This is a genomic window from Cedecea neteri NBRC 105707 = ATCC 33855 (assembly GCF_001571265.1).
In the GTDB taxonomy this organism is placed as follows: Bacteria; Pseudomonadota; Gammaproteobacteria; order Enterobacterales; family Enterobacteriaceae; genus Cedecea; species Cedecea neteri.
Genome location: NZ_BCTL01000014.1, coordinates 1 through 92,990, shown reverse-complemented (window position 1 = coordinate 92,990; position 92,990 = coordinate 1). Strand labels below are relative to the sequence as shown.

86 protein-coding genes, 3 tRNA genes and 1 pseudogene are annotated in these 92,990 nt (G+C 54.8%); 58 read left to right on the top strand and 32 right to left on the bottom strand.

Annotated elements, in window-relative coordinates:
• Positions 1–2: 2 nt before the first annotated feature.
• Together CNE01S_RS07660 and CNE01S_RS07655 are read right to left on the bottom strand one after the other, a co-directional pair.
• A tRNA-Met gene (locus CNE01S_RS07660) sits at positions 3–79 on the bottom strand.
• Between the two features lie 59 nt (positions 80–138).
• Positions 139–215: transfer RNA gene (locus CNE01S_RS07655), tRNA-Met, on the bottom strand.
• A 210-nt stretch (positions 216–425) separates the two neighbouring features.
• On the opposite strand from CNE01S_RS07655, the gene mltA reads away from it, so the two are divergent.
• On the top strand, positions 426–1,523 hold the full coding sequence (mltA, locus tag CNE01S_RS07650; protein WP_061274830.1) for a murein transglycosylase A: 1,098 nt from the start codon (positions 426–428) through the stop codon (positions 1,521–1,523).
• 72 nt (positions 1,524–1,595) lie between these two features.
• Positions 1,596–2,405, top strand: a complete 810-nt coding sequence (gene tcdA, locus CNE01S_RS07645) for a tRNA cyclic N6-threonylcarbamoyladenosine(37) synthase TcdA (RefSeq protein WP_061274828.1) — start codon at positions 1,596–1,598, stop codon at positions 2,403–2,405.
• Here the strand turns inward: tcdA and csdE are convergent, their stop codons facing one another.
• Together csdE and csdA are read right to left on the bottom strand one after the other, a co-directional pair.
• Complete coding sequence (gene csdE / locus CNE01S_RS07640; RefSeq protein WP_061274826.1) at positions 2,406–2,837, bottom strand: cysteine desulfurase sulfur acceptor subunit CsdE; 432 nt, start codon at positions 2,835–2,837, stop codon at positions 2,406–2,408.
• A complete protein-coding gene (gene csdA, locus CNE01S_RS07635) occupies positions 2,838–4,043 on the bottom strand; it encodes a cysteine desulfurase CsdA (protein WP_061274824.1) in 1,206 nt (401 codons plus the stop codon).
• Positions 4,044–4,239: 196 nt separating this feature from the next.
• Between csdA and CNE01S_RS07630 the strand changes: the two genes are divergently transcribed.
• From CNE01S_RS07630 to rlmM, 4 genes are all read left to right on the top strand, one after another.
• Entirely contained in the window at positions 4,240–4,467 is a 228-nt protein-coding gene (locus CNE01S_RS07630) for a YgdI/YgdR family lipoprotein (RefSeq protein WP_038479329.1), read from the top strand.
• 345 nt (positions 4,468–4,812) lie between these two features.
• Positions 4,813–5,730, top strand: a complete 918-nt coding sequence (gene gcvA, locus CNE01S_RS07625; protein ID WP_061274822.1) for a glycine cleavage system transcriptional regulator GcvA — start codon at positions 4,813–4,815, stop codon at positions 5,728–5,730.
• Positions 5,731–5,775: 45 nt separating this feature from the next.
• Positions 5,776–6,171, top strand: a complete 396-nt coding sequence (locus CNE01S_RS07620) for a DUF423 domain-containing protein (RefSeq protein ID WP_008458426.1) — start codon at positions 5,776–5,778, stop codon at positions 6,169–6,171.
• Positions 6,164–7,264: a 23S rRNA (cytidine(2498)-2'-O)-methyltransferase RlmM gene (gene rlmM, locus CNE01S_RS07615; RefSeq protein ID WP_061274817.1), complete on the top strand. Its 1,101-nt coding sequence runs from the start codon at positions 6,164–6,166 to the stop codon at positions 7,262–7,264. Before CNE01S_RS07620 ends, rlmM begins: the two co-directional genes overlap by 8 nt.
• A 43-nt stretch (positions 7,265–7,307) precedes the next feature.
• Here the strand turns inward: rlmM and xni are convergent, their stop codons facing one another.
• Positions 7,308–8,078: a flap endonuclease Xni gene (xni, locus tag CNE01S_RS07610; RefSeq protein ID WP_061274815.1), complete on the bottom strand. Its 771-nt coding sequence runs from the start codon at positions 8,076–8,078 to the stop codon at positions 7,308–7,310.
• A 183-nt stretch (positions 8,079–8,261) separates the two neighbouring features.
• On the opposite strand from xni, the gene CNE01S_RS07605 reads away from it, so the two are divergent.
• Complete coding sequence (locus tag CNE01S_RS07605) at positions 8,262–9,446, top strand: aminotransferase-like domain-containing protein (protein WP_061274813.1); 1,185 nt, start codon at positions 8,262–8,264, stop codon at positions 9,444–9,446.
• 32 nt (positions 9,447–9,478) lie between these two features.
• On the opposite strand, the gene CNE01S_RS07600 is transcribed toward CNE01S_RS07605, so the two are convergent.
• From CNE01S_RS07600 to queF, 4 genes are all read right to left on the bottom strand, one after another.
• Positions 9,479–10,846 (bottom strand): L-serine ammonia-lyase, encoded by a 1,368-nt coding sequence (locus tag CNE01S_RS07600; protein WP_061274811.1) that lies wholly within the window; start codon positions 10,844–10,846, stop codon positions 9,479–9,481.
• A 65-nt stretch (positions 10,847–10,911) separates the two neighbouring features.
• Entirely contained in the window at positions 10,912–12,201 is a 1,290-nt protein-coding gene (locus CNE01S_RS07595; RefSeq protein ID WP_061274809.1) for an HAAAP family serine/threonine permease, read from the bottom strand.
• 464 nt (positions 12,202–12,665) lie between these two features.
• Complete coding sequence (gene ppnN, locus CNE01S_RS07590) at positions 12,666–14,030, bottom strand: nucleotide 5'-monophosphate nucleosidase PpnN (RefSeq protein ID WP_061274807.1); 1,365 nt, start codon at positions 14,028–14,030, stop codon at positions 12,666–12,668.
• 115 nt (positions 14,031–14,145) lie between these two features.
• Complete coding sequence (gene queF, locus CNE01S_RS07585) at positions 14,146–14,988, bottom strand: NADPH-dependent 7-cyano-7-deazaguanine reductase QueF (RefSeq protein ID WP_061274805.1); 843 nt, start codon at positions 14,986–14,988, stop codon at positions 14,146–14,148.
• A gap of 64 nt (positions 14,989–15,052) precedes the next feature.
• Here queF and syd point away from each other — a divergent pair, with 64 nt between their 5' ends.
• The 4 genes from syd (at position 15,053) to CNE01S_RS07565 (ending at position 17,825) form a co-directional block, all read left to right on the top strand.
• Entirely contained in the window at positions 15,053–15,598 is a 546-nt protein-coding gene (gene syd / locus CNE01S_RS07580) for a SecY-interacting protein (protein WP_061274803.1), read from the top strand.
• 651 nt (positions 15,599–16,249) lie between these two features.
• The gene (locus CNE01S_RS07575; RefSeq protein ID WP_061274801.1) at positions 16,250–16,579 is read left to right on the top strand and encodes a YqcC family protein; all 330 of its coding nucleotides are present in this window, start codon (positions 16,250–16,252) and stop codon (positions 16,577–16,579) included.
• Positions 16,579–17,358 (top strand): tRNA pseudouridine(65) synthase TruC, encoded by a 780-nt coding sequence (truC, locus tag CNE01S_RS07570; RefSeq protein WP_061274799.1) that lies wholly within the window; start codon positions 16,579–16,581, stop codon positions 17,356–17,358. Before CNE01S_RS07575 ends, truC begins: the two co-directional genes overlap by 1 nt.
• A gap of 17 nt (positions 17,359–17,375) precedes the next feature.
• Positions 17,376–17,825, top strand: coding sequence for a flavodoxin (locus CNE01S_RS07565; protein WP_061274797.1), 450 nt, complete (start codon positions 17,376–17,378; stop codon positions 17,823–17,825).
• A 46-nt stretch (positions 17,826–17,871) separates the two neighbouring features.
• Here CNE01S_RS07565 and CNE01S_RS07560 read toward each other — a convergent pair whose 3' ends face one another.
• Together CNE01S_RS07560 and CNE01S_RS07555 are read right to left on the bottom strand one after the other, a co-directional pair.
• Positions 17,872–18,213, bottom strand: a complete 342-nt coding sequence (locus CNE01S_RS07560; RefSeq protein WP_039287227.1) for a helix-turn-helix domain-containing protein — start codon at positions 18,211–18,213, stop codon at positions 17,872–17,874.
• Positions 18,214–18,255: 42 nt separating this feature from the next.
• A complete protein-coding gene (locus tag CNE01S_RS07555) occupies positions 18,256–19,383 on the bottom strand; it encodes an MBL fold metallo-hydrolase (protein ID WP_061274795.1) in 1,128 nt (375 codons plus the stop codon).
• 182 nt (positions 19,384–19,565) lie between these two features.
• Here CNE01S_RS07555 and CNE01S_RS07550 point away from each other — a divergent pair, with 182 nt between their 5' ends.
• Positions 19,566–20,138 (top strand): TetR/AcrR family transcriptional regulator, encoded by a 573-nt coding sequence (locus CNE01S_RS07550; protein ID WP_039297679.1) that lies wholly within the window; start codon positions 19,566–19,568, stop codon positions 20,136–20,138.
• A 58-nt stretch (positions 20,139–20,196) separates the two neighbouring features.
• Here CNE01S_RS07550 and barA read toward each other — a convergent pair whose 3' ends face one another.
• Complete coding sequence (gene barA, locus CNE01S_RS07545; protein ID WP_061274793.1) at positions 20,197–22,953, bottom strand: two-component sensor histidine kinase BarA; 2,757 nt, start codon at positions 22,951–22,953, stop codon at positions 20,197–20,199.
• Positions 22,954–23,014: 61 nt separating this feature from the next.
• Here barA and rlmD point away from each other — a divergent pair, with 61 nt between their 5' ends.
• The 6 genes from rlmD (at position 23,015) to adhP (ending at position 31,940) form a co-directional block, all read left to right on the top strand.
• Positions 23,015–24,328 (top strand): 23S rRNA (uracil(1939)-C(5))-methyltransferase RlmD, encoded by a 1,314-nt coding sequence (gene rlmD / locus CNE01S_RS07540; RefSeq protein WP_061274791.1) that lies wholly within the window; start codon positions 23,015–23,017, stop codon positions 24,326–24,328.
• Positions 24,329–24,379: 51 nt separating this feature from the next.
• Positions 24,380–26,611 (top strand): GTP diphosphokinase, encoded by a 2,232-nt coding sequence (gene relA, locus CNE01S_RS07535; RefSeq protein WP_061274789.1) that lies wholly within the window; start codon positions 24,380–24,382, stop codon positions 26,609–26,611.
• Between the two features lie 98 nt (positions 26,612–26,709).
• Entirely contained in the window at positions 26,710–27,501 is a 792-nt protein-coding gene (gene mazG, locus CNE01S_RS07530; RefSeq protein WP_061274787.1) for a nucleoside triphosphate pyrophosphohydrolase, read from the top strand.
• Positions 27,502–27,726: 225 nt separating this feature from the next.
• Positions 27,727–29,364 (top strand): glutamine hydrolyzing CTP synthase, encoded by a 1,638-nt coding sequence (gene pyrG / locus CNE01S_RS07525; RefSeq protein ID WP_038479387.1) that lies wholly within the window; start codon positions 27,727–27,729, stop codon positions 29,362–29,364.
• Positions 29,365–29,451: 87 nt separating this feature from the next.
• Positions 29,452–30,756 carry a phosphopyruvate hydratase gene (gene eno, locus CNE01S_RS07520; RefSeq protein ID WP_016538007.1) on the top strand — a complete coding sequence of 435 codons (1,305 nt, stop codon included), beginning with the start codon at positions 29,452–29,454 and terminating at the stop codon, positions 30,754–30,756.
• Between the two features lie 167 nt (positions 30,757–30,923).
• A complete protein-coding gene (adhP, locus tag CNE01S_RS07515) occupies positions 30,924–31,940 on the top strand; it encodes an alcohol dehydrogenase AdhP (RefSeq protein ID WP_061274785.1) in 1,017 nt (338 codons plus the stop codon).
• Between the two features lie 31 nt (positions 31,941–31,971).
• Here the strand turns inward: adhP and CNE01S_RS07510 are convergent.
• The 3 genes and pseudogenes from CNE01S_RS07510 to CNE01S_RS07500 all read right to left on the bottom strand — a co-directional run bounded on the left by CNE01S_RS07510 (position 31,972) and on the right by CNE01S_RS07500 (position 34,268).
• Positions 31,972–33,091, bottom strand: a pseudogene (locus CNE01S_RS07510) (M20 family metallopeptidase).
• A 3-nt stretch (positions 33,092–33,094) separates the two neighbouring features.
• On the bottom strand, positions 33,095–33,562 hold the full coding sequence (locus CNE01S_RS07505; RefSeq protein ID WP_008458378.1) for a YjiG family protein: 468 nt from the start codon (positions 33,560–33,562) through the stop codon (positions 33,095–33,097).
• Positions 33,555–34,268, bottom strand: a complete 714-nt coding sequence (locus CNE01S_RS07500; protein ID WP_061274783.1) for a nucleoside recognition domain-containing protein — start codon at positions 34,266–34,268, stop codon at positions 33,555–33,557. Before CNE01S_RS07500 ends, CNE01S_RS07505 begins: the two co-directional genes overlap by 8 nt.
• 262 nt (positions 34,269–34,530) lie before the next feature.
• Here CNE01S_RS07500 and queE point away from each other — a divergent pair, with 262 nt between their 5' ends.
• Positions 34,531–35,202: a 7-carboxy-7-deazaguanine synthase QueE gene (gene queE / locus CNE01S_RS07495; protein ID WP_061274781.1), complete on the top strand. Its 672-nt coding sequence runs from the start codon at positions 34,531–34,533 to the stop codon at positions 35,200–35,202.
• A gap of 45 nt (positions 35,203–35,247) precedes the next feature.
• Here the strand turns inward: queE and CNE01S_RS07490 are convergent, their stop codons facing one another.
• The gene (locus CNE01S_RS07490) at positions 35,248–36,726 is read right to left on the bottom strand and encodes an FGGY-family carbohydrate kinase (protein ID WP_061274780.1); all 1,479 of its coding nucleotides are present in this window, start codon (positions 36,724–36,726) and stop codon (positions 35,248–35,250) included.
• 26 nt (positions 36,727–36,752) lie between these two features.
• Positions 36,753–38,051, bottom strand: a complete 1,299-nt coding sequence (locus CNE01S_RS07485) for an MFS transporter (RefSeq protein ID WP_061274778.1) — start codon at positions 38,049–38,051, stop codon at positions 36,753–36,755.
• A 347-nt stretch (positions 38,052–38,398) separates the two neighbouring features.
• On the opposite strand from CNE01S_RS07485, the gene CNE01S_RS07480 reads away from it, so the two are divergent.
• From CNE01S_RS07480 to CNE01S_RS07460, 5 genes are all read left to right on the top strand, one after another.
• Positions 38,399–39,184, top strand: coding sequence for an SDR family oxidoreductase (locus CNE01S_RS07480; RefSeq protein WP_061274776.1), 786 nt, complete (start codon positions 38,399–38,401; stop codon positions 39,182–39,184).
• A 70-nt stretch (positions 39,185–39,254) separates the two neighbouring features.
• Complete coding sequence (locus CNE01S_RS07475) at positions 39,255–40,709, top strand: FAD-binding oxidoreductase (RefSeq protein ID WP_061274773.1); 1,455 nt, start codon at positions 39,255–39,257, stop codon at positions 40,707–40,709.
• 64 nt (positions 40,710–40,773) lie between these two features.
• Positions 40,774–42,129, top strand: a complete 1,356-nt coding sequence (locus CNE01S_RS07470) for an MFS transporter (RefSeq protein WP_061274771.1) — start codon at positions 40,774–40,776, stop codon at positions 42,127–42,129.
• A complete protein-coding gene (locus tag CNE01S_RS07465; RefSeq protein ID WP_061274768.1) occupies positions 42,107–42,886 on the top strand; it encodes an electron transfer flavoprotein subunit beta/FixA family protein in 780 nt (259 codons plus the stop codon). The genes CNE01S_RS07470 and CNE01S_RS07465 overlap by 23 nt, the downstream gene beginning before the upstream one ends.
• Complete coding sequence (locus tag CNE01S_RS07460; RefSeq protein ID WP_061274766.1) at positions 42,883–43,749, top strand: electron transfer flavoprotein subunit alpha/FixB family protein; 867 nt, start codon at positions 42,883–42,885, stop codon at positions 43,747–43,749. The genes CNE01S_RS07465 and CNE01S_RS07460 overlap by 4 nt, the downstream gene beginning before the upstream one ends.
• On the opposite strand, the gene CNE01S_RS07455 is transcribed toward CNE01S_RS07460, so the two are convergent.
• The 4 genes from CNE01S_RS07455 to queD all read right to left on the bottom strand — a co-directional run bounded on the left by CNE01S_RS07455 (position 43,733) and on the right by queD (position 46,344).
• Positions 43,733–44,308, bottom strand: a complete 576-nt coding sequence (locus tag CNE01S_RS07455) for a glycerol-3-phosphate responsive antiterminator (RefSeq protein WP_008458359.1) — start codon at positions 44,306–44,308, stop codon at positions 43,733–43,735. The genes CNE01S_RS07460 and CNE01S_RS07455 overlap by 17 nt on opposite strands.
• Positions 44,309–44,321: 13 nt before the next feature.
• Complete coding sequence (locus CNE01S_RS07450; RefSeq protein ID WP_061274764.1) at positions 44,322–44,594, bottom strand: ferredoxin family protein; 273 nt, start codon at positions 44,592–44,594, stop codon at positions 44,322–44,324.
• Positions 44,591–45,865: an FAD-dependent oxidoreductase gene (locus CNE01S_RS07445; protein WP_061274762.1), complete on the bottom strand. Its 1,275-nt coding sequence runs from the start codon at positions 45,863–45,865 to the stop codon at positions 44,591–44,593. Before CNE01S_RS07445 ends, CNE01S_RS07450 begins: the two co-directional genes overlap by 4 nt.
• 113 nt (positions 45,866–45,978) lie before the next feature.
• Positions 45,979–46,344, bottom strand: coding sequence for a 6-carboxytetrahydropterin synthase QueD (queD, locus tag CNE01S_RS07440; RefSeq protein WP_162473299.1), 366 nt, complete (start codon positions 46,342–46,344; stop codon positions 45,979–45,981).
• Between the two features lie 303 nt (positions 46,345–46,647).
• On the opposite strand from queD, the gene cysJ reads away from it, so the two are divergent.
• From cysJ to CNE01S_RS07415, 5 genes are all read left to right on the top strand, one after another.
• A complete protein-coding gene (gene cysJ, locus CNE01S_RS07435) occupies positions 46,648–48,453 on the top strand; it encodes an NADPH-dependent assimilatory sulfite reductase flavoprotein subunit (RefSeq protein WP_061274760.1) in 1,806 nt (601 codons plus the stop codon).
• Positions 48,453–50,165: an assimilatory sulfite reductase (NADPH) hemoprotein subunit gene (gene cysI / locus CNE01S_RS07430; RefSeq protein WP_061274758.1), complete on the top strand. Its 1,713-nt coding sequence runs from the start codon at positions 48,453–48,455 to the stop codon at positions 50,163–50,165. Before cysJ ends, cysI begins: the two co-directional genes overlap by 1 nt.
• Before the next feature lie 186 nt (positions 50,166–50,351).
• Complete coding sequence (gene cysH, locus CNE01S_RS07425; protein WP_061274756.1) at positions 50,352–51,083, top strand: phosphoadenosine phosphosulfate reductase; 732 nt, start codon at positions 50,352–50,354, stop codon at positions 51,081–51,083.
• A 335-nt stretch (positions 51,084–51,418) separates the two neighbouring features.
• Positions 51,419–52,810 carry an OprD family porin gene (locus CNE01S_RS07420; RefSeq protein ID WP_082763197.1) on the top strand — a complete coding sequence of 464 codons (1,392 nt, stop codon included), beginning with the start codon at positions 51,419–51,421 and terminating at the stop codon, positions 52,808–52,810.
• A gap of 24 nt (positions 52,811–52,834) precedes the next feature.
• A complete protein-coding gene (locus CNE01S_RS07415) occupies positions 52,835–54,679 on the top strand; it encodes a glycoside hydrolase family 9 protein (protein ID WP_061274754.1) in 1,845 nt (614 codons plus the stop codon).
• Positions 54,680–54,718: 39 nt separating this feature from the next.
• Here the strand turns inward: CNE01S_RS07415 and CNE01S_RS07410 are convergent, their stop codons facing one another.
• Positions 54,719–55,759, bottom strand: a complete 1,041-nt coding sequence (locus CNE01S_RS07410; RefSeq protein ID WP_061274752.1) for an aminopeptidase — start codon at positions 55,757–55,759, stop codon at positions 54,719–54,721.
• Positions 55,760–56,037: 278 nt separating this feature from the next.
• On the opposite strand from CNE01S_RS07410, the gene cysD reads away from it, so the two are divergent.
• The 12 genes from cysD (at position 56,038) to rpoS (ending at position 65,806) form a co-directional block, all read left to right on the top strand.
• A complete protein-coding gene (cysD, locus tag CNE01S_RS07405) occupies positions 56,038–56,946 on the top strand; it encodes a sulfate adenylyltransferase subunit CysD (RefSeq protein ID WP_008458345.1) in 909 nt (302 codons plus the stop codon).
• A gap of 11 nt (positions 56,947–56,957) precedes the next feature.
• Complete coding sequence (gene cysN, locus CNE01S_RS07400) at positions 56,958–58,385, top strand: sulfate adenylyltransferase subunit CysN (protein ID WP_061274750.1); 1,428 nt, start codon at positions 56,958–56,960, stop codon at positions 58,383–58,385.
• Complete coding sequence (cysC, locus tag CNE01S_RS07395) at positions 58,385–58,990, top strand: adenylyl-sulfate kinase (protein WP_061274748.1); 606 nt, start codon at positions 58,385–58,387, stop codon at positions 58,988–58,990. Before cysN ends, cysC begins: the two co-directional genes overlap by 1 nt.
• A gap of 50 nt (positions 58,991–59,040) precedes the next feature.
• Entirely contained in the window at positions 59,041–59,364 is a 324-nt protein-coding gene (locus CNE01S_RS07390; RefSeq protein WP_061274836.1) for a DUF3561 family protein, read from the top strand.
• A gap of 185 nt (positions 59,365–59,549) precedes the next feature.
• Complete coding sequence (gene ftsB / locus CNE01S_RS07385) at positions 59,550–59,876, top strand: cell division protein FtsB (protein ID WP_061274746.1); 327 nt, start codon at positions 59,550–59,552, stop codon at positions 59,874–59,876.
• Between the two features lie 19 nt (positions 59,877–59,895).
• Positions 59,896–60,606, top strand: coding sequence for a 2-C-methyl-D-erythritol 4-phosphate cytidylyltransferase (gene ispD, locus CNE01S_RS07380; protein WP_061274744.1), 711 nt, complete (start codon positions 59,896–59,898; stop codon positions 60,604–60,606).
• Entirely contained in the window at positions 60,606–61,085 is a 480-nt protein-coding gene (ispF, locus tag CNE01S_RS07375; protein WP_061274742.1) for a 2-C-methyl-D-erythritol 2,4-cyclodiphosphate synthase, read from the top strand. Before ispD ends, ispF begins: the two co-directional genes overlap by 1 nt.
• A complete protein-coding gene (gene truD / locus CNE01S_RS07370; RefSeq protein ID WP_061274740.1) occupies positions 61,085–62,131 on the top strand; it encodes a tRNA pseudouridine(13) synthase TruD in 1,047 nt (348 codons plus the stop codon). The genes ispF and truD overlap by 1 nt, the downstream gene beginning before the upstream one ends.
• A complete protein-coding gene (surE, locus tag CNE01S_RS07365; RefSeq protein WP_039287134.1) occupies positions 62,112–62,873 on the top strand; it encodes a 5'/3'-nucleotidase SurE in 762 nt (253 codons plus the stop codon). Before truD ends, surE begins: the two co-directional genes overlap by 20 nt.
• Positions 62,867–63,493 carry a protein-L-isoaspartate(D-aspartate) O-methyltransferase gene (locus tag CNE01S_RS07360; RefSeq protein ID WP_061274738.1) on the top strand — a complete coding sequence of 209 codons (627 nt, stop codon included), beginning with the start codon at positions 62,867–62,869 and terminating at the stop codon, positions 63,491–63,493. The genes surE and CNE01S_RS07360 overlap by 7 nt, the downstream gene beginning before the upstream one ends.
• A gap of 130 nt (positions 63,494–63,623) precedes the next feature.
• Complete coding sequence (gene nlpD, locus CNE01S_RS07355) at positions 63,624–64,757, top strand: murein hydrolase activator NlpD (protein ID WP_061274736.1); 1,134 nt, start codon at positions 63,624–63,626, stop codon at positions 64,755–64,757.
• 56 nt (positions 64,758–64,813) lie between these two features.
• A complete protein-coding gene (gene rpoS / locus CNE01S_RS07350; RefSeq protein ID WP_008458325.1) occupies positions 64,814–65,806 on the top strand; it encodes an RNA polymerase sigma factor RpoS in 993 nt (330 codons plus the stop codon).
• A gap of 67 nt (positions 65,807–65,873) precedes the next feature.
• On the opposite strand, the gene mutS is transcribed toward rpoS, so the two are convergent.
• A complete protein-coding gene (gene mutS / locus CNE01S_RS07345; protein ID WP_061274734.1) occupies positions 65,874–68,435 on the bottom strand; it encodes a DNA mismatch repair protein MutS in 2,562 nt (853 codons plus the stop codon).
• A 262-nt stretch (positions 68,436–68,697) separates the two neighbouring features.
• Between mutS and CNE01S_RS07340 the strand changes: the two genes are divergently transcribed.
• The gene (locus CNE01S_RS07340) at positions 68,698–69,414 is read left to right on the top strand and encodes a Type III secretion system effector HopBA1 (protein ID WP_082763196.1); all 717 of its coding nucleotides are present in this window, start codon (positions 68,698–68,700) and stop codon (positions 69,412–69,414) included.
• A gap of 37 nt (positions 69,415–69,451) precedes the next feature.
• On the opposite strand, the gene CNE01S_RS07335 is transcribed toward CNE01S_RS07340, so the two are convergent.
• On the bottom strand, positions 69,452–71,017 hold the full coding sequence (locus CNE01S_RS07335) for a methyl-accepting chemotaxis protein (protein ID WP_061274732.1): 1,566 nt from the start codon (positions 71,015–71,017) through the stop codon (positions 69,452–69,454).
• Between the two features lie 574 nt (positions 71,018–71,591).
• Here CNE01S_RS07335 and CNE01S_RS07330 point away from each other — a divergent pair.
• From CNE01S_RS07330 to CNE01S_RS07310, 5 genes are all read left to right on the top strand, one after another.
• Positions 71,592–72,680 carry a catalase family peroxidase gene (locus CNE01S_RS07330; RefSeq protein WP_425430200.1) on the top strand — a complete coding sequence of 363 codons (1,089 nt, stop codon included), beginning with the start codon at positions 71,592–71,594 and terminating at the stop codon, positions 72,678–72,680.
• Positions 72,677–73,219 (top strand): cytochrome b, encoded by a 543-nt coding sequence (locus CNE01S_RS07325; RefSeq protein ID WP_061274729.1) that lies wholly within the window; start codon positions 72,677–72,679, stop codon positions 73,217–73,219. Before CNE01S_RS07330 ends, CNE01S_RS07325 begins: the two co-directional genes overlap by 4 nt.
• A gap of 20 nt (positions 73,220–73,239) precedes the next feature.
• Positions 73,240–73,752, top strand: a complete 513-nt coding sequence (locus CNE01S_RS07320) for an RNA polymerase sigma factor (protein WP_061274727.1) — start codon at positions 73,240–73,242, stop codon at positions 73,750–73,752.
• The gene (locus tag CNE01S_RS07315) at positions 73,749–74,519 is read left to right on the top strand and encodes an anti-sigma factor family protein (RefSeq protein WP_061274725.1); all 771 of its coding nucleotides are present in this window, start codon (positions 73,749–73,751) and stop codon (positions 74,517–74,519) included. Before CNE01S_RS07320 ends, CNE01S_RS07315 begins: the two co-directional genes overlap by 4 nt.
• 129 nt (positions 74,520–74,648) lie before the next feature.
• The gene (locus CNE01S_RS07310; protein WP_061274723.1) at positions 74,649–75,689 is read left to right on the top strand and encodes a TerC/Alx family metal homeostasis membrane protein; all 1,041 of its coding nucleotides are present in this window, start codon (positions 74,649–74,651) and stop codon (positions 75,687–75,689) included.
• Positions 75,690–75,892: 203 nt separating this feature from the next.
• On the opposite strand, the gene CNE01S_RS07305 is transcribed toward CNE01S_RS07310, so the two are convergent.
• Positions 75,893–76,564, bottom strand: coding sequence for an HAD family hydrolase (locus CNE01S_RS07305; protein ID WP_096753954.1), 672 nt, complete (start codon positions 76,562–76,564; stop codon positions 75,893–75,895).
• 277 nt (positions 76,565–76,841) lie between these two features.
• Between CNE01S_RS07305 and trpS the strand changes: the two genes are divergently transcribed.
• Together trpS and mltB are read left to right on the top strand one after the other, a co-directional pair.
• Positions 76,842–77,861 (top strand): tryptophan--tRNA ligase, encoded by a 1,020-nt coding sequence (gene trpS / locus CNE01S_RS07300; protein ID WP_061274721.1) that lies wholly within the window; start codon positions 76,842–76,844, stop codon positions 77,859–77,861.
• A gap of 94 nt (positions 77,862–77,955) precedes the next feature.
• Entirely contained in the window at positions 77,956–79,038 is a 1,083-nt protein-coding gene (mltB, locus tag CNE01S_RS07295; protein ID WP_061274719.1) for a lytic murein transglycosylase B, read from the top strand.
• Positions 79,039–79,077: 39 nt separating this feature from the next.
• Here mltB and gutQ read toward each other — a convergent pair whose 3' ends face one another.
• The 7 genes from gutQ to srlA form a co-directional block, all read right to left on the bottom strand.
• Positions 79,078–80,043, bottom strand: a complete 966-nt coding sequence (gutQ, locus tag CNE01S_RS07290; RefSeq protein ID WP_061274716.1) for an arabinose-5-phosphate isomerase GutQ — start codon at positions 80,041–80,043, stop codon at positions 79,078–79,080.
• Positions 80,024–80,809 (bottom strand): glucitol operon DNA-binding transcriptional repressor SrlR, encoded by a 786-nt coding sequence (srlR, locus tag CNE01S_RS07285; RefSeq protein WP_061274714.1) that lies wholly within the window; start codon positions 80,807–80,809, stop codon positions 80,024–80,026. Before srlR ends, gutQ begins: the two co-directional genes overlap by 20 nt.
• A 68-nt stretch (positions 80,810–80,877) precedes the next feature.
• Complete coding sequence (gene gutM / locus CNE01S_RS07280; RefSeq protein WP_061274712.1) at positions 80,878–81,237, bottom strand: transcriptional regulator GutM; 360 nt, start codon at positions 81,235–81,237, stop codon at positions 80,878–80,880.
• Positions 81,238–81,297: 60 nt separating this feature from the next.
• The gene (gene srlD / locus CNE01S_RS07275; RefSeq protein WP_038479503.1) at positions 81,298–82,077 is read right to left on the bottom strand and encodes a sorbitol-6-phosphate dehydrogenase; all 780 of its coding nucleotides are present in this window, start codon (positions 82,075–82,077) and stop codon (positions 81,298–81,300) included.
• A gap of 29 nt (positions 82,078–82,106) precedes the next feature.
• Positions 82,107–82,469, bottom strand: a complete 363-nt coding sequence (srlB, locus tag CNE01S_RS07270) for a PTS glucitol/sorbitol transporter subunit IIA (protein WP_061274710.1) — start codon at positions 82,467–82,469, stop codon at positions 82,107–82,109.
• Between the two features lie 11 nt (positions 82,470–82,480).
• Positions 82,481–83,449 (bottom strand): PTS glucitol/sorbitol transporter subunit IIB, encoded by a 969-nt coding sequence (srlE, locus tag CNE01S_RS07265; RefSeq protein WP_061274708.1) that lies wholly within the window; start codon positions 83,447–83,449, stop codon positions 82,481–82,483.
• 9 nt (positions 83,450–83,458) lie between these two features.
• Entirely contained in the window at positions 83,459–84,007 is a 549-nt protein-coding gene (srlA, locus tag CNE01S_RS07260) for a PTS glucitol/sorbitol transporter subunit IIC (protein WP_008458272.1), read from the bottom strand.
• Between the two features lie 401 nt (positions 84,008–84,408).
• Between srlA and CNE01S_RS07255 the strand changes: the two genes are divergently transcribed.
• From CNE01S_RS07255 to CNE01S_RS07215, 9 genes are all read left to right on the top strand, one after another.
• Positions 84,409–85,104 (top strand): metal ABC transporter ATP-binding protein, encoded by a 696-nt coding sequence (locus tag CNE01S_RS07255; protein WP_061274706.1) that lies wholly within the window; start codon positions 84,409–84,411, stop codon positions 85,102–85,104.
• Complete coding sequence (locus CNE01S_RS07250) at positions 85,101–85,985, top strand: metal ABC transporter permease (protein WP_061274704.1); 885 nt, start codon at positions 85,101–85,103, stop codon at positions 85,983–85,985. Before CNE01S_RS07255 ends, CNE01S_RS07250 begins: the two co-directional genes overlap by 4 nt.
• Entirely contained in the window at positions 85,982–86,860 is an 879-nt protein-coding gene (locus CNE01S_RS07245) for a metal ABC transporter substrate-binding protein (protein ID WP_061274702.1), read from the top strand. Before CNE01S_RS07250 ends, CNE01S_RS07245 begins: the two co-directional genes overlap by 4 nt.
• Before the next feature lie 133 nt (positions 86,861–86,993).
• Positions 86,994–87,503 (top strand): nicotinamide-nucleotide amidase, encoded by a 510-nt coding sequence (gene pncC / locus CNE01S_RS07240; protein ID WP_061274700.1) that lies wholly within the window; start codon positions 86,994–86,996, stop codon positions 87,501–87,503.
• Positions 87,504–87,588: 85 nt separating this feature from the next.
• A complete protein-coding gene (gene recA / locus CNE01S_RS07235; RefSeq protein WP_061274698.1) occupies positions 87,589–88,653 on the top strand; it encodes a recombinase RecA in 1,065 nt (354 codons plus the stop codon).
• Positions 88,654–88,879: 226 nt separating this feature from the next.
• Positions 88,880–89,395 (top strand): regulatory protein RecX, encoded by a 516-nt coding sequence (locus CNE01S_RS07230; RefSeq protein ID WP_061274696.1) that lies wholly within the window; start codon positions 88,880–88,882, stop codon positions 89,393–89,395.
• Positions 89,396–89,534: 139 nt separating this feature from the next.
• Entirely contained in the window at positions 89,535–92,162 is a 2,628-nt protein-coding gene (gene alaS, locus CNE01S_RS07225) for an alanine--tRNA ligase (RefSeq protein ID WP_061274694.1), read from the top strand.
• A gap of 245 nt (positions 92,163–92,407) precedes the next feature.
• Positions 92,408–92,593, top strand: a complete 186-nt coding sequence (gene csrA / locus CNE01S_RS07220; RefSeq protein ID WP_008458257.1) for a carbon storage regulator CsrA — start codon at positions 92,408–92,410, stop codon at positions 92,591–92,593.
• Positions 92,594–92,893: 300 nt separating this feature from the next.
• A tRNA-Ser gene (locus CNE01S_RS07215) sits at positions 92,894–92,986 on the top strand.
• Positions 92,987–92,990: the final 4 nt, after the last annotated feature.

Below are 92,990 nucleotides of genomic sequence, written 5' to 3'. Positions count from 1 at the left end.
ATTGGTTGCGGGGGCCGGATTTGAACCGACGACCTTCGGGTTATGAGCCCGACGAGCTACCAGGCTGCTCCACCCCGCGTCCGTCATACTTCTTAATGATTATTCATCATTGCGCCGTTAAATCAGCGACTTTTTAGTTGGTTGCGGGGGCCGGATTTGAACCGACGACCTTCGGGTTATGAGCCCGACGAGCTACCAAGCTGCTCCACCCCGCGTCCGTGGATGCGCACTATACTCTGCTCGCTTTTTGTTGCAACCCTTTTTTGCCAGAAATACCTGAATTTCCCATTGATTGTTGAATTTACCCGCACAATGACGCGAAACAGACGTTTTTGCTACGCAGGCCGTTCAACTCGTTTAATTCTCGCGGCGCGTTTGCTATCTTCGGCGAGGCATATAGAGGCAACCAGCAGGGCTAGAAAGTAATGAAAGGACGTTGGATTAAGTATATAGCAGCGGGAGCCATGTTAACCATGCTGGCTGCCTGTTCATCAAAACCGACCGATCGCGGTCAACAATATAAAGACGGGAAATTCTCCCAGCCTTTCTCACTGGTGAATCAGCCCGATGCAGTGGGTGCGCCGATAAATGGCGGCGACTATGCAGAGCAGGTTAACCAGATTCGTTCCGCTTCTCCGCGCCTCTATAATAACGGCAGCGATATCTATAATGCGGTGCAGCAGTGGCTCCGTGCGGGCGGCGATACTCGTCAACTGAAGCAGTTTGGCCTTGATGCCTGGCAGATGGAAGGGGCTGATAACTACGGCAACGTCCAGTTTACCGGCTACTACACGCCGGTGATTCAGGCTCGCCATACTCGCCAGGGCGAATTCCAGTACCCTATTTACCGCATGCCGCCAAAACGTGGGCGTCTGCCGTCCCGCGCGGAAATATACAGCGGCGGGCTGAGCGACAGTTACGTGCTGGCCTACAGCAACTCCCTGATGGATAACTTCATTATGGACGTGCAGGGCAGCGGCTATATTGATTTTGGCGATGGCCAGCCTTTGACCTTCTTCGGCTATGCCGGGAAAAACGGCCACGCTTACCGCAGCATCGGCAAGGTGCTGATCGATCGCGGCGAAGTGAAGAAAGAAGATATGTCGATGCAGGCGATTCGCCACTGGGGAGAAACCCATAGCGAAGCGGCAGTACGGGAGCTGCTTGAGCAGAACCCTTCTTTTGTCTTCTTTAAGCCAGCAAGCTATGCGCCAGTGAAAGGCGCGAGCGCAGTACCTTTGATTGGGCGTGCCTCCGTGGCGTCTGACCGTTCCATCATTCCCGCAGGCACCACGCTGCTGACCGAAGTCCCGCTGCTGGACAATAACGGTAAATTTACCGGCCAGTACGAGCTGCGGGTGATGGTGGCACTCGACGTGGGTGGCGCGATTAAAGGCCAGCACTTCGACATCTATCAGGGCATTGGCCCGGATGCCGGGCACCGCGCGGGTTGGTACAATCATTACGGGCGCGTGTGGGTACTGAAAGCGGCACCTGGCACGGGCAGCGTTTTTAACGGTTAATGCTGCAACGTTTCCACCCTGAACAACGGGCTGTATAATCAGCCCGTTTTTTTATTTCTGAGGATTTCCCCGATGTCTGTCGTTCTCTCTGATGCCTGGCTGCAACGCTTTGGCGGCACCGCTCGTCTGTATGGCCAGGCGGCGCTACAGCTTTTTGCTGAAGCTCACGTTTGCGTGATTGGCATCGGTGGGGTGGGCTCGTGGGCGGCAGAGGCGCTGGCGCGAACCGGCATTGGGGCAATAACGCTTATCGACATGGATGATGTTTGTGTCACCAACACTAACCGTCAAATCCACGCGCTAAAGGGCAGCGTTGGCCTGGCGAAAACGGAAGTGATGGCGGCGCGTATTAAAGAGATTAACCCGGAGTGCCGCGTCACGGTGGTGGATGACTTTATTACCGCCGATAACGCCGCTGAGCTTCTGAATCAAGGGTTTAGCTATGTTATTGACGCGATTGATAGCGTTCGCCCAAAAGCGGCGTTAATCGCGTATTGCCGTCGCTACAAGATCCCGCTGGTGACCACGGGTGGTGCTGGCGGGCAGATCGATCCGACGCAGATTCAGGTTAGCGATCTGGCGAAAACCATTCAGGATCCGCTGGCGGCCAAACTGCGCGAGCGCCTGAAAAGTGACTTTGGTGTGGTGAAAAACAGCAAAGGGAAGCTGGGCGTAGAATGCGTATTTTCCACCGAAGCGCTGGTGTACCCGCAGGCTGATGGTTCAGTTTGCGCCATGAAAAGTACCGCTGAAGGTCCAAAACGGATGGATTGTGCTTCGGGCTTTGGCGCTGCAACAATGGTGACTGCCAGCTTTGGTTTTGTGGCGGTGTCTCATGTGCTGAAGAAGATGATGGCGAAGGCGGCGCAAACCGCCTCCTGATTAATCCTTTTGCGCGACCTGTTGAACGGCCGCAGCCAGAGCCGTAAGCCCGCTGCTGCGGGAAGCGCTTAGCTGATGGCGCAGCCCCAGATCGTCAAACAAGCTAAGCGGATCGTTTTCCAACAGCTGCTGTGCTGTTTTCCCTTCAACTGCGGTCAACAGCACCGCCAATAACCCGCGAACGATGCGTCCTTCGCTGTCGCCATAGAAGTGCAGCGTGCCGTCCGGCAGGCGTTCGTGGCCTAGCCAGACGCGGTTTTCGCAGCCGCTGATTTCAATACTCTCGGTTTTTAATGCCTCCGGCAGCGCCGGCAGCTTCTTGCCCAATAAAATTAGCTGCCGGTATTTGTCTTCCCACTGCCGCTGTGCCTCGAACGTGGTACGCAGCATCTCTGCGTTAATCTCTGTACCAAAAGGATGATTAGTCTGCATTCAGTCCACCAGAATATCGAGGGCGCGATCGACTGCGGCGAGCAGGTCGTGCACATCCTGCTGTGTGTTGTAAGGGGCAAAAGAGGCACGAAGCGTACCGCTAACCCCTAATGCGGCCATCAAGGGTTGTGCGCAGTGCTGGCCTGCCCGCAGCGCAATGCCTGATTCGGCCAGCAGTGTGACCATATCGTTATGGTGAACATCAGCAAAATCAAATGCCAGCAGGCTGGAGTCCTGACAGCGGAAGCTACGAAAACCAGGGCGTTTTGCCAGTTCCGACTCCGCGAGCGTGGCCAGGCTACGGCTCCAGTTTTCCGCCTGCTGTAGATCAACAGCGTCAAGCCACTCCAGCACGGCGCTAAGGCCGATGACCCCCGCAACGTTTGGCGTCCCGGCTTCAAAGCGATAGGGCACTGGCTGAGTTTTAAAACCGTCGAACGAGACGTGGGTGATCATTTTACCGCCGCCGAGCCACGGCGACATTTGCTCCAGCAGTTCAGGTTTACCGTAGAGCGCGCCGATGCCGGTTGGGCCATAAAGCTTATGGGCCGAGAAGGCGTAAAAATCGATATCCAACGCCTGCACGTCCGGCGGGCTGTGAACGATGCCCTGTGCGCCGTCGACCATCACGATAGCCCCCGCTTCGTGAGCAAGCTTGATGGCTTTTGCAAGGTCAGGGCAGCCTCCGGTGACGTTAGACATCTGCCCAATCGCCAGGATACGTGTGTGGTCATTCAGCAGTGCCGGGAGCTGGTTAAGGTCGGGCAGAGCCTGGTCATTCAGCGGCAGTCTCACCACCTTCGCACCGGTTTGCTCTGCCACCATTAGCCACGGCACAAAATTGGCGTGATGCTCTGCTTCACTCACGATAATTTCGTCCCCGGCCCTGAGGCGAGGGCGGGCATAGCACTGTGCAACCATATTAATGGCTTCTGTTGTGCCACGGGTCCAGACCACAGATTTACCGCTTTCGGCATGGAGCATGCGTGCGACAAGGTCACGCGCCGCTTCATAGCGCGCCGTAAGACGCTGCGCTTGCGGAAACTGGCTGCGGTGAACGTTCCCGGCGCTCAGGCTGTAAAACTGCTGGGTGGCATCAATCACGGCTTGGGGTTTAAGCGCCGTGGCCGCGCTGTCGAGATAGACGCCTGCATCTGCCAGCGCGGGAAATTGCGCACGAAAATGGGCGGGGTTAAATGCTGTCATGGGGATCCTCAGTTCAATGCACAGATCGTCGCGCAAAACTGACGTTGGCACAAGGTTTCCCTCTTTCTCGGAATTGTCTGTTTCTCCTGGCAGAATGGGAAAAGCAGGTTATGCTAATTATTGTTGGACTAATATTTAAGCATGTTAGTAGAAGAGATTTAAGTAGCATTAAACTCTATCCACAAGGAGAAGAATAATGAACAAAGCAACCGCTATCGTTTCTGCCTGTATGATGACCTTTGCACTTGCAGCCTGTTCCAGCCCGAACTACATCATGCATACCAATGACGGGCGCGCCATTGTCTCCGAAGGTAAACCGAAGACCGATGACGAAACCGGGATGATCAAGTACAAGGATGCTAACGGTAATATGCAGCAGATTAACCGTTCTGACGTGAAAGAGATGGTTGAGCTGAAGAAGTAAACCTGCAGGCAAAAAAAAGCACCGCATTCGGCGGTGCTACATTAATCACTATGGACAGACAGGGTAAATGTACAGGAAGTGAAAAGGGGTAGCTAAGCTACCGTGGTCCGAAATGTCAGACCAATTGCAAACACAACAACACAACATCACAACCGTAAGCCAAAAGCCCTCCAGAACACGCATTCCAGACAACTTTTCGTTCCGACTCAGGAAGTGCCGCCACTATAGGTATTTGCTGGTGCATCCTCAACGGACAATTTATAATGGCTCAGATAAAAAAAACTAATAGGTAAACAAACGCTATCTGTTTGTTAACTGTTATTAACACTTAAGCCAAATAACCCCATGTCTAAGCGATTACCCCCTCTGAATGCGCTGCGCGTTTTTGACGCTGCGGCTCGTCACTTGAGTTTTACTAAAGCGGCTGAGGAACTCTTTGTTACCCAGGCTGCGGTAAGCCACCAGATCAAGTCACTGGAGGATTTTCTTGGCCTGAAGCTGTTCCGCCGTCGCAACCGTTCGCTGCTGCTGACGGAAGAGGGGCAGAGCTATTATCAGGATATTAAAGAGATTTTTTCCCAACTGACCGAGGCTACCCGCAAGCTGCAGGCGCGCAGTGCAAAAGGCGCGCTGACGGTGAGTTTATTGCCGAGTTTTGCCATTCACTGGCTGGTGCCTCGTTTAACAAGCTTTAACTCAGCTTATCCGGGCATCGACGTGCGTATCCAGGCGGTGGACCGTCAGGAGGACAAGCTGTCCGACGACGTTGACGTGGCGATATTCTATGGCCGAGGAAACTGGCCGGGGCTAAGGGTTGAGAAACTTTATGCTGAATATTTGCTGCCGGTGTGCTCGCCTATGCTATTAACCGGCGACAGGCCGATTAAAACGCCGGAAGATTTGGCAAAGCACACTTTATTGCATGACGCTTCACGCCGCGACTGGCAGACTTATACCCGCCAGCTTGGCGTGAGCCATATTAATGTCCAGCAAGGGCCTATTTTCAGCCACAGCGCAATGGTGCTGCAGGCCGCTATCCACGGCCAGGGCATTGCGCTGGCCAATAACGTCATGGCCCAAACGGAAATCGAAGCGGGTCGTTTGGTATGCCCGTTTAATGATGTGCTGGTGAGTAAAAACGCCTTTTATCTGGTTTGTCATGACAGTCAGGCAGAACTGGGTAAAATAGCCGCGTTTCGACAGTGGATCCTGGCAAAGGCGGCCAGTGAGCAAGAAAAATTCCGTTTTCGCTACGAACAATAAGCAACCTTCGCGTGGCGCGGCCACGCTCTACTTTAGGGTTACACCATGACCAGCCGATTCATGCTGATTTTTGCCGCCATCAGCGGTTTTGTTTTTGTTGCCCTGGGCGCCTTTGGGGCGCACGTATTAAGCAAATCTCTGGGTGTTGCGGAGATGGGGTGGATCCAGACCGGGCTTGAGTATCAGGCGTTTCACACGCTGGCTATTTTTGGCCTTGCGGTGGCGATGCAGCGCCGGATCAGCATCTGGTTCTACTGGAGCAGCGTCTTTATGGCGTTAGGCACCGTATTATTTAGCGGCAGTTTGTACTGCCTGGCCCTGTCGCACCTGCGGCTGTGGGCGTTTGTTACCCCGGTGGGCGGCGTCAGCTTCCTCGCCGGCTGGATATTGATGTTAATTGGTGCTGTGCGCCTGAAACGTAAGGGCGTAAGCCATGAATAAAGTGATTTTGTACTGCCGCCAGGGATTTGAGAAAGAGTGCGCGGCGGAGATAACCGACAAAGCCGGCCAGCGCGGTGTCTATGGCTTTGCCCGCGTGAAAGAGCAGAGCGGCTATGTCGTTTTTGAATGCTACCAGCCGGAAGAGGCGGATAAGCTGGCACGGGAACTGCCGTTCAGCGATCTGATTTTTGCCCGCCAGATGTTTGTTGCCGGGGAGCTGTTAAAAGATTTGCCGCCGGAAGACCGCATCACGCCCGTTGTCGGCATGCTGCAGGGCGTGGTCGAGAAGGGCGGCGATCTGCGGGTTGAAGTGGCTGACACCAACGAAAGCAAAGAGCTGATGAAGTTCTGCCGCAAGTTTACCGTGCCGCTGCGAGCCAGCCTGCGTGAGGCCGGGGTGCTGACCAACTACGAAACGCCGAAGCGCCCTGTTGTGCATGTGTTCTTTATCGCGCCGGGCTGCTGCTACACGGGTTACTCTTACACCACCAACAATTCGCCGTTCTATATGGGTATCCCGCGCCTCAAGTTCCCGTCAGATGCGCCAAGTCGTTCCACGCTGAAGCTGGAAGAGGCGTTTCATATCTTTATTCCCGCCGATGAGTGGGACGAACGCCTGGCCAACGGCATGTACGCCGTGGACCTGGGGGCCTGCCCGGGCGGCTGGACCTATCAGCTGGTGAAACGCAATATGTGGGTTTCATCCGTCGATAACGGCCCGATGGCGCAGAGCCTGATGGACACCGGGCAGGTCACCTGGCTGCGTGAAGACGGCTTCAAATATCGCCCAACGCGCACTAACATCTCGTGGATGGTGTGCGATATGGTGGAAAAACCGGCAAAAGTGGCCCATCTGATGGCGACCTGGCTGGTGAACGGCTGGTGCCGTGAGACTATTTTTAACCTCAAGCTGCCGATGAAAAAGCGCTACGAAGAGGTGTCGCAAAACCTGGCGCAGATTCGGGAAATACTCGAAAGCAGCGGGATTAACGCTGAGATCAAAGCCCGTCAGCTATACCACGATCGCGAGGAAGTGACCGTTCACATCCGCCGCTGGTGGGCGGCAGTCGGTGGCCGTCGCGACGAGCGCTGATGGCTTTGCCCCTCGCCTGTTTTCGGTGAGGGGCTTCCCTTCTTCAGGTAGAAGGCGATGCACCAGGCAGCCTTAGCTGCTGTAAATTCCCGTCGAGCTGTAAATCCGTCTCTAGCCTTGCGACCTGGCGGCTGATAAACGCACTTTCTCTGTGCTGTGCCAGCTTCTTGCGCCATTTCTCCGGGACTTCATCCAGCCGTTGATACAGCGTTTCCAGGTCAGAAAACTGGTTTATTAGCTGCGTGGCGCTTTTGGGCCCGATGCCCGGAACACCAGGAATTTTGCTACTGCTAATGCCCGCCAGCCCCCAGAAGTCTCCCAGCTGTTCCGGCTGAACGCCATATTCCTGGGCAATGAAGGGCGCATCCAGCCAGCGTTTTTGGAAGTAATCCCGAATTTGCAGCGTAGGTGCCAGAAGCTGGCAATAGCCTTTATCGGTGGAGACGATCGTTGCCCGGTGGCCGCTGGAAGCGACTTTTACCGCCAGCGTGGCCGCAAGATCGTCCGCTTCGTTGCCTTTTGAATGCCAGCATTGCACGCCACGGCGGGTAAACGCGTCCCGCAGGGCGGGCATTTCGGCATGCAAATCGTCAGGCATCGGCGAACGGCCCGCTTTGTAGTCGGGCAGAACCTGGTGCCGCCAGCCTTCACGACGCTCTTCGTCATCAAACACCGCCACCGCATGAGTAGGTTGGCTGTGGCCGATAAGCTGGTCGAGCGCATGCAGGCAGGTGTCGACGCAAGGTGAGCTTTGCACCGCGTGTATGCGGCGAATAAGGTTCAATGCATCGACGATAAGTAAATGAATAGCCATAAGAAATTAACTCGTCACTCTGATGGGCCTACCCTAACACTTCCCGCCATGATGAGCTATTCTCATCACAGAATTCAGGAACCTCTCTCGCAAAAACCTTGTTAGTACGGGGTGGAAAGCCATTGCGTAGTTGTTAGCGGGCTATGTATATTTCTAACGCATATAAAAATAGAGAATATCAATATGAGTAATACTAAACACCTTGCGCAACGCATTCAGAACCTGCAACCCTCGGCCATCCGCGAACTTCTTAAGCACAGCAAAATGCCCGGCGTGATTTCACTGGCTGGCGGCATTCCTTCCAGCGAGCTGTTTGACAAGCAAGGCCTGGAGCTGGCGACCCGTAAAGTCCTGGAAGAGAGCTTTAACGATGCTTTTCAGTATGGCCTGACAGAAGGTAATACCGAGCTGCGCGACCAGCTGGTTGAGCTGTGCAAGGCACGCGGGATTACTACGCGCAGCGACCAGTTACTGATCACCTCTGGTTCGCAGCAGGCGCTGGATCTTCTGATTCGCGCCCTTGCGGATGAAGGCGATGTTTTTGTTGTTGAGCGCCCAACCTACCTGGCCACGCTGCAAATTCTCAGTTTGACCGCCGCGAAAGTGGAGTCCGTGGGCGGGGATGAGCACGGCATGATTGTCGATGAACTGGAAGCTTTGCTGAAAACCACGCGTGTTAAAGGCGTTTATCTGGTGCCAACCTTTGGCAACCCAAGCGGCACAACGCTGAGCGCGGAGCGTCGTGAAAAGCTGGTGAAACTGGCCGCTGAATATGATTTTGTGATTATCGAAGACGATCCGTACGGCGCAATTAGCTTTACCGATCGCCGCGAGAAGACTCTGATTCAGGTCGCGAAAGAATTGGGGCATGAAGACCACGTGGTCTATACCTCAACGTTCTCTAAAATTCTGGCGCCGGGCCTGCGCGTGGGCTGGATTATTCTGCCGGAATGGATGAAGCAAAAGGTCGCCATCATTAAACAGGCGACGGATTTGCACGCCAACTCGTTTACCCAGGCGCTGGCGGCGGCTTACTTGAAGCTGGGGCGTCTTGAGCCGCAGATTGAGCTGATCCGTGAGGCTTATAAGCAGAAGTGCCTGACGCTGTCGCGTCTTCTGGAAGAGGAACTGGGCGAGCATATTACCTTTAACCAGCCGCAGGGCGGGATGTTCCTTTGGGCCTCTTTCCGCTACGACTTTGATACCACGGCGTGGCTACAAAAAACGCTGGAGAAAGGTGTGGTATATGTGCCGGGAGAGTTCTTCTTTAGCGATCATGCGGACAAACGCACGCTGCGATTCTCTTATGCTACCGCCACCGATGAACAGCTGGTGGAAGCCGTGAAGCGTTTGAAAGCGGCGCTCTAAGAAAAAGGCTCCCGATCGGGAGCCTTAATTTTTTAGTCGCAGGCGACAATTTTTAGCGCCAGGCCACCGCGAGAGGTTTCGCGATATTTGGCGTTCATGTCCTTGCCCGTTTCATACATCGTCTCGATAACCTTATCCAGGCAGACGCGCGGCTCGCTGGTACGGCGCATGGCCATACGTGCAGCGTTCACTGCTTTAACTGCCGCAATGGCGTTACGTTCGATGCAAGGAACCTGTACCTGACCGGCTACCGGGTCACACGTCAGTCCCAGGTTATGCTCCATGCCGATTTCCGCGGCGATGCACACCTGAGTTGGGCTACCGCCCAGCAGTTCAGTCAGGCCGGCCGCTGCCATCGAGCAGGCTACGCCCACTTCACCCTGACAGCCCACTTCGGCGCCGGAGATAGAAGCGTTCATTTTGTACAGCGAACCGATAGCACCAGCGGCGAGGAAATAGCGGGCGCAGGAGTTAGCGTTCACCTGACGAATGAACTTGTCGTAGTACGCCAACACCGCTGGAACAATGCCGCAGGCACCGTTCGTTGGTGCTGTTACCACGCGGCCACCGGCAGCATTTTCTTCGTTTACCGCCAGCGCAAACATGTTGATCCAGTCCACAACGGCCATTGGATCTGAGTTGTTTTTATCGGTGGTAACCAGCATGCGGCGCAGCGCGGCTGCACGACGTGGAACCCGCATTTTACCCGGCAGCACGCCTTCCGTGGTGATGCCACGTTCAATGCCGCTGCTCATGACTTCCCAGACCGCTGCAAAGTGGGCATCGATCTCTTGCTGGCTGTGCAGGGCTCGTTCGTTCTGCATCATCAGGCCGGAGAGCGATAAACCCGTTTCGAGGCAGTGTTTTTGCAGGTCTGCAGCATTCTTATACGGATACGGCACGCTGACCGGGTTTTCACTCTGTACACCAAAATGCGCTTCATCAACGATGAAGCCGCCGCCGATGGAGTAGTAAGTCTGGGAGTACAGAACGTTGTCGCCCGCCAGCGCGGTAATGCGCATGCCATTCTCGTGAAGCGCCAGGTTATCGGCATGGAAGTTCATGCAGCAGTCCACCGGGAATTCAACTTCATGCTGGCCGTTGGCCAGCATCAGGCGTCCGTGGGTGTTTACATCCTGGATGAAGTGCGGAATGGCGTCGATATCGACGGTGTCCGGCAGGTTGCCCGCCAGGCCCATGATAATCGCAATATCGGTATGGTGGCCTTTACCGGTCAGGGATAGCGAGCCGTAGACGTCCACGACAACACGGGTGACGTCGCGCAAGATCCCTTGCTCAATCAGGTCATCGGAAAATTGTTTACCGGCCTTCATTGGGCCAACGGTATGGGAGCTGGAGGGGCCAATACCAATTTTGAAAATGTCGAATACGCTAATCATAAGATTTCCCTGCGTAAGTGACTTGAGAGAAGAGAGCCGCCCAGGCGGGCGACTCTTTAGCTTGCTTAGCTGAACAGCGAGTAGAAGATAGCGGAGATAGCAATCAGGCCCATAATCACAACGAAGACGTTGCTGATATGGCCGCTGTATTTACGCATTGCCGGTACTTTCTGAATGGCATACATCGGCATCAGGAACAGGATCATCGCGATAACCGGGCCGCCCAGAGTTTCAATCATCCCCAGGATGCTTGGGTTCAGCGTAGCTACTGCCCAGGTTGTCACCAGCATGAACAGCGCGGTAATTTTGTTCAGTTTACCGATTTCAATGCTTTTGCCTTTGCCGCGCAGAGACTTAATGACCATACCGTTAAAGCCTTCACGCGCGCCGAGGTAGTGGCCGAGGAAGGATTTGGTGATGGCAATCATCGCAATGATTGGCGCCATCCAGGCGATAACCGGTGCGTTAAAGTGGTTAGCAAGGTAAGACAGGATAGAGATGTTCTGCGCTTTTGCCGCCGCCAGGTCGGCCGGGCTCAGGCTCAGCACGCAGCTGAACACGAAGAACATCACGGTCAGTACCATCATGATGTGAGCGCGAGCCAGGATGCTGGAGCATTTTTTCTCTGCGCCATCGCCGTACTCTTCACGCTTCGCTACCGCGAAGGAGGAGATGATAGGGGAATGGTTGAAGGAGAACACCATGACCGGAATCGCCAGCCACAGGGTCATCCACAGGCCGCTGCCGGTTGCCGGGGTTGCGCTGAAGGACAGGGTTTCAAATGCCGCACCGCTCCAGTTAGGAATCAGATACAACGCCAGAACCATCAGAGCCGCAACAAACGGGAATACCAGGATGCTCATCGCTTTGACGATCATCTGCTCGCCAAAGCGCACGATGGTCATCATGCCGACAATCAGAATCAGGGAAAGGATAGCGCGTGGTGGCGCAGTCATGCCCAATTGGTGGGTGATGAAGCTGTCCACGGTATTGGTGATAGCCACGCTGTAAACCAGCAGGATCGGGTAAATAGCAAAGAAGTACAGCAGGGTGATCAGCTTACCAGCCCCGACACCAAAATGCTCTTCTACAACTTCGGTGATGTCTTCGCCCGGATTTTTACCGGACAGCACGAAGCGGGTCATACCGCGGTGTGCGAAGAAGGTCATTGGGAAAGCCAGAATCGCCATGATGAACAGCGGGATCAGGCCACCAACGCCGGCGTTGATTGGCAGGAACAGAACGCCTGCACCGATAGCCGTGCCGTACAGGCCCAGCATCCACATGGTGTCGGTCTTGCGCCATGCGCCTTTTTTCTCAGCAGAGACAATACTGCCGGTTTGAGTGGTTTCCATTTACATCTCCAAAGGAATGTTTCGTGCAATGTTTAAAAATTCGCAGTTAAAGCGATGTGTGTGGCTTAACTGCTGAAACTAAATTCTGGCCTGGGGCATTTTTGTAGTAGTTGTGGCCCGTAACTATCGGCGGGCGGAAAGATACATTTATGTCATCTATGTATCAGTGATCGCGATCCCAAATGCGATAATCTACGTTTGTTGCGCTACAAATCCGCATAACAGTCTGTTCATTAGCATCAACATGATATTTATGGGCGCGAAGCCTAACACTTGTGGATGATGCAATAAATTAAACCCGACCAAATAACTCGGTTTTTGCCAAAGAAAATGCCTAAAACAGCATTTTTCAACGAGTATTTGCCTCAGGTCGCAATGTTTGTGCTTTTAAGTGTGAGCGCAATCGATTAAATGGCTTTGGGAAGGGTAAAAAAGAAGGGCGACCGCTGGGGCGCCCTGGAAGGTTAACGTACGATTTCGTAGCAGGGGATATAGGCGCTGCCGGGTAGCTTCATACGGTGCTGGGCGACAAAGCCCTGTAGCAGAACGTCCATGCGTTTCATCATGTCCGGGTCCCCGTGCAGTTTGTACGGGCCGTATTTCTCGATGGCATGAATGCCCGGCTCCTTCACGTTGCCGGCAACGATGCCTGAGAAGGCGCGGCGCAGCGAGGCCGCCAGCTTTTCCGCAGGTTGATCCGGATAGAGCTGGAGGTTAGCCATATTTTCGTGAGTAGGTTCAAACGGCATTTGCAGATCGGGTGAAATACGAATGGACCAGTTGAAGCCGTAGGCATCGCCGGTTTCACGGCGGTTCTCTTTCACCTGTGGCATCGCCTTTTTCATCAGGCGGGCGACTTCTACCGCGTCATCGATGATGATTTTGTAATGGCGACGCGCCTGCTCGCCCAGGGTGTTAACGATAAATTCATCCAGCACGCGGAAGTAATCAGCGCTCTCTTTCGGCCCGGTGAGGATCAGCGGCAGCACCTGATCGCGGTTGTGCGGGTTCATCAGGATACCTAGCAGGTAAAGCAGCTCTTCTGCGGTACCAACCCCGCCAGGGAAGATAATAATGCCGTGGGCAATGCGCACGAATGCCTCAAGCCGTTTTTCAATATCCGGCATGATGATCAGTTCGTTAACCAGCGGGTTAGGCGGCTCGGCGGCGATGATAGAAGGCTCCGTCAGGCCGATAAAACGCCCTTCTTTGTAGCGCTGCTGGGCGTGGCCGACGGCGGCACCTTTCATTGGTGCTTCCATCGCACCCGGCCCACAGCCGGTACAGATGTTCAGCTCGCGCAGGCCAAGCTGAGTGCCCACGCGGCGAGCATAAAGGTATTCGTTTTCGTTAATGGAGTGGCCACCCCAGCAAACGACCAGGTTCGGTGCTTCACCCACGTGCAGTGCACGGGCATTTCGTAAAATAGAAAACACCATGTTGGTGATATGAATAGAGTTTTCTTTATTCAAATGCTGAAAACGACCTGCGTTGGCAATTTGGCCATTAACAAACAGAATATCGCGCAATACTGCAAAAAGGTTAGCCTGTAGTGCGCGAATGATTCGGCCGTCAACAAAGGCGTCTTCCGGGGGATTAATCAGTTCGAGTTTCACGCCACGTTCACGGCGTAACACATTGATGTCAAAGTCCTGATAGCGAGAGAGCAGCTCTTTGCTGCTGTCGGTTTGACTGCCGGAATTAAGGACCGCCAGTGAGCAGTTACGAAACAGTTGATAAAGGTCGCTGCTGGCGGTGCGTTTAAGCATATCGACTTCCAGCTGCGACAACATATCCATTGAGCCAAGCGGGCTAATATGTGTAATCAAGTGAACTCCTTACGGAACGAAAAGTGCCGTTCTCACAGATTACAATAGCCCTGGCTTGTTCACTTTAACAACCCGTAAACCACTTTCACTTTTGGCGCTGGGAGCTATTTCGCACTTATTGACGGGGCAGGCGGCCAAAAGCGGGATGGAAATCGGTATTCGTCCGCCACGGGTTAATGTCCAGGCCGCCCCGGCGCGTATAACGTGCGTAAACGCTCAGCGTTTGCGGCTGGCAGAAGCGCTGCAGATCGTTAAAGATGCGCTCCACGCACTGCTCGTGAAACTCGTTGTGATGGCGGAAGGAGACCAGATAGCGAAGCAGCTTTTCACGGTCGATTTTCGGGCCGCGATAGCGAATCTGTACGGAACCCCAGTCTGGCTGGTGGGTTATCAGGCAGTTGGACTTCAGCAGGTGGCTAACCAGCGTCTCTTCCACGATGTCATCGCCCGCGGCCTGCTGCAGGTAATCGGCGCTAAAGTCGTAGCTATCGATAGTGATGTCCTGCTCGTCAATGCATTCTCCTGCAAAGGCCGCGATTTCCTGGCCTTCCAGCTCATGCAGGCGGAACAGCACCACGCTGACGTCACCTTCGGCGCAGGCGCTTAAGTCACGCTTGAGCGTTTCCTGGACGGTTTCCCAGTCGGCGAAGCGGGTCTGGTTAAAGCTGTTCAGGTAGAGCTTAAAGCTTTTTGACTCCACAAGATTGACGCTGTTGGCGTCTAACTGCACATGGCCCACGGCAACCTGGGGCAGGCCGTTACCGTTAAGCCATGATAGTTCGTACAGCGTCCAGATGTCGCCGCCGCTGAACGGCAGGCTGTCGGCGTGGAGGCCAAGCGGGTCGCGATTCAGGCTGCGCGGTACGGCCTGCAGCAGCGATGGCTGGTATTGATCCTGATAAGCGGTTGGCTTACCTAGCGTCAGGCCACTCAGAGCCTGGTGATTTTCGTAGGACATGTTTCACCGAGATAAAGGTACAATTGGCTTTTATTGTACCCCAGCCTACGCGAGTGAGAAATTAATGAACGAAGTCGCCTTTGCCCTTAAAGAGTTTACCCGCCGTTTTTGCGACCAGTGGCAGGAGGAAACGGGAGGCTGGCCAGCCAGTGAAGCGCTATACGGTATTCCGTCTCCGTGTATTGTGACGACCACGGGGGGAGACGTGCGCTGGCAGCCCCAGCCGTTTACGCCAGAAGCGGATTTAAGCGGCGTGGAGCGGGCATTGGATATTTCTCTTCAGCCTGCCGTTGAGGCGTTTTACACCACGCAGTTTGCCGGCGATATGCCCGCCGTACATGGAAATACTGCGCTGACGCTGCTGCAGGCGTGGAGTGAGGACGACTTTGTTCGCGTGCAGGAGAACCTGATTGGGCACCTGGTGACGCAGAAGCGTTTGAAGTTATCTCCGACGCTGTTTTTAGCCACTACTGAAGATGAAATGGAAGTCGTTTCACTATGCAACTTGACAGGTGAAGTGGTGATTGAAAGAATCGGCACCCCGCAGCGCACCGTGCTTTCCGCCTCCCTGTCCGACTTTCTTAATGCCTTAACGCCACAGGTGATTTAGCTTTTTTGCCCAAAGCTTTGTGAGAGATCTCTTACAAGCCGTGTGAGAGATCGCTACATTTGACGGCAGATGAAAGCGACTCTCATTTATCGATGCCTTTATAAAACAATAGGTTATTTTTATTTTAGGAAAGTTCCGAATGAAAGTTTTTGCCCGCAGCACCGCTGCATCCCTTGTCACAAGCGGGCAAATAGGGGATTCTATATTCATCGACAGGATGTCGACGTAATGAAGGAGACATTAGGATGATGTCGCTTCTTACCAAAGGAACCCGCCAGGATGGCGTACAAGGAAGGCTTCACAGATGAAGCACGGATAACTCAGGCAGAGTTAATGGACACCTCCAGGACGGAGAATGAGAGCCGTAACAGGAGTACGGTGGGTCAGGAAGACTCAAGGATTTAGCGTCAGGATGATGTTGGACACCCATCAGGATGATGGTAGCAGGAAGCCCTGGCGATGGATTGCTGGTCAGGAGACCAGAGGACAAAGTTGTCATGGATGAGCAGGGAGCATGAAAAGTAGCCGGATTAGCTGCGAAACGAACCGGGAGCACTGTGTAAACAGTGCTCCCTTTTTTTATGCCTTTTTCACGCGCAGTGAAGAAGTGTTATTCTGTACCGCTCTTTTCCACTGACGTATGAGGTTTTCATGGAGCGCCAGACGCTGGTTCGCCGCCATTTACTCAACATTGAGCAGATCCTGCGCGATCATTCCCTCTGGCAGGGCCTGCCTCCCGATCCCACTGCATTTGAGAGCACGCAGCCTTTCTGCATGGATACGCTGCAGCCTCACGAATGGCTGCAATGGGTTCTAATCCCCCGCATGAATGCGCTGCTGGAAAGCCAACATCCTTTGCCGAATGCGTTTGCCGTTGCGCCTTATTACGAAATGGCGCTGGATGCTACGCATGCCGTACGCGAACCCCTTCTCGCCGTGCTGTTTGAGCTGGACGCCTTGTTTGAGGCGGAACAGGACTGATGCTGGAGATTATTTACCAGGATGAGTGGCTGGTTGCGGTAAACAAACCGTCCGGCTGGCTGGTGCACCGTAGCTGGCTGGACAGGCACGAAAAAGTCGTGGTGATGCAAACCGTTCGCGACCAGATTGGCCAGCACGTTTTTACCGTGCATCGCCTTGACCGGCCAACCTCTGGCGTGCTGCTGATGGGGTTATCCAGCGAGGTTGGGCGCCTGCTGTCGCAGCAGTTTGAGCAGCACCAGATGCAGAAGCGCTACCATGCCGTGGTGCGTGGCTGGCTGCAGGACGAAGCCGTGCTGGATTATCCGCTGGTAGAAGAGCTGGATAAAATCGCCGATAAGTTTAGCGACCAGGACAAAGGGCCGCAGCCTGCGGTGACGCACTATCGTGGCTTAGCGACGATCGAGATGCCGGTGGCCGTAGGGCGTTATCCTACCGCTCGCTACAGCCTGGTAGAACTTGAGCCAAAGACTGGCCGCAAACACCAGCTTCGTCGGCATCTGTCGCATCTTCGCCATCCTATTATTGGTGATTCCAAACACGGCGATTTGCGCCAGAACCGGGGCGCAGCGGAACATTTTGGCTGTGAGCGTCTGATGCTGCATGCCAGCCAGCTCTCGCTAAACCATCCGGTTACCGGAGAGCCGCTGACGATCCGGGCGGGGCTGGATGAAACCTGGATGCAAATGCTGACACAATTTGGCTGGCGTGGTCAGCTGCCGGATGTTGAAAATAGTGAGTTTGATCCGGCGAGCTGCCAGGATAAGCCTTGTCTCTAATTCTTAAGGAGTTACCGATGGCCGAAGTGGGTATTTTTGTAGGTACGATGTACGGCAATGCGCTGCTAGTGGCTGAAGAAGCCGAAACCATTCTGAAAAAACATGGCCATCAGGCAAAAGTGTTTGAAGATCCCGATCTGACTGAGTGGCAATATTACCGCAACCATTATGCGCTGGTGGTCACCTCCACGACCGGGCAGGGCGATCTGCCGGACAGCATTGTCCCGCTGTTCCAGGCTATCAAAGATCAGCTGGGTTATCAGCCTGAGCTCCATTACGGACTGATTGCGCTGGGTGACAGCAATTACGACCACTTCTGCGGCGGCGGTAAGCAGTTTGACGCTTTATTGCAGGAGCAGGGCGCAACCCGCATCGCCGACGTTTTAACCATTGACGCTAACGACCATCCGGAGCCTGAAGTGGTTTCGGGCCCGTGGGTTGAACAGTGGGCGACTTTACTGAAGTAAGTGAGAACTGAGTGGGTAAGCGGCGCATACCCACTCAGAAAAGATCTTAATTAAGCGGTTGTTCATGTTCGCGGCGGTAGGCGCCGGGAGAGGTATTGAACCGTTTTCCAAACGTGCGGGTAAAAGATTGCTGCGAATCAAAGCCGTAGCGTACTGAGATATCGAGGATTTTGTCCTCGGTATTTTTCAGATCTTCCGCCGCCAGCTGCAGCTTGCGTTCACGAATGTAGGCGCCGAGGCTTTTCCCCGCCCAGTCTGAGAACATCCGCTGCAGGTACCACTTCGAGTAGCCGGACTGCCTGGCGACTTCTTCAATACGCAGCGGGCGCTGCATATTGCCATCGACCCACTCAAGCAGAGATTCCATAAAATCTTTAGGCATGGACATATCACCTCCTTCTACATCTTGCTCGTTCGATAATTGATAAATCTATTCCCACCAGGCATCGAAGGCCTGACGTGGTTGACTGACGTCCAGTATTTGCCCCATTTCAGGTGTTAGCAGCTGATAGCTGCGGCCTGCGCTGGCGGCAGAGATGCGACGGAAGGGCTCGTCCCAGCTGTGATTCGCCAAAGCAAACCGGCCTGCGTGCCCTGGCACCATGGTTTTCGCCCCCAGTTCTTCCGTCGCCTGAGCGGCTTCTTCCGGCATCATGTGGATGTATTTCCAGCCTTCGTCGTACTGGCCGTTTTCCATAATCGCGAGATCGATATCGCTAAACTGTTCGCCGATTTGCTTGAAATGAGGGCCGTAGCCGGTATCGCCGCTGTAATAAACTTTTCGCTGTGGCGTGACGAACATATAGCTTGCCCACAGCGTTTTGTTGCCGGTCAATCCTCGGCCAGAGAAATGGCGGGCCGGCAAGGCGTGGACCGTTAACCCGCTATCAATAGCGACTTTTTCCTGCCAGTCCAGCTCATGGATAAGCGCAGGATCGAAGCCCCAGGCTTCAAAATGTGCGCCGACGCCAAGCGGGGTGACGATCTGCTTAATCTTTGGCTTAAGCGCTCGCAGCGTGGGGTAGTCCAGGTGATCCCAGTGATCGTGAGAGATTACCAGGGTGTCGATGTCCGGCATATCTTCCGCTCGCCACGGATAATCGCCCGCAAACGCTTTGTTCAGAAAGGCGAACGGCGCGGCGTAGTGGCTGAACACGGGATCGATAAGAATGCGCTTGCCGCCGAGCTGGATAAACCAGGAGGAATGACCCAGCCACACCACCAGATCCTGCTGTTTATCAAGCTGAGCAAGATCGGTGTTGATCAGCGGCAGAGGGCGATCGGGTTTTACCGTATCTGGCCGGGCGAAAAAGAAATCCCACAGCGCCGCAATACGACCGCGCTTGTCGGTCATCATTGGCGTGTCCTGTTGATTATGGAACTTGCCGTCGCGGTACTGGGGCGATTGCTGGATGCGCTCAAGACGGCTGCCCTGCGGCAATTTGCCAAATTCAGTCATCGGGAACAGCGCAGCGCTAGTGGCAGTAAGGCCTAATAACATAATCACGACCATGAATTTTAGGGTTAACGAACGCTTGCCAGAATGCGCGGCAGCCATAAAGGATTCTCTTTGAAACTGTGCGGGTAATGTTGCTATTGAGTGAGTAAACACTCATTATAGGCAGGCAAGGTCAACCGTCAACAAAATTTACGGTATGATAAAGAACATGACATTCAGCGATCGCGGCGATCCCGATGGCTGAAATCCTATCCACTCAGATAACTGGCTTGTGAGGAACCGTGGCTCGTCCAAAAAGTGAAGATAAACGATTAGCATTACTCGATGCAGCAACCGACGCGATTGCGGAGCTGGGATTAGGGGCGGCGACCTCTTTAATTGCCAGAAAGGCGGGCGTGGCCGAAGGGACGTTGTTCCGTTATTTCCCCACTAAAGACGAGTTGCTGAACGCCGTTTATCTTCATCATAAGCAAGATCTTGGCAGCGAGCTGATGAAAACCTACGACCGACATGCGCCCAGCAAAGAACGCTCAAGAACGGTATGGGGAAATTACATTGACTGGGGGCTGGTGAACGTCAATGCCCGCAAAGCGATGCGCCAGCTGGCGGTTTCCGGCAAGATCACCCCTGAAACGATGGAACAGGTTTACCAGGCTTACCCTGACCTGCGCGATCTGTCGAAAGAGTGCGTGACTAACGAGGTACTGACCGGTATTGAATCGGCGTTTGCTGATGCTATTTTCTTTGGCCTGGCTGAAACCACGATGGAATTTGCCGGACGCGACCCTTCACGCAGGGATGAATACAAATCTGCCGGGTTTGACGTGATGTGGCGCGGCATGACGAAAGGCTAACATTTTTGCTAAAAAGCGAAGAGGGAGTGCGGATCTCCTCTTCGCGCCTGACTTAAGTTCAAATCTGATACTTCTTCGCTTCCCGCACAACGTTATCCATCTCGTCCAGTAGCTCCAGAATTTCAGGCTCCATTTCCTCAGGCGCTACGCCGTGGCGCAGCTCGTGCTCCAGCGTCTGGCAGAGCTTTTTCATCCGCGGGACGCCGCTGTAACTGCAGCTCCCGTGCAGTTTATGAACGATATCAATCAACCCTTCGGGCTTATCGCCGACCAGCTGTTCTTCGAGGACATTTCTCACTTCTGGCAGAAACTCCAGCAGCATTTCAAGCATCTCTCGGGCGAGATCGGCTTTGTTGGCGGCCTGGCGCAGCGCCAGGTTCCAGTCCAGCGTTTTATTGATGTTAATCGCCGGTGGCGCGGGCTCTTCCTGCTGCACGGGAAGCTGGCCGATATTGCCCGGATGGTAACGCATCAGCAGGCGATGCAGCTTTTCTTCTTCAATTGGCTTGGCGAGATAGTCGTTCATACCGGCGCTCATGAGCTTCTCTTTTTGCCCTGCCAGCGCGTGTGCGGTAACGGCAATTACCGGGGTTTGCTGGTGATGCGGCAGCTGGCGAATCAGTTCGCAGGCGCGGATGCCGTCCATTTCCGGCATCTGAATGTCCATCAGGATAATGTCGATGTTCATTTGACGGGCGCGTTCCAGCGCCTGCGTGCCGCTTTCACACAGCACAACTTGCTGAACCCTGTCTTCCAGTAACGCGCCAATTAGTTTCAGGTTGGCCGGGTTATCATCCACCGCCATGACGGCCATCGGCAGCTTATCGTTATGCTCAATGAACGGCAGAGCCAGGTTAGCTTTAGGGCAGCTTTTAAGCAGCATCGGGAACAGGCGCGTTGAGGTAATCGGTTTTAACAGGCAGCCCGCCACGCCCTGACGCTTCAGCTCTTCTGCGCCGACCTGGGTATGGCAGGGCAGTGCCAAAATCAGGCAATCTGCCATGGTGACCGCTTTGGCGAGCTTAGGGTTTGCCAGCGTAAGCGTTTCTGTAAAGGTGACGGGAATGCCGCACAGCAGAATATCATAGTGCTCATCGGGCAGCCCAGAGAGCGACGGACTGTGCACGACTTCCAGCGGTGTGTTTTGCAGCAAATTCAGGGTGCTCTGCGCGGCGGTTGCGTTTGGCTCGACGTAGCCCAGGCGTTTGCCTGCCAGCTTGTCCAGCAACTGTCGGTCGTTCACGGCATTAGGGTTCAGGTCCAGGCTAATGTGGAACCAGAACGTTGAACCCCGATTCGGCTTGCTGTGGAAAGAGATATCGCCGCCCATTTCATTCACCAGTTTCTGGGTGATCACCAGCCCCAGCCCGGTACCGCCGTGGCGGCGTGAAATACTGGCATCCGCCTGGCGGAAGGCCTGGAAGAGGCGAGATTGTTCCTGCTCAGGAATGCCGATGCCGGTATCGTGGATCTGCATTTCAATCTGAACTTTGTTGTTCCCTTCCGCCCGTTTTTCCACCAGCAGGTCGATGTTGCCGGTTTCGGTGAATTTAATGGCGTTGCCCACCAGATTCGTGATGACCTGCTGCAGGCGTAAAGGGTCACCAATCACATTATCCGGCACGTCATTCTTGATATTTAGCGTTAGCTCAAGGCCTTTGTCGTGGGCGGAATGTGCCAGCAGAGTCACTACCTCATCCAGCGTATTGCGCAGCGGGAATGGAATAGATTCCAGCAGCAGCTTGCCCGCTTCTAATTTGGAGAAGTCCAGCACGTCATTAATGATGGTGAGTAAGTTATTGGCCGAGCGTTCAATCGTGTAAAGGTGGTCTCGCTGGGTTGGCGTCAGATCGGTTTTTAAGGCGAGGCGAGTGAAGCCAATGACGCCGTTTAGCGGCGTGCGCAGCTCGTGAGACATGTTTGCCAGAAACTCAGATTTTATACGGGCGGCTTCCTGCGCCCGCTTCTTGGCAAGATCGAGCTCCACGTTCTGAATTTCCATCTGCTCAAGGGTTTCACGCAGATCGGATGTGGCCTGATCGACGTTGTGCTGCATCTCCTCGTGATACGCCGTCAGAGACATTGCCATCGAATTGATGCCGTTTTTCAGCATATCCAACTCGCCTAACATAAACCCTTCCACGCGGCTGTCGAGCTGACCGCGGCGGATGCGGTCCACGGTATTCACCATATTGCGGATCGGCCCGGTCACGTCGCGCATCAGTCGATAGGCAAACAGCATCGCGATCCCGATGCAGAACAGCATCATCAACGTTGAGATGAAGATCTCACGGTATTGCTGCAGGCGAACTGATTTGAGATCCAGCTCCATGGCGACGTAGCCGAGGGTGCTGTTGCTCTGCTTGACGTTGGTTTCAGCGGATTCATCCGGCGAATATCTTTCGGAAACGATCGGCATACGCAGGATCATGATGTCGCCCGCGCGGGTGACGGTGAGATCTTTTGGTGGCTTTTCCCCATCGGGCAGCCTCAGGCGAGTGGCGTTATGCTGAAAATTCGAGGTGACGAACAGCTTATTACTGTCATCGTAAATCGAAATACCGCGCACGATATCCGAATGGCGGCGGTGCAGCACGCTGACCAACTGGCGAATCGACTCCCGGCTGTGGAAGTTCATACCGTACTCGCTGGAGACCGCCAGCGGCTCAATAATACTGGCACCGGCATCTTCCAGCTGGCGCTGTAAGTCATTGTAACGATGGACAACGAAAAAGATGCTGAGCAGCAAACCGACCAACAGCGTCGGGGCCAGAATCAGGATCATCATACGTGCGCGCAGGCTGTAGTTGGTCATGGGGTTCCGATATGGGACAATAAAAGCAACAGTGACATTTGAGAACACATCTACTTACATCATGGCGCAATTCTACTCTGCAAAGCGACGCGATACGAATCGTGAATTACTTACCGTGACCGTAACCGACCTTGATCCGTTCGGTCAGGGCGTCGCACGTCACAAAGGCAAAGCGCTCTTTATTCGCGGCGCACTCCCCGGCGAACAGGTTGAAGTTCGCATTACCGAAGATAAGCGTAGCTATGCTCAGGCAGAGGTAAAGCGCCGCCTAAACGACAGCCCGGAGCGCGTCAAGCCACGCTGCCCGCACTTTGGCGTTTGCGGCGGCTGCCAGCAGCAGCACGCGAGCGTGGCGCTGCAGCAGGAGGCGAAGTCTAAAGCCCTTGGGCGCATGATGGGCGAGCGCGAACATCCTCGCCAGGTGGATGAAATTATTTCCGCCGGGTCATGGGGATACCGCCGTCGCGCACGGCTGGGGTTGAATTATCAGCCCCGCACGCAAACCTTACAGATGGGGTTTCGCAAGGCGAGCGACAAGGTGCTGGTGGATATTCATCATTGCCCCGTGCTGGCGCCCCGGCTTGAAGCATTACTGGAACCTTTACGCCAGTGCTTGTCTGAATTAAGTGTTGTTAACCGATTAGGGCATGTGGAGCTGGTGCTGGCCGACGGTGGGCCGCTGATGGTGCTGCGTCATTTGTCACCGCTCAGCAACGATGATCGGGAAAAACTGGAACAGTTTTCGCATTCTCACGAGGTGGCATTGTTCCTCGCCCCGGACAGCGACAGCCTGGAATCCCTGGCGGAGGAAGAGCCCTGGTATCATTCAGACGGGCTACGCTTAACCTTTAGTCCACGAGATTTCATCCAGGTCAACGATGCGGTGAATCAGCAAATGGTGGCCAGGGCTATCGAGTGGTTGGAGGTGCAGCCTGAGGATCGGGTGCTAGATTTGTTCTGCGGAATGGGGAATTTTACCCTGCCGTTGGCAAAACGAGCCGCCGCGGCCGTGGGGGTCGAAGGCGTTGCTGCGCTGGTGGCGAAAGGTGAATATAATGCTCAGCGTAATGCGCTGAAAAACGTGACATTCTTCCATGAAAACCTGGAAGACGATGTGACGCGTCAGCCCTGGGCGCAACAAGGATTTACTAAAATATTGCTCGACCCGGCGCGTGCCGGTGCGGCGGGGGTTATGCAGCACGTCATCAAACTGGCGCCAAGCCGCGTGGTGTACGTTTCCTGTAACCCCACCACGCTTGCGCGTGACAGTGAAACGCTACTGGCCGCCGGGTATCACATTAAACGACTGGCCATGCTCGATATGTTCCCCCACACCGGGCATCTGGAGTCTATGGCGCTCTTTGAGCGTAATTGAAAGGGTTAATCAGGCGCATTGGCCTTAGTATTAGCCCGACAGGAGAGGATAATGGTTGCGGTAAGAAGTGCACATCTCAACAAAGCTGGCGAATTTGCGCCCGAAAAATGGATTGCAAGCCTCGGGATTTCCAACCAGCAGTCGTGTGAACGCTTAGCCGAAACCTGGGCGTATTGTGAACGCCAGACCAAAGGACATCCTGACGCTGAATTACTGCTCTGGCGTGGCGTGGAGATGGTCGAAATCCTCTCGATGCTGAGCATGGACAACGATACGCTGCGCGCCTCGCTGCTGTTCCCGCTGGCGGATGCAGGCGTGGTCAGCGAAGAAGTGATGCTGGAAAGCGTCGGCAAACAGGTGGTGACCCTGATTCACGGCGTGCGCGACATGGACGCGATTCGCCACCTGAAAGCGACCCATAACGACTCTGTTTCTTCTGACCAGGTGGATAACGTTCGCCGTATGCTGCTGGCGATGGTGGACGACTTCCGTTGCGTAGTCATTAAGCTTGCGGAACGTATCGCCCATCTGCGCGAAGTGAAAGACGCGCCGGAAGATGAGCGCGTACTGGCGGCGAAAGAATGTACCAATATCTATGCCCCGCTGGCGAATCGCCTGGGCATTGGTCAGCTCAAGTGGGAGCTGGAAGATTACTGCTTCCGCTACCTGCATCCGGAAGAATACAAGCGTATTGCGAAGCTGCTGCACGAGCGCCGTATCGATCGCGAGCAGTACATCGACGATTTTGTCGGCACATTACGTTCTTCGATGAAAGAAGAGGGCGTAAAGGCTGAAGTCTATGGCCGACCAAAACACATCTACAGCATCTGGCGCAAAATGCAGAAAAAACATCTCGCGTTTGATGAGCTGTTTGACGTGCGTGCGGTGCGTATCGTCGCCGAGCGCCTGCAGGATTGCTACGCGGCGCTGGGGATAGTGCATACTCACTTCCGCCATTTGCCAGATGAGTTTGACGACTATGTCGCAAACCCTAAACCGAATGGCTACCAGTCTATTCACACCGTGGTGCTTGGCCCGAACGGCAAAACCATAGAGATTCAGATCCGCACCAAGCAGATGCATGAAGAGTCTGAGCTGGGCGTGGCCGCGCACTGGAAGTACAAAGAAGGCAATGCGCGCAGCGGCAGTTCCGGCCATGAAGACCGCATTGCGTGGCTGCGCAAGCTTATCGCCTGGCAGGAAGAAATGTCCGATTCGGGCGAAATGCTCGACGAAGTCCGCAGCCAGGTCTTTGACGACCGCGTGTATGTGTTTACGCCGAAAGGGGACGTGGTTGACCTGCCTGCCGGCTCGACGCCGCTGGACTTTGCCTACCATATTCACAGCGATGTCGGGCACCGCTGCATCGGGGCGAAAATCGGCGGGCGCATCGTGCCGTTCACCTATCAGCTGCAAATGGGGGACCAGATCGAAGTCATCACCCAGAAGCAGCCGAACCCGAGTCGTGACTGGCTGAATCCTAACCTGGGGTACATCACAACCAGCCGCGGGCGCGCGAAAATCCATAACTGGTTCCGCAAGCAGGACCGGGACAAGAACATTCTTGCCGGACGCCAGATCCTCGACGACGAGATTGAGCATCTGGGTATCAGCCTGAAAGAAGCAGAGAAAACGCTGCTGCCGCGCTACAACTTCAACGAAATTGAAGAGCTGCTGGCGGCTATCGGCGGCGGGGATATTCGCCTCAACCAGATGAGCAACTATCTGCAGGCGCAGTTTAATAAGCCCAGCGCTGAAGAGCAGGATGCCGCCGCGCTGCGCCAGCTGACGCAAAAAACGTATTCGCCGCCGCAGTCGCGTAGTAAAGACAATGGCCGCGTAGTCGTTGAGGGCGTGGGGAATCTGATGCACCACATCGCCCGCTGCTGCCAGCCGATTCCGGGGGATGAAATCGTGGGCTTCATTACCCAGGGGCGCGGGATCTCTATTCACCGGGCGGACTGCGATCAGCTTGCCGAGCTGCAGTCTCATGCGCCAGAACGTATCGTTGATGCGGTTTGGGGGGAGAGCTACTCCAGCGGTTATTCGCTGGTAGTGCGCGTCACGGCGAACGATCGCAGCGGCCTGCTTCGCGACATCACCACGATTCTGGCGAACGAAAAGGTCAACGTGCTTGGCGTGGCCAGCCGCAGCGATACAAAGCAGCAGCTTGCCACTATCGATATGACTATCGAGATTTACAACCTGCAGGTGCTTGGCCGCGTGCTGGGCAAGCTGAATCAGGTGCCGGACATTATCGATGCTCGCAGGCTGCACGGCTAATTTATGGCCCCTCACTCCTGAGAACAATTCTACTCGATCCAGTTCCCTCTCCCTTTTAGGGAGAGGGTTAGGGTGAGGGTAAAAAACAAGGAATCACAATGAATCAAATCGACCGCCTGCTCGGGATCATGCAACGCCTGCGCGATCCTGAAAACGGCTGCCCGTGGGATCGTGAACAAACCTTTTCCACCATCGCCCCGCACACTCTCGAAGAAACCTATGAAGTGCTCGATGCCATTAACCGCGAAGATTTTGACGATCTGCGCGATGAGCTGGGCGACTTGCTGTTCCAGGTGGTGTTTTACGCCCAGATGGGGCAGGAAGAAGGGCGCTTTAATTTTGAAGATATCTGTCGGGGCATCAGCGACAAGCTTGAGCGCCGCCACCCGCATATCTTTGCTGACGGCGACGCTGCGACCAGCGGTGAAGTGCTGGCGAAGTGGGAGCAGATCAAAATTGAAGAGCGCGCGCAGAAGGCACAACACTCGGCGCTGGACGATATCCCAGAGGCGCTGCCCGCCCTGATGCGAGCGCAAAAAATCCAGAAACGCTGCTCAAACGTCGGCTTCGACTGGAAGACGCTTGGCCCGGTGCTGGATAAAGTGCACGAAGAAATTGACGAAGTCATGTTTGAAGCCCAGCAGGCCGTGGTGGATGAGGCCAAACTGGAAGAGGAAGTGGGCGATTTATTGTTCGCTACCGTCAATTTGGCTCGTCATTTGGGCACCAAAGCCGAGGTCGCTTTACAAAAAGCGAACCGAAAATTTGAAGCTCGTTTCCGAAAAGTGGAAGCGATTGTTGCCGCCCAGGGGCTGACCATGGAGCAGGCGGGGCTGGAAATTATGGAAAAAGCCTGGCAAGAAGTGAAACGCCAGGAAACTGATATCTAAAGCGTTTTTGCTATCAGGTGCACTTTTTAGCGCTTTTTATTTAACAAGCGATTGATTTGCGTCAAAAACATTTATCACGGAAGGGCTATTTTCTTAGCCTGACTGTGGGGCCGGATTGATTTCCGGGGAACAGAATGAATGTTTGTGGCGCCCATGCTGTTCGGGTATACTACTTTCCCGTCCTGGTTATTCCATCGTCTTTAAACCTAACTTCTCAGGTTCAGCATGACAACGAACTATATTTTTGTGACCGGCGGGGTCGTTTCCTCTCTGGGTAAAGGCATTGCCGCAGCCTCCCTCGCAGCTATTCTTGAAGCCCGTGGCCTCAACGTATCCATCATGAAACTCGATCCGTATATCAACGTCGATCCGGGTACCATGAGCCCTATTCAACATGGGGAAGTGTTCGTTACCGAAGACGGCGCTGAAACCGACCTGGATTTGGGTCACTACGAGCGTTTTATCCGTAACAAGATGAGCCGCCGTAACAACTTCACCACCGGCCGTATCTACTCTGACGTTCTGCGTAAAGAGCGCCGTGGTGACTATCTTGGCGCGACCGTGCAGGTTATCCCGCACATCACCAACGCCATTAAAGAACGTATTCTGGAAGGCGGCGAAGGCCACGACGTGGTGCTGGTTGAAATCGGCGGTACCGTCGGTGACATCGAATCCCTGCCGTTCCTTGAAGCGATTCGCCAGATGGCGGTAGAAGTGGGCCGCGAGCACACCCTCTACATGCATCTGACGCTGGTGCCTTACATGGCCGCAGCCGGTGAAGTGAAAACCAAGCCGACCCAGCACTCCGTAAAAGAACTGCTCTCCATTGGTATCCAGCCAGACGTGCTGATTTGCCGTTCTGACCGCGTTGTTCCGGCCAACGAACGTGCGAAGATTGCATTGTTCTGTAACGTTCCAGAGAAAGCGGTAATCTCTCTGAAAGACGTCGATTCTATCTATAAAATTCCAGGCCTGTTGAAATCACAGGGGCTGGACGATTATATTTGTAAACGATTCAGCTTGAACGCGCCGGAAGCCAATCTTGCAGAATGGGAACAGGTTATCTATGAAGAAGCCAACCCAACGGGCGAAATCACTATCGGTATGGTCGGCAAGTACATTGAACTGCCGGATGCCTATAAGTCGGTGATTGAAGCGCTGAAACACGGCGGGCTGAAAAACCGTCTGACCGTGAACATCAAGCTGATTGATTCACAGGATGTTGAAACTCGTGGCGTTGAGCTGCTGAAAGGTCTGGATGCTATCCTGATCCCTGGCGGCTTTGGCTACCGCGGCGTTGAAGGCAAGATTGCCACCGCGCGCTATGCCCGTGAAAACAACATCCCGTACCTCGGCATTTGCCTGGGTATGCAGGTTGCGCTTATCGAGTTCGCCCGTAACGTGGCGGGCATGGATAACGCCAACTCCACTGAATTTGTGCCAGACTGTAAGTACCCTGTGGTGGCATTGATCACCGAGTGGCGCGATGAAGAAGGCAACGTTGAAGTGCGCACCGAGAAGAGCGATCTGGGCGGCACCATGCGCCTCGGCGGGCAGCAGTGCCAGCTGACCGACGGCAGCCTGGTTCGTCAGATGTACGGTGAGCCAACAATCGTTGAACGCCATCGCCATCGCTACGAAGTCAACAACATGCTGCTGAAACCGATTGAAGCAGCTGGTTTACGTGTTGCAGGTCGTTCCGGTGATGACCAACTGGTGGAAATCATCGAGGTGCCAAATCATCCATGGTTTGTTGCCTGCCAGTTCCACCCGGAATTCACTTCGACTCCGCGTGACGGGCACCCACTGTTTGCAGGCTTCGTGAAAGCCGCCGGTGAGTACCAGAAACGCCAGGCGAAGTAAGCAGAGTTAGAACGGCAACGCGCGACATTATCGCGCGTTGTTTGTCTGGAGTTTTAGTTTAACGTTGTGACTTGAGGAAAACCTACTATGTCCAAAATTGTGAAAGTGATCGGTCGTGAAATCATCGACTCCCGCGGTAACCCGACTGTTGAAGCCGAAGTTCACCTGGAAGGCGGTTTCGTTGGTCTGGCAGCTGCACCATCAGGTGCTTCTACCGGTTCCCGTGAAGCTCTGGAACTGCGCGATGGCGACAAATCTCGTTTCATGGGTAAAGGCGTACTGAAAGCTGTTGCTGCGGTTAACGGCCCGATCGCTGAAGCTGTGCTTGGCAAAGATGCTAAAGACCAGGCTAACATCGATAAGATCATGATCGATCTGGATGGCACCGAGAACAAATCCAAGTTTGGCGCTAACGCCATCCTGGCTGTTTCTCTGGCTGCTGCTAAAGCTGCTGCTGCCTCTAAAGGCCTGCCGCTTTACGCTCACATCGCTGAACTGAACGGCACCCCAGGCAAATACTCTATGCCTCTGCCTATGATGAACATCATCAACGGCGGCGAGCACGCTGATAACAACGTTGATATTCAAGAGTTCATGATTCAGCCTGTTGGCGCAAAAACTCTGAAAGAAGCAGTACGTATCGGTTCTGAAGTGTTCCACAACCTGGCTAAAGTGCTGAAGTCCAAAGGCATGAACACTGCTGTTGGTGACGAAGGCGGCTACGCGCCTAACCTGGGTTCCAACGCAGAAGCGCTGGCTGTTATCGCTGAAGCGGTTAAAGCAGCAGGCTACGAGCTGGGCAAAGATGTTACCCTGGCAATGGACTGTGCAGCGTCTGAATTCTACAAAGACGGTAAATACGTTCTGGCTGGCGAAGGCAACAAAGCGTTCACCTCCGAAGAGTTCACTCACTTCCTGGAAAACTTGACCAAAGATTACCCAATCGTTTCTATCGAAGACGGTCTGGACGAATCTGACTGGGCTGGTTTCGCATACCAGACCAAAGTTCTGGGCGACAAAATCCAGCTGGTTGGTGACGATCTGTTCGTAACCAACACCAAGATCCTGAAAGAAGGTATCGAAAAAGGCATCGTTAACTCCATCCTGATCAAATTCAACCAGATCGGTTCCCTGACCGAAACTCTGGCTGCGATCAAAATGGCGAAAGACGCTGGCTACACTGCGGTTATCTCTCACCGTTCAGGCGAAACCGAAGACGCTACCATCGCTGACCTGGCTGTTGGTACCGCTGCTGGCCAGATCAAAACCGGTTCTATGAGCCGTTCTGACCGTGTTGCTAAGTACAACCAGCTGATTCGTATCGAAGAAGCACTGGCTGCACAGGGCACCCCAGCGCCGTTCAACGGTCTGAAAGAAGTTAAAGGCCAGTAAGTTCTTACTGCTGCTGTAGACTTTGAAAAACCCGCTTCGGCGGGTTTTTTTTCGTCTTAAATTTAAAACCTTTCACATCAAATGCTTAATTAACGCTTATCTATTGCGTCCTTTGGCTCGCTGGGCCAGGCTTGTCGGGTTATTCACATCAGGTCAGGAGACCGCATATGAAAGCAGCAGTTGTAAGTCAGAACCATTCAGTCGATATCATTGATAAACCCGTGCGTTCGCTGGAGCATGGTGAAGCACTGTTGGCTATGGAATGCTGTGGCGTTTGCCATACGGATTTGCACGTAAAAAATGGCGACTTTGGTGATGTCACCGGCACCACGCTGGGGCATGAAGGCATCGGCATCGTGAGGGCGATTGGGCCGGGTGTCAGCTCGTTGAAAGTGGGCGATCGGGCAAGCGTGGCCTGGTTCTTCCGCGGATGCGGCCACTGTGAATACTGTAATTCTGGTAATGAAACCCTGTGCCGCAGCGTAACCAACGCGGGCTTTACCGTCGATGGCGGTATGGCTGAAGAGTGCATCGTGGTGGCCGACTATGCGGTAAAAGTGCCGGATGGCCTGGCTTCTGCAGAAGCCAGCAGCATTACCTGTGCCGGGGTAACGACCTACAAAGCGGTAAAAGTATCCCATATCAAGCCGGGCCAATGGATTGCTATCTATGGTTTGGGTGGCCTCGGTAACCTCGCGCTGCAGTACGCCAAAAACGTCTTTAATGCTAAGGTCATTGCCGTTGACGTCAACGATGCCCAGCTCGAATTTGCCAAAGAGAGCGGGGCCGATCTGGTGATCAACTCCCGCAACGAAGACGCGGCAAAAATCATTCAGGAAAAAACCGGGGGCGCTCACGCAGCGGTAGTAACCGCCGTTGCGAAAGCTGCTTTTAACTCCGCCGTTGACGCTGTTCGTGCTGGAGCTCGTATTGTGGCCGTTGGCCTGCCACCGGAGTCCATGAGCCTGAACATTCCTCGCCTGGTACTGGACGGCATTGAGGTTGTTGGCTCGCTGGTCGGTACGCGTCAGGACCTGGCTGAGGCATTCCAGTTTGCAGCGGAAGGAAAGGTCACGCCTAAGGTGACGCTGCGTCCCCTGGAGGACATCAATACCATTTTCCATGAAATGGAGAGCGGCCAAATCAAAGGCCGCATGGTGATTGATTTTAAACTGAAAAAATAGTGAAGCTGGCCGGGAAGACCCCGGCCTTGTTTTACAGCGAGCGGATAACCTCGCGCAGCAGCCGAACCCGAGGTTCGATACTGTTCAGCTCCAGATATTCGGAAGGGGAATGGAAGCCGGCACCTACAGGGCCAAATCCGTCCAGGGAAGGCACTCCCAGCGCCGCCGTGTGGTTAGCATCCGAGCCACCGCCCACCGCCCACCGCCTGCCAGCGGACGTCCACGTCGACAGCCTCACCGGCCTTTTCCACCAGCTTCATCAGCTTTTCCGTTTCGGCGGAAGGCGACATCGCTGGCGTTTGTGCCTGCTGTTCGACGGTTGTTAACACATCGGGCTCGAACTGGCACTGGCTGAACGACTGAACGGCCTCGTTAACCCGCAGATATTCATCGTTATCATTGAAGCGGAGATCGACAATCATCTCCGCGCTATCCGCCACGATATTCGCCCCGACACCGCCGGAAATAACACCGGTGTTCAGCGTGGTGCCCTTCGTGATATCGGCCAGATCGCTGATTGCCAGCACCGCGTGAGCGAGCGCTTTCACCGCAGAGCGGCCTTTTTCCGGATCGTTGCCCGCATGAGCGGCTACGCCTTTAAAAGCCAGCCGGTAGCGGGCCATGCCTTTTCTGGCTTTCACCAGGGAACCGTCGGCTCTTGCAGCTTCGCATACCAGCACGTACCGACTGCGCTTCGCTATGCCACCGATCCATTCGTGCGAATGCACCGAGCCCGTTTCTTCGTCCGGGTTCATGGTTACGGCGATAGCCAACCGCTCAAGATCGGCTTTGTCCAGGCCGCGTAAAGCCCAAAGGATAGAGAGCAACCCGCTTTTCATGTCTGACACGCCAGGCCCATAGGCGCGATCGCCTTCAATGCTGAAAGGGCGCTCTGAAACGGTTCCCGGTGGGAATACGGTATCCATATGCCCCACCAGTAAAACGTCGTACCGTGTGGCATTGGGTTTATTGGTGGCAAACAAACCCGGCCCCACTTTGTTTCCCAGATCAACGCTGTCACAGTGCCAGTTTTCTGACAGATACCATTGCTGAAAGATATGGCTGACCTCTTCCACGCCAGCAAGGGTAGCGGTGCCGCAGTCGATATTCACGACTCGTTTTAACTCTTGAAGATACTGTTTCAGGTCCATGAATTACTCCAGAATAAGCACGCGCATGATCAACATGGCGCAAAATGCGTTGAGTACGGAAAGGGCTATCATCAGTGGAATGCGTTTCGCAGGAATGCCAACGACGCCGAGAATACGCCCGGCATACTGCACCTGAGAGCCCATCAAATAGATGGCCGGCGCGAGGATAGCCAGGTGTTCACCGCTGAGAATTCCTCTTTCAAACAGACTAATAGCGACGCCTACGCCCCCGCCCATCGACATCCAGCCGCCGATGAGTACCGCCGCGGCTTCACCGGGCAGCCCAAAGAGTTTCATTACCGGGCCAAACAGCCACGCCATACCCTGCAGCGCGCCCGTCAATTCAAGCGCATAGATAATAATGAATGCCATCAACACATTAGGCAGCGTGCTGGTTGTGGCTATGGTCCAGCCTTTACGCGCTCCGGCTACAAAGACATCGGTGATCATCGGTTTTGCTGCATCAGCCATGTTGCACCTCTGTTTTTGCTTTGCGCTCTGTGACGTTCAGGATCAGGCGCATCATGTTTGCCCCCACAATTTTCATAATGAACATCACGGCGACGCACATGCCGATAGAGCTTGGCACGGCCTGACTGCCATCAACGGCGATCAGCGTGAAAAGCACCGCGCCGGAAGAGAAGAAGTTGGTGATCATCGCTCCGGCGGAAAACTGGAACATGGTGAACACGGTTTTTTCTTTTTCGGTAATCTGGCCTTCATCCGCCAGAACCCGGGTCAGCGACGCGCCAACGTCGGTACTTTGCAGGCTGCCAATTAGCGCAAGGCCAGTGGCGCCGGGAATGCCCATCAGGGGCCGAAGAAGAGGCGTCAGCAGTTTTCTTGCGGCACGCAGCGCGCCGTAGTGTTCCAGCACGTTAATCATGCCCAGCGCAAACATCACGGCAGGAATCAGGCCGAAAGCGAAAAGAAAACCGTCCATTGCGCCATACCCGCCGTTGCCGCGAAAGGCACTTTTGGCGACATCCAGCGACTCACCCGCCGGGCTTACGCCGCTAACGACCTTGCCGAAGGCACCGTTTAACGTGGTGAAGTCGAAGACGCCGTACCAGTTTTTTCCGCCCAACAGGCCGGAGAAAAAGACCATCGCAAACAGCAGGCTAAACCAGGCGCCGGGCCCAACTCTTTGTTGTCCGGGAACAGAAGAATCATCCATTTATCATTTCCTTATGTGATTACAGGGGGAAAGCCACAGGGATGCTAGAAGTTAGCAATACGTGCTGTTATGACGGTGATCAACATGAGGGGCGAACGTTTAATCACCATAAGAAAGTTGGGAGCTGGCACACAGTAGCCGTGAAAACGGAGGCTCTGTGCGCGGCCCGAGCATCATGCATCGCTGCGGCGTAGCCGCTTTCGCATGATCTCCCTCGCCAGTTCTGCGATAATTACTTTTTGTGACTATGACTGAGATGATTATGCAGTACCCGATTAACGAGATGTTCCAGACCCTGCAAGGGGAAGGCTATTTTACCGGCGTGCCCGCCATTTTTATTCGCCTGCAGGGTTGCCCGGTAGGTTGCGCCTGGTGCGATACCAAACATACCTGGGATAAGCTCGCAGATCGTGAAGTGTCGCTGTTCAGCATCCTGGCTAAAACCAAAGAAAGCGATAAATGGGGCGCGGCAAGCGCTGAAGATCTGCTGGCGGTTATTGGCCGTCAGGGCTATACCGCGCGGCATGTAGTGATCACCGGCGGTGAGCCGTGCATTCACGATCTCAAGCCGCTGACAGATTTGCTCGAGAAAAACGGGTTTAGCTGCCAGATAGAAACCAGCGGTACTCACGAAGTGCGTTGCACGGCAAACACCTGGGTGACGGTTTCCCCGAAGGTGAATATGCGCGGCGGGTATGACATTCTTTCCCAGGCGCTGGAGCGTGCGGATGAAATTAAGCATCCGGTTGGACGTATGCGTGACGTTGAAGCGCTGGACGAACTGCTGGCTACGCTGACGGATGAGAAAAGCCGTATCATCGCGTTGCAGCCTATTAGCCAAAAAGACGACGCGACGCGCCTGTGCATTGAAACCTGCATCGCGCGAAATTGGCGCTTGTCGATGCAAACGCACAAATATTTGAATATTGCCTGATGAGCAAAGCCGGGTGCGGTTATCACACCCGGCGTAAACCGTTAGTTAAGCGTTGGACCAGCTTTGAATCGAGTCCGTGTTATCTAACTCCCCGTGCAGTACCTGATACGATTTTTTCAGAATGACGTCAGTATGCTGCGTTAACTCCCTGAAAATCCCCTTGTTTAGTGCCTCATAGCGTTTCGCGTTGTTTTCTATCGGCATAAACACATCTTTGACCCGCACCATTTTTTCGACGGCGGTTTCATAGCTGGTATACAGCCCCAGCCCAACGGCGGTGTTGATTGCCGCCCCCAGACTTGCGCAGCCGTTGATCGCGTTACGTCTGACCGGCAGGTTGAACACGTCGGCAAAGATCTGCATAAACAGATCGCTATTAGAGCCGCCGCCTGTGATTATCACGTGTTTGGCAAAGTGGTCCATTTCATGGCACATATTGTCGTAGTTGTTTTTCAGCGTCAGGGCGATGCTTTCGAGAATCGAACGGTAAATCCACGCGTAGTCCATGCTGGAATCAAAGCCGATCATGATCCCGCGCTTGAACGGCTCCCACGGATTGGTCAGCCAGTCCAGCACGGTCATCAGGCCGTTGCAGCCCGGCGGCACCAGCGCCGCTTTCTTGTTCAACAACCCTTCCGGAGAAAGATTCTGTGCTTTCGCGTCCTGAATCAGCGACTCGCCCAGCATGTCCCGCAGCCAACTCACCGTCCACATCCCTTTGCGGATGCCGTAGCCTTCATACAGCAGCGTTTCAGGAATAGACGACATAATGGGCCAGTAGGCCACCGGGGCTTTCGGCAGCGCTTTACCGTTCATCATCAGCGCGATATAGGTGCCGAGAGAAATCACCGCCGTTTCGTCATCCAGCAGCCCGCCCCCAAGCGCTTCTACCGGCTTATCGCTAGTGGTACAAACTACCGGTAATCCGGCCGGGAAGCCCGTAGCCTTCGCCGCATTTTCGGTAAGATGGCCAATGACCGTGCCAGGCATCTGAACATCAAACAGCATGGTGCGTGGAATATTAAACTTTTTAAGCACTTCGCCGTCGTCGCTCCATGACCACGTTTTGTAGTCCACCGGCCACTGGCCAAAATAGTTGGCGATATTGTCTTTGAACTCGCCGGTTAAGCGGTGGGACAGGTACCCGGAGAATGAAGTCACCCATGCGACATCAGGATTTGTGTGCTCATAGGGGCGCGTGACGCGAGCATCCTGCCAGCTGATCAGTGGCTCAGCCGGCGTCCCGTCGGCCTTTAATAACGCACGGCAGCAGCGTATAGAGCCGAGGCCAATCCCGACGATGGCATTCTTGTCACCCGTGAAGTGGCTCATTAAATCCTGTCCGGCGCGGCACAGTGAGTCCCACAGGTCGTCGTCAGGGTGTTCGGCGGTATCTGCATCCGGCGTGTGCATCGGCTGGAGCTGCCCTTTGCCTTCGCAGACGATATTGCCTGCCAGATCGTACATCACGACTTTTGTACTCTGGCTGCCACCATCAATCCCAATGATGTATTTCTTTGACATTGCCTTTCTCCTTCAATTTTCCCTCATCACTCGCCTGTTGCGGCCAGTGATGCCAATTTTTCCTGTGCCACATCGGCTGCGCGAATTTTGCGAATCAGCAAAAAGGCAAACACGATGACCATGCACAGCGCGGCTAATCCCATCAGCCACATGTTACGGTAGGCTTCCTCAGCCGGCAGGGTGTCCTGCCAGTGGCCGACAAGCGGGTAAACAAACACGTCCGGCAGGAAGCCTATGACCGAACAGATACCCACGGTTGTGCCCATAATATAGGGCGGCGTTCTGGCTTCGCCGGGGCAGGCCCAGTACAGCCCACGTGAGGCGTAACAGGTGAAGCCCAGCAGCAAAATAAGCCCAATGCCCATCGCAACGGACTGAGGGTTGGCATTGGTCGCCAACAGCGCCATCAGTGCAACTGCGCCAACAATAGAGAGCAACTGTACAACGCGAGTGGGCGATTTGATTCTGCTGTAGGTCGTAATAATGCCGCCCAGCGGGCCACAAACGGCGCGGAAAATTTTATTTATCACGATGCCCATGTAGCTGGCGGCCACCAGCGACATGCCGTACATCTCGGTCAGATAGTTGGTGGAATAACTCAGGATTGCATAGATGGTGTAGACCCCAAAGATAACCATGCTGCAGTACCATGTGGTGCTGATTCGTAAAACGGACAGGATATCTTTGAGCTGGAACGCCGGTTTTTTGGCTTCCTGAGCATCCTCCGTACGGCCGGTATAACCGTCGCTAACAAAGAACCAGCACAGCACGCCGAGTGCAATATAAACGCCGCTGTAGATAAGAATAACGGCTTTAAGGCTGTTGGCATCTTCCGGCGCGAAGCGTGAGAATACCCACATGGTGAAGACCGCCAGCGCCATGACTCCCACGCCTCTCAGGCCTTCCATCCAGCCCATGATTTTCCCCTGTTCGCTGTGATCGCCCAGCAGGGAAGCGGCTTTAATGGAGACTGACCACAGCATCAGAATCGTCGTCACGGCGAAGGCGACCTGAATGACGATCATCACCCACAGCGGCGGGTAGAAAGCCATCACAATCCCCAGCAGACCGGTGGCAATCATCGCCAGCGTCATCATTAAGCGGTGGGAGAATTTGTCAGCAATAATTCCACTCGGCGCATAAAGGATAATTGCGGTTATTCCGAAAGTACTCATAATTAAGCCTATTTCGGTATTGCTAAATCCCATGAATTTTGCCATTGGGATTTGGTAAATATACCTTAAATAAGCCAGGTCAAAACTTACACCACCACTGATGCTTATTATTGCCAGCGTTAGCCAGCGACGAAAATTTGAATCACGCATGGTGTGCTCTCAGTAATTAGGATTGTTAAAAGCAAAAAAAAGAGAAAAGTAACCAATCCCTGCTGGGGGCTGATTACTTTTCTCATGGGCTCTAGTAATTGCGGAGATTATTAACATGTGGAGCGGTTTTTTAGTGTGAGAAATATCACGCTATTGGTTTTCATGGTGAATAATTTAGTGATAAAACCTTCCCGTTAATGAGTTGTGACATTGATCACACAACGCGATTCCTCGCTATGATACTTATTTTAGCCAGTTACTAGAGACGATGAGAAAAGTAACTTCCCTTTCGGGGGGAGCTTGCTTTTCTCATTTTTTTTGCGTTTAAAAAATTTAAGGAGTTCATCATGTCGCTCAGCGCACTCAACGAATTCTCACTGGACTTCTTCTCGCTCAAAGGGAAGACGGCGATTGTCACCGGCGGTAACAGCGGGCTGGGGCAGGCGTTCGCTATGTCGCTGGCTAAGGCCGGGGCAAATGTGTTTATTCCAACGGTGGTGGAAGAGAAAGGCGAAACGCGCCAACTTATTGAACAGCAAGGTGTAAAAGTGGCGTTTATGACCGTGGATATCACGGAGAAAGGCGCTCCGGCTCAGGTCATCGCCCAGTGCCTGGAAACCTTTGGTTCGGTGGATATTCTGGTCAACAACGCCGGGATTTGTAAGCTCAACAAGGTGCTGGACTTCGGGCGCGCCGACTGGGACCCGATGATCAACATTAACCTGACCGCGGCATTCGAATTAAGCCACGAAGCGGCCAAAGTGATGATTCCGCAACAGCACGGAAAAATCATTAATATCTGTTCGCTATTTTCTTATCTTGGCGGGCAGTGGTCTCCTGCTTATTCCGCCACAAAACACGCGCTGGCTGGCTTAACGAAAGCGTATTGTGATGAATTAGGTCAATATAATATTCAGGTGAACGGTATAGCGCCTGGTTATTATGCCACCGACATTACTACTGAAACCCGTAAAAACCCGGAAACCAATAAGCGCGTGCTTGATCATATTCCAGCCAATCGCTGGGGTGAAACGCAGGATCTTATGGGGGCAATGGTTTATTTATCCAGCCGTGCTTCAGATTATGTGAATGGTCATTTATTAGTGGTTGATGGTGGTTATTTAGTCAGGTAATTCTCGCAGGGTGGTTCCTGCTTTCTCTTATTGTTATCCGTATTCCCTTATTTGTCAGGAAGGAGTTGTCATGTCTTTATCTCGCGAAGCAATTGTGGACCAATTAAAAGAAATCGTTGGCCCGCAGCAGGTTATTACCGATGAAAAAGTATTGCAGAAAAACAGTATCGACCGGTTCAGAAAATATGCGGATATTCATGGCGTGTACACTCAGCCGCTGCCGGCCGCGGTAGTGAAACTGCAGAGCACTGAGCAAGTTTCCAGCGTACTGGCGTTTCTGAACAGCAACCGCATCACCTGTATCCCACGCACCGGCGCTTCCGCAACGGAAGGCGGCCTGGAAGCCGTGGTGAAAAACTCCGTGGTGCTGGACGGCTCCGGGCTGAACAAGATTGTCGATATCGATATTGAAAACATGCAGGCCACCGCTCAGTGCGGCGTACCGCTGGAAGTGCTGGAAGATGCCCTGCGCGTGAAAGGCTACACCACCGGCCACTCTCCGCAATCCAAGCCGCTGGCGCAAATGGGGGGCCTCGTCGCAACCCGCAGCATCGGCCAGTTCTCAACCCTGTATGGGGCGATTGAAGACATGGTCGTTGGCCTCGAAGCCGTGTTCCCGGACGGCAGCATCACGCGCATTAAAAACGTGCCACGCCGTGCCGCTGGCCCGGACATTCGCCACGTGATTATCGGTAACGAAGGGGCGCTCTGCTACATCACCGAAGTGACGGTAAAAATCTTCAAATACATGCCGGAAAACAATCTGTTCTACGGCTACATCCTCGACAACATGAAAACCGGCTTCAACATCCTGCGCGAAGTGATGGCCGAAGGGTATCGTCCGTCGATTGCCCGCCTGTATGACGCCGAAGATGGCACTCAGCACTTCACCCATTTTGCGGACGGTAAATGCGTGCTGATCTTTATGGCGGAAGGCGTTAAACGCCTGGCGGAAGCGACTGGTGCGGGCATCGAAGAGATTGTTGCCCGTCATCCTGAATGTAAGAAGGTGGACAGCAAGCTCATCGAAACCTGGTTCAACAACCTGAACTGGGGCCCGGATAAAGTAGCCGCTGAGCGCGTGCAGATCCTGAAAACCGGCAACATGGGCTTCACCACCGAAGTTTCCGGCAGTTGGAGCTGCATCCATGAGATTTACCACAATGTGATCGAGCGCATTCGTAATGAGTTCCCTCATGCGGGCGACATCACTATGCTGGGCGGCCACTCCTCCCACAGCTACATCAACGGCACCAACATGTACTTTGTATACGACTACAACGTGGTGGACTGTAAGCCGGAAGAGGAGATCGACAAGTACCACAACCCGCTGAACAAAATCATCGTTGAAGAGACGATTCGCCTCGGCGGCTCGATGGTGCACCACCACGGGATCGGTAAGCACCGCGTGCACTGGTCTAAGCTGGAGCACGGCACCGCCTGGCCAATCATGCAGGGCCTGAAAGATCAGTACGATCCGAACGGCATCATGAATACCGGCACGATTTGGCCGATTGAAAAATAACCGTACAGGTAGGCCGGCTCTCTGGAGCCGGCTTCTTTACTTACGGGTCGACAAAGGAAAAAGTATGCACGCCGAACCGGTTCGTATGGATGACCTGCCGCTTAATCGCTTTCATTTACGCATTGCCGGGCTGACCTTCGGCGCTCACCTGACGGACGGCTACGTGTTGGGCGTGATTGGCTTTGCGCTGGTGATGATTACGCCGCAAATGGGCCTGACGCCGCTACAGGAAGGATTGGTAGGCGGTTCGGCGCTGTTTGGGCTGTTTCTTGGCAGCCTGGTGCTGGGCTGGATCTCCGATCATATTGGCCGCCAGAAAATCTTTAACTTCAGCTTTGTGCTCATCACGCTGGCCTCTTTTTTACAGTTTTTCGTGAGCAACGTGGAACAATTGATCGTGCTGCGGGTGCTGATTGGCATCGGGCTGGGCGGCGACTATTCCGTGGGCCATACCATGCTGGCCGAATTTGCCCCTCGCAAACATCGCGGCCTGCTGCTAGGCGCGTTCAGCGTGGTCTGGACGCTGGGCTACGTGCTGGCAAGCCTGATTGGTCATTTAATGGTGGACAGTGGGCCGGATGCCTGGCGCTGGCTGCTGGCTTCCGCGGCGTTTCCCGCGCTGTTAATCACTTTCTTACGCTGGGGTACTCCGGAATCACCCCGCTGGCTGATGCGCCAGGGGCGAGTGTCCGAGGCTCACCAGATTGTGCGCCGCTGCTTCGGCGAACATGTTGTTATCAGCGATGAAATTGCGGTGCCGACTTCCCGCCATCTCCGCACGTTGTTTTCCGAACAGTACTGGCGGCGCACCGCGTTTAATAGTCTGTTCTTTGTTTGCCTGGTTATCCCCTGGTTTGCGATTTACACCTGGCTGCCGTCCATTACCGGGCTGCTGGGCATGCAGGATGGCCTGACCGCCAGCCTGCTGCTGAATATGGTGTTGGTGATAGGGGCGATTGCGGGCCTTGTGCTGACCCACCGCTGTTCAAGGCGCGGCTTCCTGATCGGCGGCTTTCTGGTGCTGTTCTTCAGCCTTACCGCGCTGGCGCTGGTGCCGGCACAGCACGGTACTATCATCCTGCTGCTGTTCTTCATTTTTACGCTGACCATTTCGGCGGTCAGCAACCTGGTCGGCGTGCTGCCGGCGGAGAGCTTCCCGACGGATATTCGATCGCTGGGCGTAGGATTTGCAACGTCGATGAGCCGACTGGGTTCGGCTATCAGTACCGGCCTGCTGCCGTTGGCGCTGGTCTCCTTCGGCGTGCAGAACACCATGCTACTGCTGAGCGCGGTCCTGATGTTGGGCCTGCTGGTTTCAGTTTTCTGGGCACCGGAAACACGAAACATGAGCCTTGTTGTCGCATCTGGGAATAAAGAACAGTCGCCGGGAGTGAATCATGAACATTCTGTTAGCCTTTAAGGCCGAGCCAGACCTCTCCATGCTGGCGGAGAAGGACTGGCTGGCTGCCGGGCATGACAGCCTGGACACTTCGATAACGCGCCCTTGCCTGGGGGAAGATGAGCAGGCCGCGGCAGAGATGCTGCTGCGCCAGCCAGAGGGACTGCATCTTACCGCAGTAAGTATTGGTAACGAACGTGCTGACAGCTTTCTACGCCAGTTTAAGGCGCTGGGGTTCCAGCGAGTCATACGATTACAGCCGGACGACGAGCTGACTTTTGCGCCTGCCACGGTGGCTGCTGTGCTGGCGGCATGGCAGCAGCAACATCCTCACTCGTTAATGGTCATCGGTTCGCGAAGTGCCGAAGGTAATAGCGGGCAGACGGGGTTCTATCTTGCTGAACAGCTGGGCTGGCCGTGTTTCAGCCAGGTTTATGATTTTTCGGTGAATCAGGCGCTGCAGCAGGTTGAGCTAAAACAGCGATGTGCTACCGGAAAACGCCGCCTTACCGTGCGGTTGCCTGCGGTATTGATGATTGAAAGCCGGGGAGATTATTGCCTGAGAACGCCGGGCCTGCGGCAAAAGCTGGCGGTAAAGGCCTCGGATGTTGAAGTTTTGCCAGTGAAAGCTCTGGGCGTTGAGGCCGCTGTATCTCCGCTAGTGGGGCTGGAGCACCCTCAGCGGCAGCGCGGTGGCTTAATTATTCAGGGAAGCGACGTGCGCGAAAAGGCTCGTAACCTTTACCGTGACTGGCTACGCAAAAGGATGAAATCATGAAAATTGCCGTGATTCTGCCTGAAGCCCGGAAAATGTCGGTGCTCAATGAGGTAGGGCATTTCATTTCTCGCAGTGGAATGGCCCAGGAACATTTCGAAGCCTGGCTGCTGCCGGAGCACGAATACTGCGAGCCGCTGCTGGATGGTTTGCATACCCACTTTGCCAGCGCTCCGGTAGATATGCTGTTATTCCCTTCTGGTTGGCAGGGCGCGGAGCTTGCAACCCGGCTGGCGCACCGCCTGGAAGGGGAGGCCTGGGGGGCGGTTAGCGAAGCGGATTTTACCCAGCCGATGGTGCGCAAAAATGCCTACGGCGGCGCGCTGGTAGCCACTCTCCGGCTGCACAATAAACCTTGGTGCCTGAGCGTAGCCGCCTCGCCAGGAGCCAAAACCTGGCAGCCAGAAATGGAGTATGTACAGATTCCCGTGGCAGCACAGAAACCTGGCTGGCTGGTTGAGTCTGCGGCAATTGCCGATGAAGCCGAATCTGGCCTGGCTGAGGCCAGGCTTGTGCTGGCGGTGGGGCGGGGAGTTGGCAGCCCGCAGGTCATGACGCAGGTGGAAGATATTGCCTGTGGGTTGGGAATGGAAACCGGCGCCAGTCGCGAAGCGGTGATGCACGCCTGGTGCAGTATGGACAAGCTGTTGGGGATGTCCGGCACCCAGGTTGCCGCCGACGTTTGTATTGCGGCGGGTATTTCCGGGGCACCAGCTTTTATCAGCGGCATTGCCCACAGCCGGTTCATTGTTGCCATCAATAACGATCCGCAGGCGGCGATTTTCCGCCATGCTGATGTAGGGATCGTAGATGATTTGCTGCCGGTGCTCACCGAGCTGCAAAACTGCGTCAGGGAAGATATTTAGCCAACTGCCAGACGCCGGTATTGGTGGTGGAGATAGCCAATGCTCCGGCGCTGAGCGCGTTGTTGGCATCCTCCGCGTCGCACACCAGGCCACCGGCAATCACCGGCAGATCGATTTTTTCAGTGACCCATTTCATCACTTTCGGCATACAGCCCGGCAGGATTTCGATGCAGTCCGGGTTTGACTGGGCCACCTGTTTATCGATGTTGTGATAAGAGATGGAGTCGACGATAAACAGCCGGTGAATGGCAAAGAAACCCTGCGCCCTGGCCGCCTTCACCATCGGCGCCTTGGTGCTGATCACACCGTCGGCCTGGGTCACCAGCTTCAGGAAGTTAATCACAATCTCTTTATTAGACGTCCCTTCCAGTAAATCGACGTGCACCAGCGCATACTTATTGGCCTTCTTAATTTGCTGCACGATGCCGGTAATCGTGCAGATATTGCCGTACAGCACGGAAATGACCTGGCAGTCGGACTCCAGCGCCAGCTGCAGGCTCTGGTTATCTTTTACCGCTGCAATCAGCGGGTGTTGCTTGAGTAGGGACATCAGGGACACAGCTTGAACTCCATTAACCAAAGCGTAATTGGATGCCGCAGCCGGCGGGCGGATAACGCCAGCGGCTGAGGGTTTGTTCATCGCACAGCAGGCGGCAGGTGCCGCATTCCAGGCAGCCGGTGATATCAATGTGCAGGCTGCCGTCTTCTTTCTGGCGGTATAACCCGGCGGGGCAGGCGCGTACCAGCAGGGCAAGGCTTTCTCTGTCGGGACTATCCGCAGGAACAATGTGCGGTTTCTCTGCGGGTTGCCAGGCATTTTTGGCCAGTTTCTCATGCAGATTCACAGGCTGCGCCCTCCGCGAACAATGTCTTTCACCAGCCTTGAGATACCAGCCCTGCGGGCGTGCTTCCACAGCAGGCTGCCGAGCCGTGGCGGCGGTGAACTTTGGGGATCAAAGATATCACGCTGCAGCTCGGCCAGCAGGTGCGGATAGTCCTGAAACAGCCCCGGCGTTTGTAAAAAATCGGGCATTTTGCGGTAGCGGTCCATTACCGCCCACAGAGAAGTGCGCTCCAGCTGTCGGCGGTATGCCTGATGAAGATCGACACTTTCATTTTCCTGCAGCGCTTGAATCAGCGTTTGTGCCGCAGCTTTTGCCGAAAGCGCAGCCAAATCCATGCCGCGCACGGTGAAGCCGGTATTGATACAGAAACGGGCGCTATCGCCCACCAGCAAATAGCCGGGGCCGGCCAGGCGTTCGGGGAGCCCGTTCAGGCCACATTCAGGAATGAGATGGGCGCCGTATTCCACCAGCTCGGCGCGGCGTAAAAGCGGGCGCAGCGTTGGGTGCTGTTTGAAGTTTTCCAGCAAGTCAGGAAGCGCTGCGGAGGAAGCCCGGAGCGAAGAGAGCGGACAAACAATGCCGACAGAAAGCGTATCGTTATTGGTATAGAGAAAACCACCTGCGGGCTGCTCGCCGCAGACGCCACCGATGAACAGCCAGGCCGCGCCTTCGTTCCCTTCGAGGGCAAAACGGTTTTCGAGATCTTCTTTCGGCAGCGCAAGCACTTCCTTAACGCCAACGGCAACGTCGTGCTCGGGTAATTTGTTCAATAGCTTGTTTTGCTCAGCCAGTAAGGTATTGGCACCTTCGGCGATAACGACGGCTTTGGCGCTCAGCACTTCTCCATCAATCACTACGCCGCTAACCACGCCGTTTTCAACATGCAGGCTATCAACCTGAGTCGCCGTCAGGCACTGGGCGCCAGCTTGTTCAGCCTGCAGGAATAGCCACGGATCCAACCGGGCCCGCAGCACGCTGTATGACGCCGCCGAAGGGTGCTGGAAACTCAACGTCGTTGACGTTTCTGCCGTCAGCGCGGAGAGCTTTTCATGGGTGATACAGCGCTCGAGCGGGGCAGAGCGAGAAAAGTCAGGAAAGAGAGCATCAAACGCGGCGGTGTAAAGCCTGCCGCCCGACAGATTTTTGCCTCCGGGCTGATTTGCCCGCTCAACAAGCAGAACATTTAGCCCGACGCGCGCGCACTCTACCGCGCAGCAGGAGCCTGCGATCCCTGCGCCAACGACGATAATATCGAAATCTGTAGTGGCCATCCCGTGCACCTTTTAGTTGCGACAGAGTAGCTTACCAAAGCGGGAAGAAAATTAGCTTGATGAGGAGCGCAGACGGGAAAAGTCCGGGGTGATTTCCGGACTTTTTTTCATTCTTATTCGCCGCGATAAACGCAGCCTGCGGTGCAGGTTTCTTTGATCATCACCGCGCTCAGTAGCGGCACGACAGGCTTCATCTGATCCCAAATCCATTTCGCCAGCACTTCGCTGGTGGGGTTTTCCAGCCCTGGGATATCGTTCAGATAATAGTGATCGAGGCGATCGTAAGTCGGCTTAAACGCTGCTTTCAGCTCGGAAAAGTCCATGATCCAGCCGGTATACGGATCTACCTCGCCGGTAATTTCCAGCCGCACCATAAAGGAATGGCCGTGCAGGCGGCCGCATTTGTGGCCTTCCGGGACGTGCGGCAGGCGGTGGGCGGCTTCGAAGGTAAAATCTTTAAACAGGGTGGTGGACATCATTCGACTCTCTGGAATTCAAAAAACCGCCGCATGATAGCGGAATGGACTATTTTTCGCATTAACTAAACGGCGCATTGCCCGGCAGAACGCTGTAAGTAATGGTGAATGAGAGAAAATCATTTACTCATCAGTGGGTTAGGTAATCACTTTTAACACTATGATTTACCTGAAAAAACGATTAGTCGTTTTAGTTATTTATTATTTCCATCCCTTCTTTAATTGTTGATAACCTGCTGGTTAACCTTGACTCATTACAGTCTGTAAGCCCTTTTTTTGCCCTTTGCTACTGGAAGCTAAATACATATGACTTCTCAGGTTCCACCGAGCGCTTTGCTGCCGCTAACGCCGGACCAGCTGGCACGCCTTCAGGCGGCGACCACTGATTTTTCAACCACTCAGTTGGCCTGGCTGTCCGGCTATTTCTGGGGAATGATTAACCAGCAGCCTGGCGCTGTCGCGGCGGCTCCGGCCCCTGCGGCAGAAGTGCCGGTTATCACGCTGATTTCCGCTTCGCAGACCGGCAACGCGCGCCGCGTGAGCGAGCAGCTGCGTGACGACCTGCTGGCGGCAAAGCTGAACGTTAACCTGGTGAATGCGGGCGACTATAAATTCAAACAAATTGCCCAGGAAAAGCTGCTGATTGTCGTCAGCTCCACGCAAGGGGAAGGGGAGCCGCCTGAAGAGGCCGTGGCCCTGCACAAATTCCTGTTTTCGAAGAAGGCTCCAAAGCTTGACGGTACCGCGTTTGCGGTCTTTGGCCTTGGCGACAGCTCGTATGAATTCTTCTGCCAGTCCGGCAAAGACTTCGACAGCAAGCTGGCAGAATTAGGCGGTGAGCGTCTGCTGGATCGCGTCGATACCGACGTAGAGTATCAGCCTGCGGCGCAGGAATGGCGCGGCAAGATTGTCGAGCTGCTGAAATCTCGCGTGCCGACGGAAACCCCAGCTCAGGCTACCGCGACGGCTACGGGCGTGAGCAACGAAATCTTCACCAGCCCTTACAGCAAAGAATCACCGTTAACCGCCACGCTCGCGGTTAACCAGAAGATTACCGGCCGCGATTCCGATAAAGACGTGCGCCACATCGAAATCGATCTTGGCGATTCTGGCCTGCGCTATCGGCCGGGCGATGCGCTTGGCGTCTGGTATCAGAACGATCCGGCGCTGGTGAAAGAGCTGACGGATTTGCTGTGGCTGAAAGGTGATGAAAGCGTCACCGTTGACGGCAAAACGCTGCCGCTGAGCGAAGCCCTGCAGTGGCACTTTGAACTGACTGTGAACACCGGCAATATCGTCGAAAACTACGCCCAGCTGACCCGCAACACGGCGCTGCTCGAGCTGGTGGGCGATAAAGCAAAATTACAGCATTACGCGCAGACTACGCCGATTGTGGATATGGCTCGCTACGCCCCGGCGGAGCTGACGGCTGAACAGCTGGTTGGCCTATTGCGCCCGTTAACGCCGCGTCTTTACTCTATTGCCTCTTCGCAGGCGGAAGCTGAAACCGAAGTCCACATTACAGTGGGCGCGGTGCGCTATGACATCGAAGGTCGTGCCCGCACGGGCGGGGCTTCCGGCTTCCTGGCCGATCGCCTTGAAGAAGATGGCGAAGTGCGCGTGTTCATTGAACACAACGATAACTTCCGCTTACCGGCAAACCCGGAAACTCCGGTCATTATGATTGGCCCCGGCACCGGTATTGCCCCGTTCCGCGCCTTTATTCAGCAGCGCGACAACGACGGCGCAGGTGGCAAAAACTGGTTGTTCTTCGGCAACCCACACTTCACCGAAGATTTCCTGTACCAGGTGGAATGGCAGCGCTACGTCAAAGACGGCCTGCTGACGAACATCGATTTAGCCTGGTCCCGCGACCAGCAGCATAAAATATACGTACAAGACAAACTGCGCGAGAAAGGCGCGGAACTGTGGCGCTGGATTCAAGAAGGTGCCCACATTTACGTCTGCGGTGACGCCAACCGTATGGCGAAAGACGTTGAACAGGCGTTACTGGAAGTGGTTGCCGTCCACGGTGGCATGGACACCGAAGCGGCAGATGAATTTTTAAGTGAGCTGCGCGTTGAGCGCCGTTATCAGCGAGATGTCTACTAATGAGCGAAAAACACCCTGGCCCTCTGGTGGTCGAAGGCAAACTGGTCGACGCCGAACGACTGAAACGCGACAGCGATTTCCTGCGCGGCACCATTAAAGAAGATCTGCAGGATGGCCTGACCGGCGGCTTCAACGGCGACAACTTCCTGCTGATCCGCTTTCACGGCATGTATCAGCAGGATGACCGCGATATTCGCGCCGAGCGTGCTGAGCAGAAGCTGGAACCGCGCCACGCGATGATGCTCCGCTGCCGTCTGCCGGGCGGGATCATCACCACCCAGCAGTGGCAGGCCATTGATAAGTTTGCTGAAGATAAGACTATCTACGGCAGCATTCGCCTGACCAACCGCCAGACGTTCCAGTTCCACGGCATTCTGAAGAAGAACGTCAAACCCGCGCATGAAATGCTGCACGAGGTCGGCCTGGACGCGCTGGCGACCGCTAACGACGTGAACCGCAACGTGCTGTGTACCTCTAACCCGGTGGAGTCTGAGCTGCATCAGGAAGCCTACGAATGGGCGAAAAAGCTTTCCGAGCACCTGCTGCCGCGCACTCGTGCCTACGCCGAGATTTGGTGGGATAAAGAAAAAGTCGCCACCACGGACGAAGAGCCAATTCTGGGGCCGACCTACCTGCCGCGTAAGTTTAAAACCACGGTGGTGATCCCGCCGCAGAACGATGTGGATCTGCACGCCAATGACATGAACTTCATCGCGATTGCGGAAAACGGCAAGCTGGTTGGCTTTAACCTGCTGGTCGGCGGTGGCCTGTCCATCGAGCACGGGAATAAAAATACCTATGCCCGCACGGCAAGCGAATTCGGCTACATTCCGTTGGAGCATACTCTGGCGGTAGCGGAAGCGGTGGTGACGACCCAGCGCGACTGGGGGAACCGTACCGACCGTAAAAACGCTAAAACCAAATATACCCTTGAGCGCGTCGGCGTGGACGTGTTTAAGGCGGAAGTTGAGCGCCGTGCCGGCATCAAGTTTGAGCCGACCCGCGCGTACGAATTCACCGGCCGTGGCGACCGTATCGGCTGGGTGAAGGGCATCGACGACAAATGGCACCTGACGCTGTTTATCGAAAACGGCCGTATTCTGGATTACCCGGATCGCCCGCTAAAAACAGGCCTGCTGGAGATAGCCCGGATCCATAAAGGCGATTTCCGCCTGACGGCAAACCAGAACCTGATCGTCGCCGGCGTGCCGGAAAGCGAAAAGGCTAAAATTGAGAAACTGGCTACCGAGCACGGGCTGATGAACGCGGTCACCCCGCAGCGCGAGAACTCGATGGCCTGCGTGTCTTTCCCTACCTGCCCGCTGGCGATGGCGGAGGCCGAACGCTTCCTGCCTGAGTTTGTTACCAAAGTTGAGCAGGTGATGGATAAACACAAGGTGCCGGATGAGCACATTGTGATGCGTGTCACCGGCTGCCCGAACGGCTGTGGCCGCGCGATGCTGGCCGAAATTGGCCTCGTGGGGAAAGCGCCTGGGCGCTATAACCTGCACATTGGCGGCAACCGTATCGGGACGCGTATTCCCCGCATGTATCGTGAAAACATCACCGAGCCGGAAATCCTCAGCTCGATTGACGAGCTGGTGGGGCGCTGGGCGAATGAGCGTGAGGCCGATGAAGGCTTTGGCGATTTCACCGTGCGCGCCGGGATTATTCGCCCGGTGCTCGACCCGGCCAGGGATTTGTGGGACTAGTTTTTACCCCCTCACCCTAACCCTCTCCCCAAAGGGGAGAGGGGATTAACAGACAAAGAATACTGAATCTGGCTTTCTCCTCTCCCTTCCAGAGAGTGCAGGGGAGAGGGAATAATTCGGTTTCCCCCCTCTCCCTTCCAGAGAGAGGGCCGGGGTGAGGGTCATTTATCACTAAGTGAGGCACGTATGTCCGTACTCGATCTTACCGCGCTGAACGAATTACCGAAGGTCGAACGCGTCATGGCGCTCGCCGAAGTTAACGCTCAGCTGGAAAAACTTAGCGCCCAGAAGCGCGTGACATGGGCGCTGGAAAACCTGCCGGGTGAATTTGTGCTTTCGTCCAGCTTCGGCATTCAGGCCGCCGTGTGTCTGCATCTGGTTACGCAGCAGCGCCCCGACATTCCGGTGATCCTGACCGATACCGGCTATCTGTTTCCGGAAACCTACCAGTTTATCGACGAACTAACCGACAAGCTGAAGCTGAACCTGCAGGTGTTTCGTGCGACCGAAAGCCCGGCATGGCAGGAAGCGCGTTACGGCAAACTTTGGGAGCAGGGCGTGGAAGGTATTGAGCGCTACAACGACATCAACAAAGTAGAACCGATGAACCGCGCGCTGAAAACGCTGGAGGCACAAACCTGGTTTGCCGGCCTGCGTCGTGAACAATCCGGCAGCCGTGCCCATTTGCCGGTACTGGCGGTACAGCGCGAAGTCTTTAAAATTCTGCCGATCATCGACTGGGATAACCGCACGGTGTACCAGTACCTGACCGAGCACGGACTGAAATATCATCCGCTGTGGGATCAGGGCTATCTTTCCGTCGGCGATACCCACACCACTCGTAAGTGGGAACCGGGCATGGCAGAAGAAGAAACCCGCTTCTTTGGCCTGAAGCGCGAGTGCGGCTTGCACGAATAAAGTCCTTCAATCTCTTCTTTTAAAGCGCGGGTCTTGTTCCCGCGTTTTTCTTTTCTGCTTTCCACACCTCGTCTGCATGAAACTCCCCATCAAGTTTGCTCCCCAAAATGGGCTATTCATCACAAAGAAAGTTGCGATCGGATATTGATCATTTTTTTGTTGAGGCGATAATTTCATAAAACCTGAAAACGTTTTCAGGTTTGGATGATTCAAGAGAAATAATAAACGTCCAGGCCAGTAAAAAATGGCCATGAGGCGAATGATTTTATTACCAGGGAAAGCATCCGGACTCGGGAAATACCGCCGGGAAAGGGCTTAATATTAGGGAATTATTAATGTCTATTTTACCTCTTTGTACAAAGAAGCACGCCACAAAATGCATCCTGCTGCTGTCAGGCATGTTTTCTGTCATTCCGGTCGCGCCTGCGATGGCAGCGGGTTTTGTGGATGACAGCCTGCTAACGGGCTCGCTCTATTACTGGCAGCGCCATCGTGAACGCAAAGAGATGAATCCTGGCAGCCCGCATTACGGGCAATACCAGACCAACCTTCACCACAGCACCACAACCGCCCGGCTGGACTATAGCTCTGGTTTTTATGACGAAACCGTTGGGGGCGATCTTGGGGCATTCGCGACGGTGGATTTATTTGAAGGCAGCACGGCACATCCCAACGAAATAAGCTTCAGCGACGGTAAATCCATGTGGCGCGACCGGGGAACCGGAGAGGCTAATGCGGTGGATCTTTATCTGGCCGCGCTCAAATTCAAAAAGGACAATTACTGGCTCAGAGCCGGTTATATTCAGCCCATTGGGCAGGGTTTATTAGCCACCCAATGGGGCTTCTTACCCGGAACCTATCAGGGCGTTGAAATGGGGGCAGTTTATGATTTAGGGCAGCAGGGAACATTTTCACTTTCTTATTTCTGGGCCAATAAATATAAAGCTCCGTGGTATCGCGAGATGTATGACTTTAAGGAAATAGACAAGAAAACGAAAATTCCTTATTTGCACTCGCTGGGCGGGAAATTTGATTTTAAAAATGGCGTGATTTGGGAGCTGGCCTTTGGTCAATCCCAGGGCTACCTGGATAAGTATTTTACCAAAGTAGGCTGGCGTCTTGGTGAGGCAGATAACCAGCTCAGAACCAGTTGGCAGTTTTACGGCTCGCATGATGCTACCGGGCGCCATGATGTCTACGACGAGTTTGCCTGGCAGCAGGGCGTTACCGCTGAATACCAGCGAGGACGCTGGCAGTTCCGGTTAGAGGGGAGCCTGGTCCATGCGCCGGGCAAGCAAGGATATTACACCGTCAGCGCAACGCCCATTTACCCAAACTCGGCGGGGCGTATCGATATGTGGTGGGATGCCCGTTCTGACTACAACGCCGACGGTGAAAAGGCGGTGTTTTTCGGCTCGATGGTCGATTTAGGCGACGTCATTTATCCGGGTATCAGCGCCGGGGCATCGCTGGCCTGGGGCTGGGACGGCAAACCGGCTCGGGGAGGAGAGTGGTCGGCCAGACAGCGTCTGACAGAAAGCGCCTGGAACCTGGATCTCGTCTGGCAAGTCCAGCAGGGCTGGGCGAAAGATGTGATGTTTAAGCTGCATTACACCCGCTACAACAACCATTCCGACAATCCTGACTGGAGCGGCGGCTATGCCAACGTTTTCCAGGATGAAAAGGATATCAAATTCATGATGATTGCTCCGTTCTCAATTATTTAACGCGACCCACGCTAAGGAAAAATAATGTTGATTCGACAGGCAGGCCTCGGGCTGGCGCTTTCGTGCTGCGCGCTTTTCGTCCATGCAGAAACGCATGTGTTAATTAACCAGGTTGGCTACGACCTCAATGGACCCAAATCCGCCGTTATTCAATTAAGCGATGGCGCGAAATTTAACGCTGGCGACCAATTTGAGCTGCTGGATAGCGAAAGCAACAAAGTGGTGTATAGCGGTGAATTAGTCGGGCAGGGAAGCGTCCCGAGCTGGGAGAATCGTACTTTTTATCAGGCCGATTTTAGCGGCTGGCATAAAGCCGGGCGTTATGTGGTCAAGGTGGTCAGCAGCGACGGCGATGTGCGTTCTGGGCCGTTTATCATTAATAAAGATTTGCTTGAACGCTACACGCTCTCCGATGTGATTGCTTATTTCAAAAGCCAGCGCGTAACGGGGCTTTTTGACAAGGCCGATCGCAAACTGCCGAAACCGTGGGGGGAGAAAGGCACGGTGGATGTGCACGGCGGCTGGTATGACGCGACCGGCGACTATGGCGTTCACCTTTCCCATCAGAATTTAACTTCCTGGTTTAACCCTCAACAAGCCCCTTTGGTGGCCTGGAGCCTGCTGCAAAGCTACCAGCGCCTGGGCGCGCGTAACGACGTCAATTTCTCCGAGTACCGTCGCCGTATGCTCGATGAAGGTCTTTATGGCGCAGATTTTCTGGTGCGTATGAAGCAGCCGGGGGAATCCTTCCTGCAGGCGATATCATCGCCGGGTAAAGACAAGCTGGCGCAGGACCGCGTGGTCGCGAACCCGAACTGGCGCACGCAAATTAAAGAAAAAGAGTCTGACTCCACCATTGTCGAAGAGTCGGCGGTTGGGCGGCTGGCTTATCAGGCGAGCTTCCGTTCAGGCGCTGGGATGTCGATTGCTGCGCTGGCGCTCGCCAGCACTCAGGATGAGGACGGGCAGTTTACCCGCGCGCAATATCTTCAGACAGCGAAAGAGGCTTTTGCCTTCCTTGAGAAAAATAACCTGAAGATGGTGAACGACGGCAAAGAGAATATCGTCGATGACTATAACGTCCTGCTGGCCGCCACCGACCTGTATAAAGCGACTAAGCAATCACATTACCTGGAGGTGGCTTCCCTGCGGGCAAAAAGCCTGATGGCCCGCCAGATTTCGGAAGGCCAGTGGAAACATTACTGGCGTGCAGATGACGCCAGCCGGCCTTATTTCCACCCTTCAGATGCCGGGCTGCCGGTTATCGCGCTACTGGAATATCACGCCGTTGCGCCTGACAATCAGCGAGCGGATATTCTCTCCTCGGTAAAACAGGCACTCGATTTTGAACTGACCACCACCGCTGATGTTAATAACCCGTTTGGCTATGCGCGTCAGCTGGTCCAACTGAAGGACGGGACAAAGCGCACTAGCTTCTTCTTCCCGCATGATACGGAAGCAGCGCCCTGGTGGCAGGGGGAAAACGCCCGTATAGCGTCGCTTGCGGCGGCGGCCCGGCAGGCGATGCCGCTGTTCGCCGACGATGCCAATTTTACCCATCGGCTTAACGCCTACGCCTGGAACCAGTTGGACTGGATCCTCGGTAGAAACCCGTTTGATGTCAGCATGCTGACCGGCAGCGGCTACCGCCACATCAGCTATCTGTTCTTCAATTCCTGGCGCTATACGACCTTGCCTGGCGGGATTGTGAACGGCATTACCGCCGATCCGCAGCAGAACGTAGACGGGATCGCGTTTGACCAGGGTTATGCGGTCACCGGGAAAGATGACGACTGGCGCTGGGCCGAGGGCTGGCTGCCTCATTCAGCGTGGTACCTGTATGCCGTGAGTCTGCCGGTACAGCAGTAATAAATAAGGAGGAGCGGTGCTATAGCCGCTCCTGCCCGATCACTTCCCGGCCTTCGCCAACTCTTTCACCAGCGGGAGCAGTATACGCACCGTGTCATGGCTGCGGCGCTTAATTCTCCCCGGCAGTGCCTTATCCAGATACTCAAGGTTATCGAGCGTGGCGTTATGCCAGCTGGTGCCGTTTGGAAATGCCTTGTTTTTACTGCGCTGCTGATAACCGTCTTTTGCCCCAAGTGCCCAGTTGGTGGCTTCCACGGATAGCACCGGGATCCCGGCTTTATCAAACGGTTCAGCATCGCCACAGCAGCCGGTGCCTTTCGGGTATTTCGTATTCAGCCCCGGATTGCTGGTGGCCTGAATCCCGGCACGATGGGCAAGCGTAAGCGCGCGGTCGCGGGTCAGTTTGCGCACGGCCGCAGGCGTTGATACGCCGCTATTGAAATAAAGCTTATCGCCCACGATCAGGCTGTCCAGATTGATCACCAGCAGCGTGTTGGCCTGCTCTTCTTTGCTCATGCGCTCCAGAATGTTTTTCGCGCCCAGGGAGCCAATTTCTTCTCCGCTGGTAGCAATAAAGTGGATGCCGTAGCGGGTAGGAATATCTTTCAGGCGCTCCGCCAGCTCCAGCATGACGCCAAGGCCGGAAGCATTATCGTCCACGCCCTGTAGCGTCAGGCCGCCGAGATTATTGTCCACGTCTTTATCATTGAGCGGCGTATAGGTGTCCAGATGCGCCATGATAATAATTTGCTGCGGCTGTTTACCTTCACGGGCGGCAATCACGCTGCTGGTGGTGACGTTATGCCAGGTCTGATGGCCCGCTTTCGTGGTGTAGATATAGCGAGTATTAAACTGGCGAATATCGCTCTGGTATCCCCAGCTTTTAAACTGTTGCTGAATATAGTCTGCGGCCAGCATTTCGGCAGGACTGCCGGTCATTCGGCCGGGAAAATAAGTCGCGATGTGGCGGGTTTGCTGGTCGGCAATGTCGCCTTGCTGCGTGACCTTCGCCCCTGCGGGAAAGCTAAAGCACGCGCCCAGCGCCAGGCAAATCACCGAGCGGCGCAATGCGGAAAACATAGTACGTCCTTATTCATCTTTATTAGTCGGAAGCTTTAAGCGCCGTTAGTATGAAACTGTGAGCCAGGTTAAACAATTTCATTTGCTCTTAAACCCGCGAAAAAACGACAGGTTAAGCACATTTTGTTGTTAGCTTTGCCGTGGCGTTATTCTTTTCGGGAACTAGTCATTCCAATTCGTAATTTCATAACAAATAAGCCCAAGACTTATAGTCCCCTTAGATTAAATCTCAAGCGGCTGCGATGAACGGCCGCGGCGTATCTGCTTAAGGGAAGGTTATGGACCAAAAACGACTCACTCACTTGCGGCAACTGGAGGCTGAAAGCATCCATATTATCCGTGAGGTCGCTGCCGAATTTTCTAATCCGGTGATGATGTATTCCATTGGGAAAGACTCTTCGGTCATGCTGCATTTGGCCCGTAAAGCTTTCTACCCAGGTACGCTGCCGTTCCCGCTGCTGCACGTTGATACCGGCTGGAAATTCCGTGAAATGTACGAATTCCGTGACCGCACGGCGAAAGCCTACGGCTGCGATCTTATCGTGCACCGCAACCCTGAAGGCGTAGCAATGGGCATTAACCCGTTCGTTCACGGCAGCGCTAAACATACCGATATCATGAAAACCGAAGGCCTTAAGCAGGCGCTGAATAAATACGGTTTTGACGCAGCCTTTGGCGGTGCGCGCCGCGACGAAGAGAAATCTCGTGCGAAGGAACGTATTTACTCTTTCCGCGATCGCTTCCACCGCTGGGACCCAAAAAACCAGCGGCCTGAGCTGTGGCATAACTACAACGGCCAGATAAATAAAGGCGAAAGCATTCGCGTGTTCCCGCTGTCTAACTGGACCGAGCTGGATATCTGGCAGTACATCTACCTGGAAAATATCGACATCGTTCCGCTATATCTTGCGGCTCCGCGCCCAGTGCTGGAACGTGACGGCATGCTAATGATGATTGACGACGATCGTATCGATCTGCAGCCGGGCGAAGTGATTGAACAACGTATGGTGCGCTTCCGTACCCTGGGCTGCTGGCCGCTGACCGGTGCGGTGGAATCTACCGCGCAGACGCTGCCGGAGATCATCGAAGAGATGCTGGTTTCCACCACCAGTGAACGCCAGGGACGCATGATTGACCGCGACCAGGCCGGCTCTATGGAGCTGAAAAAACGCCAGGGTTATTTCTAAGGAGCCGCCAGATGAACACCACTATTGCACAACAAATCGCTGACGAAGGCGGCGTAGAAGCTTACCTGCACGCCCAGCAGCACAAAAGCCTGCTGCGGTTTTTGACCTGCGGCAGCGTCGATGATGGCAAAAGCACGTTGATTGGTCGCCTGCTGCACGACACACGCCAGATCTATGAAGATCAGCTCTCGTCGCTGCACACCGACAGCAAACGTCACGGCACTCAGGGCGAGAAACTCGACTTAGCGTTGCTGGTGGACGGCCTGCAGGCCGAGCGCGAGCAGGGCATTACCATCGACGTGGCCTATCGCTATTTCTCCACCGAGAAGCGCAAATTTATTATTGCCGACACGCCGGGGCACGAGCAGTACACCCGCAATATGGCGACCGGGGCATCAACCTGTGACCTGGCGATCCTGCTGATCGACGCCCGTAAAGGCGTGTTGGATCAAACCCGTCGACACAGCTTTATCTCTACGCTGTTGGGGATCAAACACCTGGTAGTGGCGATCAACAAAATGGATCTGGTGGCGTTCAGCGAGCAGACTTTTGAGCAGATCAAACAGGATTACCTGACCTTCGCCCAGCAGCTGCCGGCGGACCTGGATATTCGTTTTGTGCCGCTTTCCGCGCTGGAAGGGGATAACGTCGCCAGCGCCAGCGCTCAAATGCCGTGGTACAGCGGCCCGACACTGCTCGAAGTGCTGGAAACGGTAGAAATTATTCGCGGCGTGGAGCAGCAGCCAATGCGCTTCCCGGTGCAGTACGTGAACCGTCCCAATCTGGACTTCCGTGGCTATGCGGGGACGCTCGCTTCGGGCACCGTGAGCGTAGGCCAGCGCGTCAAAGTGCTGCCATCTGGCGTGGAATCCAGCATTGCCAGAATCGTGACTTTTGATGGAGATTTGCAACAAGCCGGCGCGGGGGAAGCCATCACCCTGGTGCTGAAAGATGAAATCGACATCAGCCGGGGCGACCTGCTGGTGGAGGCGACGGAATCGCTGGCTGCAGTGCAGAGCGCTAAAGTGGATGTCGTCTGGATGGCGGAGCAGCCGCTGGTACCGGGCCAGAGCTTTGATATCAAAATTGCCGGGAAGAAAACGCGCGCGCGGGTCGACAACATTCAGTACCAGGTCGAGATTAACTCGCTGACTCAGCGCGTGGTGGAAAACCTGCCGCTGAACGGCATTGGGCTGGTGGATTTGACCTTTGATGAGCCGCTGGTGCTCGATAAATATCAGTCCAACCCGGTGACCGGCGGGCTGATTTTGATCGACCGTCTGAGCAACGTGACCGTCGGCGCTGGTATGGTGCGCGAGCCACAGGCGGACGTTTATCAGGAACCTTCGGCATACGGTGCGTTTGAACTTGAGCTTAACGCCCTGGTGCGCCGTCACTTCCCACACTGGGGCGCGCGTGACCTGCTGGGAGGCAAATAATGGCCGACCATGATGAAAACGTGGTCTGGCATGCTCACCCCGTTACGCGCGAGCAGCGTGAAGCATTGCACAAACACCGCGGGGCGGTGCTGTGGTTCACAGGCTTGTCCGGCTCCGGGAAATCAACCGTGGCCGGCGCGCTTGAGCAGGAACTGCATAAACTTGGCGTAAGCACGTATTTGCTTGACGGCGACAACGTACGCCACGGATTGTGCAGCGACCTGGGCTTTAGCGATGGGGACCGCAAAGAGAACATCCGGCGAGTCGGAGAAGTGGCTGGCCTGATGGTGGATGCAGGCCTTGTCGTGCTCAGCGCTTTTATCTCTCCGCACCGGGCTGAAAGGCAAATGGTGCGTGAGCGAGCTGGAGAAGGGCGCTTCTACGAAGTGTTTGTGGACACGCCGCTGGCGATTTGCGAAGCGCGCGATCCTAAAGGGCTTTACAAGAAGGCCAGAGCCGGAGAGCTGAAGAATTTTACCGGTATTGATTCGGCGTATGAGGCGCCGCTGCAGGCGGAAATACACTTAGACGGCGAACAATTAGTAACAAATTTAGTGGCCCAAATATTAGACCTGCTGCGTCGCGACGATATCATCAATTGCTGAAGACGCCCGGAAGCACAACGCTTCCGGCCATCAGGGTTATGAAATCAGTTATGCGCAACAGCACGAATATCGTTATATCACCGGCTGAACCCAGCCCGACGGTCGAGGAAACCACCTGGTCATTGCCCGGGGCGTTTATCGGCTTTTTGTCGTGGCTGCTGGCGCTAGGCATTCCCTTTTTGGTCTATGGCCCCAACACGCTCTTTTTCTTCCTCTACACCTGGCCATTCTTCCTGGCGCTGATGCCTGTCGCGGTGGTGGTGGGTATTGCTTTGCACTCCATTTTGCGTGGCAAGCTGCTGTTTAGCTGTGTGGCTACGCTGCTCTCCGTGGCGCTGATGTTCGGCGTGCTCTTCATGTGGCTAATGGGGTAGCCGTGCCGAACTGCGTCAAACCGTAACAGACTATTTATGGGCAACGTTAAGCTAAACTTGCTGCAATCGCGCATGAATTCGCGTTATGTGGTAAATTCTGGCGCGATTTGGCGCGCAGGGTCGCTTGCCGCAGTGGAGTCGACGAAAAAGTTGTGGGATGATTGTGCCGTTTTTCAGGGGGCAGGATGGGTAAACTAACGCTGCTGTTGCTGGCCTTGCTGGTCTGGCTTCAGTATTCGCTGTGGTTCGGAAAAAACGGCGTACACGATTACACGCGCGTCAGCGAAGATGTCGCTGCGCAGCAGGCAACCAATGCCAAACTAAAATCTCGCAACGATCAGCTTTTTGCCGAAATTGACGACCTCAACGGCGGCCAGGAAGCGATTGAAGAGCGCGCTCGCAACGAACTCAGCATGACCAAACCAGGGGAGACTTTCTATCGCCTGGTGCCGGATGCCTCCAAACGCGCAGCCAACGGTAATACCTCCAACACCGGGCAAAATAATCGATAACTCAGCATAAGTGAAAGGCATGGCAGACTCCTCCCCGGACGTAATTGCCGTGGTACCGGCCGCCGGTATCGGCAGCCGTATGCAAACGGAATGTCCTAAGCAGTACCTACACATCGGCGACAAAACAATTCTCGAACACGCGGTGGCCAGCCTGATGTCGCATCCGCGTGTGGGCCGGGCGATCGTGGCTCTCAGCCCCAACGACACGTATTTTTCCTCTTTGCCGCTGGCGACCCATCCTCGCGTTACCGTGGTGACTGGTGGCAAGCAGCGCGCAGATTCCGTCCTTGCTGGCCTTCAGGCCGCAGGTGATGCTGAATGGGTGCTGGTGCATGATGCCGCACGCCCTTGCCTGCATCGGGATGATCTGAATAACCTGCTGGCGATAACCGCCACCAGCAAAGTCGGCGGCATTCTGGCGGCGCCGGTTCGCGACACCATGAAGCGGGGCGAGCCTGGCAAAGGGCTGATTGCCCATACGGTTGATCGTGAAGATCTCTGGCATGCCCTGACGCCGCAGCTTTTCCCACTCGAACTTTTGCGCAGCTGCCTGCTGCGCGCGCTGGATGAAGGTGCCACCATCACCGATGAAGCCTCGGCCCTGGAATATTGCGGCTTTCATCCAGAACTGATTAGCGCCCGGGCGGATAATATCAAGGTGACTCGCCCTGAAGACCTTGCCCTGGCGGCTTTCTATCTTACGCGGTTAACCCAAACGGAGAATTTATAATGCGTATCGGACATGGTTTTGATGTTCATGCTTTTGGCGGCGAAGGCCCGATTATTATTGGCGGCGTTCGTGTCCCTTATGAGAAAGGGCTGCTGGCTCATTCCGACGGTGACGTTGCTCTGCATGCCCTGACCGATGCGCTGCTGGGTGCGGCTGCGCTGGGGGATATTGGCAAGCTGTTCCCGGACACCGATCCGGCCTTTAAAGGTGCTGACAGTCGCGAACTGCTGCGCGAAGCCTGGCGCCGTATCCAGGCCAAAGGTTTTACCCTCGGTAACGTCGACGTCACGATTATCGCCCAGGCACCGAAAATGGCTCCGCACATCCCGCAGATGCGCGTGTTCATTGCCGAAGATCTCGGCTGCCATATGGATGACGTCAACGTCAAAGCAACCACCACCGAAAAGCTCGGCTTTACCGGCCGGGGTGAAGGTATTGCCTGCGAAGCCGTGGCGCTGCTGCATAAGGCCAGCAAGTAATGGATATGCAAAACCTGACGTGGCTGCACGGCAAACCGCAGGGCAGCGGCGTTATCAAGGCCAGCCCGGAAGATTTCGTGGTGATTGAGGATTTGGGCTTTGGCCCGGACGGTGACGGTGAACATCTGCTGTTGCGAATTCTGAAAAGCGGCTGCAATACCCGTTTTGTGGCCGATGCGTTAGCGAAATTCCTCAAGGTTCATGCGCGCGAAGTCAGCTTTGCCGGGCAAAAAGATAAACATGCCGTGACCGAACAGTGGTTCTGCGTTCGTCTGCCGGGCAAAGAGATGCCGGACATGAGCGCTTTTACGCTCGAAGGTTGTCAGGTGCTGGAGTTTGCTCGTCACCGCCGCAAGCTGCGCTTAGGGGCGCTGAAGGGAAACCGCTTTACCCTCGTGCTGCGCGAGGTGAGCGATCGCCACGAGATGGAGCAGCGCCTGCAGGCCGTAGCCGGGCAGGGCGTGCCTAACTACTTCGGCAGCCAGCGTTTTGGCATTGGCGGTAACAACCTGCATCAGGCGAAGCGCTGGGCAGAAAGCAATGCGCCGCTGCGCGACAGAAATAAACGCAGTTTTTGGTTGTCGGCAGCCCGCAGCGCGTTGTTTAATCAGATTGTTAGCCAGCGCCTGAAAAAAACAGACTTTAATCAAGTTGTTGATGGTGATGCGCTACAATTGGCAGGACGCGGCAGCTGGTTTGTGGCGACCCCGGAAGAACTCCCAACCTTGCAACAGCGAGTGAATGACGGCGAACTGCTGATCACCGCTTCGCTGCCGGGTGATGGCGAGTGGGGAACGCAAAATGCAGCGCTGGCTTTTGAGCAGCAATCCGTGGCGGAAGAAGAGCTTCTGCTGGGGTTGTTGAAGCGTGAGCGTGTGGAAGCGGCGCGCCGTGCGATGCTGGTTCAGCCCAAAGGGCTGAGCTGGAACTGGTGGGATGATGTCACCGTCGAGCTGAATTTCTGGTTACCGGCGGGGAGCTTCGCCACCAGCGTTGTCAGGGAACTCATGAACACAGCGGGTGATTATGCGAATATTGCTGAGTAACGATGACGGAGTCCATGCGCCTGGCATTCAGGTGCTGGCGAAGGCGTTGCGTGAATTTGCCGAGGTGCAGGTGGTGGCACCGGACAGAAACCGCAGCGGCGCATCAAACTCGCTGACGCTGGAGTCATCGCTTAGAACCTTTACCCTCGCCAACGGAGATATCTCCGTTCAAATGGGCACGCCGACGGATTGTGTCTATCTCGGCGTCAATGCTCTGATGCATCCGCGCCCGGATATTGTGGTATCGGGGATCAACGCCGGGCCCAATCTCGGTGACGACGTGATTTATTCCGGCACCGTGGCGGCGGCGACGGAAGGGCGTCATTTAGGGCTCCCGGCGCTGGCCGTCTCGCTGGATGGTCATCAGCATTATGAGACCGCGGCGGCGGTTACCTGCTCTATTCTCCGGGCGCTGGCCCGGGAACCGCTGCGCACCGGGCGCATTCTGAACATCAACGTCCCAGATTTACCGCTTGACCAAATCAAAGGCATTCGCGTGACCCGCTGCGGTAGCCGCCATCCGGCAGACCAGGTGATTCGGCAAGAAGATCCGCGTGGCAACACGGTTTACTGGATTGGCCCGCCGGGGGAAAAACTGGATGTTGCGCCGGACACCGACTTTGCCGCCGTTGACGAAGGTTATGTGTCGGTGACGCCGCTGCACGTCGATTTAACCGCACATAGCGCCCATGAAGTCGTTGGCCACTGGCTTGAAAAGGCCGGAGTTGAGGCGCAATGGTAAGCAAACGCGTACAAACTCTTCTCGATCAATTACGTGCTCAGGGCATCAAGAATGAACAGGTTCTTGAGGCTATCGCGCAGGTGCCGCGCGAGAAGTTTGTCGACGAAGCGTTTGAACACAAAGCCTGGGAAAATACCGCGTTACCGATTGGGTCTGGTCAGACTATCTCTCAGCCGTATATGGTGGCGAGGATGACGGAGTTGCTGGAGCTGACGGAGCATTCAAAGGTGCTGGAGATTGGCACCGGCTCGGGCTACCAAACCGCAATTCTGGCGCATCTCGTGGGGCATGTTTGCTCCGTAGAGCGCATCAAAGGGCTGCAATGGCACGCCAGACGTCGCCTGAAGCAGCTCGATTTACACAATATTTCGACCCGTCATGGCGATGGCTGGCAGGGCTGGCAGGCAAAAGCGCCGTTCGACGCTATTATTGTGACGGCGGCCCCGCCGGAAATTCCGACTGCGCTACTGTCGCAGCTGGATGACGGTGGCATTCTTGTTTTACCCGTGGGCGACGACCAGCAGTTTTTAAAACGCGTCCGTCGTCACGGAGACGAATTTTCAATCGACACGGTAGAAGCTGTTCGCTTTGTGCCCTTAGTGCGCGGCGAATTAGCATAACCCGGAAATATCCGGTTTTCTTGCTGTTGATTCGGCGTAACGTAGCCGAATTCAGCAAAAGCTGGCGTGGTTTACGCCGCTTTTCTACAGTGTTTTATGAATATCTGGTGGTTATCATTTTGGGGGATAAATGAGCACGGGAAGCCCAACTTTCACTTTACGCCGGGCGGCGATGTTAACGCTAACCAGCCTTTGGCTGGCAGGCTGTACAAGCAATAATAACACCCAGGCACCAATCAGTTCCGTTGGCGGCAACGGCAACCCTTCAGGCTCCTCAAGCGGCAGCCTGCTGGTGACTAAGCCACCGACAATGTCCGCCCCGATTCAGCAACCTCAGATCCAACCTGTTCAGCAACCGCAGATTCAACCGGTTCGCCAGCCTCAGGCCCAGCCGGTCGTTTCTGAGCCCGTGCATACCGAAAATGGCCGCATTGTTTACAACCGCCAGTACGGCAATATCCCTAAAGGGAGTTACGCGGGCGGCAGCACTTACACCGTTAAACGTGGCGATACTTTGTTCTACATCGCGTGGATCACCGGGAACGACTTCCGTGACCTGGCCCAGCGCAACAACGTACCGGCCCCATACGGTCTGGAAGTGGGGCAAACCCTCCAGGTCGGTAACGCCTCCGGCACGCCAATCACCGGCGGGAACGCGGTAACCGCCGCCGATGCCCGCGCGCAGGGCGTCGCGACGCCAGTTGAACAAAACTCGACCAGGGTAGTTGCTTCTAAACCGACAATTACGTATTCTGAGGATTCAGGTGAACAGAGTGCTACCAAAATGTTACCGGGCAATAAGCCAGCTGGGACTGTTGTCACAGCACCGGTGACGGCACCTGTGGTTAGTTCTACCGAACCTACCGTCAGCAGTACGTCTAACAGCTCGCCAATCTCCACCTGGCGCTGGCCGACCGACGGTAAGATAATCGAAAACTTTGCGGCAACCGAAGGGGGCAACAAAGGGATCGATATCGCAGGCAGTAAAGGACAGGCAATTATCGCGACTGCCGCAGGGCGCGTGGTATACGCCGGTAACGCGCTGCGCGGTTACGGTAATCTAATCATCATCAAACACAACGATGATTATCTGAGTGCCTACGCCCATAACGATACAATGCTGGTCCGGGAACAAGAAGAAGTTAAGGCGGGGCAAAAAATAGCTACCATGGGTAGCACCGGAACCAGTTCTACACGATTGCATTTTGAAATTCGTTACAAGGGGAAATCCGTAAACCCGCTGCGTTATTTGCCGCAGCGATAAACCGGCAAAACATTCATTGAGTGTATTGCCCAGGGATCACGGGTAGGAGCCACCTTATGAGTCAGAATACGCTGAAAGTTAACGAGTTAAACGAAGACGCGGAATATGATGAGAACGGAGTTGAGGCTTTTGACGAAAAAGCCCTTGTAGAAGAGGAACCCAGTGATAACGACCTTGCAGAAGAAGAGCTGCTGTCACAGGGTGCAACACAGCGTGTACTAGATGCGACTCAGCTTTATCTTGGAGAGATCGGTTACTCTCCATTACTAACAGCCGAAGAAGAAGTTTACTTTGCTCGCCGCGCGCTGCGCGGTGATGTAGCCTCCCGCCGACGCATGATCGAAAGTAACCTGCGTCTGGTGGTAAAAATTGCCCGTCGTTACAGCAATCGTGGTCTGGCGCTGCTGGATCTGATTGAAGAGGGCAACCTGGGGCTTATTCGTGCGGTTGAGAAGTTCGATCCGGAACGTGGATTCCGTTTCTCAACGTACGCCACATGGTGGATTCGTCAGACCATCGAACGGGCAATCATGAACCAAACCCGTACGATTCGCCTGCCGATTCACATTGTGAAAGAGCTGAACGTTTACCTGCGTACCGCTCGCGAACTCTCCCACAAGCTCGATCACGAGCCGAGTGCCGAAGAGATTGCCGAGCAGCTGGATAAACCGGTTGATGACGTTAGCCGTATGCTGCGTCTCAACGAGCGCATTACCTCGGTAGACACCCCGCTGGGCGGTGACTCTGAGAAAGCGCTGCTGGATATCCTCGCGGACGAGAAAGACAACGGCCCGGAAGACACCACGCAAGACGATGATATGAAACAAAGCATCGTGAAGTGGCTGTTCGAACTGAACGCTAAGCAGCGTGAAGTGCTGGCCCGTCGTTTTGGTCTGCTGGGTTATGAAGCTGCAACGCTGGAAGATGTGGGTCGTGAAATCGGCCTGACTCGTGAACGCGTTCGTCAGATTCAGGTTGAAGGCCTTCGCCGTCTGCGTGAAATCCTGCAGGCTCAGGGGCTGAACCTCGAAGCGCTGTTCCGCGAATAATCGACTCTTCAAATAAAAAGCGGTGATTGATATCACCGCTTTTTTTATGCCTGTCGTTCGGTAAGCGCTACACCAAACTCTTCAGCCGGTAAATCCATTCCAGCGCCTGGCGAGGAGAGAGCGAATCCGGGTCCAGATTTTCCAGCGCTTCAACGGCCGGAGATGTCTCTTCTGCCGCAACCAGCAGCGACATTTGCGTCCCGTCCACCTGGCTTGCTGCGGCATTGCCGGAAATGCTTTCCAGCTCGCGCAGCTTCTGGCGCGCACGTTTAATCACGTCTTTTGGCACGCCCGCCAGTGCGGCCACGGCCAGACCATAGCTTTTACTCGCCGCGCCGTCCTGCACGCTGTGCATAAAGGCGATGGTATCGCCATGCTCCACGGCATCCAGATGGACGTTAGCCACGCCTTCCATTTTCTCCGGCAGCGTGGTCAGCTCGAAATAGTGGGTGGCGAACAGCGTCAGCGACTTAATACGGTTTGCCAGGCTTTCGGCGCAGGCCCAGGCCAGCGACAGGCCATCATAGGTCGACGTCCCGCGGCCAATCTCATCCATCAGCACCAGGCTATGTTCAGTGGCGTTGTGCAGAATGTTGGCGGTTTCTGTCATCTCCACCATGAAGGTTGAGCGACCAGAAGCCAGATCATCGGCAGCGCCTACGCGGGTAAAGATGCGATCAACCGGGCCGATTTCTGCCTGCTGCGCCGGCACAAAACTGCCGATATAGGCCAGCAGCGCAATGAGCGCGGTCTGGCGCATATAGGTACTTTTACCGCCCATATTCGGGCCGGTAATGATCAGCATTCTGCGCTGAGGAGAAAGGGTCAACGGGTTAGCGATAAACGGTTCGCTGAGGACTTGTTCCACTACCGGATGGCGGCCACCGACCAGCTTAATGCCGGGCTTGTCCGTCAGCGTCGGGCAGGTGTAGTTCAGGGTATAAGCGCGCTCGGCCAGGTTCACCAGCACGTCCAGCTCCGCCAGCGCGGTGGCGCTTTTTTGCAGCGCTTCCAGGTGCGGCAGCAGCAAATCAAACAGCTGGTCGTAAAGCTGTTTCTCCAGCGCCAGCGCTTTGCCTTTAGAGGTTAATACCTTGTCTTCGTACTCTTTCAGCTCGGGAATAATATAGCGCTCGGCGTTTTTCAGCGTCTGGCGGCGAACATAGTTGATCGGCACCAGATGGCTTTGACCGCGGCTGACCTGAATGTAATAACCGTGTACGGCGTTAAACCCGACTTTTAGCGTATCGAGGCCCAGGCGCTCGCGCTCGCGAATTTCAAGTCGATCCAGATAGTCAGTGGCGCCGTCGGCCAGGGCTCGCCATTCGTCCAGCTCTTCGTTATAGCCGGGGGCGATAACGCCGCCGTCGCGCACCAGCACCGGCGGTGATTCGATAACCGCGTGCTCGAGTAATTCGCGCAGCTCTGCGAACTCGCCCATCTGCTCGCGCAAGGTTTTCACATAGTCGGTGCTTACGTCCGACAGGGTTTCACGCAAGGCGGGCAGCTGCTGGAAGGCATAACGCATACGTGCCAGATCGCGTGGGCGGGCGGTACGCAGCGCCAGGCGGGCAAGAATACGCTCAAGGTCGCCGACCTGGCGCAGCGTAGGCTGAATATCTGTGGTGCGCTCCTGCAGGGCCGCAATAGTTTGCTGCCGCTTAGTGAGCACATCGACGTTGCGCACCGGCATATGCAGCCAGCGTTTGAGCATACGGCTGCCCATCGGCGTCACGGTGCAGTCCAGCACCGAGGCGAGCGTGTTCTCCACGCCGCCGGACAGGTTCTGAGTGATCTCCAGGTTACGCCGGGTGGCGGCATCCATAATGATGCTGTCCTGCTGCCGGTCCATGGTCACGGAACGAATATGCGGCAGGGAAGTGCGCTGGGTATCTTTGACGTACTGCAGCAGGCAGCCGGCGGCGCAAAGCGCATGGTGGGCGTTTTCGACGCCGAAACCGGTCAAATCACGCGTGCCGAACTGCAAATTCATTTGCTGGCGCGCGGTTTCAATCTCGAATTCCCAAAGCGGACGGCGACGCAGGCCTCGGCGGCCCTCAATCAGGCTCATCTCGGCGAAGTCTTCCGCATACAGCAGTTCAGCCGGATTGGTACGCTGAAGCTCGGCAGCCATGGTTTCACGGTCTTCTGGCTCGGTCAGACGGAAGCGCCCGGAGCTAATATCGAGCGTCGCATAACCAAAGCCTTTGCTGTCCTGCCAGATAGCCGCCAACAGGTTATCCTGACGCTCCTGCAACAGCGCTTCGTCGCTGATGGTACCCGGCGTGACGATGCGCACGACTTTACGTTCAACCGGCCCTTTGGTGGTGGCCGGGTCGCCAACTTGTTCGCAGATAGCCACGGACTCGCCGAGATTCACCAGCTTCGCCAGGTAGTTTTCCACCGCGTGATGAGGCACGCCCGCCATCGGAATAGGCTCGCCTGCAGAAGCCCCGCGCTTGGTCAGCGAGATATCCAGCAGCTGAGAAGCGCGTTTTGCGTCGTCATAGAACAGTTCGTAGAAGTCACCCATGCGGTAAAACAGCAGGATGTCACGATGCTCGGATTTAAGACGCAGGTACTGCTGCATCATTGGGGTATGGGCGTCGAAGGTTTCGCTAGTGCTCATGGAGTAATGATATCCATTTCGTTGAATTTTAAGTGGTTAGTGATGTTTCTGGTTCTCATTATCGCTCACTAATACGGCGTAAACTGTGCGTGGGAATCGTCCCTCAGATGGCCCATGATAACGGAGTATCAAAGGCAGGAAAACAGCAGAGGTTTTCGTGGATCGGGGCGTCGCGTTTAGAAACATATTTTTCGCCGTTCGGCCAGGAACTGAATTTTTTGCCAGCCACTCACCAGAAAACATCCCAACATCGGAGATAATCATGTTTTCTGCAGTCGGTCAGTCAAATCGCGTTCAGCCCGCCGCCCTTAACGCCAGCGGAAGGATCCATCCTGATATTAAAATTAAGCCGCCGGTAAACGATCCCGTTCAGGCCCTGGCTAACCTGTTCCGTGATAACAAGCTTGCTTACCTGGGCGATGTGCATGGTCAGCTTGCGATCCCGGAATTTGTCGGCCATGCCATTCCCGAGTTGAAAAAGGCTGGTGTGGATCTGCTGGCGGTGGAGTTTGTGAAATACAGCGATAACGCCTTGTTTCGCGAAGCGCTGGCTCATGGCAAAGAGGCGACCAAAAACTTCATCATGAATGCCTGGTCAAAACACGGCGAGGCCTGGGTGGATAAGGTTGCCGGGGCACTTTATGAAGCGCACAAAGCCGGCATTTCCGTCGCCGGCATTGACCGCCATATTCCCGGTGCTGCGCCCAAAACGCCTATGGAAGCCATCAAGTATATGAACAAGCGGCTGGCGCTCAATATTGCCTGGAATGCTGCGGCAGAAAAGGAAGAGCGTGCCATTGGTGCTCGTAAAGCGCTGGTTTGGGGCGGCGGCGGTCATTTTCATCATAGCCGTGAGCAAGGGCCTAAAGATATGCGCCCCGGCCCCGTGGTTTCCTTCAGTGCGAGCGATAAAGCCCCGGGCTGCTCGCTGAATGATAAGGACGACAACAGTCACCTGGTGATTAATTTCCCGAAATAAACTAACGGGGAATGGCGATTCCCCGTACCTTTTTGTCTCAGGACGCCACCTGGAAAACGCTGACGGTTTCTCGCAGAACGCGGGATTGCGTATCGAGAGCGGTTGCCGTCGAGGAAGTCACCTCGACCAGCGCGACGTTCTGCTGCAGGTTTTTATCCATCTGTGCAACGGCCTGAGCAACCTCATTCACGCCGGTCGCCTGTTCGGCAGAGTTGTGCGCAATTTCGTTGACGATGCTGTTCACCTGGCTGACGGTGGTCAAAATCTTGCTCATGGTTTCCGCCGCCTGATCTATCTCCTGCGCCCCGCTATTCACCCGCTGCACTGAGCCAGTAATCAGGCCTTTAATTTCTTTCGCGGCGCTGGAAGAGCGTTGGGCGAGGGCGCGAACCTCAGTGGCGACAACGGCAAAACCCCGACCCTGTTCACCCGCCCTGGCGGCCTCAACGGCGGCGTTCAGCGCCAGGATATTCGTCTGGAAAGCAATCCCTTCAATCACCGACGTGATGTCCGCAATACGCACGGATTCCTGAGTAATTTCCTCCATGGTGCTGACGATACCCTGCACCATTTCACTCCCCTGGGCGACTTCGCTGGCGGCAGAGCTGGCAAGTTTGCTGGCGTATTGTGCGCTTTCCGCATTGTTTCGCACCGTGCTCGCCACCTGGTCCATCGCCGCTGAAGTTTGCTGCAGCGCCGCGGCCTGGTTCTCGGTCCTTGCAGAAAGTGAGCTACTTCCTTTGGCTATTTCTGCGCTGGCGCTCGCCACACCCTCAGCGTTCTGGCGTACTTCCAGCACCAGCTGGCGCAGCGCATTTTGCATATGGCTGAGCGAAGCCAGAATACTGCTGGAATCTTTTTTACGCAGCTCGGGCGTTTGCGTCAGATCTCCGGCGGCGATGGCGTTGGTCATGCGCAGCAAATCAACCGGCTCACCGCCGAGGGAAAGCGTAATTTTGCGCGTGGTTGACCAGGTGATGAGCAGGCCAAGCGCGACGGCAACCAGCGCCAGCGTGAGCATCAGAAGGTGAAATGTGCGCGCGATACCGCGTGCTGTATTAGCCAGCGCATCGTTAAGCTGCGTCTCCATGTCAATAAAACCGTTAATGGTGGCCAGCCAGTTAACAAATGCAGGGCGAGCCTGATTGAGGATGACCTGGCGTGCGCCTTCCACATCGCCTTTTTGCTGCAGAGCGATAATTTCATTCACCAGCGGCAGCGTTTGCTGTTCGGCTTCTTTTATCTTTTTGTATTGCGCACGCTCTTCTACGGTAACGTCGTTGCCCAGAGCAAAAATACCTTCCATCGGCTGGACGGAGGCCTGGTAATCCCGCTCTAGCTTGCGGATGTGCTCGATCACCCCTTGCAGCTCGCCTGCCGGAACCAGCGTCACGTCGCGAATGGCAATAGAGCGGTCATGCACGCTGCCACGGAAATTAACGGCATAGCGCTGTTTAACGTTATTGACATCATTGATGGCGATCAGCGCATTATTTATTTTATTCACCTGCATAATTGCCACCAGCGTCAGCACAATCAGTGTGAATAAAATAATGATAAAGCTGCCGCTAATGCGCGAGCCTACGGAAAGGTTTTTAAACATAATAACTCTCTTTTAATTAATATTGAGCGTGATGTTAATGGTGTTATTAGAGTATTTTCCCGCAGCGAATACAGGAGGGTAAGTTGTCATGCAGGTTATCAGGTTGGAAAGAAAATTAATCTGCAGGCAAAACGTTGTCAATAGGGCGGTTTTGTACCGATGGGTGCAGTGTTGACGAGGGTGGAATGCTTTATTTCATAAATAACAATGGCGTTTATTTTTGTTCTCCCTAAGCCAAATGGTTTTGCTTTTCATTTGTGATTTCACTTTGTTTTTATGCTTTAAACCTGGTGTCCAGGGCTTGTAATAATTCCCCAGGTACGTTCGTTACGTCTGCTAACAAATGTTTATTATTTATTTAAGATTTAAATTTTTAGCTATTAATGAAAAAGGCTGAGCCAATATTTTAAAATCTAGCCCCCGGATTATATGAAAGTTAATTACAGCAATCTCCCTGTTTTTGATGGTGGAATACAGGTGGCAAAAAAACTTTAAGGCCTGGGAATAAATGTTCATTTCGTTCGTCCTATGTGCTCAAAAGCCAAATGCCGTTTCATCATTGTGAGCCGAACCTATGCGAGAACCCCGTCCTTCTTTCTGCGCGATGTTTAAAAATTTGCGCTACCCGCAGCAATTTTTACTGCGTGGCGCCGTGATAGTTGCTATTCCGTTAGCCCTTTGCCTGCTGTTTGCCTGGGCGTGGGGGGCTCTGACGCCGGGGCGTTTATCCCCCGATAAGCTGGTTAATGCGCTGGAAAAAACGGGAGGAGAGCACCCCGGCTATCGTCGCAATCATGCCAAAGGCGTCTGCGTGGTGGGGTATTTTGACTCCAACGGCAGCGGCAGCGCCCTGTCAAAAGCAACGGTGTTTCTGCCTGGCAATACGCCAGTTATTGGGCGTCTGGCGATTGCCGGCGGTAACCCCAACGCGCCCGATGGTGCAGTTCCGGTGCGCAGTATGGCGCTGCAGTTTATTACCCGCGATGGCCAGGAGTGGCGTACGGGGATGAACGCGCTGCCGTTCTTTAGCGTTGCTACCCCTCAGGGCTTCTACGATCAGCAAATGGCGGGTATTCCCGATCCTAAAACGGGCAAACCCGATCCGGCCAAAATGAAAGCGTTTATTAGCGCTCACCCGGAGGCAAAGCCTTTTTTTGCTTGGGTAAAGAGCTATGTGCCAACGTCCAGCTGGGCCAGCGACAGCTACAACAGCCTGAATGCCTTCTTGTTTACCAACAAAGCAGGGGTCGTTCACGGCGTACGCTGGAGTATGCAGGCGCAAACGCCCGGCGTGCCGGTGACGGCGCAGGACAAAGCGAATCCTTTGTTCCTTCAGCAGGACATCAAGCAGCGCCTGCAGCAGGGGCCGCTAAAATGGGATTTAATTATCAGCGTGGCTGAGAAGGGCGACGTGACTAATGACGCGACGAAACCCTGGCCCGATAGCCACCAAAAGCTTAACGCAGGCACGCTGGTGCTAACTTCCGCACAAGATCAGGCCGACGGCAACTGCCGGGACATTAACTACGATCCGCTGATACTGCCAGAGGGTATTTCGGGCTCGGACGATCCGCTGCTTAGCGCGCGCTCTGCGGCTTATTCGTCATCCTTCAATCGCCGTACGCATGAAGAAGCTCAGGTAAATAAAGGGGCCGGGTTATGAGTAAAGCAGCTTATTTTCACCCTTTGCTGCGCGTCGTTCACTGGGCGATGGCGCTGATGATCGTGGCGATGTTGTTTATCGGCGTGGGGATGGTGTCCACGGTATCGGAACTGCATGCCTTTTTATACTCGTTGCATAAACCGCTCGGCGTCGCCATTCTGCTGCTGGTTATTCTGAGGGTATATCTTCGTCTTCGCTATAAAACGCCGTCGCTCCCGGCGCATCTGCCTGGCTTTCAGGTGGCGCTCGCGCATTTATCCCACTGGCTGCTCTATCTTCTGATGGTGGCTCAGCCGCTGGTGGGCTGGGCGATGCTCTCTGCGGCGGGCTATCCCGTGACGCTGGGGGCCGGCATCACGTTACCGGCGCTGGTGGCCAAAAATATTGAGCTTTATGCCATGCTTCGGCCGCTGCACACCTGGCTTGCGCTGCTGCTGTTCGTCACCGTGGTTCTGCATCTGACCGCCGCATTATTCCATGCGCTGCTATTGCGTGATGGCGTGTTCAGCAGCATGTCGGGCTACAAAGGCCGGGACTAACATCGCCAGTGGAGTAAATCATGTCAAAACTGAGCGAACAGGAAATACGGGAAATGCTGCCGCATTTGCAGCGTTTCGCGCTATGGCTCACGCGCAATCCTCACGCCGCAGAGGATCTGGTGCAGTCCTGCCTTGAGAAAGCGTTTACCCGCGAGAGGGATCTGGCGGCCAGAGAAAGCCTTCGCAGCTGGCTGTTCTCCATTCTCTATCGGCAATTCATCGACGGCGAGCGGCGAAAAAGACGCTATCAGCGCATTTTGTCGCTGTTTACCGGCGATGAAAACCCGGTGGCAGCATCAACGGAGGAGATGCTGATTAACGACGATATGCTGGCGATGTTCAGCCAGCTTCCCGTGGAGCAGCGCGCGCTGCTGCTGCTCATCAGCGTGGAAGGTTTGAGCTATAAAGAGGCGGCTGAGTCGCTGGATATTCCGTTGGGTACCGTGATGTCGCGTTTGTCCCGCGCCAGAAAACAGCTGCAAAAATGGGATGAGGGGACGTCATCGGCCCCGGCGTTAAGGAGGTTGAAATGAAATCGCGCATACCTGACGAACAGGATCTCCATGCCTGGGTTGACGGGCAACTGGACGAAGAACATAAAAAGTGGGTTGAGCACTATTTGCTGCAGCACCCCGAGCAGGCTGCACAGGTCAGAAAATGGCAGGCGGATGCCCGGCGCTTACGTCTATCACTGGATGAATTTGTGCCGCAGGTTTCTGCCCCTGCCTCGGAAGTGCAGCGGGCGCGCCAGCAAATCCGGCGTACTCAGCGGTGGCGATTAGCCGTTGCTTTTAGCCTGCTATTCTCCGTTGGCATGGGGGGCGTTGCCGGATGGCAGCTGCATGCCAGCGAAGTCCTGCGGCAAATCTTGCCGATGGAAGATGCCGTGCAGGCCTATCGTCTGGTGAACAGCGGCAGCGTGAAAGCACTGGACGTCGTGGCCAGCGATCGCGCTGAGGTGAACAACTGGATGGGCCGCTATTTTATTAACGGGGCGCTGGCACCAGACCTGGGTAATTACGGTTTTACGCTAGTGGGCGGGCGCTTAATGGTGACCGAACAGGGCCCGGCAGCGCTGGTGGTCTACCAGGATGCTCAGGGCACACGCGTGGCTTATTATATTCGGCCTTCCGGCATGTTTACGCTAGGGAAAGGAGAGCGACAGGCCGATAACCTGACCGCGCAGTACTGGAGCGATCGTCGCTATAACTACGCGATGATAAGCCCGGCTAATGATAGCCAGACGGCGAGGTTACAAAAGGCGGTGGCGCAGTACGCGGGGGATGCGAGATCGATTTAATGCTGGAGAGCGTTTATTCGCCAATATCAGAAAAAATATACCATTTTTGCCTGAAGGTCTTATCCTGAATGGAGTGAGGCGGCGACCGGATCCCCCGAAACCGCCTCCGTCATTCCTGAAGGATAAAACATGGTATCTACACATATTGGTTTCCCGACCGAAACGGTAGCGGTATTTCTTGCGCTCTCGGTAGGGGCCATTTTCATCGACCTCTTTATGCACCGCAAAGACGAGCCCATCTCGCTAAAAAGTGCCGCATTGTGGTCGGTGTTCTGGGTTGCAGTGGCAATGCTTTTTGCCGGTTTTTTATATCTTCATCACGGGGCGGAAGTCGCCAGCCTGTTTGTCACCGGCTACGCGCTTGAGAAGGTGCTTTCGGTCGATAACCTGTTTGTGATGATGGCGATTTTTGCCTGGTTTGGTATTCCGGACCGCTACCGGCACCGCGTGCTGTACTGGGGCGTTATCGGGGCGATTGTTTTCAGAGGCATTTTTGTGGCTATCGGCACGGGGCTGCTGTCGCTGGGGCCTTATGTTGAAATCGTGTTTGCGCTAATTGTGGCGTGGACGGCGGTAATGATGCTCAAAGGCAACGATGGGGAAGACGAAGTTGAGGATTACTCTCAGCATCTGGCTTATCGGCTGGTAAAACGCTTTTTCCCTATCTGGCCAAAGCTTGCCGGGCGCAAGTTTCTGCTTAGCCAGGCCGAAGTCGACCGGGAGCTGGAGAAGCCAGAAAACCAGGCCATCACCGTTGGGCGAGTCAAAAAAGCCGCGCTTTATGCTACGCCGCTGATGCTGTGCGTGGCGGTGGTTGAGCTTTCTGACGTGATGTTTGCTTTTGATTCCGTCCCGGCCATTATTGCCGTCAGCCGCGAACCGCTTATCGTCTACAGCGCAATGATGTTCGCGATACTTGGCTTGCGTACGCTCTATTTCGTACTGGAAGCGTTAAAACAGTATCTCGTTCACCTGGAAAAAGCGGTGGTGGTGCTGCTGTTCTTTATCGCCGTTAAGCTTGGGCTTAATGCCAGCGAACACATCTGGCATCACGGCTATAGCATTTCGGCCACCGCCAGCCTGTACGTCGTGTTGGGCGTGCTGGCCGTGGGTATCATTCTCAGCGTGATGTTTCCGGCGAAAGCCGAATCAAGCGACAGCAAGAACTAAGCAATTGAAGGACGCCTTCAGGCGAAGGCGTTAGGTTGCTGACAAAGAGGGAAAAAACGTGGTTTTTCCCTCTTTGTGGCTATCAGCCGAAAATCAATAAATTGATTTTCCTGTTTTTTGACGAGCCGTCTGGCATTTCTTCTTTCGTCAGAGGTATGTCAGCAGTCTGACTCCTTCGGGTGATGGCGTCTTGTTCACCTGACTCAAAGATGTTTGTCGAGGCGTAATCTTTCGATAGGTGAGCTACGGCGAGACCAGGAACGATGGAAGTGGCGCCAGTGGTAATCCCTGGCTGCGGTCAGCAGTTCATAATCCCCTCTTGAATCCCCCCAGGCTCGCAAATGCAGCTGGTTGAGCGGGCCATAAACCTGCTCCAGCCGCTGAATTTTCTGATCGCAGCGGCAGTTATGGCCGTTAATGCGGCCTGTCAGCATGCCATCAATCACTTCAAGCTGAGTGCCAATAAGCTTTACGCCCAGGCGTTCGGCGAACGGTTGCAGCACGATGGCCGGCGACGCGGAACACAGCGTCACTTCGGCACCAGAACGCAGCTCTGCGGCAACCGCCATCAGTCCACGGGGACGCATCATTTTTTCGAAGTTTTTCGCGCAATAAACTTCGGCTTTCTCTTTAACCCACTGCTCGTTGACGCCGGTTAAGAAGGTTGAAATCAGCACTTCTTTTAATTCATCACGGGTCAGCTTCCGACGCAGGCATTTGAGCGTAGGTAAGACCATGCGCATCATTTTGCGCGCAAAGGTTCTGCGCCCGAAGGCAAACCGCAGGAACGGGACAAAGCTATCGCTATGGGTCAGCGTGCCGTCAAAATCGAAAACCGACAGTACGCCAGGCGAAGGATCATTCATAACAACCATAGTTTCCCAAATTTCCCTTTTATCTGTACGTCGCGAGGGGATCTTGCGAACGATAGTGAAATTATAAACTTTTAAATCCCACTACGGAAACCACTGCGAAATGTGGTAGGGTAGCGCAATGAACAGAAAACACACCGCCTTTATCGTTACCCGCTGGTGGCTGTCTCTTTAGAGGCGGCAGGAATTCGTTCACCCTTTTCTAATAGCCGCCGGAAGGCGGCTATTTGGTTTTATCCGTTCGCCCTCCGGCCAGATTTATCAGCCTCAGGAGGCATTCATGAACAGTTCACACCCTTTGCAGCAAACCATTCTTACCGGCGATCGCCCAACCGGGCAGCTTCATCTTGGGCATTATGTCGGTTCACTCCGCCAGCGCGTTCAGCTTCAACATCAGCACCAGCAGTACATTCTGGTCGCCGACCTTCAGGGATTAACCGACAACGGCAGTCGTCCTGAAAAGGTTGCCGGTAATATTCTGGAGGTGATGGCGGACTATCTGGCGGTAGGCATTGACCCGCAGAAAACGACTATCTGCCTGCAATCCTCGCTGCCTGCGCTGGCCGAACTCACCATGCTGTATATGAACATCGTGACCGTCGCTCGCGTAGAAAGAAACCCGACGGTAAAAAGCGAGATTGCGCAGAAGGGTTTTGCCCGCTCTCTGCCTGCCGGATTCCTTGTTTACCCGATAAGCCAGGCTGCCGATATCACCGCTTTTAAAGCCAGCCTGGTGCCGGTGGGGGACGATCAACTGCCTATGATCGAACAGACCAATGAAATCGTGCATAAGATGAATAGCCTGACGGCGACGCCGCTATTAACCAGCTGCAAAGCGCTGCTTAGCCCGGTCAGCCGCCTGCCTGGCGTTGACGGCAACGCCAAAATGTCAAAATCCCTGGGCAATACGCTCACCCTTTCCGCCAGCGAACAGCAGATTCACCTGGCGGTGAGCGCCATGTTTACCGACCCGGATCATCTGCGCGTCAACGACCCGGGAAAAGTCGAAGGTAACGTGGTGTTCACCTATCTGGATGCATTCCATGAAGACAAAGAGCAAGTGGCGGCGATGAAGGAGCACTATCAGCGTGGTGGGCTTGGCGACCGGCAGTGTAAAAATGAGCTGGAAACTTGCCTGCAAAACCTGCTGGCGCCAATCAGAGAGCGGCGGAATCGTTTTATCGAGGATAAAGCGTATTTGCTTGAGGTGCTTAAGGCCGGGAGTGAAAAAGCGCGAACGCTGACGCAGCAAACGGCCGATGAAGTGAAACGTGCGCTTGGTCTTCCGGTGTTATTTTAAAGGCAGAAGGGCGCGAGAGGCATACTCAGATGAGTGATTATGGATTACCATTATTGCGAAACTTTCGCGAACATTCACAGGGACAGCCCATCAGATGCGTTATTCAGCCGCAGCACTTCTTCCTATGCTGGTTTTACTCTCCGCCTGTAGCAGTAAGCCGAAAACCGCCGAACAGCAGCAAACCAGCGGCACGCCGTCTGGCGGTTTCCTGCTGCAGCCGCAGCACGATGTCTTTATGCAAACCGGGGACTTCGCTAACAACCCGGAAGCAGAGAAATTCATCGACAAAATGGTGAATGACCATGGTTTCGACCGTCGCCAACTGCATGAAGTGTTGTCCCAGGCTAAACGTCTGGACTATGTGCTGCGCCTGATGGATCAGCAGGCACCGACGACGGCGCCGCCTGCAGGGCCGAACGGGGCGTGGTTACGCTACCGTGGTAAATTTATCACGCCGGATAACGTGCAAAACGGCGTTAAGTTCTGGAATCAGTACGAGTCTGCGCTGAACCGCGCTTACCAGGTTTATGGCGTGCCGCCGGAGATCATCGTCGGGATTATCGGGGTTGAAACCCGCTGGGGCCGAGTGATGGGGAAAACGCGCATTGTTGATGCCCTGGCTACGCTTGCCTTTGCCTTTGCCTATCCGCGCCGCGCGCAATACTTTGCGGGTGAACTGGAAACCTTCCTGCTAATGGCGCGTAATGAAGGGGACGATCCGCTGGCGCTGAAAGGCTCCTTCGCCGGGGCAATGGGCTACGGGCAGTTCATGCCGTCCTCATTTAAAGAGTACGCGGTGGACTTCAACGGCGACGGCCACGTGAATCTGTGGGACCCGGAAGATGCTATCGGCAGCGTGGCGAACTACTTCAAAGCCCACGGCTGGGAGAAGGGCGACATGGTTGCCGTTCCGGCTAACGGCCAGGTACCGGGGCTGGCTAACGGCTTCAACACCAAATACTCCGTTGCGGCACTTGGCCAGTCCGGCTTGAGCCCGCAGGGCTCTTTGGGCAATCATCAGGAAGTGAGCCTGCTGCGCCTGGATATGGGCGACCGTTATCAGTACTGGTACGGGCTGCCGAACTTCTACGCCATTACCCGCTACAACCACAGCACCCATTATGCGATGGCGGTGTGGCAATTAGGGCAGGCCGTGGCGCTAGCCCGCGTTCAATAAGTGATTTTATCGCCCTCGTTTGAGGGCGATAAGCACGGACTATAAAATGCCTGCCTGATGAAAATCATGCAGGTTAATCGCTCCCAGCAGCCGGCCGTTTTCATCCACCACCGGTGCCGCGCTAATGCGCTTTTTCATTAGCATTTCTTTGGCGTCAATCGCCCGGGTTTCAGCGTTCAGCACCGTGCCATTCTTCGTCATAGCTTCTGTGATGCCGGCTTCCAGCTTGCCACCACCCACCAGCCAGCGGCGCAGGTCACCATCGGTAAAGACGCCCGCTACTTGCTGCGTTTTGTCACAGACGGCAACCAGCCCCAGCCCCGTGCGGCTTAGCTCCAGCATGGCGTCCATTACGGAGGCGCTGTCCGCCACCTGAGGTAGCTGCTCGTTGGTTCGCATCAGGTGATGAACCCGGTTTAACAAGCGGGCGCCTAACGCACCGGCAGGGTGTGAGCGGGCAAAATCCTCTTCGTCAAAGCCGCGCTCCTGCATGACGGCCATCGCCAGCGCATCCCCCATCATTAACGTATTCACCGCGCTGGACGTCGGCGCAAGGCGCATCGGGCAGGCTTCACGCTCTACTGAAATATCCAACGTGGCAAAGGCCGCTTTCGCCAGCGGCGACTGAGCTTTGCCGGTAATCGCAATCAACGTCACGGCCTTTTCCTGCAGACGAGGAATAATTAAATCCAGCTCTTTCGCATGGCCTGAATAGGAGATAAACAACAGGATATCGCGGCTTTCGATCATCCCCAGATCGCCGTGTAAGGCTTCAGCGGGGTGAACGAAGAAGGCTGGTGTGCCGGTACTGGCAAAGGTGGCGGCGATTTTCTTGCCGATATGCCCGGATTTGCCCATACCGGAGACAATCACTTTCCCCTGGCAGGTGAGCACGGCATTGGCTGCGGCAACAAAATCCTCTCCAAGTCTGTCCGGCAGGCGGCTCGCTTCCTGTAACTCCAGCAGCAGGGTTTCTCGTGCCGCGTTAATCATTCGCTGATTCATCTTCTTCTCCGGTGACAATCACTTTCACGCCCTTTTCGCGCAGCGCGGTGAGGAATTCATGGCTAATGCCGCTGTCGGTGATAATGGTATCGACGCTTTCCAGGCCGCAGACGATGTTCGGGCTTTTACGACCAAACTTTGAGGAGTCGGCCATCAGAATCACTTCGCGCGCGGCATTACACATCGCTTTGCTGACGGTATAAACCTCGTTATAGGTCGTGACCCCGGCGTTGAGATCGATACCATCGGTGCCCATAAACAGCCTGTCAAAGCTGAAGTGCTCGAAGGCGTTTTCCGCCAGCTGGCCGTGAAACGAGGCCGATTTCTTACGGAAGGTGCCGCCGGGCATCAGGATGGTTTGTTCGTTATCCAGCTCGGACAGCGCGTTGACGATATGCAGGCTGTTGGTCATCACCGTGATGTTATTGAAGCGCTGGAGCAGCGGCACCATCTGTAATACGGTGCTGCCCGCGTCAAGAATAATGGAGTCGCCGTCGTGGATATACTTGACCGCCGCATCGGCGATTTGCTGTTTTTGCTCGGTATTGATCAGCGCTTTGTGGTCAATGGGCGGATCGGGTTCGTCCTTGCTGAGCACTACGCCACCATAGGTGCGAATAACGGTCCCGGCAGTTTCGAGCAGCACCAGATCTTTACGGATCGTGGTGCCGGTGGTTTGAAAGTGCTGCGCGAGATCTTCTACCGAGCATTTTCCCTGTTTTTGCAGGTGTTCGAGGATCGCCGCCTGTCGCTGACGTGGTTTCATAGGCTCTTATTACCTTGCAATAAATTTCGATTCGGTAATTTCGCAAGCAATAAGCATTCGAAACGAAATTAACCCTGTTTCAATTTAAGCGCTAATGATAGAGCATTCTGACAGTTCCGATCATGGGGAAAGATCACATCAGGCTGCAATTCCTGCCGATTCATCCCGTGTAGCTGAGATAAAGGCTGTGGCAGCGCGAATACCGTCAGGCCTTTCATTATCAGGCTGTCGCGAACGTTCTGCTGTTCGTCAAACGCCAGGGCTATCACCACCCGAGGCCTGAAACGCCCGGACGAGCGGCCGATGCCAACGGCGCCCTGTCGGCAGAGCCGGTCAAAGGCCCGGTTAAACAGGCGAATCTGCCAGCCGCCGAGCAGTAACTGGCTTAGCCACGCGATCGTTGCGAGGGCGATAAGGGCGTTTATCATGCTGTTTACTCCCTGGGTTCCCCCATTCTCGAAAAGAAGGGGGAACCGGTGACCTGATGTTTAAAACATGACCTGCCCGCCGGTGACGTTTATCGACTGCCCGGTACAGTAAGAGGCTTTATCGCTGGCGTAGAACAGCAGCGTGTTAAGCACGTCCTGGTAGTCGCAGCCGCGCTTTAAGGGGACTTTGTCGATGTAGTATTGCTCCACTTCGTCAGCGGCGATGCCGAGCTTTTCCGCGTACTGCGGCAGCAGCGACTGGAACATCGGCGACTTGAGCAGGTTACCCAGCATCAGCGCATGCACCGTGATGCCGTATTCCGCCAGATCCAGCGCTAAAGACTGCGTCAGCCCCACGCCGCCAAACTTCGCCGCGCTGTAGCCGGAGTTATGCTTGCTGCCCACTTTGCCGGACTTAGAGTTGATCTGGATAATGCGGCCTTTAATGCCGTCACGGATCATCAGGCGTGAGAACTCTCTGGCGCAAAGGAAGTAACCCACCAGGTTTACCTGCAGCGAACGATCAAAATCCCCCAGCGCGAAATCGCCAATAAACGCCGCTTTGGCGATGCCCGCGCTGTAAACCAGCAGGTCGACCTGGCCGAAAATCTCATCCACGCCGTGGGCCAGGGCGGTAACGCTTTGCTCGCTGGTGGCGTCAGAGCCAAATCCCCAGGCGGTGCCTGGCCCATACTGCTCGTTTATCTCCTGCGCCACGCGGGCGGCTTTCTCACTTTGGATATCCACCACGGCGACTTTGTAGCCTTCCTGGGCCAGCCCATGGCAGAGAAACGCCCCGAGCGTTTGCCCTCCACCGATGACAACGGCAACCTGATTCATGTTTTGCTCCTTTTGTTTAAAGACAATATTTATGCGACAAACTTCAGCTGGCAGCCCGGCTCAATGCCCTGCGGCAGCGGGCCGTTGACGTGAACGGTGCCCGGGTATTCCGCCTGCGCCTCGCCGTCGAAGCGCAGGGTGATGTGCCCCAGCTCCTGCAAATTCTGCTGCGCGGCGTCCCCGACGGCGGTGACGGAGTAATGCTGGCCGTTAAGTTCAAAACCAATGCCCGGCTTAAGCTTGCCGGTGAGTTCGCCGTGGCAGTGGATAAAGCAGTAATCCTGAATATCTGCCGGCGCGCCTTCCCGAAAGGTAATCAGCATGTTGTCTTCCAGCGCTTCGCGCGCGCAGCGGCCAATGTGGGTGATGGTGGTCTGGTAAATGGTTTGCATGATGTGCTTCCTTATTGATAGATGAAGCCGGACACCAGCCAGGCGATAAGCACGGTAGGCGCGCCCGTTAGAAAACGCCCGACCAGCACGGAAGGAACGCCGACGCGCACCGTGTCCTGCCTGGCTTCAGCCAGCGACAGGCCAACCGGAATAAAATCGCAGGCGGCCTGGGCATTAATCGCAAACAGCGCGGGCAGCGCCAGGTGAGGCGGGATATGCCCCTGACCAATCTGCACGCCAATCAACACGCCGATAACCTGCGCGATGACCGCGCCCGGGCCGAGGAAAGGTGAAAGTAGGGGAAACGAACAAATCAGTGCGAGGGTAATCAGGCCGACAGGATTGTTGGCAAGCGGAGCCAGGCCATGCGCAATCCAGTCGCCCAGCCCGGAAGCCATGATGATGCCAATCAGCGCCGAAACGAACGCCATAAAAGGCAGGATCGTTTTCAGAACCGTATCGATAGTGTCGCGCCCGGCCTGGAACAGCACGGCGACGGCGGAGCCCATTCCCATGCCCACTTTTGCCAGCAGGCCGTCGCTTTGTTCGGTAATTTTTTTGCTGGTGTCGTAGTCGCGTGCCGGGGCTTTTTCCGGCCCGACCTGCGGTTCGCCCTGGGCCCAGGTGATGTTTTCTTCCCTGACGCCTGAGACATAAATATCCTCCACGATGTATTGCGCCATTGGCCCGGATTTTCCGGTTGCATGGATATTAATCGTCGGAATACGCCGTTTAGGGTAGAGCCCACAGCGCAGCGTGCCGCCGCAGTCGATGATCGCCATGGCAATATCGGCTTCTGGAGGTTCGCCGTCTTTAAAACCGTCTACTGCCTCGCAGCCGCTCATTTCACTGAGCTTATCCACTATTGCCGGGCGCGTCCCCGCGGTGATGTATACGATCTTCTTGCTCGGGTCGACCGGGATAATCAACGGGCCACCCCATCCGCCCTGGCCTTTTTCAATACGAATGCTTTGAGTCATGATTTTTCCTTAGAGACGTACCTGGCGTTCCAGCTCGATGCCCATTTTTTTCTCGAAAATGGAGGTGGTGAGATCGGTTATCCAGCCGCGGAAGAAGTTGGTGACCAGCCCGACCAGCAGATAGCTCACAGCGAGCGGCGCCAGCGGCAGGCCTAGCGTCGTTAACCCGCTGGCTATCCCCAGATAAACAAATAGCTCGCCGGGGTTGATGTGGGGAAACAAACCGTTCATCGAATGGCAGCTATACGATGCGGCTGCGTAATAGCTCGGTTTGTACTTCTCAGGCATAAAGCGGCCAAGGCTTAGCGTCATTGGGTTGCAAAACACAAAGGTGCCTATGCAGGGAAGCAAGAGGTAACGCGATACGGGGTTGCCGGCGCAGCGTTGCGCCATGCGTTCAATGCGGTGCTGGCCGATGAAGTTAATCAGCGCGTTCATTATTACCAGCAGGCTTATCAGCAGAGGAAGAATGCCGGTCACCATGCCGGTAAAGACCTCACCGCCTTTCTGAAACAGGCCAATGAACCATTCCGCCCCGTGGGTAATCATGTCGATCATTTTTAGCTCCTGTAGGGTTATGTGCTCACCGTTGATCCCGGTGATAGCTCATATTAATCATTTTGAAACCTGTAAATATGTTATTTGGATCTCATTGTGAAATATAAAACTATCGGTTTGAAAGATTTTGGGGTGTAAAAGAATCGGTGAAACTTTTGCTTTGCTGACTGGAGGGTGAAAAAGAGGTCGATTGAGGGTTCGTTTATCCCGAGGTGTAAAACAGAAATTTACAAGGTCGGCTCGGTAGATTATGTTATGTTATAACGAAACAATATTGGTGCCGGTATGTCTGCTGTTGCTCCCTCTTCCTTATTCAGCCTTTCCGGGCTGCTGCGCGTGGCCCTTGTGGCATTGCTGATCCTCGTTTTATGGGGCGCCATTCACTGGGCGGTCATCCTGCCATGATCGAATTGAAGAACCTTGAGCTGGGCTACTACGGCAATGTGGTTGTGTCGGCTATTAGCGGCCACTTTAAGAGGGGCAGCATGACCGCGGTGATAGGGGCCAACGGCTGCGGTAAATCGACGCTGTTAAAAACCTTAGCCGGGCTGCTGCCGCCAATTTCCGGTAGCGTAAACTTTCAGGACGATGCCCGGCCGCGTATTGCCTGGCTGCCGCAACTGGGTGAAATGGACAGGCAGTTTCCCGCCACGGTTTATGACGTGGTTTGCATGGGAAGTTGGCCGGGGCGTGGGCTGTTTTCTGGCCTGCACCGTAAGCACCGCGAACGCGTGATGAACGCAATTGAGCGCGTTGGCTTAAGTGAGCATTACCTGCGCCCGATTGAGGTGCTCTCCGGGGGGCAGTTTCAGCGCATGTTGTTTGCCCGCCTGCTGGTTCAGGACGCGCCGCTGGTGCTGCTTGATGAGCCGTTCACCGGCGTGGATGCGCAGACCAGCGAATTTTTGATGGAACTGATGTGCCAGATGCATCGGGATGGCAAGACGCTCATCAGCGTGCTGCATAACAACGAGCTGGTGCGTCGCCATTTTCCTGAAGTCTTGCTGCTCACGTCGGATGGTTACCAGTGGGGTAACGCCGACGAAGCCTTAGCGCAATACGCTTCCTTTCGCCCACGGCTGGTACAAACCGCATGATTTATCACCTCTTTATTGAGCCCTTTGTAGCCTACGGTTTTATGCGCCGGGCGCTGGTGGCCTGCCTGTCGCTTTCCCTGAGCACCGTTCCGCTTGGCATTTTTCTCCTGCTGCGCCGCATGAGCCTGGTGGGGGATGCGCTTTCTCACGCCATTTTGCCCGGCGTTGCCGTGGGCTATCTGGTTGCCGGCATGTCGCTGGTGGCGATGGGCGTCGGGGGTTTTGTCGCCGGCGTGCTGGTCGCTTTGCTTTCCGGCTGGGTTAGCGCCCGAACGCCGCTAAAAGAAGATGCCAGTTTTGCCGGATTCTACCTTGGCTCGCTGGCGCTCGGCGTAACGTTGATTTCTTTGCGCGGTTCAAGCGTTGACCTGCTGCACCTCCTGTTTGGCTCGATTCTCGCCGTTGATGGCGAGGCCATTAAGTTTGTGGGCCTGATTGCGAGCGTGACGCTGATTGCGCTGGCGCTGCTTTATCGCGGGCTGGTGATGGAGTCGTTTGACCGCAGCTTTTTACAGGTCAACAACCGGCTGCTGCCGTCGCTGATCCACGGCACGTTTTTGGCGCTGCTGGTACTTAACCTGGTCGCCGGTTTTCAGATCCTCGGCACATTAATGTCCGTTGGCCTCATGATGCTGCCCGCCATTGCCGCGCGCTGCTGGGCTAAGACATTGCCGGGTTCGATCGCGCTTGCCGTAGTCTGTGGGCTGATTTGCGCCTGGATAGGGCTGGTTTGGTCTTTCTACGCCTCGTTACCCGCCGGGCCGGCCATTGTGCTCACCGCGAGCGTCGCATTCTTCATCTCAATACTTTTCGGACCGCGCAGCGTGCTTGCAGGGAGCCTGCTGCGTAGGAAATTGGCAATCATAAAGGGGGTTAAATGAAACGTTTAGGGATTGGTATTGCGCTGGCTCTGGCGCTCTCCAGCCAGATGGCTGCAGCGAAAACGCTGAATGTAGTGGCAAGTTTTACGGTGCTGGCCGACATGGCGAAACAGGTTGGCGGCGACCACGTTAAAGTCACCAGCCTGGTGGGGCCGGATGGCGACCCGCATAGCTTTGAACCCTCGCCGAAAGACAGCGTCGCGCTGCGTAACGCGGATGTGGTGATTGTGAGCGGATTAGGCATGGAAGGGTGGATGGATCGCCTGGTGACGGCGTCCGGCTACAAAGGCAAAGTTATCGTCGCTTCACAGGGGATTAACACCCGCAGCATGGAAGAAGACGGCAAATCGATTACTGACCCACATGCGTGGAACAGTGCGGCAAACGGGGCAACCTACGCGGAAAATATCACCGCGGCGCTGGTTGCAGCCGACCCACAGGATGCAGCGGCGATCCGTAAAAGCGGTGACGGCTATGCGGCACGCCTGAAGCAGCTAGACGGCTGGGCGAAAAAACGATTTGCGGACGTACCGCAGACTAAACGCAAAGTTCTGACCAGCCATGATGCATTCGGTTACTTTGGCGAGGCTTATGGCGTGACGTTCCTGGCACCGGTGGGCTTTTCTACCGAAGCCCAGGCCAGCGCCAGCGATGTTGCCTCCCTGATTAAACAGCTGAAAGAGGAACACATCTCTACCTATTTCATCGAAAACCAGACCGACCCACGCCTGGTGAAACAAATTGCCAGCGCGACCGGCGCTAAGCCTGGCGGTGAGCTTTATCCTGAGGCGCTTTCAGGCCCTGGCGGCCCGGCAAGCACCTACGAAATGGCGTTCAAGCACAACGTGAACACCATCGCCAACAGCATGAAATAGTCCTCTCCCTCCGGCCAGCTTTCGCTGGCCGTTTCATTTCTGGAATCCTTCCCGAGCATCCTGATGTAATCCCCTGCAACGCCCGTAAAGTGCTATCGTGTTGGGTAATGATATGTCTACAATCGGAGCCAGCATGACAGACAGCGCATTGTTTGAGCTAAGCAAGCGGGTAGGGAATGCCCTCGGGCAGCTTGGGGCCACCGTGACCACCGCAGAGTCCTGTACCGGCGGCTGGATAGCGAAAGTCATTACCGACGTGTCGGGGAGTTCAGCCTGGTTTGAGCGAGGCTTTGTGACCTACAGCAACGAAGCCAAGCATCAGCTGATCGGCGTAAATGCGCTGACGCTGGAAGCCTATGGTGCCGTCAGCGAAGGCGTGGTGCTTGAGATGGCGCAAGGTGCGCTTGCCGCCGCGAAAGCGGATTATGCGGTTTCTGTCAGCGGTATCGCCGGACCAGATGGCGGCACGCCTGAAAAACCGGTCGGTACGGTGTGGTTTGGTTTTGCGGATAAGCATGGCAGAACGCTGGCAAAAGTGCAGCGCTTTGACGGCGACCGCGATGCCGTCCGCCGCCAGGCCACGGAATTCGCCCTGCAGAGCCTGTGGGACGATTTTCTAAAAAATAAACTTGATACTGTATGACTGTACAGTATAATTGCCTCAACGAAACAGTATTGAGAACGCGGGGCTGCGAATCATCGCATCACTCAGCATGACAGGAGTAGAAATGGCTATCGACGAAAACAAACAGAAGGCGTTAGCGGCAGCACTGGGCCAGATTGAAAAACAATTTGGTAAAGGCTCCATCATGCGCTTGGGTGAAGACCGCTCCATGGACGTGGAAACGATCTCTACCGGTTCACTTTCTCTGGACATCGCGCTGGGCGCAGGCGGCCTGCCAATGGGTCGTATCGTAGAAATCTACGGGCCTGAATCTTCCGGTAAAACGACGCTGACCCTGCAGGTTATTGCTGCCGCGCAGCGTAGCGGTAAAACCTGTGCGTTCATCGATGCCGAGCACGCGCTGGATCCGGTATATGCTAAAAAACTGGGCGTTGATATTGACAACCTGCTGTGTTCCCAGCCGGATACCGGTGAGCAGGCGCTGGAAATCTGTGATGCGCTGGCACGTTCCGGTGCGGTTGACGTCATCATCGTTGACTCCGTTGCGGCGCTGACGCCGAAAGCGGAAATCGAAGGCGAAATCGGCGACTCTCACATGGGCCTTGCGGCACGTATGATGAGCCAGGCGATGCGTAAGCTGGCGGGTAACCTGAAGCAGTCCAACACGCTGCTGATCTTCATCAACCAGATCCGTATGAAAATTGGCGTGATGTTTGGTAACCCGGAAACCACGACCGGCGGTAACGCACTGAAATTCTACGCATCTGTCCGTCTCGACATTCGTCGTATCGGTGCAGTGAAGGATGGCGAAAACGTCGTCGGTAGCGAAACCCGCGTGAAGGTAGTGAAAAACAAAATTGCTGCGCCATTTAAACAGGCTGAGTTCCAGATCCTCTACGGCGAAGGCATCAACTTCTACGGTGAGCTGGTTGACCTGGGCGTGAAGCACAAGCTGATTGAAAAAGCGGGTGCATGGTACAGCTACAACGGCGAAAAAATCGGTCAGGGAAAGGCAAACGCCAGCAACTTCCTGAAAGAGAACAAGCCGATGGCGGAAGAAATTGAGAAGAAACTGCGCGAAATGCTGCTGAATAACCAGGACAGCACGCCAGACTTCACGGTAGATGACCACAACGAAGACGCGGTCGAAACCAACGAAGACTTCTAAAAAAATACAAAGGGCCGCTAACGCGGCCCTTGAGACTGCTGACAATGTTCATTGCTCTAAAAAATTCCGAACTCAGGTCTAATAAAAACAATGAATAATGTTCTCTGGTTTACCCCAAACAGTCGAAAACCACGTTTTTCGGCTGTTTGTCATCAATACAAAGGGCTGCAAACGCGGCCCTTTGTACTTTCTCCCTCCCTGATATCGATCTTTGCCACACGACCTTATGTCCGATAACACCGCTTCTCCCCGCCGCAGTCCTTTCGCCCGCCTTTTAGATAAGGCCACCCGTATTCTTGCCATGCGTGACCACAGCGAACACGAGCTGCGCCGTAAACTGGCAACGCCTTCTGCCTTTGCGGCCAAATTTGCTAAAGAGGATGAACCCGAGATAACGCAGGAGGATATCGATAAGGTGATTGCCTGGTGTTACGAACACCGCTGGCTGGACGATGTGCAGTTTGCGTCACGCTTTATTGCCAGCCGTAGTCGAAAAGGTTACGGGCCCCAGCGTATTCGTCAGGAACTGAAGCAAAAGGGCATAGAACGGACTATTGGTGAGTCGGCGATGATGGCCTGTGAAATTGACTGGCAGCCGCTGGCGCGTGAGCTGGCCGAACGAAAGTTTGGCTCGCCGCTGCCGACGGAGTGGCAAGCGAAGGCGAAAGTGCAGCGTTTTCTTCTCTATCGTGGCTTCTTTATGGAAGACATTCAGGAGATCTGGCGAAATTTTGCTGATTAGGGCCACACTGGATTTTACTTCCCACGCCAGAAAACTTATCTTATTCCCACTTTTTTCCAGGTAAGCTGGCCTGAGCCGTCCGCGTTACGGCCGTCATGGCAGCTTTACAACTCTTCGTTAGCTTGATTCCAGGATAATTATGAGCAAGAGCACCGCTGAGATCCGTCAGGCGTTTCTCGATTTTTTCCATAGTAAAGGCCACCAGGTTGTAGCGAGCAGCTCCCTGGTCCCGAACAACGATCCGACTTTGCTGTTTACCAATGCCGGGATGAACCAGTTCAAGGATGTCTTCCTGGGTCTCGACAAACGTAACTATTCCCGCGCCACAACGTCTCAGCGTTGCGTCCGCGCAGGCGGCAAGCACAACGATCTGGAAAACGTCGGTTACACCGCACGTCACCATACCTTCTTCGAAATGCTGGGTAACTTCAGCTTTGGCGACTATTTCAAACACGATGCGATCAACTTTGCCTGGGAACTGCTGACCGGTGAAAACTGGTTCGCGCTGCCGAAAGAGCGCCTGTGGGTGACCGTCTACGAAACCGATGACGAAGCCTATGAGATCTGGGAAAAAGAAGTCGGTGTGCCGCGCGAGCGTATTATTCGCATCGGCGATAACAAAGGCGCAGCCTTTGCATCCGATAACTTCTGGCAGATGGGCGACACCGGCCCTTGCGGTCCGTGCACCGAGATTTTCTACGATCACGGCGATCACATCTGGGGCGGCCCTCCGGGTAGCCCTGAAGAAGACGGCGATCGCTACATTGAGATCTGGAACATCGTGTTCATGCAGTTCAACCGTCAGATCGACGGCACGATGCTGCCATTGCCAAAACCTTCTGTAGATACCGGCATGGGTCTGGAGCGTATTGCGGCCGTGCTGCAGCACGTGAACTCCAACTACGACATCGACCTGTTCAAAAAGCTGATTCAGTCCGTTGCCGAAATGACCGGCGCAACAGATCTGTCGAACAAATCCCTGCGTGTTATTGCGGACCACATTCGTTCATGTGCGTTCCTGATTGCGGACGGCGTAACGCCTTCTAACGAAAACCGTGGTTACGTCCTGCGCCGCATCATTCGTCGCGCTATTCGTCACGGCAACATGCTGGGCGCGAAAGACACCTTCTTCTATAAGCTGGTAGGTCCATTAGTCGAAGTCATGGGCTCTGCGGGCGAAGAGCTGGCCAAACAGCAGGCGCTGGTTGAGCAGGTTCTGAAAACCGAAGAAGAGCAGTTTGCCCGTACGCTGGAACGCGGCCTGGCGCTGCTGGACGACGAGCTGGCGAAGCTGAAGGGCGACACGCTGGATGGCGAAACCGCTTTCCGCCTGTATGACACCTACGGCTTCCCGGTGGATCTGACGGCTGACGTTTGCCGCGAGCGCAACATTAAAGTTGACGAGGCGGGCTTTGAAGCCGCAATGGAAGAGCAGCGCCGTCGTGCGCGTGAGTCCAGCGGTTTTGGTGCAGACTACAACAGCATGATCCGCGTGGATTCTGCTTCTGAATTTAAAGGCTACGACAGCCTCGATCTGAATGCGAAAGTGGTCGCGCTGTTCGTTGACGGTAAGTCCGTTGACCAGGTGACTGCGGGTCAGGATGCGGTCGTTGTGCTGAACGAAACGCCATTCTACGGTGAGTCTGGCGGCCAGGTTGGCGATAAAGGTACCGTTAAAGGTAACGGCGTCGACTTCGCGGTCAACGACACCCAGAAATACGGCCAGGCAATCGGTCACCTGGGCAAGCTGGTTACCGGCGTGCTGAAAGTGGGCGACAGCGTTGAGGCGAAAGTTGACGAAGCCCGTCGCGCTCGCATTCGCTTGAACCACTCCGCAACGCACCTTCTGCATGCTGCGCTGCGCCAGGTTCTGGGCACTCACGTTGCTCAGAAAGGTTCTCTGGTAAACGATAAAGGCCTGCGTTTCGACTTCTCTCATTTTGAAGCGATGAAGTCGGCAGAAATCCGCGCCGTAGAAGATATCGTCAACGCGCAAATTCGTCGTAACCTGCCTGTCGAAACCAAGGTGATGGATCTCGAAGCGGCGAAAGCGAAGGGCGCAATGGCGCTGTTCGGTGAGAAATATGATGACCACGTGCGCGTTCTGAGCATGGGTGACTTCTCCACCGAACTGTGTGGCGGTACTCACGCTTCTCGTACAGGTGACATCGGTCTGTTCCGCATCGTTGCGGAATCAGGCACGGCGGCCGGCGTGCGTCGTATTGAAGCTGTGACCGGCGAAGGCGCACTGGCTAATCTCCATGCGCAAAGCGACCAGTTGCACGACATTGCTCAGTTGCTGAAGGGCGACAGCCAGAACCTGAACGAGAAAGTGCGTTCGGTACTGGAACGTACCCGCCAGCTGGAAAAAGAACTGCAGCAGTTGAAAGAACAGCAGGCTTCGCAGGAGAGCGCAAATCTCTCCAGCAAAGCGGTTGAAGTAAAAGGCGTTAAATTACTGGTAAGCGAGCTGAGCAACGTCGAGCCTAAGATGTTGCGCACTATGGTCGATGACCTGAAAAATCAGCTTGGCTCCGCCGTGATTGTTCTGGCCACCGTGGCAGAAGGGAAAGTGTCTCTGATTGCTGGTGTCTCCAAAGATGTGACCGACCGCGTCAAGGCGGGGGAACTGGTGGGGATGGTTGCACAGCAGGTTGGCGGCAAAGGGGGCGGTCGTCCTGATATGGCTCAGGCCGGTGGTACAGATGCGGCGGCACTGCCGGGCGCATTAGCCGGTGTTGAAGCCTGGGTTACGGCAAAACTCTGAAAATAACTAAAAGTGTATTGCGCCATAACTGTTCTCAGTTATGGCGTACTAACATTTACACACTATCAATAATGATAAAGTCAGGTTGAAGTTGTGTATATCGGCTAAACTTAGATATAACAGAGTGTAATGCTATGACAGAGTGCGTTTTATCTATTTGTCATCCGCTACATTTTCGCGTTATATGATGGATAATGCCGGGATACAGAGAGACCCGACTCTTTTAATCTTTCAAGGAGCAAAGAATGTTAATTCTGACTCGTCGAGTTGGTGAGACCCTTATGATTGGGGATGAGGTGACCGTGACTGTGCTTGGGGTAAAAGGCAACCAGGTCCGTATTGGTGTTAACGCCCCGAAAGAAGTCTCTGTGCACCGCGAAGAGATCTACCAACGTATCCAGGCTGAAAAATCCCAACAAACGAATTTCTAAAGATATCGCGTCTCGCTGGGTTACAGCGAGGCGCACCTCTCCTGCCGTTTCCTTTCTATCTCCAGTTAATACTCCTTTTACTTCGTTTATCGTCGGGTCGTTTCTGCACGTTTATCGCCGTTTGCCTGTTGATAAAACACTCTTTTTGTCTCCAAATTACGCTAATCGAGTGTGATTTGTGCAATCGATAGCGAGTAGGGAAAAATTGTTTGACTTATAAGTCCCAGAAAGTAATATGTGCGCCACGCAGCGACGAGAAGCTCTTACGAGTAACTCGAAGCACTCGAAAGAGGCGTGTGTGGTGAGGTGGCCGAGAGGCTGAAGGCGCTCCCCTGCTAAGGGAGTATGCGGTCAAAAGCTGCATCCGGGGTTCGAATCCCCGCCTCACCGCCATTTT

Excerpts from the sequence above, each read along its gene's own strand:
- truD (WP_061274740.1), top strand. The coding sequence starts at position 61,085 with ATGGATATGCAAAACCTGACGTGGCTGCACGGCAAACCGCAGGGCAGC.
- rlmM (WP_061274817.1), top strand. The coding sequence starts at position 6,164 with ATGAATAAAGTGATTTTGTACTGCCGCCAGGGATTTGAGAAAGAGTGC.
- CNE01S_RS07410 (WP_061274752.1), bottom strand. The coding sequence starts at position 55,759 with ATGTTTTCCGCATTGCGCCGCTCGGTGATTTGCCTGGCGCTGGGCGCG.
- rlmD (WP_061274791.1), top strand. The coding sequence starts at position 23,015 with ATGGCGCAATTCTACTCTGCAAAGCGACGCGATACGAATCGTGAATTA.
- pyrG (WP_038479387.1), top strand. The coding sequence starts at position 27,727 with ATGACAACGAACTATATTTTTGTGACCGGCGGGGTCGTTTCCTCTCTG.
- CNE01S_RS07320 (WP_061274727.1), top strand. The coding sequence starts at position 73,240 with ATGTCAAAACTGAGCGAACAGGAAATACGGGAAATGCTGCCGCATTTG.
- xni (WP_061274815.1), bottom strand. The coding sequence starts at position 8,078 with ATGGCTATTCATTTACTTATCGTCGATGCATTGAACCTTATTCGCCGC.
- CNE01S_RS07390 (WP_061274836.1), top strand. The coding sequence starts at position 59,041 with ATGCGCAACAGCACGAATATCGTTATATCACCGGCTGAACCCAGCCCG.
- recA (WP_061274698.1), top strand. The coding sequence starts at position 87,589 with ATGGCTATCGACGAAAACAAACAGAAGGCGTTAGCGGCAGCACTGGGC.
- trpS (WP_061274721.1), top strand. The coding sequence starts at position 76,842 with ATGAACAGTTCACACCCTTTGCAGCAAACCATTCTTACCGGCGATCGC.
- cysN (WP_061274750.1), top strand. The coding sequence starts at position 56,958 with ATGAACACCACTATTGCACAACAAATCGCTGACGAAGGCGGCGTAGAA.
- CNE01S_RS07480 (WP_061274776.1), top strand. The coding sequence starts at position 38,399 with ATGTCGCTCAGCGCACTCAACGAATTCTCACTGGACTTCTTCTCGCTC.
- barA (WP_061274793.1), bottom strand. The coding sequence starts at position 22,953 with ATGACCAACTACAGCCTGCGCGCACGTATGATGATCCTGATTCTGGCC.
- mltB (WP_061274719.1), top strand. The coding sequence starts at position 77,956 with ATGCGTTATTCAGCCGCAGCACTTCTTCCTATGCTGGTTTTACTCTCC.
- CNE01S_RS07255 (WP_061274706.1), top strand. The coding sequence starts at position 84,409 with ATGATCGAATTGAAGAACCTTGAGCTGGGCTACTACGGCAATGTGGTT.
- CNE01S_RS07250 (WP_061274704.1), top strand. The coding sequence starts at position 85,101 with ATGATTTATCACCTCTTTATTGAGCCCTTTGTAGCCTACGGTTTTATG.
- CNE01S_RS07475 (WP_061274773.1), top strand. The coding sequence starts at position 39,255 with ATGTCTTTATCTCGCGAAGCAATTGTGGACCAATTAAAAGAAATCGTT.
- rpoS (WP_008458325.1), top strand. The coding sequence starts at position 64,814 with ATGAGTCAGAATACGCTGAAAGTTAACGAGTTAAACGAAGACGCGGAA.
- CNE01S_RS07465 (WP_061274768.1), top strand. The coding sequence starts at position 42,107 with ATGAACATTCTGTTAGCCTTTAAGGCCGAGCCAGACCTCTCCATGCTG.
- CNE01S_RS07330 (WP_425430200.1), top strand. The coding sequence starts at position 71,592 with ATGCGAGAACCCCGTCCTTCTTTCTGCGCGATGTTTAAAAATTTGCGC.
- alaS (WP_061274694.1), top strand. The coding sequence starts at position 89,535 with ATGAGCAAGAGCACCGCTGAGATCCGTCAGGCGTTTCTCGATTTTTTC.
- CNE01S_RS07595 (WP_061274809.1), bottom strand. The coding sequence starts at position 12,201 with ATGGAAACCACTCAAACCGGCAGTATTGTCTCTGCTGAGAAAAAAGGC.
- CNE01S_RS07575 (WP_061274801.1), top strand. The coding sequence starts at position 16,250 with ATGGAGCGCCAGACGCTGGTTCGCCGCCATTTACTCAACATTGAGCAG.
- cysC (WP_061274748.1), top strand. The coding sequence starts at position 58,385 with ATGGCCGACCATGATGAAAACGTGGTCTGGCATGCTCACCCCGTTACG.
- CNE01S_RS07415 (WP_061274754.1), top strand. The coding sequence starts at position 52,835 with ATGTTGATTCGACAGGCAGGCCTCGGGCTGGCGCTTTCGTGCTGCGCG.
- ftsB (WP_061274746.1), top strand. The coding sequence starts at position 59,550 with ATGGGTAAACTAACGCTGCTGTTGCTGGCCTTGCTGGTCTGGCTTCAG.
- csdE (WP_061274826.1), bottom strand. The coding sequence starts at position 2,837 with ATGCAGACTAATCATCCTTTTGGTACAGAGATTAACGCAGAGATGCTG.
- CNE01S_RS07605 (WP_061274813.1), top strand. The coding sequence starts at position 8,262 with ATGAGTAATACTAAACACCTTGCGCAACGCATTCAGAACCTGCAACCC.
- CNE01S_RS07325 (WP_061274729.1), top strand. The coding sequence starts at position 72,677 with ATGAGTAAAGCAGCTTATTTTCACCCTTTGCTGCGCGTCGTTCACTGG.
- syd (WP_061274803.1), top strand. The coding sequence starts at position 15,053 with ATGAACGAAGTCGCCTTTGCCCTTAAAGAGTTTACCCGCCGTTTTTGC.
- truC (WP_061274799.1), top strand. The coding sequence starts at position 16,579 with ATGCTGGAGATTATTTACCAGGATGAGTGGCTGGTTGCGGTAAACAAA.
- CNE01S_RS07335 (WP_061274732.1), bottom strand. The coding sequence starts at position 71,017 with ATGTTTAAAAACCTTTCCGTAGGCTCGCGCATTAGCGGCAGCTTTATC.
- CNE01S_RS07445 (WP_061274762.1), bottom strand. The coding sequence starts at position 45,865 with ATGGCCACTACAGATTTCGATATTATCGTCGTTGGCGCAGGGATCGCA.
- gcvA (WP_061274822.1), top strand. The coding sequence starts at position 4,813 with ATGTCTAAGCGATTACCCCCTCTGAATGCGCTGCGCGTTTTTGACGCT.
- cysI (WP_061274758.1), top strand. The coding sequence starts at position 48,453 with ATGAGCGAAAAACACCCTGGCCCTCTGGTGGTCGAAGGCAAACTGGTC.
- CNE01S_RS07230 (WP_061274696.1), top strand. The coding sequence starts at position 88,880 with ATGTCCGATAACACCGCTTCTCCCCGCCGCAGTCCTTTCGCCCGCCTT.
- srlE (WP_061274708.1), bottom strand. The coding sequence starts at position 83,449 with ATGACTCAAAGCATTCGTATTGAAAAAGGCCAGGGCGGATGGGGTGGC.
- gutM (WP_061274712.1), bottom strand. The coding sequence starts at position 81,237 with ATGATAAACGCCCTTATCGCCCTCGCAACGATCGCGTGGCTAAGCCAG.
- cysJ (WP_061274760.1), top strand. The coding sequence starts at position 46,648 with ATGACTTCTCAGGTTCCACCGAGCGCTTTGCTGCCGCTAACGCCGGAC.
- nlpD (WP_061274736.1), top strand. The coding sequence starts at position 63,624 with ATGAGCACGGGAAGCCCAACTTTCACTTTACGCCGGGCGGCGATGTTA.
- CNE01S_RS07600 (WP_061274811.1), bottom strand. The coding sequence starts at position 10,846 with ATGATTAGCGTATTCGACATTTTCAAAATTGGTATTGGCCCCTCCAGC.
- ispF (WP_061274742.1), top strand. The coding sequence starts at position 60,606 with ATGCGTATCGGACATGGTTTTGATGTTCATGCTTTTGGCGGCGAAGGC.
- tcdA (WP_061274828.1), top strand. The coding sequence starts at position 1,596 with ATGTCTGTCGTTCTCTCTGATGCCTGGCTGCAACGCTTTGGCGGCACC.
- CNE01S_RS07470 (WP_061274771.1), top strand. The coding sequence starts at position 40,774 with ATGCACGCCGAACCGGTTCGTATGGATGACCTGCCGCTTAATCGCTTT.
- queD (WP_162473299.1), bottom strand. The coding sequence starts at position 46,344 with ATGATGTCCACCACCCTGTTTAAAGATTTTACCTTCGAAGCCGCCCAC.
- CNE01S_RS07460 (WP_061274766.1), top strand. The coding sequence starts at position 42,883 with ATGAAAATTGCCGTGATTCTGCCTGAAGCCCGGAAAATGTCGGTGCTC.
- gutQ (WP_061274716.1), bottom strand. The coding sequence starts at position 80,043 with ATGAATCAGCGAATGATTAACGCGGCACGAGAAACCCTGCTGCTGGAG.
- cysD (WP_008458345.1), top strand. The coding sequence starts at position 56,038 with ATGGACCAAAAACGACTCACTCACTTGCGGCAACTGGAGGCTGAAAGC.
- srlR (WP_061274714.1), bottom strand. The coding sequence starts at position 80,809 with ATGAAACCACGTCAGCGACAGGCGGCGATCCTCGAACACCTGCAAAAA.
- srlB (WP_061274710.1), bottom strand. The coding sequence starts at position 82,469 with ATGCAAACCATTTACCAGACCACCATCACCCACATTGGCCGCTGCGCG.
- CNE01S_RS07490 (WP_061274780.1), bottom strand. The coding sequence starts at position 36,726 with ATGTCAAAGAAATACATCATTGGGATTGATGGTGGCAGCCAGAGTACA.
- CNE01S_RS07505 (WP_008458378.1), bottom strand. The coding sequence starts at position 33,562 with ATGGCTGATGCAGCAAAACCGATGATCACCGATGTCTTTGTAGCCGGA.
- ispD (WP_061274744.1), top strand. The coding sequence starts at position 59,896 with ATGGCAGACTCCTCCCCGGACGTAATTGCCGTGGTACCGGCCGCCGGT.
- eno (WP_016538007.1), top strand. The coding sequence starts at position 29,452 with ATGTCCAAAATTGTGAAAGTGATCGGTCGTGAAATCATCGACTCCCGC.
- cysH (WP_061274756.1), top strand. The coding sequence starts at position 50,352 with ATGTCCGTACTCGATCTTACCGCGCTGAACGAATTACCGAAGGTCGAA.
- mutS (WP_061274734.1), bottom strand. The coding sequence starts at position 68,435 with ATGAGCACTAGCGAAACCTTCGACGCCCATACCCCAATGATGCAGCAG.
- CNE01S_RS07305 (WP_096753954.1), bottom strand. The coding sequence starts at position 76,564 with ATGGTTGTTATGAATGATCCTTCGCCTGGCGTACTGTCGGTTTTCGAT.
- CNE01S_RS07500 (WP_061274783.1), bottom strand. The coding sequence starts at position 34,268 with ATGGATGATTCTTCTGTTCCCGGACAACAAAGAGTTGGGCCCGGCGCC.
- CNE01S_RS07485 (WP_061274778.1), bottom strand. The coding sequence starts at position 38,051 with ATGCGTGATTCAAATTTTCGTCGCTGGCTAACGCTGGCAATAATAAGC.
- CNE01S_RS07555 (WP_061274795.1), bottom strand. The coding sequence starts at position 19,383 with ATGGCTGCCGCGCATTCTGGCAAGCGTTCGTTAACCCTAAAATTCATG.
- csdA (WP_061274824.1), bottom strand. The coding sequence starts at position 4,043 with ATGACAGCATTTAACCCCGCCCATTTTCGTGCGCAATTTCCCGCGCTG.
- CNE01S_RS07420 (WP_082763197.1), top strand. The coding sequence starts at position 51,419 with ATGTCTATTTTACCTCTTTGTACAAAGAAGCACGCCACAAAATGCATC.
- mltA (WP_061274830.1), top strand. The coding sequence starts at position 426 with ATGAAAGGACGTTGGATTAAGTATATAGCAGCGGGAGCCATGTTAACC.
- CNE01S_RS07620 (WP_008458426.1), top strand. The coding sequence starts at position 5,776 with ATGACCAGCCGATTCATGCTGATTTTTGCCGCCATCAGCGGTTTTGTT.
- CNE01S_RS07315 (WP_061274725.1), top strand. The coding sequence starts at position 73,749 with ATGAAATCGCGCATACCTGACGAACAGGATCTCCATGCCTGGGTTGAC.
- CNE01S_RS07310 (WP_061274723.1), top strand. The coding sequence starts at position 74,649 with ATGGTATCTACACATATTGGTTTCCCGACCGAAACGGTAGCGGTATTT.
- CNE01S_RS07565 (WP_061274797.1), top strand. The coding sequence starts at position 17,376 with ATGGCCGAAGTGGGTATTTTTGTAGGTACGATGTACGGCAATGCGCTG.
- queF (WP_061274805.1), bottom strand. The coding sequence starts at position 14,988 with ATGTCCTACGAAAATCACCAGGCTCTGAGTGGCCTGACGCTAGGTAAG.
- adhP (WP_061274785.1), top strand. The coding sequence starts at position 30,924 with ATGAAAGCAGCAGTTGTAAGTCAGAACCATTCAGTCGATATCATTGAT.
- CNE01S_RS07630 (WP_038479329.1), top strand. The coding sequence starts at position 4,240 with ATGAACAAAGCAACCGCTATCGTTTCTGCCTGTATGATGACCTTTGCA.
- mazG (WP_061274787.1), top strand. The coding sequence starts at position 26,710 with ATGAATCAAATCGACCGCCTGCTCGGGATCATGCAACGCCTGCGCGAT.
- pncC (WP_061274700.1), top strand. The coding sequence starts at position 86,994 with ATGACAGACAGCGCATTGTTTGAGCTAAGCAAGCGGGTAGGGAATGCC.
- CNE01S_RS07340 (WP_082763196.1), top strand. The coding sequence starts at position 68,698 with ATGTTTTCTGCAGTCGGTCAGTCAAATCGCGTTCAGCCCGCCGCCCTT.
- CNE01S_RS07245 (WP_061274702.1), top strand. The coding sequence starts at position 85,982 with ATGAAACGTTTAGGGATTGGTATTGCGCTGGCTCTGGCGCTCTCCAGC.
- surE (WP_039287134.1), top strand. The coding sequence starts at position 62,112 with ATGCGAATATTGCTGAGTAACGATGACGGAGTCCATGCGCCTGGCATT.
- CNE01S_RS07560 (WP_039287227.1), bottom strand. The coding sequence starts at position 18,213 with ATGTCCATGCCTAAAGATTTTATGGAATCTCTGCTTGAGTGGGTCGAT.
- relA (WP_061274789.1), top strand. The coding sequence starts at position 24,380 with ATGGTTGCGGTAAGAAGTGCACATCTCAACAAAGCTGGCGAATTTGCG.
- CNE01S_RS07360 (WP_061274738.1), top strand. The coding sequence starts at position 62,867 with ATGGTAAGCAAACGCGTACAAACTCTTCTCGATCAATTACGTGCTCAG.
- srlD (WP_038479503.1), bottom strand. The coding sequence starts at position 82,077 with ATGAATCAGGTTGCCGTTGTCATCGGTGGAGGGCAAACGCTCGGGGCG.
- csrA (WP_008458257.1), top strand. The coding sequence starts at position 92,408 with ATGTTAATTCTGACTCGTCGAGTTGGTGAGACCCTTATGATTGGGGAT.
- srlA (WP_008458272.1), bottom strand. The coding sequence starts at position 84,007 with ATGATCGACATGATTACCCACGGGGCGGAATGGTTCATTGGCCTGTTT.
- queE (WP_061274781.1), top strand. The coding sequence starts at position 34,531 with ATGCAGTACCCGATTAACGAGATGTTCCAGACCCTGCAAGGGGAAGGC.